Annotated in this window: 84 protein-coding genes, 4 tRNA genes and 6 pseudogenes; 50 read left to right on the top strand and 44 right to left on the bottom strand. The window is 71.6% G+C overall.

The features are described from left to right. On the bottom strand, window positions 1–1,597 hold a 1,597-nt coding region (locus tag AC061S_RS22175), incomplete at its 3' end, for a helicase HerA-like domain-containing protein (protein WP_478687683.1). A gap of 88 nt (window positions 1,598–1,685) precedes the next feature. On the opposite strand from AC061S_RS22175, the gene AC061S_RS22170 reads away from it, so the two are divergent. After that, window positions 1,686–1,982, top strand: a complete 297-nt coding sequence (locus AC061S_RS22170; RefSeq protein ID WP_112446725.1) for a type II toxin-antitoxin system VapB family antitoxin — start codon at window positions 1,686–1,688, stop codon at window positions 1,980–1,982. Between the two features lie 133 nt (window positions 1,983–2,115). Then, entirely contained in the window at window positions 2,116–2,760 is a 645-nt protein-coding gene (locus AC061S_RS22165; protein ID WP_478687682.1) for a LytR C-terminal domain-containing protein, read from the top strand. A gap of 74 nt (window positions 2,761–2,834) precedes the next feature. Here AC061S_RS22165 and upp read toward each other — a convergent pair whose 3' ends face one another. Beyond that, window positions 2,835–3,470 carry a uracil phosphoribosyltransferase gene (gene upp, locus AC061S_RS22160; protein ID WP_267758966.1) on the bottom strand — a complete coding sequence of 212 codons (636 nt, stop codon included), beginning with the start codon at window positions 3,468–3,470 and terminating at the stop codon, window positions 2,835–2,837. Between the two features lie 208 nt (window positions 3,471–3,678). On the opposite strand from upp, the gene AC061S_RS22155 reads away from it, so the two are divergent. The 10 genes from AC061S_RS22155 (at window position 3,679) to AC061S_RS22110 (ending at window position 10,653) form a co-directional block, all read left to right on the top strand. After that, window positions 3,679–4,620, top strand: coding sequence for a universal stress protein (locus tag AC061S_RS22155; protein ID WP_478687681.1), 942 nt, complete (start codon window positions 3,679–3,681; stop codon window positions 4,618–4,620). Between the two features lie 137 nt (window positions 4,621–4,757). Continuing rightward, window positions 4,758–4,931, top strand: coding sequence for a hypothetical protein (locus tag AC061S_RS22150; RefSeq protein ID WP_243341832.1), 174 nt, complete (start codon window positions 4,758–4,760; stop codon window positions 4,929–4,931). Between the two features lie 307 nt (window positions 4,932–5,238). Further along, entirely contained in the window at window positions 5,239–5,823 is a 585-nt protein-coding gene (locus tag AC061S_RS22145) for a tRNA adenosine deaminase-associated protein (RefSeq protein ID WP_478687680.1), read from the top strand. Window positions 5,824–5,900: 77 nt separating this feature from the next. Further along, entirely contained in the window at window positions 5,901–6,329 is a 429-nt protein-coding gene (gene tadA, locus AC061S_RS22140) for a tRNA adenosine(34) deaminase TadA (RefSeq protein ID WP_478687688.1), read from the top strand. 57 nt (window positions 6,330–6,386) lie between these two features. Next, window positions 6,387–6,473, top strand: a tRNA-Ser gene (locus AC061S_RS22135). A 91-nt stretch (window positions 6,474–6,564) separates the two neighbouring features. Next, a complete protein-coding gene (locus AC061S_RS22130; RefSeq protein WP_478687679.1) occupies window positions 6,565–6,885 on the top strand; it encodes a hypothetical protein in 321 nt (106 codons plus the stop codon). Between the two features lie 366 nt (window positions 6,886–7,251). Continuing rightward, window positions 7,252–7,413, top strand: coding sequence for a hypothetical protein (locus tag AC061S_RS22125; RefSeq protein ID WP_478687678.1), 162 nt, complete (start codon window positions 7,252–7,254; stop codon window positions 7,411–7,413). A gap of 331 nt (window positions 7,414–7,744) precedes the next feature. Beyond that, the gene (locus tag AC061S_RS22120) at window positions 7,745–8,665 is read left to right on the top strand and encodes an RNA polymerase sigma factor SigF (RefSeq protein WP_478687687.1); all 921 of its coding nucleotides are present in this window, start codon (window positions 7,745–7,747) and stop codon (window positions 8,663–8,665) included. 246 nt (window positions 8,666–8,911) lie between these two features. Further along, entirely contained in the window at window positions 8,912–9,766 is an 855-nt protein-coding gene (locus tag AC061S_RS22115; protein ID WP_243341827.1) for an RNA polymerase sigma factor SigF, read from the top strand. 83 nt (window positions 9,767–9,849) lie between these two features. Further along, window positions 9,850–10,653 (top strand): hypothetical protein, encoded by an 804-nt coding sequence (locus AC061S_RS22110; RefSeq protein ID WP_478687677.1) that lies wholly within the window; start codon window positions 9,850–9,852, stop codon window positions 10,651–10,653. Between the two features lie 15 nt (window positions 10,654–10,668). On the opposite strand, the gene AC061S_RS22105 is transcribed toward AC061S_RS22110, so the two are convergent. Next, on the bottom strand, window positions 10,669–10,908 hold the full coding sequence (locus AC061S_RS22105) for a hypothetical protein (protein WP_478687676.1): 240 nt from the start codon (window positions 10,906–10,908) through the stop codon (window positions 10,669–10,671). A gap of 260 nt (window positions 10,909–11,168) precedes the next feature. Between AC061S_RS22105 and AC061S_RS22100 the strand changes: the two genes are divergently transcribed. Together AC061S_RS22100 and AC061S_RS22095 are read left to right on the top strand one after the other, a co-directional pair. After that, the gene (locus tag AC061S_RS22100) at window positions 11,169–11,576 is read left to right on the top strand and encodes a MarR family winged helix-turn-helix transcriptional regulator (protein ID WP_478687686.1); all 408 of its coding nucleotides are present in this window, start codon (window positions 11,169–11,171) and stop codon (window positions 11,574–11,576) included. A gap of 83 nt (window positions 11,577–11,659) precedes the next feature. Continuing rightward, window positions 11,660–13,189: pseudogene (locus tag AC061S_RS22095) on the top strand (MDR family MFS transporter); the annotation flags it as partial. A 15-nt stretch (window positions 13,190–13,204) separates the two neighbouring features. On the opposite strand, the gene AC061S_RS22090 reads toward AC061S_RS22095, so the two are convergent. From AC061S_RS22090 to AC061S_RS22035, 12 genes are all read right to left on the bottom strand, one after another. Continuing rightward, on the bottom strand, window positions 13,205–13,795 hold the full coding sequence (locus AC061S_RS22090) for a TetR/AcrR family transcriptional regulator (protein WP_478687675.1): 591 nt from the start codon (window positions 13,793–13,795) through the stop codon (window positions 13,205–13,207). Window positions 13,796–13,944: 149 nt separating this feature from the next. Next, window positions 13,945–16,104, bottom strand: a complete 2,160-nt coding sequence (locus AC061S_RS22085; RefSeq protein WP_478687674.1) for a glycosyltransferase family 39 protein — start codon at window positions 16,102–16,104, stop codon at window positions 13,945–13,947. Next, window positions 16,104–17,369: a bifunctional glycosyltransferase family 2/GtrA family protein gene (locus tag AC061S_RS22080; RefSeq protein ID WP_478687673.1), complete on the bottom strand. Its 1,266-nt coding sequence runs from the start codon at window positions 17,367–17,369 to the stop codon at window positions 16,104–16,106. Before AC061S_RS22080 ends, AC061S_RS22085 begins: the two co-directional genes overlap by 1 nt. 25 nt (window positions 17,370–17,394) lie before the next feature. Beyond that, the gene (locus AC061S_RS22075) at window positions 17,395–18,942 is read right to left on the bottom strand and encodes a sensor histidine kinase (RefSeq protein WP_478687685.1); all 1,548 of its coding nucleotides are present in this window, start codon (window positions 18,940–18,942) and stop codon (window positions 17,395–17,397) included. A gap of 83 nt (window positions 18,943–19,025) precedes the next feature. Then, complete coding sequence (locus AC061S_RS22070; RefSeq protein WP_478687672.1) at window positions 19,026–19,793, bottom strand: response regulator transcription factor; 768 nt, start codon at window positions 19,791–19,793, stop codon at window positions 19,026–19,028. Window positions 19,794–19,869: 76 nt separating this feature from the next. Further along, window positions 19,870–20,751 (bottom strand): amidohydrolase family protein, encoded by an 882-nt coding sequence (locus AC061S_RS22065; RefSeq protein ID WP_478687671.1) that lies wholly within the window; start codon window positions 20,749–20,751, stop codon window positions 19,870–19,872. Further along, a complete protein-coding gene (locus AC061S_RS22060) occupies window positions 20,732–21,073 on the bottom strand; it encodes an antibiotic biosynthesis monooxygenase family protein (protein WP_478687670.1) in 342 nt (113 codons plus the stop codon). Before AC061S_RS22060 ends, AC061S_RS22065 begins: the two co-directional genes overlap by 20 nt. Window positions 21,074–21,186: 113 nt before the next feature. Then, the gene (locus AC061S_RS22055) at window positions 21,187–22,080 is read right to left on the bottom strand and encodes a DUF2797 domain-containing protein (RefSeq protein ID WP_478687669.1); all 894 of its coding nucleotides are present in this window, start codon (window positions 22,078–22,080) and stop codon (window positions 21,187–21,189) included. Further along, on the bottom strand, window positions 22,077–22,511 hold the full coding sequence (locus tag AC061S_RS22050; RefSeq protein ID WP_478687668.1) for an Lrp/AsnC family transcriptional regulator: 435 nt from the start codon (window positions 22,509–22,511) through the stop codon (window positions 22,077–22,079). The genes AC061S_RS22055 and AC061S_RS22050 overlap by 4 nt, the downstream gene beginning before the upstream one ends. Before the next feature lie 101 nt (window positions 22,512–22,612). After that, the gene (locus AC061S_RS22045) at window positions 22,613–22,978 is read right to left on the bottom strand and encodes a PH domain-containing protein (protein ID WP_254381969.1); all 366 of its coding nucleotides are present in this window, start codon (window positions 22,976–22,978) and stop codon (window positions 22,613–22,615) included. A 261-nt stretch (window positions 22,979–23,239) separates the two neighbouring features. Then, a tRNA-Arg gene (locus tag AC061S_RS22040) sits at window positions 23,240–23,312 on the bottom strand. Between the two features lie 244 nt (window positions 23,313–23,556). Continuing rightward, window positions 23,557–23,647, bottom strand: a tRNA-Ser gene (locus AC061S_RS22035). A 186-nt stretch (window positions 23,648–23,833) separates the two neighbouring features. On the opposite strand from AC061S_RS22035, the gene AC061S_RS22030 reads away from it, so the two are divergent. The 3 genes from AC061S_RS22030 (at window position 23,834) to AC061S_RS22020 (ending at window position 28,444) form a co-directional block, all read left to right on the top strand. Then, on the top strand, window positions 23,834–24,262 hold the full coding sequence (locus AC061S_RS22030; protein ID WP_478687667.1) for an SSI family serine proteinase inhibitor: 429 nt from the start codon (window positions 23,834–23,836) through the stop codon (window positions 24,260–24,262). Between the two features lie 119 nt (window positions 24,263–24,381). Then, window positions 24,382–27,852, top strand: coding sequence for a response regulator (locus AC061S_RS22025; RefSeq protein ID WP_478687666.1), 3,471 nt, complete (start codon window positions 24,382–24,384; stop codon window positions 27,850–27,852). A gap of 13 nt (window positions 27,853–27,865) precedes the next feature. Beyond that, entirely contained in the window at window positions 27,866–28,444 is a 579-nt protein-coding gene (locus AC061S_RS22020) for an antibiotic biosynthesis monooxygenase (RefSeq protein WP_422523459.1), read from the top strand. A gap of 27 nt (window positions 28,445–28,471) precedes the next feature. Here the strand turns inward: AC061S_RS22020 and AC061S_RS22015 are convergent, their stop codons facing one another. The 9 genes from AC061S_RS22015 to AC061S_RS21975 form a co-directional block, all read right to left on the bottom strand. Next, window positions 28,472–30,121, bottom strand: a complete 1,650-nt coding sequence (locus AC061S_RS22015; RefSeq protein WP_478687665.1) for a long-chain fatty acid--CoA ligase — start codon at window positions 30,119–30,121, stop codon at window positions 28,472–28,474. Between the two features lie 140 nt (window positions 30,122–30,261). After that, window positions 30,262–30,795, bottom strand: a complete 534-nt coding sequence (locus AC061S_RS22010; protein WP_478687664.1) for a SigE family RNA polymerase sigma factor — start codon at window positions 30,793–30,795, stop codon at window positions 30,262–30,264. Between the two features lie 146 nt (window positions 30,796–30,941). Beyond that, window positions 30,942–32,108 (bottom strand): lipid-transfer protein, encoded by a 1,167-nt coding sequence (locus AC061S_RS22005; RefSeq protein WP_478687663.1) that lies wholly within the window; start codon window positions 32,106–32,108, stop codon window positions 30,942–30,944. Then, complete coding sequence (locus AC061S_RS22000; protein WP_478687662.1) at window positions 32,105–32,503, bottom strand: MaoC family dehydratase; 399 nt, start codon at window positions 32,501–32,503, stop codon at window positions 32,105–32,107. Before AC061S_RS22000 ends, AC061S_RS22005 begins: the two co-directional genes overlap by 4 nt. Then, complete coding sequence (locus tag AC061S_RS21995) at window positions 32,500–33,582, bottom strand: acyl-CoA dehydrogenase family protein (RefSeq protein WP_478687661.1); 1,083 nt, start codon at window positions 33,580–33,582, stop codon at window positions 32,500–32,502. The genes AC061S_RS22000 and AC061S_RS21995 overlap by 4 nt, the downstream gene beginning before the upstream one ends. Next, the gene (locus tag AC061S_RS21990; protein ID WP_478687660.1) at window positions 33,582–34,538 is read right to left on the bottom strand and encodes a bifunctional MaoC family dehydratase N-terminal/OB-fold nucleic acid binding domain-containing protein; all 957 of its coding nucleotides are present in this window, start codon (window positions 34,536–34,538) and stop codon (window positions 33,582–33,584) included. Before AC061S_RS21990 ends, AC061S_RS21995 begins: the two co-directional genes overlap by 1 nt. Then, complete coding sequence (locus tag AC061S_RS21985) at window positions 34,535–35,692, bottom strand: acyl-CoA dehydrogenase family protein (protein WP_478687659.1); 1,158 nt, start codon at window positions 35,690–35,692, stop codon at window positions 34,535–34,537. The genes AC061S_RS21990 and AC061S_RS21985 overlap by 4 nt, the downstream gene beginning before the upstream one ends. Window positions 35,693–35,874: 182 nt before the next feature. Next, on the bottom strand, window positions 35,875–36,186 hold the full coding sequence (locus AC061S_RS21980; protein WP_478687658.1) for a hypothetical protein: 312 nt from the start codon (window positions 36,184–36,186) through the stop codon (window positions 35,875–35,877). A gap of 731 nt (window positions 36,187–36,917) precedes the next feature. After that, window positions 36,918–37,313: a DUF6344 domain-containing protein gene (locus tag AC061S_RS21975; protein ID WP_478687657.1), complete on the bottom strand. Its 396-nt coding sequence runs from the start codon at window positions 37,311–37,313 to the stop codon at window positions 36,918–36,920. Between the two features lie 294 nt (window positions 37,314–37,607). On the opposite strand from AC061S_RS21975, the gene AC061S_RS21970 reads away from it, so the two are divergent. Further along, on the top strand, window positions 37,608–38,816 hold the full coding sequence (locus AC061S_RS21970) for an FAD-dependent monooxygenase (RefSeq protein ID WP_478687656.1): 1,209 nt from the start codon (window positions 37,608–37,610) through the stop codon (window positions 38,814–38,816). A 91-nt stretch (window positions 38,817–38,907) separates the two neighbouring features. Here the strand turns inward: AC061S_RS21970 and AC061S_RS21965 are convergent. The 6 genes from AC061S_RS21965 to AC061S_RS21940 form a co-directional block, all read right to left on the bottom strand. Next, window positions 38,908–38,992: transfer RNA gene (locus AC061S_RS21965), tRNA-Ser, on the bottom strand. A 57-nt stretch (window positions 38,993–39,049) separates the two neighbouring features. Beyond that, complete coding sequence (locus tag AC061S_RS21960) at window positions 39,050–40,003, bottom strand: trypsin-like serine peptidase (RefSeq protein ID WP_478687655.1); 954 nt, start codon at window positions 40,001–40,003, stop codon at window positions 39,050–39,052. Between the two features lie 134 nt (window positions 40,004–40,137). After that, a complete protein-coding gene (locus AC061S_RS21955; protein ID WP_478687654.1) occupies window positions 40,138–41,196 on the bottom strand; it encodes a YeiH family protein in 1,059 nt (352 codons plus the stop codon). Next, window positions 41,196–41,750, bottom strand: coding sequence for a cysteine dioxygenase family protein (locus AC061S_RS21950; protein WP_478687653.1), 555 nt, complete (start codon window positions 41,748–41,750; stop codon window positions 41,196–41,198). The genes AC061S_RS21955 and AC061S_RS21950 overlap by 1 nt, the downstream gene beginning before the upstream one ends. Before the next feature lie 108 nt (window positions 41,751–41,858). Continuing rightward, entirely contained in the window at window positions 41,859–42,764 is a 906-nt protein-coding gene (locus tag AC061S_RS21945; RefSeq protein WP_478687652.1) for a LysR family transcriptional regulator, read from the bottom strand. Window positions 42,765–42,868: 104 nt separating this feature from the next. Then, a complete protein-coding gene (locus tag AC061S_RS21940; protein ID WP_478687651.1) occupies window positions 42,869–44,461 on the bottom strand; it encodes a S1C family serine protease in 1,593 nt (530 codons plus the stop codon). Between the two features lie 237 nt (window positions 44,462–44,698). Between AC061S_RS21940 and AC061S_RS21935 the strand changes: the two genes are divergently transcribed. The 3 genes and pseudogenes from AC061S_RS21935 to AC061S_RS21925 all read left to right on the top strand — a co-directional run bounded on the left by AC061S_RS21935 (window position 44,699) and on the right by AC061S_RS21925 (window position 47,316). Next, entirely contained in the window at window positions 44,699–45,499 is an 801-nt protein-coding gene (locus AC061S_RS21935) for a glycerophosphodiester phosphodiesterase (protein ID WP_478687650.1), read from the top strand. Window positions 45,500–45,584: 85 nt separating this feature from the next. Beyond that, window positions 45,585–46,186 (top strand): annotated as a pseudogene (locus AC061S_RS21930) (ATP-binding protein). A gap of 155 nt (window positions 46,187–46,341) precedes the next feature. After that, the gene (locus AC061S_RS21925) at window positions 46,342–47,316 is read left to right on the top strand and encodes a DUF5926 family protein (RefSeq protein WP_478687649.1); all 975 of its coding nucleotides are present in this window, start codon (window positions 46,342–46,344) and stop codon (window positions 47,314–47,316) included. Window positions 47,317–47,569: 253 nt separating this feature from the next. Here AC061S_RS21925 and AC061S_RS21920 read toward each other — a convergent pair whose 3' ends face one another. Continuing rightward, a complete protein-coding gene (locus AC061S_RS21920) occupies window positions 47,570–48,220 on the bottom strand; it encodes a hypothetical protein (RefSeq protein WP_478687648.1) in 651 nt (216 codons plus the stop codon). 122 nt (window positions 48,221–48,342) lie between these two features. Further along, the gene (locus AC061S_RS21915) at window positions 48,343–49,041 is read right to left on the bottom strand and encodes a bifunctional DNA primase/polymerase (protein ID WP_478687647.1); all 699 of its coding nucleotides are present in this window, start codon (window positions 49,039–49,041) and stop codon (window positions 48,343–48,345) included. A gap of 407 nt (window positions 49,042–49,448) precedes the next feature. Between AC061S_RS21915 and AC061S_RS21910 the strand changes: the two genes are divergently transcribed. After that, window positions 49,449–51,065: a PP2C family protein-serine/threonine phosphatase gene (locus AC061S_RS21910; protein ID WP_478687646.1), complete on the top strand. Its 1,617-nt coding sequence runs from the start codon at window positions 49,449–49,451 to the stop codon at window positions 51,063–51,065. 148 nt (window positions 51,066–51,213) lie between these two features. Further along, window positions 51,214–52,680: an aminopeptidase P family protein gene (locus AC061S_RS21905; RefSeq protein ID WP_478687645.1), complete on the top strand. Its 1,467-nt coding sequence runs from the start codon at window positions 51,214–51,216 to the stop codon at window positions 52,678–52,680. A gap of 60 nt (window positions 52,681–52,740) precedes the next feature. Here the strand turns inward: AC061S_RS21905 and AC061S_RS21900 are convergent, their stop codons facing one another. Further along, window positions 52,741–53,229 carry an ATP-binding protein gene (locus AC061S_RS21900; RefSeq protein WP_478687644.1) on the bottom strand — a complete coding sequence of 163 codons (489 nt, stop codon included), beginning with the start codon at window positions 53,227–53,229 and terminating at the stop codon, window positions 52,741–52,743. 201 nt (window positions 53,230–53,430) lie between these two features. On the opposite strand from AC061S_RS21900, the gene AC061S_RS21895 reads away from it, so the two are divergent. The 9 genes from AC061S_RS21895 (at window position 53,431) to AC061S_RS21855 (ending at window position 63,338) form a co-directional block, all read left to right on the top strand. Then, on the top strand, window positions 53,431–54,246 hold the full coding sequence (locus tag AC061S_RS21895; RefSeq protein ID WP_478687643.1) for a hypothetical protein: 816 nt from the start codon (window positions 53,431–53,433) through the stop codon (window positions 54,244–54,246). Between the two features lie 110 nt (window positions 54,247–54,356). Continuing rightward, entirely contained in the window at window positions 54,357–55,088 is a 732-nt protein-coding gene (locus AC061S_RS21890; protein ID WP_478687642.1) for a YcnI family copper-binding membrane protein, read from the top strand. A gap of 123 nt (window positions 55,089–55,211) precedes the next feature. After that, window positions 55,212–55,865, top strand: a complete 654-nt coding sequence (locus AC061S_RS21885) for an SCO family protein (protein WP_478687641.1) — start codon at window positions 55,212–55,214, stop codon at window positions 55,863–55,865. Next, window positions 55,862–56,353 (top strand): copper chaperone PCu(A)C, encoded by a 492-nt coding sequence (locus AC061S_RS21880; protein WP_478687640.1) that lies wholly within the window; start codon window positions 55,862–55,864, stop codon window positions 56,351–56,353. The genes AC061S_RS21885 and AC061S_RS21880 overlap by 4 nt, the downstream gene beginning before the upstream one ends. 22 nt (window positions 56,354–56,375) lie before the next feature. Then, window positions 56,376–58,442 carry a copper resistance CopC/CopD family protein gene (locus AC061S_RS21875; RefSeq protein ID WP_478687639.1) on the top strand — a complete coding sequence of 689 codons (2,067 nt, stop codon included), beginning with the start codon at window positions 56,376–56,378 and terminating at the stop codon, window positions 58,440–58,442. Window positions 58,443–58,447: 5 nt separating this feature from the next. Continuing rightward, window positions 58,448–59,746, top strand: a complete 1,299-nt coding sequence (gene efeB / locus AC061S_RS21870) for an iron uptake transporter deferrochelatase/peroxidase subunit (protein ID WP_478687638.1) — start codon at window positions 58,448–58,450, stop codon at window positions 59,744–59,746. A gap of 42 nt (window positions 59,747–59,788) precedes the next feature. Beyond that, complete coding sequence (gene pheA, locus AC061S_RS21865) at window positions 59,789–60,724, top strand: prephenate dehydratase (RefSeq protein WP_478687637.1); 936 nt, start codon at window positions 59,789–59,791, stop codon at window positions 60,722–60,724. A gap of 527 nt (window positions 60,725–61,251) precedes the next feature. Further along, window positions 61,252–62,529 (top strand): serine--tRNA ligase, encoded by a 1,278-nt coding sequence (gene serS, locus AC061S_RS21860; protein WP_478687636.1) that lies wholly within the window; start codon window positions 61,252–61,254, stop codon window positions 62,527–62,529. Beyond that, the gene (locus AC061S_RS21855) at window positions 62,526–63,338 is read left to right on the top strand and encodes an HAD family hydrolase (RefSeq protein ID WP_478687635.1); all 813 of its coding nucleotides are present in this window, start codon (window positions 62,526–62,528) and stop codon (window positions 63,336–63,338) included. Before serS ends, AC061S_RS21855 begins: the two co-directional genes overlap by 4 nt. A 141-nt stretch (window positions 63,339–63,479) precedes the next feature. On the opposite strand, the gene AC061S_RS21850 is transcribed toward AC061S_RS21855, so the two are convergent. The 6 genes and pseudogenes from AC061S_RS21850 to AC061S_RS21825 all read right to left on the bottom strand — a co-directional run bounded on the left by AC061S_RS21850 (window position 63,480) and on the right by AC061S_RS21825 (window position 67,765). Beyond that, a complete protein-coding gene (locus tag AC061S_RS21850; protein ID WP_478687634.1) occupies window positions 63,480–63,752 on the bottom strand; it encodes a rhomboid-like protein in 273 nt (90 codons plus the stop codon). Between the two features lie 70 nt (window positions 63,753–63,822). Continuing rightward, window positions 63,823–64,119: pseudogene (locus AC061S_RS21845) on the bottom strand (rhomboid-like protein); the annotation flags it as partial. An 89-nt stretch (window positions 64,120–64,208) separates the two neighbouring features. Continuing rightward, entirely contained in the window at window positions 64,209–64,928 is a 720-nt protein-coding gene (locus AC061S_RS21840) for an ABC transporter permease (RefSeq protein WP_250738572.1), read from the bottom strand. Between the two features lie 14 nt (window positions 64,929–64,942). Next, a complete protein-coding gene (locus AC061S_RS21835) occupies window positions 64,943–65,854 on the bottom strand; it encodes an ABC transporter ATP-binding protein (RefSeq protein ID WP_478687633.1) in 912 nt (303 codons plus the stop codon). Next, window positions 65,851–66,738 (bottom strand): ABC transporter permease subunit, encoded by an 888-nt coding sequence (locus AC061S_RS21830; protein ID WP_478687632.1) that lies wholly within the window; start codon window positions 66,736–66,738, stop codon window positions 65,851–65,853. Before AC061S_RS21830 ends, AC061S_RS21835 begins: the two co-directional genes overlap by 4 nt. Beyond that, window positions 66,728–67,765 carry an ABC transporter ATP-binding protein gene (locus tag AC061S_RS21825; RefSeq protein WP_478687631.1) on the bottom strand — a complete coding sequence of 346 codons (1,038 nt, stop codon included), beginning with the start codon at window positions 67,763–67,765 and terminating at the stop codon, window positions 66,728–66,730. The genes AC061S_RS21830 and AC061S_RS21825 overlap by 11 nt, the downstream gene beginning before the upstream one ends. A gap of 227 nt (window positions 67,766–67,992) precedes the next feature. Here AC061S_RS21825 and AC061S_RS21820 point away from each other — a divergent pair, with 227 nt between their 5' ends. From AC061S_RS21820 to AC061S_RS21805, 4 genes are read left to right on the top strand one after another with little or no spacing between them, the layout of a single operon-like run. Continuing rightward, window positions 67,993–68,862 carry a M24 family metallopeptidase gene (locus AC061S_RS21820; RefSeq protein WP_478687630.1) on the top strand — a complete coding sequence of 290 codons (870 nt, stop codon included), beginning with the start codon at window positions 67,993–67,995 and terminating at the stop codon, window positions 68,860–68,862. Between the two features lie 5 nt (window positions 68,863–68,867). Beyond that, a complete protein-coding gene (locus tag AC061S_RS21815) occupies window positions 68,868–70,640 on the top strand; it encodes an SDR family oxidoreductase (RefSeq protein WP_478687684.1) in 1,773 nt (590 codons plus the stop codon). Then, the gene (locus AC061S_RS21810) at window positions 70,637–71,560 is read left to right on the top strand and encodes a metal-dependent hydrolase (RefSeq protein ID WP_478687629.1); all 924 of its coding nucleotides are present in this window, start codon (window positions 70,637–70,639) and stop codon (window positions 71,558–71,560) included. The genes AC061S_RS21815 and AC061S_RS21810 overlap by 4 nt, the downstream gene beginning before the upstream one ends. 10 nt (window positions 71,561–71,570) lie before the next feature. Continuing rightward, window positions 71,571–72,485 carry a MerR family transcriptional regulator gene (locus tag AC061S_RS21805; RefSeq protein WP_478687628.1) on the top strand — a complete coding sequence of 305 codons (915 nt, stop codon included), beginning with the start codon at window positions 71,571–71,573 and terminating at the stop codon, window positions 72,483–72,485. A gap of 104 nt (window positions 72,486–72,589) precedes the next feature. Here the strand turns inward: AC061S_RS21805 and AC061S_RS21800 are convergent, their stop codons facing one another. After that, window positions 72,590–73,453 carry an aquaporin gene (locus tag AC061S_RS21800; protein WP_478687627.1) on the bottom strand — a complete coding sequence of 288 codons (864 nt, stop codon included), beginning with the start codon at window positions 73,451–73,453 and terminating at the stop codon, window positions 72,590–72,592. Between the two features lie 135 nt (window positions 73,454–73,588). On the opposite strand from AC061S_RS21800, the gene AC061S_RS21795 reads away from it, so the two are divergent. The 3 genes from AC061S_RS21795 to AC061S_RS21785 all read left to right on the top strand — a co-directional run bounded on the left by AC061S_RS21795 (window position 73,589) and on the right by AC061S_RS21785 (window position 79,272). Beyond that, window positions 73,589–74,128 carry an RNA 2'-phosphotransferase gene (locus AC061S_RS21795; RefSeq protein ID WP_478687626.1) on the top strand — a complete coding sequence of 180 codons (540 nt, stop codon included), beginning with the start codon at window positions 73,589–73,591 and terminating at the stop codon, window positions 74,126–74,128. A 195-nt stretch (window positions 74,129–74,323) separates the two neighbouring features. Continuing rightward, window positions 74,324–76,210 (top strand): HSP90 family protein, encoded by a 1,887-nt coding sequence (locus AC061S_RS21790; RefSeq protein WP_478687625.1) that lies wholly within the window; start codon window positions 74,324–74,326, stop codon window positions 76,208–76,210. Further along, window positions 76,207–79,272, top strand: a complete 3,066-nt coding sequence (locus tag AC061S_RS21785; RefSeq protein ID WP_478687624.1) for a tetratricopeptide repeat protein — start codon at window positions 76,207–76,209, stop codon at window positions 79,270–79,272. The genes AC061S_RS21790 and AC061S_RS21785 overlap by 4 nt, the downstream gene beginning before the upstream one ends. Window positions 79,273–79,354: 82 nt before the next feature. Here AC061S_RS21785 and AC061S_RS21780 read toward each other — a convergent pair. Next, window positions 79,355–80,038 (bottom strand): annotated as a pseudogene (locus AC061S_RS21780) (LLM class flavin-dependent oxidoreductase); the annotation flags it as partial. 28 nt (window positions 80,039–80,066) lie between these two features. Between AC061S_RS21780 and AC061S_RS21775 the strand changes: the two are divergent. The 10 genes and pseudogenes from AC061S_RS21775 to AC061S_RS21730 all read left to right on the top strand — a co-directional run bounded on the left by AC061S_RS21775 (window position 80,067) and on the right by AC061S_RS21730 (window position 91,214). Beyond that, the gene (locus AC061S_RS21775) at window positions 80,067–81,500 is read left to right on the top strand and encodes a recombinase family protein (protein ID WP_478687623.1); all 1,434 of its coding nucleotides are present in this window, start codon (window positions 80,067–80,069) and stop codon (window positions 81,498–81,500) included. Window positions 81,501–81,763: 263 nt separating this feature from the next. Continuing rightward, window positions 81,764–81,961: a hypothetical protein gene (locus AC061S_RS21770; protein ID WP_478687622.1), complete on the top strand. Its 198-nt coding sequence runs from the start codon at window positions 81,764–81,766 to the stop codon at window positions 81,959–81,961. 215 nt (window positions 81,962–82,176) lie between these two features. Next, window positions 82,177–82,437: a hypothetical protein gene (locus tag AC061S_RS21765; protein ID WP_478687621.1), complete on the top strand. Its 261-nt coding sequence runs from the start codon at window positions 82,177–82,179 to the stop codon at window positions 82,435–82,437. A gap of 140 nt (window positions 82,438–82,577) precedes the next feature. Beyond that, complete coding sequence (locus AC061S_RS21760; protein ID WP_478687620.1) at window positions 82,578–84,113, top strand: DnaB-like helicase N-terminal domain-containing protein; 1,536 nt, start codon at window positions 82,578–82,580, stop codon at window positions 84,111–84,113. A 237-nt stretch (window positions 84,114–84,350) separates the two neighbouring features. Continuing rightward, complete coding sequence (locus tag AC061S_RS21755; protein ID WP_478687619.1) at window positions 84,351–85,838, top strand: hypothetical protein; 1,488 nt, start codon at window positions 84,351–84,353, stop codon at window positions 85,836–85,838. A 326-nt stretch (window positions 85,839–86,164) separates the two neighbouring features. Continuing rightward, complete coding sequence (locus AC061S_RS21750) at window positions 86,165–86,560, top strand: plasmid mobilization protein (RefSeq protein ID WP_478687618.1); 396 nt, start codon at window positions 86,165–86,167, stop codon at window positions 86,558–86,560. Next, window positions 86,557–88,290, top strand: a complete 1,734-nt coding sequence (locus AC061S_RS21745; RefSeq protein ID WP_478687617.1) for a relaxase/mobilization nuclease domain-containing protein — start codon at window positions 86,557–86,559, stop codon at window positions 88,288–88,290. The genes AC061S_RS21750 and AC061S_RS21745 overlap by 4 nt, the downstream gene beginning before the upstream one ends. A 233-nt stretch (window positions 88,291–88,523) precedes the next feature. Next, a complete protein-coding gene (locus AC061S_RS21740) occupies window positions 88,524–88,922 on the top strand; it encodes a hypothetical protein (protein ID WP_478687616.1) in 399 nt (132 codons plus the stop codon). A gap of 58 nt (window positions 88,923–88,980) precedes the next feature. Further along, window positions 88,981–90,054, top strand: a pseudogene (locus tag AC061S_RS21735) (IS630 family transposase). Window positions 90,055–90,314: 260 nt separating this feature from the next. Next, entirely contained in the window at window positions 90,315–91,214 is a 900-nt protein-coding gene (locus AC061S_RS21730; RefSeq protein WP_478687615.1) for a GNAT family N-acetyltransferase, read from the top strand. 103 nt (window positions 91,215–91,317) lie between these two features. Here AC061S_RS21730 and AC061S_RS21725 read toward each other — a convergent pair. The 3 genes and pseudogenes from AC061S_RS21725 to AC061S_RS21715 all read right to left on the bottom strand — a co-directional run. Next, window positions 91,318–91,428: pseudogene (locus tag AC061S_RS21725) on the bottom strand (IS630 family transposase); the annotation flags it as partial. Between the two features lie 358 nt (window positions 91,429–91,786). Continuing rightward, window positions 91,787–92,050, bottom strand: coding sequence for a hypothetical protein (locus AC061S_RS21720; protein WP_478687614.1), 264 nt, complete (start codon window positions 92,048–92,050; stop codon window positions 91,787–91,789). Window positions 92,051–92,083: 33 nt separating this feature from the next. After that, the gene (locus AC061S_RS21715; RefSeq protein ID WP_478687613.1) at window positions 92,084–92,218 is read right to left on the bottom strand and encodes a hypothetical protein; all 135 of its coding nucleotides are present in this window, start codon (window positions 92,216–92,218) and stop codon (window positions 92,084–92,086) included. A gap of 237 nt (window positions 92,219–92,455) precedes the next feature. Here AC061S_RS21715 and AC061S_RS21710 point away from each other — a divergent pair, with 237 nt between their 5' ends. Beyond that, the gene (locus tag AC061S_RS21710) at window positions 92,456–92,665 is read left to right on the top strand and encodes a hypothetical protein (protein ID WP_478687612.1); all 210 of its coding nucleotides are present in this window, start codon (window positions 92,456–92,458) and stop codon (window positions 92,663–92,665) included. Window positions 92,666–92,816: the final 151 nt, after the last annotated feature.

Below are 92,816 nucleotides of genomic sequence, written 5' to 3'. Positions count from 1 at the left end.
CCCCTGCCGGATCATCGCGGTGATCAAGCGCACCGCGCGCGGCTCGCACCGGCTGCGGCAGAACCGGCTCGACGCCGAGCTGCGTACCGATCGACCTGGCCAGGGAGCGGAAGAGCCCGCTGGAGGCCACCTGCTCCGCCAGCGAGGGAACCGGCTTCGGCGCCGCCTTCGCGGCCGCCTTCGCCTGCTTCTCCGCCTCCGCCGCGGCCGCCGCCGCCTCGGCTTCCGCCTCCGCCGCCGCCTGCTCGGCGCTGATCTTCTCGTACGCCGATTCCCGGTCGACCGGCTCCGCGTACCGCGAGTAGAGCAGCGAGGACTTCACCGCCTGGTCCAGCGCGGCCGCGTCGATCGGCGCCATCAGCGACTCCGGGGCCCGCAGCCGGGTCGCCGCCACCGGGGTCGGCGCGCCCTTCTCGCTGAGCACCGTGATCACCGCCTCGCCCGTCCCCAGCTGGGTCAGCAGCTCCTCCAGGTCGTAGTCGGAGTTCGGGAAGGTCTTCGCCGTCGCCTTCAGCGCCTTCGCGTCGTCCGGGGTGAAGGCGCGCAGCGCGTGCTGCACCCGGTTGCCGAGCTGCGCCAGCACGTCGGCCGGCACGTCTTTGGGGGTCTGGGTGACGAAGAAGACGCCGATGCCCTTGGAGCGGATCAGCCGGACCGTCTGCGTGATGGCTTCGAGGAAGGCTTTCGAGGCCCCGTTGAACAGCAGGTGCGCCTCGTCGAAGAAGAAGACCAGCTTGGGCTTCTCCAGATCGCCGACTTCCGGAAGATCCGTGTACAAGTCCGCCAGCAGCCACATCAGGAAAGTGGAGAACAGCTGCGGTTTGTCCTGGACCGCCGGGAGCTCCAGTACGGAGACCAGTCCGCGCCCGTCCGCCGCCGTTCGGAGGAATTCACTGGTGTCGAATTCGGGCTCGCCGAAGAATTCCGCGGCCCCCTGCTGTTCGAAGGCGGTGAGCGCCCGCAGAATCACGCCGGCGGTCACCGTGGAGAGTCCGCCGATGCCCTTCAGCTCGGGCTTTCCCTTGTCCGAGACGAGGAACGCGACGACCGCCCGCAGGTCCTTGAGGTCGATCAGCTCCAGGCCCTTGGTGTCGGCGTAGTGGAAGATCAGCCCCAGCGACTGCTCCTGCGTCTGGTTGAGCTGGAGCACCTTGGACATCAGGACCGGACCGAAGCTCGTCACGGTGGACCGCAGCGGGATTCCGGGGCCGATCCCGCCCAGCGAGTAGAACTCGCTCGGGAAGCCGGAGCCCTCCCATTCCTGGGCCACGTCCTTGGCCCGCTCCTCGATCTTCTCGTTGGCCGTGCCGGGCGCGGAGATCCCCGAGACATCTCCCTTGATGTCCGCGAGGAAGACCGGAACGCCCTGGGCCGACAGCTGCTCGGCGATAAGCTGCAGCGTCTTGGTCTTGCCGGTTCCGGTGGCCCCCGCGACCAGTCCGTGCCGGTTGAGCATCGACAGCGGGATGCGGATCTGGTGCTCCGGCAGGCAGGCCCCGTCCCAGAGCAGGGCCCCCAGATCGAGCGCGGGTCCGGTGAAGGCGTACCCCGCGGCGATCTGGCCGGCAGGGGACGCGGGGTCGGTGCTCTGGCTCATATATCACTCCCGAAATAGCACTATTCGCCACCTTTGCACCGTCATCGCAAGGCTGCGCCCGCAGGCCCCTGCCCGGTAGGCTTTCCGTGTGATCTTCAAGCGCATCGGAAATAGGCGGCCGTACCCCGACCACGGCAGGGAAACCACCCGGCAGTGGGCGGACGTAGCCCCGCGCCCGGTCCGGCTCGACCAGCTTGTGACCACGAAGGGCCAGCTCGACCTCGAAACGCTGCTCGCCGAGGATTCGACCTTCTACGGGGACCTCTTCGCCCACGTCGTGAAGTGGCAGGGCGACCTGTACCTGGAGGACGGCCTGCACCGCGCCGTCCGCGCCGCGCTCCAGCAGCGCCAGGTCCTGCACGCGCGCGTCCTCGAACTGGGCTGATCCGCCCTCCCCGGGCGCCGGGCGGGCCCCGCCCGGGTGTCGGATAGGTCCCGGTTGCGCCTTTCGGGTCAGCCTTGCCCTATCAACAGATGATTCAGTGGGCATCGGCAGCGGTCGGCATTACGCTGCGCACATGAGCATGCTCACTCCCCCTGGCATGGGCGGAAAGTACAAGGTCACGGGAGCGGCTTACCCCCGCATGTCCCGCCCTCGACGCCGCCGCCGGATCGTCCTCGTGGTGCTCGGATCGATCATCGGGCTGGCCCTGATCGCTTACGGGGCCGTGCAGCTCATCGATGTGTTCGGCGGCGACGCGGACAAACGCAAGACCGCCGCCGCGGCCAAGGACTGCGCCACCCCCGCCCCCAAGGCGGGCTCCACCGCCGCCGCCGCGCCGAAGGTCGTCCTCCCGCCGCCCGGCGGGATCACGGTCAACGTCTACAACGCGACCCCGCGCGCGGGCCTCGCCAAGGCCGTCGGCGACGAGCTCAAGGCCCGCGGCTTCACCCTCGGCAAGGTCGGCAACGCCCCCGCCGACTTCGACAAGAAGGTCCCGGGCGCCGGGATACTGCTCGGCTCCCCGCAGACCGACAAGGCCGCCTTCTCCGTCCTGGGCGCCAACCTCGCCGGCGCCACCCAGCAGACCGACACCCGCGAGACCGGGGACATCGACCTGATCCTGGGCGACGCCTTCAAGGAGCTCACGCCGAAGGCCGACGCGGACAAGGCCCTGGCCGCCCTGGCCAACCCCCAGCCCGCGCCCGCCAAGACCTGCTGACCTGCTGAGAAAGCCCGGCCTCCCAAGGGGGGCCGGGCTTCTCGAAGGTGCGGGCTGCTCGGAGCCGGTCCGGGCTACTCCGCCGAGCCGTACATGCGGTCGCCCGCGTCGCCCAGCCCCGGCACGATGTAGCCGTGCTCGTTGAGCCGCTCGTCCACCGCGGCCGTCACCACCGTCACCGGCGTGCCCGCGAGCTCGCGCTCCATGATCTCGACGCCCTCGGGCGCGGCCAGCAGCACCACCGCGGTCACATCGTCCGCACCGCGCTTGATGAGCTCCTTGATCGCCGCGACGAGCGTGCCGCCGGTGGCGAGCATCGGGTCCACCACGTAGACCTGGCGGCCCGAGAGGTCCTCCGGCATGCGCGTCGCGTACGTGGAGGCCTCCAGGGTCTCCTCGTTGCGGACCATGCCGAGGAAGCCGACCTCGGCGGTCGGCAGCAGCCGCACCATGCCGTCGAGCATGCCGAGACCGGCGCGCAGGATCGGTACGACCAGCGGCCGCGGGTAGGAGAGCTTCACGCCGGTGGTCGGGCCGACCGGGGTGACGATGTCGGCCTGCTCGGTGCGCACGTCCCGGGTGGCCTCGTACGCGAGCAGGGTCACCAGCTCGTCGGCGAGCCGCCGGAAGGTGGCGGAGTCGGTGCGCTTGTCGCGCAGGGTGGTGAGTTTGTGCGCCACCAACGGGTGATCCACGACCTGCAAACGCACAACATCCTCCAAGACTCAGCCGCCGCACTTTCACCTGCGACCTGCGACGCCGCTACCTGCGACCCCTCTACCTGCAAAAACGGCCGCAAACACGCGACCAACACCCAAAAGGCTACGCGCTGCGCCCACCCCTTCGCGCCCGAAGCGGCGGCCACGCCCGGAAACCCCTGGAGATGCGACCCGGCCGGACCCCCAGCACGCTGGACTGATGACCAACGCAAGGGTGATCGCCGCAGTCGACGGATCCGAACACAGCCTCAAGGCCCTGGAGTGGGCAAGGACTGCGGCACTGCGCCACGGCGCCGGGCTCGTCGTCGCCCACGTGCTGTCCGACAGCGCCCAGCTGTACGCGGCACGCCGTTCCTCCCTGTACGACCGCGCCGAGCCCGAAGAGGCCGAGGACCCCGTCAGCGTGCGGATACGGGCCCACCTGGCGGCGGGGGGCCCGCTCCCCGCCGAAGTCCGCTACGAGTCCTTGGAGGGCTCGGTCCCGGAGGCCCTCCGGGACATCGGGGAGGGCGCCCGGATGCTGGTGATGGGCTCCCGGGGCCGCGGCGGCTTCGCCGCGCTGCTGCTCGGCTCGAACAGCCGCGCCGTGGCCAGCAGCGCCGCCTGCCCGGTGGTCGTGGTCGCGCACGAGGCGCGCGGAGTGGACGTCGCAGCCCAGCCCTCGGCCGGGCGGGTGGTGCTGGGACTGCACGCCGCGGAGACGCCCGACAACGTACTGGACTTCGCGTTCGCGGAGGCGGCCGCGCGGGCAACGACGCTCCAGGTGGTGTCGGCGTACAGCATCCCGCCGTCGCCGACGATGGTGATCGACAGCCCGTTCGCGGTGATCCCGCCGGAGGCGCTGGTGGGGGAGGACGAGGACGCGGTACCGGCCGAGCGGGAGATGCTCCGCTCCCAGACGGAGCGGCTGGCACCGTTCCGGGCGAAGTACCCGACCGTGCCCGTCGAACAGGCCGCGGTGCCCGGGGACGCGGCCGGACGCCTCGTCGCCACCTCGAACTCGGCGGCGCTGGTCGTCGTGGGCCGCCACCACCCGCGCCGGCACATCCGGTCCCTGATGATCGGCTCGGTCGCGAACGCCGTGCTGCAGCACGCGCACGGGCCGGTGGCGATCGTCCCGACCCTGGCGGAGCCCACGTAGCCGAAGTCGCCGGGATTGTCGGAATCCGACCGAATTCCTGCCGAGCCGTGGCAGAAGGTGGCATCAAACGGCCGGTCCGAGGGAAGGTGGGGGTTCGGGGGGACGGACCGGACCGGACCAGCCAGGGGCGGTGACCCATGCCCGACGACGATCACGAGCCACTGGAGACCACGGCGCAGCGCAGAGCTCGGCGCGCGCAGTTCCTCCGCGACCTGCACGAGGCCCGGGAACTGCGCGACCGGGTGCAGCCCAGACGCGCCCGCGCCGCCCGCATGCGCCAGCAGATGCGCATGCGCACCTTCCGCTGGTGAGCCCCGCAGGGGCCCCTGCGAAGGCCCCTGCGGGGTCCCGCCGGAAGCCCTGCCGGGCGCCCGTACGCCCGCCGCCCGGCCGCCGCCCGGCCGCCGCCCGGCCGCCGTCGCGCCCCCGGCACGAGGCCCCGTACAACACGCGCGGCCAGCGCCACGGCGCGGAAGACCTCTCGCAATGGCTCCGTTTCTGCCACGATGCCGACTGGGCGGGGTACGAAACGGCGAGCACGGCGGCCGTTCCACCCCCACCCACCTCCGGCCGGGGGGAACTCCAACCGGCACGCCTATGACCAGTGGGAGAGTCACGGTGTATTTCGCCGCACTGCTCGCGCGCACCGAAGACGGGTGGGAAGCGAGCGACATGGAACTCGACGATGTCGAGTCTCTGAGTGATCTGATCGATCTCGCCCGCTCCGCCTCTGTCGACGACGACACGGTGGTAGCCCTCATCGAACAGGAGGACACCTGGTTCGGGGTCGTCCGGGTGGACGGCGAGGAGGACCCGCGCTACTACGTGTCCAACGCCTCCGCCGCCTCCCGCAGCTCCTACGGCTCGATGCTGACCGACGAGCTGCTCGGCAAGGACGACGAGGACGACGAACTCGACGAGCTGGACCTCGACGGCACCGAGGACGGCGAGGACGAGGTGGTCGCCTCTTACCCGGACGGCGGACCCTCCGACAGAGACCAGGAGGACGAAGACGACGACTCCGACGACGGCCACGACGTACGGGCCGGATCCGAACCGGCACCCGCCGGGCCGCTCGGCGACCCCAGGCTGCTCGACGACCTCGGGGTGAGCCACAAACAACTGATGACCCTGGACGGGGACGCCCTCTCGGAGATCGCCGAATCGCTCGGCGCCACCGAGGTCCTGGAGTCCGTCCGCTAGTGATCCCCGCACACCACCACACCCCGCAGCCCACCCCGTACGCACCCGATCCCGTACGGGACCCGTGGCAGGACTCCATGCGCCTGGCGCTCCAGGAGGCGGCCCGGGCGGTGCCGGCCGGCGACGTGCCGGTCGGCGCCGTGGTGCTCGGCCCGGACGGGAGGCTCCTCGCCACCGGGCACAACGAGCGGGAGGCGACCGGAGACCCGACGGCACACGCCGAGGTACTGGCGCTGCGCCGGGCGGCCGCCGCCCTCGGGGAATGGCGGCTCCCGGGATGCACCCTCGTGGTGACCCTGGAGCCGTGCGTGATGTGCGCGGGCGCCCTCGTGCAGTCACGGGTGGCCCGGGTCGTCTACGGGGCGGCCGACGAGAAGGCGGGCGCCGCCGGGTCGCTGTGGGACCTCGTACGGGACCGCCGGCTCAACCACCGGCCCGAGGTGATCGCGGGCGTACTCGCGGGGGAGTGCGCGCAGCAGCTCACGGACTTCTTCCGCGACCTCTGAGGGGTGCCGGGGGCATGGATTTCAGAGCACGGGTCTCCTTGGGCTAAGCTCTCTCTCGGTAGCGTGTCCGAGCGGCCGAAGGAGCACGCCTCGAAAGCGTGTGATGGTGCAAGCTATCCGTGGGTTCAAATCCCACCGCTACCGCTCTGATCGAGAGCCCCGCCCCGCAAGGGTCGGGGCTCTTGGCGTTTCCGGGTTCCGGGTCCCGGGCTTTCGGCGTCCGAGGGACACCCGCGTGACCGCCCGCGCCCTCGGCCGTTGTCACGGCATGACCAAGACCCAGCGCATCCTCGCCGCCTTCGCCCTCGCCGGGGCCGCCGCGGGCCTCGCGGCGCCCGCCGCCTCCGCCGCCCCGATCGCCCCGCTCACCCTCCCGGACCTGCCGGCGCCGCAGGGCATGCCGGAGGGCGCCTCGCCGTCCTCGGTCCCGGAGATCGGCGAAAAGGTCGCCGGCGGCCTCAACCAGCTCAACCAGCTGATGGAGCTGCCGAACCAGCTCGCGCCCGTGATCGCCCCGGTACAGCCGATCGCCGACCTGGCCGGCGGTCTGGAGTAACCCTTCGGCGCACAGCGCGAAGAAGGCCCCGACCAGAGTCGGGACCTTCAACGGTTGGGACGGGGGAAGTGGCATCGGGGGGACAAGCCACTTCCCCCGATGAGGACGGAACCTGCCAGTCCAAGCCGCAGTCAGGGGGGAAGCTTGCGGCTCGGACCCCGCAGTGAGGTCCTGTCCCTCGCTCACCGATTTCCTGCCAGAACCGGTGGGCTCGTGTTCAATACTGCGCCTTCCGAGGCCGTCGCCACACCGGCAAAGGGCCTGCGTCGCCGGGCCATTGGTCCTTAAAGGCCGGGTGAGTGTTCGAACCTGACCGGATAGACTCTCCCGACCTTGCAGGACCGGTTGGGGAGGCCGACAGCGCACGTGGAAACCAAGAAGCTGCTCTCGGGCGCCCTCGTCGTCTTCGTCTTCTTCGTCATCATCACTCAGCCCGAAAAAGCCGCCGAAATGGTGAAAATAGGCTTCCAAGGAATCTCGGATGCCGCAACGGCGATCGGCGAGTTCATGACCGAACTGGTGCGCTGAACCCGTACGCTGAAGCGGTTTCCGGACTTCCCGGCCCCCCACTCCGACGGGTGGGGGGCTTTTTGCGTTCCCGCACACGGGGCAAGATGCCCTGTTATGCCCAACTTGCCCTCAACACGGCGATATACGGTGCTTGCACACAGCGCACATGTCTTGTGATGCTATGACCGCTTTTGACGGATGAGTTGATGACGTGACGTGAAGGGGTGGCGTGACCGTGCCGGCCAGTACTGCGCCCGAGGTGCCGCCCCAGCAGGACCCGCAGCAGGAGCACCCGCAGGAACCGCACCGGGACCCCGTGCAGCCTCCGCACCAGGGGTCCCCGCAGGCCCTGCACCAGTCCCCGCACCAGGGCCCGCCGCAGGCTCCGCACCAGGCCCCGCCGCAAGCCCAGCCGCCGGCCTCCCCACCGGCCCCGCCGCAGGAGTCCCACGTACCGCCCCAGCAGGAGGCCCCCGAGGAGCCCCCGGTCGCCCCCAGGCCGCAGAGCCGGGGTGCCGACACCCGGGCGCTCACCCAGGTCCTGTTCGGGCAGCTGAAGGACCTGCAGCCGGGCACCAGCGAGCACTCCCGGGTCCGCGGGGCCCTCATCGAGGCCAACATCCCGCTCGTCCGGTACGCGGCGGCCCGCTTCCGCAGCCGCAACGAGCCGATGGAGGACGTGATCCAGGTCGGCACGATCGGGCTGATCAACGCGATCGACCGGTTCGACCCCGAGCGCGGGGTGCAGTTCCCGACCTTCGCGATGCCGACCGTCGTGGGCGAGATCAAGCGCTACTTCCGCGACAACGTCCGCACGGTCCACGTCCCGCGCCGGCTCCACGAGCTCTGGGTCCAGGTCAACGCCGCCACCGAGGACCTCACCACCCTGCACGGCCGCACCCCGACCACCCCCGAGATCGCCGAGCGGCTGCGCATCAGCGAGGACGAGGTGCTCTCCTGCATCGAGGCCGGCCGCAGCTACCACGCGACCTCCCTGGAGGCCGCCCAGGAGGGCGACGGACTCCCCGGCCTGCTCGACCGCCTCGGCTACGAGGACCCCGAGCTGGCCGGCGTGGAACACCGCGACCTGGTCCGCCACCTCCTCGTACAGCTGCCCGAGCGCGAGCAGCGGATCCTCCTCCTGCGGTACTACAACAATCTGACCCAATCGCAGATCAGCGCCGAGCTCGGCGTCTCCCAGATGCACGTCTCCCGACTCCTCGCCCGGAGCTTCGCCCGGCTGCGATCCGCAAACAGGATCGAGGCCTAACCGGATCGAGTGGAGATCATTCTCCTCGTTTCCTGACACACCGGTAGATTCCCGCCCTAGAGCAGGCCTATCGTGTTCTGTCGCTGGAGATACTTGTCGACATGGCGCTACAGCGTGTTGCCGACATGTGACATTCTGCTGGAACCGCGTTTGCCGCAGCCCCGCCTCCGGTATTCAGGTGGAGGCTGCGTTCCTCCGACGGGCGCGCAGATGAAGCGCGACCGTCCGCGACCTCAAGGGGGTGGCATGTCCGTAGACCAGGGCAGCTCACAGGTGCTCACGCTCGTCAAGCAGCGTGAAGTGCCGGCAGTGTCCCACCGCTCGGAAGCCATCGACACCCGGATCGACACCCGCACCCTCTCCCGCTCCCTCTTCAAGCGGCTCGCCGGCCTCGACGCGGACAGTCCCGAGCGGACGTACGTGCGCGACACCCTGATCGAGCTGAACCTCCCCCTCGTGCGCTACGCGGCGGCTCGCTTCCGCAGCCGCAACGAGCCGATGGAGGACATCGTCCAGGTCGGCACGATCGGGCTGATCAAGGCCATCGACCGGTTCGACTGCGAGCGCGGGGTGGAGTTCCCGACCTTCGCCATGCCGACGGTCGTCGGTGAGATCAAACGGTTCTTCCGGGACACCTCCTGGTCCGTGCGCGTCCCGCGCCGACTCCAGGAGCTGCGCCTCGCCCTCACCAAGGCCAGCGACGAGCTCGCCCAGAAGCTCGACCGCTCGCCGACCGTGCCGGAGCTCGCGGCCGTGCTCGGAGTCTCGGAGGAGGACGTCGTCGACGGCCTCGCCGTGGGCAACGCGTACACCGCCTCCTCGCTCGACTCGCCCTCACCCGAGGACGAGGGCGGCGAGGGCTCGCTCGCAGACCGGCTCGGGTACGAGGACACCGCGCTGGAGGGCGTCGAGTACCGCGAGTCGCTCAAGCCGCTGCTGGCCAAGCTCCCGCCCCGGGAGCGGCAGATCATCATGCTGCGGTTCTTCGCGAACATGACCCAGTCGCAGATCGGCGAGGAGGTCGGCATCTCCCAGATGCACGTCTCCCGGCTGCTCACGCGCACGCTCGCGCAGCTCCGCGTCGGCCTGATCGGCGAGTAGCCTCCGCGGTCACCGGGCACGGGTGCGCGGACAATCCCACGCACCCGCTTCCCAATTGACGGCACGTCAGGAAAACTGCCGGGATGCGAAAGGCATCCCGGTCAGCCGCCCTCCTCGTCCTGTGCGCCACGTCCGCCGCCGCCCTGACCGGCTGCGGCGGCCCGGCGCGCGAGGGCTACGTGGCCGTGGGCGCGGCCGCTCCGGGCCCCGAGCGGGGCACCGGGGAGAACGTCGCGCCCCAGGCCGGAGTGGAGTTCCAGCCGCTTCCGCAGGCAGTGCCGGGATCCTCCGCGTCCTCCGGCAGCACGCCGGGCAGCACCTCGGCGGAGATCCCGGGCGAGGTCCCGGGCGCCACTCCGGGCGGGGTCCCCGGCGGTACGCCGCCCAGCGCCCCGGGGTCACAGCCACCCGGCGGCACCACCCCGGGCGGAGGCGCGCCCACCACCCCCGGCGGCTCCGGGAACCCGCCCGGCACCGCACCCGGCACCAGGCCTCCCACCACCCCGGGCGGTACGCCCGGCACTCCGTCGATCCCGCCCCCGAAGCCGGGCCCGTCCACCCCGGCGCCGCCTCCGGCCACGCCCGCGAAGCTGAGCATCGGCGCGCCCACCCGTACCGCCACGGCGGAACGCTGGTGCGAGCAGGTCACGGTGACCTTCACCAACACCGGGGGCACCGCGGCCCGTTCGGGCTCGGTCAGTTTCGCGACGCACATCATCGGCGCCCTGGGCGTCGACTGGGCCACCATCAACTCGACCCAGCCGCTGCCCGCCCCGATCGCGGGCGGCACGGCGAAGACGCAGAGCTACCGGATCTGCGTCGAAGCCTGGCGCGTCCCCCTGGGCATGCGCGTGGAGACCCAGAAGGTCACGGCCACCTGGAACTGAGCCGGCGGCCGGGTCTCAGAGCGCGAGCCAGGCCACCACGGCGACCAGGACCACCACGGCGAGGCCGACGCCGATCCACACGCCCGCGCCCGGTCCCGACTTGCGGGCGGCACGGTTCTGCATGCGCGAGCCCGGGACGGCGGGGGCCGGTGCCGGCTCCTCGACGAACGCCCGGAACATCTGGGTGCTGCCCGCGGGGTCGTAGTCACCCTCGGGAGCCTGTGCGTTGTGGTTCGAGTCGTGATTCGCAGCCATGCGCAGGACCCTAGCGGGTTTTCCGATTCCTTTACCGCCCAACCCTTCGATTCATTTGCCTGTAACAACCATCTGCTTCTATGGTTGCCCAAAGCAACGACATTCGGAGGGGGGACCCGGTGACCGCGCCGCCTGTGGAGACCGCGCCGCTTGTGGAGACCGCACCGCCCGCACCGCCCGCACCGCCCGTGGAGACCACACCGGTCGCAGAGGCCACACCAGCCACACCGGCCACACAACCTGCCACGCGTCACGCCGAACTGGCCCGTCAGCTCACCGGCATCGGCGCCGTCAAGCGCGACCTCGCCCGCACCCTGCCCTCCGACTGCCCGCCCGGTTCGGCGGCCGTGCTCACGGTGCTCGACCGCCACGGCGAGATGCGGCTCAGCCGCCTCTCCGAGTACCTCGCCATCGACATCTCCGTGACGAGCCGGCACGTCGCGCACACCGCCGACCGCGGCTGGATCACCCGCGACACCGACCCCGGCGACGCCCGCTGCCGGATCCTGCGCCTGACCCCGGCCGGCCGCGCACTCCTCGCCGAGCTCGGCGCCCGCCACACCACCGCGCTGGAGAAGGCCCTGGCCGACTGGTCCGACGCGGACATCGACCACCTCACCGTCCTGCTCGCCCGGCTCCGATCGAGCTTCACGCTTCCAGACAGCTAGACCGAAGGAAACACATGGCTACGACCACACCCACCGGTGTGCGGGGAGGCGGCCGGCCGGAGACCACGTCCGACAGCGCGCCCATGACCCACCCGCAGATCATGAAGGCGCTCTCCGGGCTGATGCTCGGCATGTTCGTGGCGATCCTGTCCTCCACGATCGTCTCCAACGCGCTGCCCCAGATCATCGGCGACCTCGGCGGCACCCAGTCCTCGTACACCTGGGTGGTCACGGCCGCCCTGCTCTCGATGACGGCGTCCACCCCGCTCTGGGGCAAGCTGTCCGACCTCTTCAGCAAGAAGCTGCTGGTCCAGATATCCCTGGTGATCTACGTCCTCGGCTCGATGGTCGCCGGCATGTCCCAGAACACCGGCATGCTCATCGCCTGCCGCGTGGTCCAGGGCATCGGCGTCGGCGGCCTCTCCGCCCTCGCCCAGATCGTGATGGCCGCGATGATCTCCCCGCGCGAGCGCGGCCGGTACAGCGGCTACCTCGGCGCGGTCTTCGCCGTCGCCACCGTCGGCGGCCCGCTGCTCGGCGGGGTCATCACCGACACGAGCTGGCTCGGCTGGCGCTGGTGCTTCTACGTCGGCATCCCGTTCGCCGTCATCGCCCTGGTCGTGCTCCAGCGCACCCTGCACCTGCCCGTCGTCCGCCGCGACGTCAAGGTCGACTGGCTCGGCGCCTTCCTGATCAGCGGCTCCGTCTCGCTCCTGCTGATCTGGGTGACCCAGGCCGGCAGCTCGTACGACTGGATCTCCTGGCAGACCTGGGCGATGACCGGCGGCGCGCTCGCCCTCGGCCTGCTCTTCGTCCTCGTCGAGTCCAGGGCGAGCGACCCGATCATTCCGCTGCGCCTCTTCCGCAACAAGACCATCAGCCTCGCCTCGGCGGCCTCGCTCTTCGTCGGCATCGCGATGTTCTCGGGCACCGTGTTTTTCAGCCAGTTCTTCCAGTTGGCCCGCGGCGAGTCCCCCACGATGTCCGGAATCCTCACGATTCCGATGATCGGCGGACTCTTCGTCTCCTCCACCGTTTCCGGTCAGGTCATCACCAAGACCGGCAAGTGGAAGGCCTGGCTCGTCTCCGGCGGTGTACTCCTGACGGCCGGACTCGGCCTGCTGGGCACCCTGCGGCACGACACCCCGTACTGGCACATCGCGATCTACATGGCGCTGACCGGCCTCGGCCTCGGCATGATGATGCAGAACCTGGTCCTCGCCTCCCAGAACCAGGTGGCCCCCGAGGACCTCGGCGCCGCCAGCTCGGTCGTCACCTTCTTCCGCTCGCTCGGTGGCGCGATGGGCGTCTCCGCCCTAGGCGCGGTCATGGCCAACCGGGTCACCCACTATGTCCAGGACGGCCTCGCCGCGCTCGGCCCGAAGGCGGCGGCCATGGGCCACGGCGGCACCGGCGGGGGCGCGATCCCCGACCTCGACAAGCTGCCCGAGCCCTTCCGCACGGTCGTCGAGTCCGCGTACGGGCACGGCGTCGGCGACGTCTTCCTCTACGCCGCCCCCACCGCGCTGCTCGCGCTGGTGCTGGTGGTGTTCATCAAGGAGGTCGCCCTGAGGTCGAAGCCGGCGGCCCACGAGCCGGCCGCCGCCTCGGCGGAGTAGCCCGGCGGTCTACGGGGCTGCGGGCGCGGCGGAGACTGCCGGTGCGGCGGGCGCCGGTGCGGCGGGTGCTGTGGGCCCCGTGTGCGCCTCGATCCCGGCGATCAGGACGTTGAGCGCGAGGCCGAACTCCCCGTCGGGCGGCCGCCGGACCGTGCCTCCGCAGCCGTGCAGGAACTGGGAGACGGCCAACTGGGCCCCGGCGCGGGTGGCGTCCGTCAGGCCGGTGGAGTCCAGCAGCCCGTGCAGGGCGGCGTCGAAGGACCGCGCGTGCGGGCCGATGTTCGGATACGCGGCGGTGAGGGGAGCCACCCACGGGTGGTCCACGAGCAGCCTCCGGTAGCCGCGGGCCAGTTCGAGCAGATCGTGCTTGGTGTCGACGTACCAGTACAGGGACATCGCGGTGACCCCGAGCCCGGCGGCGAGCCGCCTCATGGAGAACCGGGCCAACCCCTCCGCGTCCAGCAGCCGTACGGCCGCGGCCGTGATCCGCTCCCGGTCGAGTCCGGCGGTGGCCTCGCCGCGCCGCCGGGCGGACGGAGCCGGCCGTACGGCCAGCCAGACGCTGGTCCGGGCCGTGCCGGGATCGGCCGGGATGACCATGGAGGCATCCTCCTCACGAGCGCGGGACCAGCCCGGAATGCCCGGTCCGCCCCCTTGATGCTAGGGCCTGCCGCCACCTTCCCGTCCGCACCTTCCCGTCGTCACCCGGAGGCCGGCCCCGCGGGGCCGGCTCGGGGTTCCGGCGGGTTTCAGGGCGTCGTCGACGCCTGCGACGTCGGTGCGGTGAGGTCGTAGAAGGTGGCTCCGCCGATCGTGGAGGCCGCGAAGTTGGCCTTGACCCAGGTCTCGATGGAGCTGCTCACACCCCCGCCGGGGCCGCCCCCGCCGCGGGTCGCGGTGCCGGTCTCGGCGCCGCCGGTCTCTCCGCCGGCTCCGGCGCCGCCGGCCCCCGCGCTGCTCTGGCCGATGAAGTAGTGGATCTTCCCGGCGCTCACGTACTCCTTGAACTGCTCCAGGGTGGGAGAGGGGTCGCTGCCGTTGAAGCCGCCGATGGCCATCACGGGCCGCTCCGAAGCCAGCTGGTAACTCGCCGCGTTCTGCGAGCCGATGGCGGCCGCCGCCCACGTGTACCGGTCCGCTTCGGCGCGCAGCGCGGCCGTGGCCTCGGCGCTGGTCCTCGTCCCGCCGAGCAGGCCGCCCATGCCGCCTCCGCCCGGGCCGCCGCCGGTCCGGGTGCTCCGGCCGTCGTCGGCGGGCTGGTTGCCGCCGGGTGCCTGGCCGCCCTGGGCTTGGCCGCCCTTGGGCATGCCCTGCGGTGCGGCACCGCCGCCGGGCATCCCGCCGCTGCCTGGCATCTCGGAGCCGCGCATCCCGCCGCCGGGGCCGCCGCGGCCGCCCGCGACCGCGGGGCCCGCCGTGACGATCGAGCCCGTGTGCGGGGTGGTCACGGTGGTCAGGCAGTACGCGAGGGGTCCGGCCAGGGCCACGCCCAGGCCGACTGCCGCCACGCCGAGTGCGGTACGGCGGCCCAGCCGCGCGGCGAACGGCAGCAGCAGGGCCGTGCCGAGTCCGACAGCGAGGACCGACCAGCGCAACCACGCCACGTACTCCGCGGAGCGGCCGAGCAACACGAAGGCCCAGTACGACGTGAGTGCCAGGGTCCCGGAGAGTGCGAGGGAGGCGGCCCGACTGCCCCGCTCCTCCCAGAGCACGGCGATGCCCATGCCGACCAGGGCGGCGGTGTAGGGGGCCAGGGCGACGGTGTAGTACTCGTGGAAGATGCCCTGCATGAAGCTGAAGACCACCGCGGTGATCAGCAGCGCCCCGCCCCAGGCGAGGAAGGCCGCGCGGGCCATGCCCTCCAGGGTGTCGGTGGCCCGGCGGGCCCGCCAGGTGACCACGAGGCCCGCGACGAGCAGGATCAGCGCGGCGGGCAGCAGCCAGCCGATCTGGCCGCCGATGTTGGAGGAGAACAACCGGTCGATGCCGGTCTCTCCCCAACTCATCCCGCCGCCACCGCCACCGCCGCCACCGCCGCCGACGCTGCCGGTCTCCTCGCCGTTGATCCGGCCGAGGCCGTTGTAGCCGAGGGTCAGTTCCAGGAAGGAGTTGGTCTGCGAGCCCCCGATGTACGGGCGGGAGGAGGCGGGCCACAGTTCGACGACCGCCACCCACCAGCCGCCGGCCAGCACCATCGCCAGCGTGGAGAGCAGCAGCTGCCCGAGGCGCCTGCGCAGCCGGGTCGGCGCGCAGACCGCGTACAGCAGGGCGAGGGGCGGCAGGATGACGAAGGCCTGCAGGGTCTTGGTCAGGAAGGCGAAGCCGACCGCGACCCCGGCCCAGACGAGCCACTTGGTGTGCGCCCCGTCGAGGGCCCTGAGCACGCAGTACACGGTGACGGTCATCAGCAGGGTCAGCAGCGCGTCGGGGTTGTTGAAGCGGAACATCAGCGCGGCCACGGGCGTGAGCGCGAAGACGGCTCCGCTGATCAGGGCCGCCGCCGGGCCGAACTGGCGGCGTACGGCGGCGTAGAGCACGGCGGTCGTGCCGACGCCCATGAGGGCCTGGGGGACCAGGATCTGCCAGGCGCCGAGCCCGAAGAGCCGGACCGACAGCATCATGGGCCACAGCGCGGCCGGGGGTTTGTCGACGGTGATGGAGTTCGCGGCGTCGGAGGAGCCGAAGAAGAAGGCCTTCCAGCTCTCGCTGCCCGCCTGGACCGCGGCGGAGTAGAAGGAGTTGGCGTAGCCGGAGGCCCCCAGGTCCCACAGCAGCAGGACGGCGGTGGCGAGGAGCAGCCCGAGGTGGGCGGGGCGTTCCCAGCCGGGCCGGGCGGCGTGCGCCCGGACCGCCCTGTGGGATGGGGCGGCCGGGGAGGGCGGGTGGAGCGGTAGCGCTGCCGTGGTCATCAGGAGTGGTCCTTCGCGGGAGTGGCGCGCCGTTCGGGGAAGACCCAGGCGCGGAAGAGCAGGAACCGCAGCACGGTGGCTGCGAGGTTGGCGGTGATCAGGACGGCCAGCTCGGTGCTGTGCCCCGGCTCGGCGGTGGCGGCCCCGAGGGCGGCGAGCGAACCGCTGGTCAGGGCCAGTCCGATGGCGAACACCACGAGCCCCTGGGCCTGGTGGCGAACGGCGCGGGCCCGGCCGCGGACCCCGAAGGTGAGCCGGCGGTTGGCTGCGGTGTTGGCGACGGCGGAGAGCAGCAGCGCGGCGGCGTTGGCGAGCTGGGGGCCGGCGGCGGTACGGGCCGCGGAGTAGAGGAGCAGGTAGAGGAGGGTGGACAGGGCGCCGACCACGCAGAAGCCCAGGAGCTGGCGGGCCAGCCCGCGCGGCACCCCGGGCAGGGCGGTGCGGTCGCGCGGGTCGTCTCCGAAGGGGCGCGCGAGCCGGTCCAGCGGCAGCGCGCCGACGGCCAGCGCCCTGCCCACCCGCCAGACGCCCTTGAGGTCCTCGGCGGCGGTGCGGGCGATGTGCACGGTGGAATCGGGGTCGTCGACCCAGTCCACCGGGACCTCGTGGATCCGCAGCCCGGCACGCTCGGCGAGGACCAGCAGCTCGGTGTCGAAGAACCAGCCGGAGTCCTCCACGAGCGGCAGCAGCCGGGTCGCGACCTCGCGGCGGATCGCCTTGAAGCCGCACTGGGCGTCGCTGAAGCGGGCGGAGAGCGAGGAGCGCAGGAGCAGGTTGTAGGCGCGGGAGATGAACTCCCGCTTCGCTCCCCGGACCACCCGCGAGGAGCGTGCCAGGCGGGTTCCGATGGCGAGGTCGGAGTGGCCGGAGATCAGCGGGGCGACCAGTGGCAGCAGCGCGTTGAGGTCGGTGGAGAGGTCCACGTCCATGTACGCGAGGACGGGCGCGTCCGACTCCCCCCACACGGTGCGCAGGGCCCGGCCGCGGCCCTTCTGCTCCAGCCGGGTGCTGCGTACCCCGGCCACGGAGGCGGCGAGGGCGGCCGCGACCTCGGGGGTGCGGTCGGTGCTCGCGTTGTCGGCGATGGTGATGCGGAAGGGGTACGGGAAGGTCCGGGTGAGGTGCTCGTGCAGCCTGCGCACGCAGGGACCGAGGTCCGTCTCCTCGTTGAAGACCGGGATCACCACGTCGAGGACGGGCTCACCCGGTGCGGGCGCGAGGGGCGCCCGCACCGGGAGCGCTCCGGGAGAGGTGTCGGTAGGCATGCCCCGACCCTCCCGGGCCGGGCTGTCACCGCTGTGTGCTGACCCTGTGGCCCGTCTGTGAGTCCGTCTCTGAGTCCGTCTGCGCGGCAGTGGGAGCCGCGGGGTCGGCGAGGGGGAGCAGGACCTCGAAGGAGGTGTGGCCGGGGGTGCTGCGGACACCGACCTGGCCGCCGTGGGCCGAGACCACGGCGGCCACGATGGCCAGGCCGAGGCCGGTGGAGCCCGCCGAGCGGGAGCGGGAGGCGTCGCCGCGGGCGAAACGCTCGAAGACGTGCGGCAACAGCTCGGGCGGGATGCCGGGGCCGTCGTCCTCGATCCGGAGCCGGACGGTGGATGTTTCACGTGAAACATGCGCCGTGACGGTGGTGCCGGGCGGGGTGTGGGTCCGGGCGTTGGCCAGCAGGTTCACCAGCACCTGCTGGATCCGGGCCGGGTCGCCGTGAACGGGCGCCGGTTCCGTGGGGAGTTCCAGGCGCCAGTGGTGGTCCTGGCCGGCGGCCCGGGCGTCGCTGACGGCGTCCACGACCAGCGGGGCCAGGTCGGTGTCGGAGGTGGACAGCGGGCGGCCCGCGTCGAGCCGGGCCAGCAGCAGCAGGTCCTCCACCAGACCGGTCATCCGGGTGGCTTCGGACTCGATCCGGCCCAGGGCGTGCCGGGTATCGGGGCCCGGCTCCTCGCGGCCCCGGCGGGTCAGTTCGGCGTAGCCGCGGATCGAGGCCAGCGGGGTGCGCAGCTCGTGGCTGGCGTCGGCGACGAACTGCCGGACCCGGGTCTCGCTCTGCTGGCGTGCGGTCAGGGCCGAGGAGACGTGGCCCAGCATCCGGTTGAGGGCGGCGCCGACCTGCCCGACCTCGGTACGGGGGTCGGCCTCTGCGTCGGGGACCCGCTCGTGCAGGGCGGGCTCGCCGCTGTGCAGGGTGAGTTCGGAGACCCGGGTGGCGGTGGCGGCGACCCGGCGCAGCGGGCGCAGGGCGACACCGACCAGGGCCTGTCCGGCGAGGGAGGCCGCGATCAGCCCGGCGAGGGTGACGAAGACCTCCACCGCGATCAGGGTGTGCACGGTGGAGTCGACCTCGGAGAGCGGAAACCCGAGTACGACGCTGCCGCCGCCGCCGCTGCCGCCGCTGCCGCCGGGCGCGGTCAGCGCCCGGTAGCCGCCGAGGCCGGGCAGGTTCAGTTCGACCGGGTCGCCGGGAGGGCCGTCGGCTGCCTCGCGGGCGGCCTCGGCGAGGGCGGAGGCCTGCTCCGCGGTGAGGGGCGGGTGGCCGCCGGGCCCTGATCCGCCGACGACGGCGCTGCGCTGACTGCGGACGCTGTCGATGATCTTGCCCGCGGCGTCGAGGCGGACCCCGACGGCTCCCAGCGGGGATCCGGGGGCCAGGACGATGCCGAGGTTGCTCTCCCGGGTCAGCTTGCCGGCGCCCGGGCGGCTCGCCATCTCGACGGAGACGCGCAGTTGTTCGTCGACCTTGTCGACCAGGTACGAGCGCAGCGCGACGGTGGTGACGGTGCTGATGGCCGCGCCGACGACGGCGATGAGCGCCACCGCCGAGACGACGAGCCGGGTCCGCAGCGACCAGGGCCGACGGCTCCGGCGGGGACGGCGGGAGCCGGCGGGACGCCCGGGGCGGCCCTGCCGGGGCTCGCCGACCGCCACTAGTCGGCCGGCTTGATCAGGTAGCCGGCGCCCCGCCGGGTGTGGATCATCGGCGGGAGGCCGGTGCCGCCCTCCAGCTTGCGCCGCAGGTAGGAGATGTACAGCTCGACGACGTTGGCCTGACCGCCGAAGTCGTAGGACCACACGCGGTCCAGGATCTGGGCCTTGCTCAACACCCGGCGCGGGTTGCGCATCAGGTAGCGCAGCAGCTCGAACTCGGTCGCGGTCAGGTGGACGTCCTGGCCGCCCCGGGTCACTTCGTGGCTGTCCTCGTCAAGCCGCAGGTCGCCGACCTGCAGCACCGACCCGCCGCGCGCGGCCTGCGCCGCACCGGAGCGCCGGACCAGACCGCGCAGCCGGGCGACGACCTCCTCCAGGCTGAAGGGCTTGGTGACGTAGTCGTCGCCGCCCGCCGTCAGACCCGCGATGCGGTCCTCGACCGAGTCCTTCGCGGTCAGGAACAGCACCGGGACCTGCGGGAGCTCCCGGCGGAGGCGGCCCAGGACGGCCAGCCCGTCCATATCGGGGAGCATGATGTCGAGCAGGACGACGTCGGGGCGGAACTCCCGTGCCGCGCGCACCGCGCCCGCGCCGTCGCCCGCGCTGCGGACCTCGCAGCCCTCGTAGCGCAGGGCCATCGAGAGCAGCTCGGAGAGGGCGGCCTCGTCGTCCACGACGAGGACCCGGCACGGGGTGCCGTCGGGCCGGACGAGGGCCGTGTGGTTGCCGGTGGACGTGGACGCGTGGGAAGTGGTCGTCGCAGTCATGCGTACACGCTGGCCGCCGCCCGTGAGAGCGCTCTTGCCTGAACCTGTGAATTCCCTGAGAAACCCCTCCCGCCCCTCAGGCCAGGTGGAAGAGCCGGGCTCCGTTGTCGTGGCAGACGGCGCGCAGCCAGGCGTCGCCGAGCCCGAGCCGTTCCAGGGCGTCGAGCTGGTGCTCGTACGGGTAGGGGATGTTCGGGAAGTCGGTGCCGAGCAGGATCCGGTCGCCGAGGTCCGCGAGGCGGCCGCGGTCCTGTGGCGGGAAGCTGCTGAACTGCTCCGAGAAGTCGGTGAAGGCCATGGTGGTGTCGAGGCGGACCTCGGAGTACCGGTCGGCAAGGTCGAGGAAGTCGGCGTACTCCGGCATCCCCATGTGCGCGACGATCAGCGGCAGCCGGGGGTGGCGGGACAGCAGCCGGGCGATCGGCTCGGGTCCGGTGTGCTTTCCCGGGACGGGCCCCGAACCGCAGTGCACGACCGTCGGGATCCCGGCCTCGGCGAGCAGCCCCCAGACCGGGTCGAGCCGGTCGTCGGTGGGGTCGTACCCGCCCACCTGGAGGTGTGCCTTGAAGACCCGGGCCCCCGCCGCGACGGCCTGGCCTACGTACTCCCGCACCCCGTCCTCCGGGAAGAAGGTCGCGGTGTGCAGGCAGTCGGGCGTGCGGGCGGCGAAATCGGCCGACCAGGAGTTGAGCCAGGCCGCCATGGCCGGCTTGTGCGGGTAGAGCATGGCCGTGAAGGCCCGGACCCCGAACTCCCTGAGCAGCGCGACCCGCTGCTCCTCCTCGTGCCGGTAGGTGATGGGCCACTCGACGCCGGTCAGCGGGCCGACCGCGTCGAAGTAGTCCCACACCTTGTCCAGGACCCGCTCGGGCATGAAGTGCGTGTGTACGTCGACCAGCCCGGGCACCCCGAGCCGTTCCCGGAACGCCCGGACGGCCTCAGCCGTCTTCGCGGACAAAGCCGTGGCTCCGCTCGACCGTCGCGATGTGCAGCGTGTAGCTCTCGTACCAGTCGGCGCGGCCCTGCTTCATCGCCGCCTGGTGCTCCATGTCCTTGCGCCAGAGGGCGAGGGACTCGTGGTCCCGGAAGTAGGCGACGGTGATGCCGAGCCCTCCGGGGGTGCGCGCGGACTCATAGCCGAGGAAACCCGGATTGCCGCTGACGAGCTCGGTCATCCGGTCGAGCGTCTCGGGGTATCCGCTGGTCTCGGCGGTCCGGACACTCGTGAACACACTCATGACATAAGGCGGTTCGAAGGCCTGCACAGGCTGGATGGTCATGACCACCACCCTCTGCGGCCGGTGGCTGGCATGTCCACCGGAAAACGGCACGGACGGCCAAAGGGATCCAAGTTTTGACCTTGCCCCGCCACTCGCCCGGTCACCCGGTCGGGTCAGAACAGCCCGTCCTGCGCGGCAGCGGTGTCCCGTCCGGCGCTCGGGATCCCCGCCACGGGCACCTCGGCGGCACCGCCCTCCCCGGGCGCCACCAGCTCCCAGCCCGCGAGCAGCCGGGTGTCCACCACCAGCCCGTCGGCGAAGTGCAGATCGGGCCCTGCCGCACCGACGAGCCGGCCGGCGACGGTTCCGCCGGGCACCATCTCGGTGATCACCCGGGCGGGGACGGGCAGCGCGTCGAGCCCGAACACCCCGGCGTGGTCGGTCACCTCGCACTCCAGCCTCTCCAGCGACTCCGGCCACCCCTCCAGCGCGGCCGCCCGCGCGTGCAGGGCCGCGACCTCCGCCGCCCGCTCGGGCCCCGGCGGCAGCCCTCCCCGCACGGACCGCTTACGGGCGTAGGCGATCCGGTCCGGCACTCCGAGGGCGGCCCGCAGCAGCTCCTCCGTCCGACGGGTGGCCATCAGCGGCCCCCGCCCCAGCCAGGCCCAGGCCACCGCCCCTTGCTCCAGCAGCCGGGCGGACCCGCGCTCCTCGGCAGTGATGCCGACCTTGACCAGCCCGGCCCCGAACCAGGCGAGGTACACCCGGTAGGTACGCGGATCACCGGCGTTGGTGTCGGCCGCCACGGAGAAGGAACGGTCCAGGCCGGCGCACTCGGGGCACTGTGCGTTCCCCGTCCGGCCGGCCACGGTGCGCTCCGTCGGACACGGCGTCCGCCGTCCGGCCCGCCGGATGCCGAGGCAGCGGCGCTCTCCCCTGGCGGCGAAGGCGAGCGGCTGCCCGTACGCGAGGAGGCTGGCGCGCTCCCCCCGCCCCGGTCCCCGCCCGTACCAGCCGATCGCGGGCCGGCCGTCGTTCCACCGGAGGCCGGTGCACCACCAGGTCACAGGGGGAGCGGTCGCTCGAAGAAGGTCTCCAGGACGACGGTGGCCTGCGTGCCGCTGACACCGTCGATGGCGTAGAGGCGGCGCAGGACGTCCTGCAGCTGTTCGGTGGTCGCCGTGCGGACCTTGACCATGACCGAGGCGCTACCGGCGATGATGTGCGCCTCCTGGATCTCCGCGATGCCCTCGAAGGCGGCCCGAGAGTCGCCCATCCAGGCCGTGGAATCGACCATCACGTAGGCCAGCACCCCGCTGCCGACGGCCGCCGGATCCACCTCGACCGTGGTCCGCCGGATGACCCCCCGCTCGCGCAGCTTGCGTACGCGCTCGTGGGTGGCGCCCGCGGAGAGCCCGACGGAGGCCGCCAGCGCCGCGTACGGCTGGGCCGCGTCCGCCTGGAGGCGCTGGATCAGCGCCCGGTCGATGTCGTCCACCGAACTTCCTCCCACGTCCCTGCAAACCCTCGCGGAGACGGTACCTGATCCTGAGATCACACCCCCTGACCGAACAGCATTCGGCCCCTCCCCTGGCCCGGCTACCGGGCGACGAACTGCGTCAGGATCGCCTGGACCTCGTAGATGTCGACGCCCTTGGTGAAGGTCTTGGCTATCGGCGCCGAACTCCCGGAGAGCCATATCTTCAGCTCCGCGTCCAGGTCGAAGTGGCCGGCGGTCTCCACGGAGAAGTGCGTGATGCTCCGGTACGGAATCGAGTGGTACTCCACCTTCTTCCCCGTGAGCCCCTGCTTGTCGATGAGCACGAGCCGCCGGTCGGTGAACAGGATCGTGTCGCGGATCAGCAGATACGCGGCGTGCACCTGCTCCCCCTGCCCCAGCAGCCGCGCGTACTCGCGGTGCGCCGACGCCGGATCCACTGCGTGCGCGTTCCCGAACAGTCCCATGTGGGTTCCCCCTGCTTTCCCGGTGAGCCGATCCCCCGACGGGTCGATCTTCAAGAAACCGTATCCGGGCCCTTCATCACCCCGCATCCCCCGACAGAGCCATCTCCCCCCGTGGTCCCCCGGAGCCAGGCCTCATCACTGAGGAGGAGGACGAGGGCGAGGAGGAAGACAAGGAGGACAGGAAGGACAGGAAGGAGGAGGAGGGGAAGAAGAACCACAACGCAAGAGGCCCCCCGGTGAACCGGGGGGCCTCTTGGGCTGTGCACTCGGCAGGATTCGAACCTGCAACCTTCTGATCCGTAGTCAGATGCTCTATCCGTTAAGCTACGAGTGCTTGGCTGGCCGGGGTTTTGCGCCCCGTTGGCCTTGCGAGAACAACAATACATGGACCTCGCCGGGACGCGAAATCCATTAGGCACACCCGGCCTGACCTGCGAAAACGGCCTGGATGAAGATCATCCGGTTGGGGGTCGGGGTGCCCCCGGCGCGGGTCTGCGCGGGCAGATCCCGCCATCCCATCTCCCGGACCCCGAACGCACCGAAGCCCCGGTCCGCAAGGACCGGGGCTTCGTGAAGTGCGGAGGCGGAGGGATTTGAACCCTCGATGGGGGGTAAGCCCCAAACCGCATTAGCAGTGCGGCGCCATAGACCGGACTAGGCGACGCCTCCAGCACACCCTCGCGTACGAAGGTGCGTGCAGATGATGACACAGGCCAGGGGCCGGTCACCAATCCGCTTCCACGGTACAAGGAGGGCGGCCCGCAGAGCAAAGCCTTAAGCACCCCCGCGTGCGGAACGTCGGCGCCGGCTCGTCGTTGGTCTGTCGTACGACGTACGGACGACCTGGAGTTCCCCATGCTGCGTCTCGCCGCTTTCGCCGTCGCCTCCGCTCTGGCCGCAGGGGCGGCGGGCCCCCTGCCCCCGCTGCCGCCGCTCAGCCGGCTGCTGGCCGCCCCGGACCGGCTCACCATCCTCGTGGCCGACACGGGCAACCCGCGGGCCGACGGCGAGTACCGGCTGGAGTGCGACCCGCCCGGCGGGAACCACCCGCAGGCCGAGGACGCCTGCGCCCGCCTCGAAGCCCTCTCTCGCGAAGGGAAGGATCCCTTCGCTCCCGAGCCCAAGAACCAGCTGTGCACCATGCAGGACGGCGGCCGCGCCACCGCCCGGATCACCGGAACCTGGCACGGCCACAGGGTGGAGTCCCAGTTCCGCCGGACCAACGGATGCGAGATCCGCCGGTGGAACGACTTGGAACCTGTGCTTCCACGTGGGCGTTCCTGACCTGGGAGGATGCGCCGCTCGGGCGGTATGCGCCGGCCATCCGCCCCCTCGCCGGGAGCCCGTGCGCTTAGACTCCTCCCGTGACATGCCGGTAGTTGTGGTCAGGGAGGAAGCTCGTCGTGAGCAGCAGGCCATCCCGAGGCGCTGCTCGCCTCGCAGCAATACTCGACGCTCTTCCGGACGCGCTGTTGCTCGTCAACGCCAACGGCACGGTCGTCAATGCGAATTCGATCGCCCTTGAGGTCATGGAGAGCCCCGGTACCGGGCTCGTCGGCCGGGGCGTGCTCGACCTCCTGCCCGAGTTCGACTCCAAGCTGATCCCCGGCTCCATGCGCCGGCCCGGCGAGGACGAGGGCGGCCGCGCCCGCCCGAAACGGATGGTCGCGCGTCGCACCGACGGCAGCGAGTTCCCCGTCGAGGTCACCGCCGCCCATCTCGACGGCCGTGACGCCTACCGCGAGCCGCAGCCCTCGTACACCGGCGACGAGCTGCTGATGCTCGTCGTACGGGACCTCTCCCAGACGGTGGACACCGAGGCCGAGCTGGCCCGCTCCCAGCGCCAGACCGAGATGATCCTGCGCGCCGCCGCCGAGGGCGTCGTCGGCACGGACACCGACGGCAGGGTCGTCCTGGTCAATCCGGCCGCCGCCCAGATCCTCGGCTACCGCGCCACCGACCTCGGCAACCGCGAACTGCACGGGCTGGTCCAGCACTCGCGCGCCGACGGTTCGCCGTTCCCCTTCGAGGAGTCCCCGCTCGCCGACACCCTGCGCAGCGGACGCAAGCACCGGGTCCGCGGCCAGGTGCTGTGGAACAAGGCCGGGCAGCCCGTCGCGGTGGACCTGACCACCTCTCCCGTACGGGACGGGGAGCAGCTCGTCGGCGCCGTCATGACCTTCACCGACCGGCGCTCGTACGACGCGCTGGCAGCGCGCCACGCCCAGCTCCTGTCCGTCCTCGGCGACTCCCTGCGCGGACCGCTGGAGGAGCTGCGCGGAGAGCTGGCCACGCTGGCGGCCGATGACGCGGGACAGCTGTGGCCCGAGGCCAACCAGCTGCTGCACCACCTGGCCGCCGGCTACTCCCGGATGACCACCCTGGTCGACAACGTGCTCGCCTTCCAGCGCCTCGACGCGGGCGGCGAGAAGCTCGACAAGAAGAAGGTGCTGATCGACGGGGTCGTCGCGGCCGGTGTCGACGGCGCGGTCGAGCTGATCGGCCCCGGGCGGGCGCAGTTCGCCGTGCACGCCCCGACCATCGAGGCCGAGGTGGACGCGGAGCGGATCGCGACCGCCCTCGCGCACCTGGTCGCGGACGTAGCCGGGGTGGACGCCACCGGCAAGACCCGCCAGGGCAGCGGGTACATGGACTCGACGATCGTGGTGGCGGCCGCTCAGCGCGGCGAGGTCGTACGGATCGAGGTGCGCGGCCCGTACGAGGGCGGCAACCCGGTGCACGAGCCGATCGTGCGGGGCATCGTGGAGGCGCACGGCGGTGTGCTGCAGACGGTGGAGGTGCCGGGCGCGCCCGGCGGGGCGTACGTACTGGAGCTGCCGCTGGGTGCGGGAGCCGGGACGGTCACCCTGCCCGAGCCGGTGGAAGCTCCCCCGGCCGAGCCGGGTACCGAGGGCGGTCCGGGGCAGGTCTCCGGCGGCCGGCGGGCCCGGCGCGGCGTGGACGCGTTCCTCGACGACGAGGCCGATGCCGGCCCGGACGGGGGCCCGGACGGGGGCACCGGCTCTGCGAAGGACGCGGCCCAGGACTCCGACGGCGGGAGCGCGCTCGCCCTGCCGTCCGGGCGGCGCCGGGGCGGCGAGGCCTCGGCAGTCGCCCGGTCCGGCGACGGCGCTCCGGCGGAACTCGCCCAGTCCCCCGTGAACCCGGCGGGCCTGGGTGGCAGCGGCACGGGGCGGCGCCGCGGCCAGAACGGCGACGGCAGCAACAGCACGGGCGGCAGCGACTCCGGTGGCGGCAACGACCGCCCGGGCGGTCCCGGGCGGCCCGTGCCCCCGCAGGGGACCGCCATGCCCGCGCTCCCGCCCGTGCCGGTGGCTCCCGGGCCGGTCCCCCCGTTCCCGGGTCTCCCCGTTCCGCTGACGGAGCACCCCGCCGGGCGGCGGCGCGCCCTGGGCGCGGCGGGCCCGGCGCAGCCGGGCGGTCCGGTGCCGGCGACCGGGCTCGGGCCGACGCCCGGGGCGATGCCCGGGCCCGTCCCCGCCCCGATGCCCACGCCGCCGTCCTCCCCCGCTCCCGTACGGCCGATCGCCCCCGAAGGCGGCTTCGCGCTGCCCGCCGGGCCGACGCAGGCCCCGCAGGCCCCCGCCATGGCCGGCTCCGCCGCCGCTCCCGCCGAGGCGGACGCCGAAGCCCCGGGCGGGCGGCGCGGGCGCCGGGTGCTGGGCGCGCCCGGCACCGACTCCGAGGGCGCCGAAGCCGACGCCGGGCAGCCGGACGCGGGCGCGCAGGGCCCCGTAGCCCCCGAGACGCATCCCACCGGGCGGCGGCGTGCGCTGCCCGCCACCCCGGCCTGGCCGGTTCCGGCGGCCCGTACCGCCCCCGAGGACGAGGCGGGCAGCGGGCAGATCGCCGTACCCGGAGCCCGGCAGCCGCAGGACACCCCCGCTGAGGCCGCCGGGGCGCCGATCAGCGTCCGCGCGCTGGGCAGCCTCGGCCAGGGCGGCGGGTCCACCGACACCAACGGCTCCGGCCGGCGGCGGCGGCTCGCGGAGCCCGCGCCCGAAGGCCGGGCCTTCGCCATAGGAGCCCCCGAGGCCGGCTCCGCCGAGGGTCCCGAGCCGCTGGACGGGCCCGGTGGCGCCGTCGAGGTGGTCAACCGGCCCGTGCCGCGTCCCGTGGACGACGAGCTGCCGCCCGAGCCGCTGGACAACCCGCGCCGGCTCCTGGTGTGGCCGGCTCCGGACGCGCAGACGCAGGCCGCCCTCAGCGACCGCGGCTACCGCCCGGTGATCGTGCACTCCCGCGAGGAGGTCGACGCGCAGATCGCGGCGTTCCCCGCCGCGCTGTTCGTGGACCCGCTGACCGGGCCCATCACCCGGACCGCCCTGCAGTCGCTGCGCCAGGCCGCGGTGGCCGCCGAGGTGCCCGTGCTGGTGACGGCCGGGCTGGGGCACGCCACGCGTGAGGCCGCGTACGGCGCCGATCCGGCCGTGCTCCTCAAGGCGCTCGCGCCCCGCGACAGCGAGCAGCACCCCTCCCGGGTGCTGCTGATCGAGGAGCACGACGAGATCGCGACCGCGCTGACCGCGGCCCTGGAGCGGCGCGGCATGCAGGTCGCGCGGGCCGACGCCGATACGGACGCCGTGGAGCTGGCGACGCGGATGCGGCCGAACCTGGTGGTGATGGACCTGATGCAGGTGCGCCGCCGCCGGGCCGGGATCGTGGACTGGCTGCGCGCCAACGGGCAGTTGAACCACACCCCGCTGGTCGTCTACACGGCCACCGGGATCGAGCCGGCCGAACTGCCGCGGCTGGCCTCGGGCGAGAGCGTGCTGTTCCTCGCCGAGCGGTCCACCTCGGCCGATGTGCAGGGTCGCATCGTGGACCTGCTGGCCAAGATCGGCACCAACTAGTCATTCTGGCCGCATGGCCATCATCGACACGAGCGAGCAGACCGTCCCCGCAGACAACGGGGAGGTCAGCCTGCTCATCGCGCGACAGGTCGATCCGGGCCACGAGGAGAACTTCGAGGCCTGGGCCCACGGGATCCTGGAGACGGCCTCCGCCTTCCCCGACCACCTGGGGTACGGGCTGTTCCGGCCGGCCGTCGAGGGCGGGCCCTGGTTCCTGGTGCACCGGTTCCGCAACCAGGCGGCCTTCCAGCGGTGGCAGGACTCCGCCGAGCGCGCCGCCTGGTTCTCGAACTGCCTCGGACACCACCACACCGAGATAGCCCGGCGCGAACTGCACGGCATGGAGACCTGGTTCGCGAAACCGGGTACGGCCCGGCCCGCGCCGCCGCGGTGGAAGATGGCGATCAGCTCGGGGCTGGCCATCTTTCCGATCTCACTCGCGGGCAACGCGCTGCTCGGGCCGTACCTGGTGAATCTGAACTTCGTGCTGCGGACGGCCGCGTTCGCCGTCGTCTTCAGCACCCTGATGACCTACGTGGCCATGCCGGCGATCAGCAAGCTGCTGCGGCCCTGGCTCACGCGCGGCCAGTAGACCGGGCGGCAGTAGCCCCGCTGGGGCTCAGTCGAGCTTGGTGACGTCGAGGGTGCCTTCCGCGTACTGCTTGCGGATCACCTTCTTGTCGAACTTGCCGACGCTCGTCTTCGGCACCGCCTCGACGATCGCCCAGCGCTCCGGCAGCTGCCACTTGGCGATCGACTGGCCGAGGAAGGCGCGCAGTCCCGCGTAGTCCACGGTGGCCCCCTCCTTCAGGACCACGGTGGCCAGCGGGCGCTCGTCCCACTTCTCGTCCGGGACGGCGACGACCGCCGCCTCGGCGACCTCGGGATGGGCCATCAGCGCGTTCTCCAGCTCCACGCTGGAGATCCACTCGCCGCCGGACTTGATGACGTCCTTGGCCCGGTCCGTGAGGGTGAGGTAGCCGTCGGTGCTGATCACGCCGACGTCGCCGGTCTTGAGCCAGCCGTCCTCGCTGAACTTGTCCTCGGGGCGGGTCGGCTCGCCGCCCACGCCGCCGTAGTAGGCGCCCGCGATCCAGCTGCCGCGGACCTCCAGCTCGCCCGCCGACTCGCCGTCCCAGGGCAGGATGTCGCCGCCGGGGCCGACCAGGCGGGCCTCGACGCCCGCGGGGAAGCGGCCCTGGGTGATGCGGTACGGCCACTCCTCCTCGGGGGTCAGCCCGGCCGGCGGATGCGCCATGGTGCCCAGCGGCGAGGTCTCGGTCATCCCCCAGGCGTGGTTGAGGCGCACGCCGAGCTTGTCGTAGGCCTCCATCAGGGCCGGAGGACAGGCCGCGCCGCCGATCGTGACGTGCTTCATCGAGGTCAGGTCGCGCGGGTTGGCGGTGACCTCGGCGAGCAGCCCCTGCCAGAGCGTGGGGACGGCCGCGGCGTGCGTGGGCTTCTCCCGCTCGATCATGTCGGCGAGCGGGGCGGGCTGCAGGAAGCGGTCCGGCATCAGCATGCTGATGCCGGTCATGAAGGTGGCGTGCGGCAGGCCCCAGGCGTTGACGTGGAACTGCGGGACGACGACGAGGGAGGTGTCCTTGTCGGTCAGGCCCATCGACTCGGTCATGTTGACCTGCATCGAGTGCAGGTAGATCGAGCGGTGGGAGTAGACGACGCCCTTGGGGTCCCCGGTGGTGCCGGAGGTGTAGCACATGGCGGCGGCCTGGCGCTCGTCCAGCTCGGGCCAGTCGTAGGTGTCCGGGCGGCCCGCCAGGAGCTCCTCGTACTCGTGCACGCGCACGCCGAGGCCTTCCAGGGCGGAACGGTCGCCGATGCCCGCGACCACGACGTGCTCGATGGTCGGCAGGTGCGGCAGGAGCGGGACGAGCAGCGGCAGCAGGGTGCCGTTGACCAGGACGACCTTGTCGGCGGCGTGGTTGACGATGAAGACCAGCTGCTCGGGAGGGAGCCGCAGGTTCAGCGTGTGCAGGACGGCCCCCATGGAGGGGATCGCGAAGTACGCCTCGACGTGCTCCGCGTTGTTCCACATCAGGGTCGCGACGCGGTCGTCCTGCTGGACGCCCAGTTCATCGCGCAGGGCGTTGGCCAGGCGCGTTGCACGGGTCCCGATCTCGGCGAAGCTGCGGCGGTGCGGCTCGGCCTCTCCGGTCCAGGTCGTGACCTGGGACTTCCCGTGGATCGTCATCCCGTGCTGCAGTATGCGGGTGACGAGGAGTGGTACGTCCTGCATGGTGCTCAGCAAAGCGTCCTCCCGGTGGGCGCTGCGGCGCTGCGGCGGCTACGGATGCTGCGATTCTGCGCACGTACCGGTCGGCATGTCACTACCCAAGAGTAGAAACGCGGCCGATGTTTCACGTGAAACATCGGGCGGAGGGGCCGGACTCAGCGGACGGGTGTCAGTTCGGGGTCCTCACGGAGCTTGACCAGCGCCCGGGAGACGGCGCTCTTGACGGTGCCCACGGAGACTCCGAGCAGCTCGGCGGTCTGGGCCTCGCTCAGGTCCTCGTAGTAGCGCAGGACGACCATCGCCCGCTGCCGGTCGGGCAGCCGGGTCACCGCGCGCCACATCGCGTCGCGCAGCGCCTGTGCCTCGGCGGGGTCGGGGGCCGGCGGCTCGTCGGCCTCGGGGAGCTCGTCGCAGACGAACTCGTCGACCTTGCGCTTGCGCCACTGGCTGGTGCGGGTGTTGACCAGGGCCCGGCGGACGTAGCCGTCCAGGGCGCGGTGGTCCTCGATGCGGTCCCATGCGACGTAGGTCTTGGCCAGTGCCGTCTGGAGCAGGTCCTCGGCGTCGCAGGGGTTGGCGGTCAGCGAGCGCGCGGTGCGCATCAGGACCGTGCCGCGGGTCCGGACGTACGCCGAGAACGACGGGTACGGCGTCGGATTCGAGGCGAGCGTGCACACAGGCGTGGTCATGCCTCCACGCTAGGAGCGGCGCGGCCCCACCGGATCGGCCGCAAGTGCCGAAGCGGGATCCATCTCAGGTTGTAGGGGTGGGGCCCGCCCCACCTCCTGAAGGTGGAGGAGACGGGGCGGCCACCCGGAGGGGTCGGCGGGCTGGGTCAGCCGTCCGCGCCCAGGATCAGGCCCGAGGTCGGGACCCCGGTACCGGCCGTGACCAGGGCGTGGGCGGCTCCTGAGACCTGGTTGACGGAGGTGCCGCGCAACTGGCGGACCGCCTCGGCGATGCCGTTCATGCCGTGCAGGTACGCCTCCCCGAGCTGGCCCCCGTGCGTGTTGAGCGGCAGCGCGTCCGCGGCCACGAAATCGGCCGCCTCCCCCGGTGCGCAGAAGCCGAACTCCTCCAACTGCATCAGCACGAACGGCGTGAAGTGGTCGTAGAGGATGCCGACGTCGATGTCCGAGGGCCGCAGTCCGCTGGTCCGCCACAGCTGGCGGGCGACCACGTCCATCTCCGGCAGCCCGGTGAGGCCGTCCCGGTAGAAGGAGGACATGGCCTCCTGGCGGCGGCCCGCGCCCTGTGCAGCCGCCGTGATCACGGCGGGTTTCTGCCGCAGGTCGCGGGCCCGTTCGGCGGTGGTGACGACGATGGCCTGGCCGCCGTCCGTCTCCTGGCAGCAGTCCAGCAGCCGCATCGGCTCGACGATCCAGCGCGAGGCGGCGTGGTCGGCGAGGGTGATGGGCTTGCCGTAGAAGTACGCGGCCGGATTGTTCGCGGCGTGCCGCCGGTCGGTGACCGCGACGTGGCCGAACGCCTCCGGGGTGAGGTTGTAGGCGTGCAGGTAGCGCTGGGCCGTCATGGCCACCCAGGAGGCCGGGGTGAGCAGCCCCCAGGGCAGCGACCAGCCGAGTGCCGCGCCCTCCGCCGAGGGCTCGCGCTGCTGGACGCCGGAGCCGAAACGGCGGCCGGAGCGTTCGTTGAAGGCGCGGTAGCAGACCACGACCTCCGCGACCCCGGTGGCGACGGCGAGGGCGGCCTGCTGGACCGTGGCGCAGGCTGCGCCGCCGCCGTAGTGGATGCGGGAGAAGAAGGAGAGGTCCCCGATGCCGGCCGCCTGGGCGACGGTGATCTCGGGGCTCGTGTCCATCGTGAAGGTGACCATGCCGTCCACGTCGGCGGGGGTGAGCCCGGCGTCATCGAGGGCCGCGTGCACGGCTTCGACGGCCAGCTTGAGCTCACTGCGGCCGGAGTCCTTGGAGAACTCGGTCGCGCCGATGCCGGCGATGGCGGCGCGGCCGCCGAGCTGGTCACGGGTGCGGACGCTCATGCCGTGTCCTCCGGGGTGCCGAGGGTGACGGTGACGGTGCCCGTGACGTGGTGCCCGATGCCGTTCGCGCCGACCACGCGGATCTCGGCGGTGTTCCCGTCGAGGGCGGTGACGGTGCCGGTCAGCGTCATGGTGTCGCCCGGGTAGTTCGGGGCACCGAGACGGATCGCGACCTTGCGCAGGACCGCGCGCGGGCCGAGGTGGTCGGTGATGTACCGGCCGACCAGACCGTTGGTCGTCAGGATGTTCATGAAGATGTCCGGGGAGCCCTTCTCCCGCGCGAGCACCGCGTCGTGGTGCACGTCCTGGTAGTCGCGGGAGGCGATCGCGCCCGCGACGATCAGGGTGCGGCTGACCGGTATCTCCAGCGGCGGCAGTGTGTCGCCGATGTTCATGCCTCGTCCCCCTCGGGCGCTTCTTCGGGCCTGTCTTCAGGCATGTCTTCGGGCGGGTCTTCGGACAGGGCCGCGCCCAGCTCGGCCAGCAGTTCGCTGCCGCAGCCCAGGTACGCGTCGAGCTGGCGTCCCCACAGGAAGTGCCGGTGGACGGGGTGGTCGAGGTCGGCGCCCATGCCGCCGTGCAGGTGCTGGCCCGCGTGGACGACCCGTTTGCCGGCTTCCGAGGCCCACCAGGCCGCCGTCAGCACGTGCTCGCCCGCCGGGAGCCCCTCGTCCACGCGCCAGGCCGCCTCGTACGCGGTGACGCGTATCGCCTCGGTGTCCATGTAGGCGTCGGCCGCGCGCAGCATGACCCCCTGGTTGGTGGAGAGCGGCCGGCCGAACTGCTCGCGGGTGGAGGTGTACGCCACGGCACGGGCCAGCGAGCCCGCGCAGACGCCCGCCTGGAGGCCGGCGAAGGCGGTCCGGGCGACGGCCAGTACGTCCGCGTAGGCACCCTCCCCGCCGACCCGTTCCGCCTCGGCAGCGGTCAGCGTCAGGCTTCCGGCCGACCAGGGAGCGGTGGTCTCCACCGGCTCCGTGCGCACCCCGGGCGCGTCCGTCCGTACGAGCCACAGGGCTCCCGCCGTGTCCGGGACCAGGACGTGCGTGGCCTCGCGCAGCCAGGGCACGGCGGGGGCGCCGCCGGTGAGCCGTCCGTCCGGCGAAGCGGTGATCCGGCCGCGGCCCGGGAAGGCTCCGGTGGCGACCGCGTCGCCGGCGCCCAGCGCGGGGAGCAGCCGGGCGCGCTGCTCGTCGCTGCCGTGCCGGGTCAGGGCGAGGATCCCGTACACGCACGTGGCGGCGTACGGGACCTGCGCGGTCGTGCGGCCCTGTTCCTCCAGCAGGAGCACCAGGCCGAGCAGGCCGACGTCCTCGACGGCGGCGGTCAGTCCGGCGGTGGTGAGGGCCTTCCACAGCTCGGCGTCGCTGCCGGTGCCCGCGGCGCCGAGGCGGTCGTGGGTGGCGAGGTCGCCGAAGATCTGGGCGGCCAGACCGGCCGCGGCCGCCTGCTCCTCGGTGGGGTGGAAGTCCATCAGGCTTCGCTCCCCCGGAAGACGGGCAGTTCCAGTTCCTCGTCCACGCGCAGGAACTCCAGCCGCACGGGCAGCCCGATGCGGACCTTGTCGTACGGGACACCGGTGATGTTGCTGACCATGCGGACCCCTTCGGCGAGTTCGACGAGAGCCACCGCGTAGGGCGGGTCGAAGGCGGGGAAGGGCGGATGGTGCATCACCACGTACGAGAACACCGTGCCGGCGCCGGACGCCTCGACCGTGTCCCAGTCCGGGCTCCCGCAGGTGTTGCAGCCGGGGAGCCAGGGGAAGCGGAGCGTCGCGCAGGCGGTACAGCGCTGGATCAGCAGTTTGTGCTCGCGGACGCCGTCCCAGAAGCCCTGGTTGTCGCGGTTGATCACGGGGCGGGGGCGCTGGGCGGGCTTGGCGGGCTTCTTCGCCGCCGGGACGTACTTGAGGATCCGGAAGCGGTGCGTCCCGGCGAGCTCGCCGTTCGCGCGGAGGTCCATGCGGGTGGTCACGAAGTGGCCGGTGCCCAGCTTGGTCGTCTTGCGCGGCGAGACCGACTCGATGACGGCGTCGAAGGTGATCGCGTCCCCGGGGCGCAGCGGCCTCAGGTACTCCTGCTCGCAGTCGGTGGCGACGACCGAGGTGCAGCCCGCGTCGTCGAGCAGCGCGAGGAGCTCGTCGTAGGCCGAGGAGCGATCACCGTGTCCGGAGAGCCCGCCCATCGTCCAGGCCTGGAGCATGGTGGGCGGGGCGATGGCGTCCGGCCCGGTGTAGGCGGGGTTGGCATCGCCCATCGCCTCGCACCAGTGGCGGATCATCGGCTCGTTGACCGCGTCCTTGCCCTGGCCGGCGGTGGCGGCGGGCTGCCCTTCGAAGGACGTGAGCAGGGTGTGGAAGCGCGCGGCTTCCGTCTCCGCGTCCGACGCTCCGGTGGCGGGCGTGGCGGGTCTGGCGGGCCTGGCGGTCATCGCTTCCTTCCCTTCATACCGAGCCGCATCATGGCGACGATCTCCCGTTGGACCTCGCTGACGCCGCCCCCGAAGGTGTTGATCTGGGCGGCCCTGTTCATCCGCTCCAGCTCGCCGCCCGCGAAGACCGCGGGTCCGGATCCACGGATGAGCGCCTCCTCCCCCACCACCTCCTGGCAGATCCGGTACACCTCGACGGTGGACTCGGTGCCCAGGAACTTCACGCCGCTCGCGTCGCCCGGTGCCAGGGTTCCGGCGCCGACGTCCTGGACGAGGCGCCAGTTGAGGAGGCGTACGGCGGCGAGGCGCGCGTGGGCCTCGGCGAGCCGCGACTGCACCCAGGGGCGGTCGGCGGGGCGGTCCCCGGTGACCGGGTCCGGGGTGCGGGCGTGGTCGAGCGCGCCCCGGTAGAAGTCCTCGGCCTGCATGCCGATGGCGGCGAGGGCGACGCGCTCGTGGTTGAGCTGGTTGGTGATCAGGCCCCAGCCGCCGTGCTCGGGTCCGACGAGGTTGCCGGCGGGCACGCGGATGGAGTCGTAGTACGTGGCGGTCGTGGTGAGCCCGCCGACGGTGTCGATCGGGGTCCAGGAGAAGCCGGGGTCGTCGGTGGGCACCAGGATGATGGAGATGCCCTTGTGTTTGGGGGCCTCCGGATCGGTGCGGCAGGCGAGCCAGATCCAGTCGGCGTTCTGGGCGTTGGAGGTGAAGATCTTCTGGCCGTCGATCAGCCAGCCTTCGTCGTCCCGGACGGCTCTGGTGCGCAGCGAGGCGAGGTCGGTGCCCGCCTCGGGCTCGGAGTAGCCGATGGCGAAGACGAGTTCGCCCTTCAGGATCCGGGGCAGGAAGTAGTCCTTCTGCTCCTGCGTCCCGTACTTCATCAGGGTCGGGCCGACGGTGTTGAGGGTGACCATGGAGACGGGGGCACCGGCCCGGTAGGCCTCGTCGAAGAACACGAACTGCTCGTCGGGGCCGCGGCCCTGGCCTCCGTACTCGACGGGCCAGCCGAGGCCGAGGAGTCCGTCGGCGCCTATCCGGCGCAGTAGGGCGCGCTGCTCGGCGGGGTCCTCGGGCACCCCGTCCGGCAGCAGGTTTCCGAAGTACTCCCGCAGCTCTGCGCGGAGCCGCAACTGGCCTTCGGTCGGGGCGAGGTGCACGGCGCTGGCCTCCCGGCATCACATCATCAAGTGGAGCTGACTGTCCGTCAGATTCCAGGTGGATGTCAAGGCCGGGACGCTGTGACGGAGCACGGAGAACGCCCGAGGGCGCCCGCACTACCGGACCCCAGCCGGTCCGGTCGCGCAGGCGCCCTCAACAGTCGGTGCAGCTCAGGCCGCGGCTACCACCAGGGGTAGAAGTTCACCGAGACGTTGGAGTTGTGCTGATCGATCGCAGTGAAGGCCGAGCCGTTGACCTGCGCGGTGTTGTTCTGGTTGGACGCGCCGGACCCGGTGGCCACCTGCTGCGAGGTGGAGGAGTTGCCGTGGTTGTTGCCACCCACGCCGCTGCCGATGATGCTGGCGACGCTCGCATTCGATCCGTCGTTCGCGAAGGAGCCGTTGTCGGCCGATGCCACCCCGCCGAAGAGGGCGACGGCGAGGGGGAGAGCGGCGACGGCGGCGATGACGCGGGCGGTACGGATGCTTGCCATGTCTTTATCCTCCAGAAAACCGAAGTGGGGTGTACTCCAAGGCAGTTGGCCGACCGCCTCGGTCGTTCCGTGTGGTGACGACGTCGCGAGACCAGAGTTGCCCACCGAATCCCCGGCGAACCACCCTGGAGCCCTCGATTCCCCCGCAAGCATGACCAACATCGGATAAACCCCCTTCGCGCCCCCGACGCCCCAGGCCAACGCCGCGCGACCCGCTAAAACCCCTGCCACGCAAGGGGCGAACCGTTCCGCCAAACCGGCCGGCCCCGGACATGCCGAAAAGGGCCGCGTCGTCCGGGAACCCCACCGTCTCCCGGGCCTGCGGCCCTGCGCTGCCAAGCTTCACGCCCCCTGCACGCCCCCGGCGCTCGCCGGGGCCATTCCGCCGTGCCCCGCTCCGGGGCAGCTTCACGGCGCGATCCGCGGTCGCGGCCTACCCACACCGACCGACCGGGCTCCAGCGCCTGCGCTGCGTTGCTCTCGTGTTCTGCTGCCTTGCTCCTGCGGTGGTCCTGCGCCGATCCTGCGCGCTGCGGCCTGCTGGGGGTGCCGGGTATGGCACTGGTACGAGTACTGCGTGCTGCCGTGTCCTGCGTACTGGGCGCCGCGCACTGGGCCCTACACCTTGCACCTGCGCGCACTGCGTCCTGCGATTAACGGGTCCTGCGACTAACGGGTCTCGTGGTCAACGGGTCCTGCGTCTGCGCGGTATGCGCACTCCGTGCCGCGCGCTACGCGGCGAGCGCCATCTCCCGGCGAGCGGCTCCGACGCGGACCGCTGCGGTGATCGCGGCGCTACGGACGCTGTCGTCCACACCGGGCTCGGAGCCGGCGGCCAGGGCGGTGGTCGAGCGGCGAACGGACGGGCTCTTGCCGTGGGCCTCGGCGCGGATGCGCTGCTTGATGGTGGGCGGGAGCGAACCGCCGCGCATCATCGCCCGCCAGGTCCGCCGCGCCATGAAGGCCGGCCGGTTCGCCGCGACGGCCGCGGGGGCGGCGGGGGAGGAGGAGAGCGGGGTGGCGGCGGCCTGGGCGACCTTGCCGCCGAAGCCGAGGGAGGCGAGGAGGGCCACGAGGGCCGCGAGGACGGTGGTCCAGATCGACGTGATGGTGCTGCGGTGAGCCATGACGGGTCCCTCATTTCGCGATGTTCTGACGGGCGGATCTGAATACATTCGTCATGATGCGGGCGCAAGCGGAGCGCCTCCACGCCCCGCGCCGATCTTCCGACAAACACCACCCAAAGGGGCTAATCACATAATTCGGCCTCTCTGGATCCTTATGCGCCGCCAGGCCGGAACTCCGCCAGAAGATCACCATCTCCCCACCTCTGGGCGGATGTTGACATCCACTCAGCCCGCCCAGCATGCTCACCCACGGCGCGGCGGATCTTCTTCTCATGGTCGGGGGACCAGGTTTCCATGCAGAACCGAAACGTACTGATATCGGGTGCCGGCATCGCGGGCACCGCCTTGGCCTACTGGCTGCGCCACCACGGCTTCCGGCCGACCGTGGTCGAGCGCGCCTCCGCCCTCCGCGAGGGCGGCTACAAAATAGACATCCGGGGTGCCGCGCTCGACGTGGTCTCCCGCGCCGGGGTCCTCGACGCGGTCCGCGCCCAGCGGACCGACGTCCGGGGCGGCTCCATCGTCAACGCGGCGGGCAAGCGGGTGGCGACCATGGACGGCGACACCTTCGGCGGCCGCGCGGGCCACGACGCGGAGATCCTGCGCGGTGACCTCAACCGGATCCTCTACGACCTCTCCGTCGACGGCGACGACGGCGTCGAGTACCTCTTCGGCGACTCCATCGCCTCCGCCGCGGAGACCGCGGACGGCATCGAGGTGGTGTTCGACAGCGGTGCGCGCCGCGTCTTCGACCTGGTCGTCGGCGCCGACGGGCTGCACTCCAACACCCGTGCCCTGGTCTTCGGCCCCGAGGAGCGCTTCATCCGGGACCTCGGCTACTACGTCTCGATCTACAGCGTCCCCAACCACCTCGACCTCGACCGCTGGGAGCTCACCTACGTCTCCCCCCTGCGCACGGCCCTGACGTACAGCACGGCCAAGGACACCGGCGCGAAGGCGATGTTCCTCTTCGCCTCGGGGCCGCTGGAGTACGACCGCCACGACGTCTCCCAGCAGAAGAAGCTGCTGGCGGAGGCGTACGCGGGCGAGTCCTGGGAGGTGCCCCGGCTCCTCGCGGCACTCGACGAGGCCCCGGACTTCTACTTCGACTCCCTCAGCCAGACCCACCTGGACCGCTGGTCCAAGGGCCGCACCGTCCTGGTGGGCGACTCCGCGTACTGCGCCTCGCCCGCCTCCGGCCAGGGCACGAGTCTGGCCCTGGTCGGCGCCTACGTCCTGGCGGGCGAGCTCGCGGCGGCCGACGGCGACCACGGCACCGGCTTCGCGGGGTACGAACGCGAGATGCGCCGCTTCGCGGAGGAGAACCAGAAGCTCGGCCCCTCGAACATCAAGCACATGGTCATGCGGACCAAGCGCCAGATCTCGATCCAGCTGACGATCCTCTCCCTCCTGGGCCGCCTGCCGGGCAAGGAGCGAATGATGGCCAAGGTCATGGAGCCCATCCAGAAGGCCGCGAACTCCATCACCCTCAAGGACTACTGACCGCGTGCGCACGTGAGGCGGGCCGAACGCGGAAGGGGTGCCACCTGATCGGTGGCACCCCTTCCGGGCGGGGCCTCGGCCCTGCCTGGTGCGGTGGGTGTGGGATTTGAACCCACGGTGACTCGCGCCACGACGGTTTTCAAGACCGTTCCCTTAGGCCGCTCGGGCAACCCACCTGGCGGGTACAGAGTACCGGGCGGTGGGGGTGGGCGGCGCTGGGGATTCTCGGGGGGTCAGGCGGTCTGGGCCTTGTCGTAGGCCGCCTTCGCCTCGTTGCCGAAGTACGGGCCGTACATCCGGTTCGGCAGGAAGGTGTAGCCGAAGCTGTTCACCGAGACCTGGGTGCCCAGGCCCGTCGCCTCGTTGAAGTCCTGGAACCAGGGGCCGCCGCTGGAGCCGCCGGTCATGTTGCACGGCATGCTGTGGTCCTTGGTCAGCAGGAAGTCCTTGCCGGTGTTGCCGCTGCAGTACACGAGCTTGCTGCCGTCGTACGGGGCCGCCGCCGGGAAGCCGAAGGCGTACATCTTCTTGTTGTAGCCGCCGTTGAACACGATGCCCTGGGCTCCGACGACCTGGCTGAGCGTCCGGCCGTTCAGCGGGGCGACGACCGCCAGGCCGACGTCCATGTTCATGTCCTCGCTCGCCACCCACTGGTCCGTCGCGAAGGTCTTGGTGGCCGTCCACTGCCCGTAGGGCGCGTTCCCGTTGTCGTATCCCGGGACGAAGATCCAGTCGGTGTGCCAGGCGCCCTGGTACTTCACGCAGTGGCCGGCGGTGATCACCGTGCTGCCGTTGGCGCTGGTGACCGAGTCGCCCGAGCAGGAGGCGCTCTTCCCGTTGAAGGTGAAGAACACCCGGCCCGAGGTTTTGACCACCGCGCCGCCGGATGTCCAGGCACCGCCCGGCTGCGGGAAGGCCGCGGGGGAGACGGCGGACACCGTGGGGGAGGCGCTCGCGGGGGTCGGGGCGATCGTCGTGGGGCGCTCCGCGGTGGTGGGCGCCGTACGGGCGGCCGTGCCCGGGGCGGCCGTGATGTCCAGCGGGGTGGCGGCCCTCATCCGCTCGGCCGTCCAGGCGCCCGGGGCGGGGCGCTGCGCGGCGGCCGAGGGGGAGGCCGCCGTCAACGCGCCCGCGAGCAGGGACCCCGTCGCGAGGAGGACCGATATGGCTGTCCGATGGCGATTCACGCATGACTCCTTCTGCCGTGTCCGGATGAAGAGCTGTCGGTGCGGATCGGGGGCAGAGTGGCACGCCGGGAGCGAGATGTCAGGCACCAGTCGGAACGTTCGGTCGGTTCCGGCCAGGAAATGGCCAACTCCGGCTAGGTGGTGAGAAGAACCCCCGCGTATGAGGCTCCGGCCACCACCACCCAGGCCGCGAGGCCCAAGAGGGCGGCCCGGCCGCCGGTACGGGACAGGGTGGGCACGTGGACCGCGCCGCCCAGGCCGAACAGGGCGGCGGCCAGCAGCAGTTCCTGGGCGGTGTGCGCCCATTCCAGCGCTACGTCGGGCAGTGCCCCGGTGGCGCGCAGCGCGGCCGCCGCGAGGAACCCCGCCACGAACAGCGGCACCGGCGCCGGCCTGCGGCCCGAGGGCGTGCGCACCCCGCGCCTGCGGGACCGTACCGAGAAGGCCACGGCCGCGACCAGCGGGGCCAGCATCGCCACGCGCATCAGTTTGACCAGCACCGCTTCGCCGAGGGCGCCGGGGCCGGCCGTCTGGGCGGCCGCCACCACCTGGCCGACGTCGTGGACGCTCGCACCCACCCAGCGGCCGAAGTCCGGGTCGGAGAGGCCGAGCGGGGACTGGAGGAGCGGGAGGACGGCGATGGCGAGGGTGCCGCACAGGGTGACCAGGGCCACCGAGGAGGCCACGTCCTCCTCGTCGCTGCCGGACACCTGGCTGACGGCGCCGATGGCGGAGGCCCCGCAGATCGAGTACCCGGTGGCGATCAGCAGCGGCTGGTCCCCGGGGAGTCCGAGCCGCCGGCCGAGCCAGAGGGTGCCGAGGAAGGTCGCCGCCACCACCGCGGCCACCATCGCCACAGTGGCCCAGCCCAGCCGGAGCACCTCGTCCAGGCCCAGGGCGAGGCCCAGCAGGACAATGCCGATCCGCATCAGGCGCCGACCGGCCAGGGAGAGGCCCGGGCGCGCGGGGCCCCGTACGAAGCCCCGCAGGCCGGGGAGGTGAGCTGCGGCGATGCCGAGCACCACCGACACCGTCAGCATCGGCGCCCAGGGTGCCAGCCGGTGCGCCCACCAGGCCACCAGGACTCCGGCCGCCGCGAGGCCCAACCCGGGCCACGGTGACGATGTTTCACGTGAAACAACGATCGGATCCGGTGATTCCGCCCCGCGCACCGGGCGGTTCAGCAGGGCCATCAGTCGGTCGGCAGCGTGTAGACGCGGCGGACACTGCTGCCCAGGCGCACGACGTCGGCGCCGTACACGTGCAGGGATATCGCCTTGGTGCGACAGGAGTTGCGGACCTTGTGGATGTCTCCGGGCGGGGCGAACCCGCAGACGTCACCGGGGCCGTTGACCACGTGCTCGGTCGCCACCAGCCGGGCGCCGGTGGTGGCCGTGGCGGGGGCCAGGCGGTAGCGGAGCTCGCTCTCCTCGCCCTCGTGCACGCCGGCCACGCACCACGAGACGTGGTCGTGGATGGCCGTCTCCTGGCCCGGCAGCCACACCAGCGCCACCACGGAGAAACTGCCGTCCGGTTCCGCGTGCAGGACGTGCTGCCGGTAGCGGTCGGGGTGGCCCTCCCGCTGCTCGGCGGTGAGCAGACCTGGCACCCCCAGGTGCGGGGCGAGGCGTTCGCCGACCAGGTAGGCGGTCAGGTCGGGGGCCAGTCCCCGGTCCACGACGGTACGTATCTCATTGACGAGGGCGGCCATCCTCGCGGTCGTTCGGGCCGGCGTGCTGGTGGTCATAAGGGGAGCGTCGAGGAGCCCACCCATCACGTCCAACGACAGTTATGAGGTGAAATCCCAAGACCGGCTTATGGGTTGGAGCGGAGCCGGATCCTCCAGTGGACCGGTTCAGCAGCCCACGCGGTTCGAGGCGGCCTGCTTCAGGGCGTCCAGCACCACGGCCGTCGCCGGGACCCGCAGATGGTCGCGGTACACGTGCGCGGCGATGTGACGGCGGGCGGCCGGCAGCAGGGGCCGCCCGCACACCTTGCTCAGCGAGAGCGAGGGCAGCACCAGCGCGGGCATCATGGCTACGCCGAGGCCCTGTGCGACCAGGCTCTGGACCACCAGGTTGTCGTCAGTGGCGAACCGGATGTCGGGGACGAAGCCGAGCTCCGCGCATTCGTGCAGCAGGTTCGCCCGGCAGCGCGGGCAGCCGGCGATCCACCGCTCCTCGGAGAGGTCCGTGAGGTGCACGGCCCGGCGCCGGGCCAGCGCGTGCCCGGTCGGCAGCAGCACCGTCAGCTGGTCCTCCATGAGCCTGACCTCGGCGACCTCCTCCGGCACCTCTTCGTGCAGGCCGGGATAGGTGAAGGCGAGGGTGATGTCGCACTCGCCCCGCTCCAGCCTGCGCAAGGAGTCCGGGGGCTCCCCCTCCAGCAGCTCGACCTGGATGCCCGGATGCTCCTTGGCCAGGCTGCTCAGTGCTTCCGGGACCAGGGTGACGTTGGCGCTGGGGAAGCCGCACAGCCGGACGCGGCCGGTCCGCAGCCGGGCGTACGCCTTCAGCTGGGCCTCGGCTGCGGAGAGACTGCCGAGGATGGTCTCGGCGTGCCGGGACATGGACTCCCCGGCCTCGGTGAGCTGCATGCGGCGGCCGACACGCGTGAACAGCGGGGTGCCGACGGCGCGTTCGAGCGCCTTCATCTGCTGGGTGATCGCGGGCTGTGTGTACCCGAGGGCCCTGGCGGCGGCCGAGTAGGACCCCGAGGCGACCACCTCGTGGAACGTTCGTATGTGCCGCGAATCGAACACGGTCGAAGCATAAGCGGACGTTGGGAGGGGCCGCAGGCACAATCGCGCCTACGGCCCCTCACTATCAAGCCAGTCGATCCTGCCGGCCGCCGGGCGGCCGGCCGCTACTTGTCGCCGACCCGCGAGCCGAGCGTGATGTCCACCGTGGTCGGCTTGCCGCCGCGCAGGTAGGTCAGCTTCACCGTGTCACCCGGCTTGTACGTCCAGATCTCGCTGATCAGGGTCGGGCCGCTGTCGATCGGCTTGCCGCCGAGCTCGGTGATGATGTCGCCGGGCTTCAGCCCCGCCTTGCCCGCCGGCCCGTTCGGGTCGACCAGCTCGCTGGCCGCGGCGCCCGTCTCGGAGATCTTCGCGCCATCGGTCTTGGCCGCGAGGTCCACGGAGACCGAGATCACCGGGTAGACCGGCTTGCCCGTCTTGATCAGCGATTCGGCGACGTTCTTCGCCTGGTTGACCGGGATGGCGAATCCGAGGCCGATGGAGCCGGCCTGGCCGCCGCCGAAGCCGCCGTTGCCGGCCGACTGGATCGCGGAGTTGATGCCGATGACCGCGCCGCGGCCGTCGAGCAGCGGACCGCCGGAGTTGCCCGGGTTGATCGAGGCGTCCGTCTGGAGGGCGCTCATGTACGAGTTCTTGCCGCTGGAGCCGTCACCCGAGGCGACCGGGCGGTTCTTGGCACTGACGATGCCGGTGGTGACCGTGTTGGACAGGCCGAAGGGGGCGCCGATCGCGATGGTCGAGTCGCCGACGGCGACCTTGTCCGAGTCGCCGAGGGGCAGCGGCTTGAGCCCGGACGGCGGGTTCTTCAGCTTGAGGACGGCGACGTCGTACCCCTGGGCCCGGCCGACCACCTCGGCCTCGTACTTCTTGCCGTCGGAGAAGGTCGCGCTGACCTTGCCGCCGTTGGCCGCGGAGGCGACCACGTGGTTGTTCGTGAGGATGTGGCCCTGCTGGTCGTAGACGAACCCGGTGCCGGTGCCGCCCTCGCCGCTGCCGGCCGAGGCCTCGATCGTGACGACGCTGGGAAGCGCTCCTGCGGCCAGGCCCGCGACCGTGCCCGGATCCCGCTTGAGGTCCTTGGGCGTGTTGCCGGCGCTGACCGTGGTCGAGCCGAAGCCGTCGGCGCTCCGGTCAGCGGCCCAGTAGCCGACGCCGCCGCCGACGGCGCCCGCGAGGAGCGCCGCCGTGAGCACGCCCGCGATCAGGCCGCCCTTGCCCTTCCGCTTGGGCTGCGGTGCGCCGTCGGCGGCCAGGGGCACGCCCCAGCCGCCACCGCCCTGGCCGTCACCGGCCCCGTACGCGGGGGCCGCGGGCGGCGGGGGAGGCCAGCCCTCTGCGCCCATCGCCTGCGGCGCGGGGGCGGGGGCGTACGCCGGGGTGTCGGCGTACGCCGGGGTGACCGGCGGGACCGGGGTGTCGGCGTACGCGGGAGCCGGGGCCGGGGCCGGGGCCGGGGCCGGAGGCTGGACGGCCGCCGCGGGCTGCGCCGCCGGGCTCTGCGCCGCCGGGGTCTGCGGGAGTTGCTGGGTCGGTTCGGTGCCGGGCGCGAGCGTCGGCGGCAACTGCTGCGTCACCGGCTCCACGGGCGCCGGCGCGGCGTGCGCGGCCGGCGCGGCGTCGACGGGCGCGGCCACCGGGGGTGCGGGCGGAGCCGCGGGGGGCGTCGGGGCCGCGGTGCCCTCGTTCTCGGTGCTCACAGCGCTCTCTCCTCGTCACACACGGCTTCAGAAATACGGGCGATATCGGTCCGACAGAACGTTCGACGTGCCGTACAAGTTCCTGGGCAAAGCCTTTCCCATGGCCCGTCAGAGCACTGTAAGCCGGACCTGTGAGTCTCCCCCCATCCTTTATCTCCGGCATTTCGGACGCATCCCCAGAAGCGCCCGCCGGGCCCTCCCCGACACCCGGCCCCCTCTCGGTGGCACCATGAGCCGGTGACCCACGCAACGCCGCGCCCCATCCAGGTCGTCGCCCACCGCGGCGCCTCGGAGGATGCCCCCGAACACACGCTGGCCGCCTACCGCAAGGCCATCGAGGACGGGGCCGACGCCCTCGAATGCGATGTCCGGCTCACGGCCGACGGCCACCTGGTCCTGGTCCACGACCGGCGGGTGAACCGCACCTCCAACGGCCGCGGCGCCGTCTCCGCCCTGGAACTGGCCGATCTCGCCGCCCTCGACTTCGGCTCGTGGAAGGACCGGGAGGAGTCCCCCGACTGGGACGCGGACCCCGAGCGGACCTCCGTGCTCACCCTGGAGCGGCTGCTGGAGCTGGTCGCGGACGCCGGACGGCCGGTACAGCTGGCGATCGAGACGAAGCACCCGACCCGATGGGCCGGACAGGTGGAGGAGCGCCTGCTCTTCCTCCTCAAGCGCTTCGCACTGGACGCCCCGCCCGTCGAGGGGCCGCACCCGATCCGGGTGATGAGCTTCTCCGCGCGCTCCCTGCACCGGATGCGGGCGGCCGCGCCGACGGTCCCGACCGTCTACCTGATGCAGTTCATCTCGCCCCGGATGCGGGACGGGCGGCTGCCGGCCGGGGTGCGGATCGCCGGGCCGGGGATGCGCATCGTGCGCAGCCATCCGGGCTTCATCCGCAAACTTCAGGCCGCGGGGAACTCCGTTCACGTGTGGACAGTGAACGATCCGGAAGATGTTCAGCTCTGCGCTGATCTAGGTGTGGAAGCGATCATCACGAACAGGCCGCGACAAGTTTTGTCACAGCTAGGGCGCTGACGTCCCGCTTTGCGCACCTGTCCCACGCGACCCACCCGTTACGGGGTGTGCACCGGCGCATCCACTCCGCGTTCGATCGCCGCGAATGCGTCAGAGGGCGCCGGTCCGGCGGTTTCCGGTCCAGGCCATTGGGGCATCCAGACCATGCGTGGGGCTAAGGAGGTTCCGGGGGTGGCGTTGATGGTGGCACAAGAAGTGCCCACGTCGTCGTGCATGGACGTGTCCCATGGTCCTGCGGGCGTGGGCGAGGCGAGGCACCGGATGCGCGAGCAGTTGCGCATCAGCGGAGTGTCCGAATCGATCGTGGATGACGCCGTACTGATCCTTTCCGAACTGCTCAGCAACGCCTGCCGGCACGGCAGACCACTGGGCGCGCGGGAGATCGGCGACGGCGGGATACATGCGTCGTGGCGCGTCGACAAGGCGGGGCGGCTGACGGTCGAGGTCACGGACGGCGGCGGGCCCACCCGCCCCATCCCGGCCAAGCCCTCGGTCACCGCACGGGGCGGGCGGGGGCTGAACATCATCAGCGCCCTGGCCCAGGACTGGGGTGTCCGGGACGGAGCGGCGGGTGAGGTCACCGTCTGGGCGATCGTTGCCTGTGGGCCCCGGCACGAGGATTTCGCTACGCGCGTTGCACCCCCGGCGATCGATTTCAGTACGGCCTTCGACGATCTGGATCCCTGATCCGACCGGTCCTCGACCGCGGGTGGACGGATGGCGGCCGTCCGGGAGCGCACGCCGACCGTGCTCCCGGCCGCACCCCACCGGTTGTGGCGGTACGAACGGCTAGGCTCGCGCCCAGACCTACGCCGTACCGCCGCAACCGGGAGACACCCACGATGGCCAAGAAGCGCCCCGCCGCGAAGTCCGCAAAGCCGCAGCTCAACAACGGGGAGATCCCGGTGGTGGGCGCTCGCGAGCCCTGCCCCTGCGGATCCGGGCGCCGCTACAAGGCCTGCCACGGCGCGGCCGCCGCGCACGCCGTCACCGAGCACGTGGCCCGGCCTTTCGAGGGCCTGCCCGGCGAGTGCGACTGGGTCGCGCTGCGCGAGCTCGTCCCCGCCGCCACCGTGCCGCTCACCCTCAAGGGCGGACTGCCCGAGGACGTCCCCTCCGTCACTCTGGTGACCGTACTCCCGCTGGCCTCGCCGGCCCTGCGCCGCGAGGACGGCTCCGTCCTGCTCGGCCTGCAGAACGACTCGACCAGCGGCGACCTCGCCCGGGACATGGCCGACACCCTGGAGCGCGCGCTCGTGGCCGAGCCCGGCACCGTCGTCGCGGCCCGCCGGGTTCCGGCCGAGGGTCCGCGACTTCAGGATCTCCTGTCCGTGGACGGCGGTTTCGAGCCGGTTGTCCACAGCGGGTTCGAATTCTGGATTCCGGAAGCGGAGAGCGCCCAGAACGCCTCCCCGGAGGTCGCCGCCTCCCTGGAGCGCGCCAACGCCGCCGCCATCCCGACCGTCAAGCTGACCGGCGTGGACGCCGCCTACTGGTGCGAGACCCCGGACAAGAACCACCTGCGCTGGGTCATGCCGCACCCCGAGGAGAAGCTGCTCGACGCGCTCGCGCGGCTGTCCGCGGCGGGCACGTCCTCGCTCGGCGAGGGCACCAAGCTGGTCGGCTCCTTCCGCGCCCACGGCCTGATGGTCCCCGTCTGGGACCTGCCGACCGGGGTCTCCGCCGAGGACGTGGAGAAGCCCGCGGCCGAGCTCGCCGAGCGGCTCGCCGCGGCCCTCGCGACGGACGCTCCGCTGACCACGGAGGAGCGCCGCGCCCGCGGCGGCCTCACCAACCGCCAGGTCACGCTCAGCTGAACGGATGGCCGGGCCCGTTCGCGGGCCGGCCACGAGGGGCCGCGGGAAGGGCCTCGAGAAGGGCCTCGGGAGGGTCACCGGTGACCGGTCACCGGTGACCGGTATCACAACTCCCGCTAATCGCCTGCAAATCGGTGTCCGAATATCAGAGATCGAATTTGCGAACAGGCGATCTCTTGTTACCGTTCTTGTAGCCCGGTCGCTGGTGCATCCCCCGTCGCCAGCGACCGGGCCCTTGATTTTCCGGTGACGCTCAACCGTCGCCCGGTACCGGTGAGTTGCTCCCGGACCGCAGGAGCAAGGCTCCTTCATCATCCGGAACTGCGAATTCCGCTACGGCCGAGTAATCCTCCGGGGCGCCGGCCGACTCCTCCCTCGGCGTTTCGCACAGCCCCGGTTCGTCGCCCGCGCCGACCGCACAGCGGATCTGCACCGTGCGCCCCGCCGGACCCATCACCGTGAGCACCGCGTCGAGCGCGCGGCCGCTGGTGTTCCGGTAGTAGCTGCGCCCCCACGTCCGCCCCTCGCCCGACAGGACGCACGTCTGCGCCTCCACCCCCTGTGGGGAGGACAGTTCGGGTCCGCAGCGGGCGTCCGTGCGCGGCTGCTCGGCCGGGCCCGGGCGGGCCGGCGCCGCGGCGGGGGCCGGCGTACGGGACCGGCCGGGGGCGGAACTCGCTCCCGAACCGCCCGAATCGGCCGATCCCTCGGACTTCTCGACGGCCTCGGAGTCCGATGACCCCGGGCCGCCCTTGGGCGGATGGCCGAGGCCGAAGGTGGAGAGCAGCCCGCCGCCCTTTCCATCGCTCTGACCGGCGAAATCCGGCCCGGCGATCGCCCCCGCCAGCGGGAGCGACAAGATGATCAACACACCGGCGCCGATACCGATCAGGCGGAGATTCATTCGCCGAAGATAGCGATGCGGGAATGGGGCACGGAGATCCCCGCGCCCAATTCCCTTGGAAACTCGTCTCGCTGGCACCCGTACGAGTGATCCTCCAGTACACGGACGTCAGCACACGGACATCAGTACGCGAGCCGGCTCCCGCCGCCCGACGCACCGCTGCTCGCCTCCACCAGCGCGTCCACGACCGCCTCCACCTCCGGCAGCCAGACCTCCCCGGCCACCGCCGGCTCGCGCTCCCACCGCACCTGGCCGCCGCCGACCGCGGTGGAGGGCGGCAGCAGCAAGTAGCCGCCGTCGCCGTGGAAACGCAGCGAGGCGGGCACGTAGTCCTTGGCGTAGAGGATCTCGCCGAGCCGCTCCAGCGAGTACGGCGCCACGAGCAGCGACCACCGCGTGGGCGTGGCCACGATCGGCCCGAGCCGCATCCCCTCGGTGTCCAGGCGTACGACGGCACGCGCGGCCGCCGCGGCGGGCAGGCTCACCGCGCAGGGCGCGCCCCCGCCGGTGGCCAGCAGGATCGGGGCGCCCGCCCGGTTGGCCCACCACCAGGACACCATCCGGGGGTCGGTGGTGGCCGCGAGCAGCCCGGGGTCGAAGGGGTGCGCGCCGGGGACGACGCAGTCGGGGTCGGGGCAGGCGCACCGGGAGCTGTCGGCGCCGGAGCGCCCGACGCCCGGCAGCACGGGCCAGTGCCAGGTGGTGGCGCAGGTCAGCGCCGCGTCGAGGAGAGCCGGCGCATCACCCTGCGGCGGGGCGGGGCGCAGGGATTGCAAGCGATTACGGAGCCGCTGGAGACGCCTTCCGAGGATCTCGCGCATGAGCGCTCGTTCCTTTCCGTTGAACGTCGAGGGCCACATCACACCATGTAAGCGGTGTTTCACCACACGTACACGTTTCGCGTCACTGTCCGCCTGAAGCAGGTTCACACGGTTCGTGCAGTTTTCTTACGGGTCCATGAAACGTCCGTCGGGGGCGGTACGCGACCCGGGACCACGCGGGGGACGGCTGTCGTCGATGGGGACGACGGGCCGTGCCCGGCGGTTCCCGGCGGGCACCGCACTGCGCCAACTCTCCCCGGGTGCAACGGATTACGTACCCGGACCGGCCGACTGACTCGCCCAGTCGACCGCAAAAACCGTCCGCTTCCCGCTTTTTCCGGCCAAGTTCTAGCCCTGACCGGACAGTGAGTTGCCGTCCCACGGACACCAGGATTCCCACCTGGGCAATGCTGGACATCGCTCCTCGTGTGCGTGTAGATGTGGATTCATTGATAGCGGCGCAGCATGATCTGGGGGTTTGCGATGCTATATGGCGAATCGCACCAGCTGGAAAGGCGGACGCCATGAGCGCCCCGCATCTGCCGAAAGTGGCTGGAATCGATCCAGCCGCCACAGCGTCCCCGCACACTGTGGCGCCCACACCGGTGCCCACGGCCGTGTCCACCTCGACGGCCCCGCGAACGGCCCACGCCCCGGCGCAGGGCCCTGCCGCGAGCTCGGTCATTCAGGACCGCCTCGCGGGCATGGTCTCCGACCTCACCACCCTCCACGAGCTCACCGAGCGGCTCGCCCGCGCCGGTAACCTCACCACCTCCCTCCAGGAGTTCCTGCGGGCGGGCGCGGCCCTCGTCGGCGCCCGTCGCGGCCTGATCGTCCTGGAGCCCTCCGACGGGCTCGGCCCCACCACCACGATCGGCCTCGGGCTCGGCCACGCCGACCTCGGCCACATCGAGACGGTGCCGCGCAGCGCCACCTCGTACGGCCGCATCCTCGACGGCCTCCCCGACGCCCACGGCGGCTCGGAGGTCCTGCCGGAGCCCGGCACCACCCCCGGCACCGGTGCCGGCGGGTACGCCACCCCCGTCGACCCCCGCCACCGCGAGGTCGCCGCCCGCCTCGGCTACGCGGCCAGCTACGCGCTGCCGCTGACCGCCGAAGCCACCGGCCGGCTCGGCGCGGCCGTCTGGCTCTACGACGAACAGGCCGAGCCCAGCGACCGCCAGCGCGACCTGGTCGGGCTGTACGTCCGGCACGCCGCCGAGCACCTGGCCCGGATGCTGGAGGTGGAGCGCGCCCGCTCCAGCCTGGCCACCGTCGCCGAGGAACTGCTGCCCAGCCGGCTCCCCCGGATCTCCGGGGTCCAGCTCGCCGCCCGGCACCACACCGGACCGCACGGCGGAGGCGACTGGTACGACGCGCTGCCGCTGCCGGAGGGAGCCCTCGGGCTGGCCGTCGGCTCCGTCACCGGCTCGGGCCCGAGCGCCGTCGCCGCGATGGGGCGGCTGCGCGCCTCGCTGCGGGCGTACGCCGTCATGGAGGGCGAGGACCCCGTCGCCGTCCTCTCCGACCTGGAGCTGCTGCTGCGCCTGACCGAGCCCGCGCGCTCGGCGACCGCGCTCTTCGCCTACTGCGAACCCGCCGGGGGCCAGGCGGGCGGCCCGACGGGCGGCCGGGGGCGGAAGATCATCCTGGCCGGGGCCGGGCACACCCCGCCGCTGCTGATCGGCGAACGGCGCACCGAGTACGTGGAGACCACCCTCTCCGCGCCGCTCGGAATGCTGTCCTGCTGGGAGGCTCCGAGCGTGGAGATCGAGCCCGCGCCCGGAGAAACGGTGCTGCTGTACACGGACGGGCTGCTCCGGCGCACCGGGGACCCGATGGACCGGGCGTACGCGCGGCTGCACGCCGCCGCCGCGGGGATCCCCCGTAGCGCCCGCGAGGACCCGGCCGCCATCTGCGACCACATCCTGCGGACGGTGCTGCCGGACGGCGACGGGGACGGCCCGGCCGCCCCGGCGGACGCCTCCGAGGACATCGTGCTGCTCGCGGCGCGGTTCGAGTGACGAGGAGACGAGGAGATGAGGGGCGGGGCGTGTGACGGTGTGGCCGGGTTTAGCGGATTTGTCACACGACCCGTCGGGGGGCGTCCGCTCACACATACGATGGATGAGGTCCATACCCGGTCCGTGTCCGTCGTACTGAGGAGAAGACGTGGCTGACGAGCTCACCCCGGAGACCCCGGAAGAAGAGCAGCCCAAGAAGAAGCACAAGCAGCGCAAGAACGGGCTGTACCCGGGTGTCAGCGAGGAGCTCGCCGCGAGCATGCGCACGGGCTGGGCGGACACCGAGCTGCGTGGGCTGGAGCCGATCGCTCAGGCCGCGCACACCGCCGCCCGCCGCTCCGCGCTCTCCCGGCGCTTCCCCGGCGAGCGCCTCGTCATCCCCGCCGGGCGGCTGAAGACGCGCTCGAACGACACCGAGTACCCCTTCCGCGCCTCGACCGAGTACGCGTACCTCACCGGTGACCAGACCGAGAACGGCGTCCTGGTCCTGGAGCCCGCGGGGGAGACCGGCCACCACGCCGCCGTCTACCTGCTGCCCCGCTCCGACCGCGAGAACGGCGAGTTCTGGCTCTCCGGCAGCGGCGAGCTGTGGGTCGGCCGCCGCCACTCCCTCACGGAGGCCGAGCAGCTCCTGGGCATCCCGGCCAAGGACGTGCGCAAGCTTCCCGAGGAGCTGGCCGAGGCGGAGGGCCCGGTCCGTTCCGTGCGCGGTCACGACGCCGTCATCGAGACGGCCCTGACCGACAAGGTCACCAAGGAGCGCGACGAGGAGCTGCGCGTCTACCTCTCCGAGGCCCGCGCCGTGAAGGACGCGTTCGAGATCGGCGAGCTGCAGAAGGCCGTCGACTCCACCGTCCGCGGCTTCGAGGACGTCGTGAAGGTGCTCGACAAGGCCGAGGCCACCTCCGAGCGCTACATCGAGGGCACCTTCTTCCTGCGCGCCCGCGTCGAGGGCAACGACGTCGGCTACGGCTCCATCTGCGCCGCCGGCCCGCACGCCTGCACCCTGCACTGGGTCCGCAACGACGGCGACGTCCGCTCCGGCGACCTGCTGCTGCTCGATGCCGGCGTGGAGACCCACTCCCTCTACACCGCCGACGTCACGCGGACGCTGCCGATCAGCGGCACGTACACCGACATCCAGCGCAAGATCTACGACGCGGTGTACGAGTCCCAGGAAGCCGGTATCGCCGCCGTCAAGCCGGGCGCGAAGTTCCGCGACTTCCACGACGCCTCGCAGCACGTGCTCGCCGAGAAGCTCGTCGAGTGGGGCCTGCTGGAGGGACCGGTCGAGCGCGTCCTGGAGCTCGGCCTGCAGCGCCGCTGGACCCTGCACGGCACCGGTCACATGCTCGGCATGGACGTCCACGACTGCGCCGCCGCGCGCACCGAGGCGTACGTCGACGGCACGCTGGAGCCGGGGATGTGCCTGACCGTCGAGCCCGGCCTGTACTTCCAGGCCGACGACCTGACGGTGCCGCAGGAGTACCGCGGCATCGGTGTCCGGATCGAGGACGACATCCTCGTCACCGAGGACGGCAACCGGAACCTGTCGGACGGACTGCCCCGCACCTCGGACGAGGTCGAGGCCTGGATGGCGCGACTCAAGGGCTGACGCCACCGCTCGTACGCGCCGATGGGCGGGACCCTCCACGGGTTCCGCCCATCGGCGCGTCTACGACACCTTCAGCAGTGAGTCGTCCCGCCACTTCAGCATCTTGTCGAAGCTGACCACGGCGCCCCGGCCCGGCCGGTTGCGGAAACGGACGTGGTCGGCGAGTTCCTCGATCAGGTGCAGGCCCCGGCCGTGCTCGGCCATGGACGGTCTGCGGCGGGCCACCGTCGCGGGCGGGAACCCCGGGCCCGAGTCGCTCACCTCGATGCGGCAGCGGTCCCCGTCCAGATAGGCCGTGACGTGGTACGCCCCGGTCCCGTCCGGGGATCCGCCGCCCGAGGACGCGTCGTCCAGGTACCCGGAGCGCGGGACGGCTGCGCGGCCGCCGTGCTCCACCGCGTTCGCGCACGCCTCGCTCAGCGCCACCGACAGGTCGAAGGAGATGTCCGGGTCGACCCCCGCGGTCTCCATCGTCCCCAACAGCAGTCGCCTCGCGAGGGGCACACTCGCTGCTTCGCGCCTCAAGTGGAGAGACCACCAGATGCTCATACGGTTACCTATTGCCGCCCGGGGCCGGGGCTAAGCCCCCGAGGGCCGACAGAGCCCTCATTCAGCCGATGCGGCGCTCCCGGGCGGCGGTGTATGCGGCGGTGGACGCCGGGGCCGACCTGGCGAAGTGCGCGGGAACGTAAACGATCTGTCGCACCTGCCGTATGAGGGCCCCAAGCCCAGTGCGATGATGGCCCGGCCATGACTGCCCCCCACGCGACACAGGCCGGACCCGGCCTCAGGCTGATCCGGGCCGCGGTGTTCACCGCGGTCTGTGTCGTGCTGTCCGCGGCCGGGCACGCACTGGCCTCCTGCGCGACGGTGCCCTGGTGGTCCCTCTGCGCCGGCTTCCTCGCCGTCTTCGCGGTGGCGGCCCCGCTCGCGGGACGCCGCCGCTCGCTGCCCGGCCTCGCCGCCGCGCTGGCGGGCGGACAGCTCGCGCTGCACGCGGTGTTCGGCCTCGGCCAGCACAACGCCTCCGCGGCCGACGGCACCTCTTCGGAGTCCTCGCTCGCGGCGCTGGCCGCCCAACTGGTGTGCGGGGGCAACTCCGTCCCGATCCACCCGTCGGACGCCCGGCGGATCCTGGAGAGCGCCGGGCTGGACCCGGACGCCGTGGCCGCGCAGTCCGAGGCGCAGGGGCACATGGCCCACACCCACCTGGGGCAGGGCCTCGTAGAGCCGGCCAGCGGACTCGTCGGGCTGCTCAGCCCGGCCATGCTGATCGGGCACCTGCTGGCCGCGCTCGCCGCGGGCTGGCTGCTCGGGCGCGGCGACGCCGCGCTGTTCCGCCTCCTCGAACTGTCCCGCCTCTCGGCCGAAGCCGGACCGGTGCGCCCGCTGCGTGCCGCCCTGGCCTACGTACGAGCCCTCAGCGCGGGCCTTCCGGGCCGGCCTGCCCGTACCCCGCGGGCAGCGGCCACCGCGACCGGCCCCGCGCTCTCCACGGGCCGGAACGCCCTCCAGCACACGGTGATCAGGCGCGGGCCGCCCCCGGCATGCGCCCTCGCAGCCTGAAGCGGCACCCCTCCTCCCCGGGACTCACGACCGGAGCACCGGTGCCGCGAACTCCGTGCGCGCCGCGCGCGGAGCCACCGTCACCACAGCTTCCGTGGAGTGTTTCTGCCATGAAGACCTCTCGCGTCTCCTTCGCCGCCACCCTCGCCGCCGGTTCCGTCCTCCTCCTCTCCGGCACCGCCTTCGCCCACGTCGGCGTGCAGCCCGTCGGGGAGGCCGCCAAGGGCGGCTACGCGACGCTCAATTTCAAGGTCCCCAACGAGCGCGACAACGCCGCGACCACGCAGCTCGAGGTCAACTTCCCGGTCGACCAGCCGCTCACGTCGGTCATGCCGCAGGACATCCCCGGCTGGACGTCCAGCGTCGAGAAGACCAAGCTCGACAAGCCGCTCACCGTGCACGGCAAGCAGGTCAACGAGGTCGTCACCAAGGTGACCTGGTCCGGCGGCAAGATCGAGGCCGGCAAGTTCCAGCAGTTCCCGGTCTCCGTCGGCAAGCTGCCCGACAACGCCGACCAGATGGTCTTCAAGGCGATCCAGACCTACGACAACGGCGAGATCGTCCGCTGGATCGAGGAGCCCAAGGAGGGCGCCGCCGAACCGCAGACCCCGGCGCCCGTTCTGAAGCTGACCGCCGCCGGCGCCGACCACCACGACGCTGCCAAGAAGCCGGCGGACGAGGCGAAGAACTCCGACTCCGACGCCGACCACAAGGACGGCCACGACGAGGCGGCCGCCAAGAGCGGCTCCGACACCACCGCGCGGGCCCTCGGCATCGCCGGCATCGTCATCGGACTCGGCGGCGTGGCCTTCGGCGTCGCCTCGCGCCGCCGCACCTCCTGACCTCCTGACCTCCTGACCTCCTGATCCTCCTGACCTGTTGATCCCGCGCAGCCGGCCGGTCTACCGGGCCGGCCGGGCTCGCGGATCCACCCGTAGCACCCCCGAATCTCAGGGACTTTCCCCATGCACACCACACGTGTGACGCTCGCCGCCCTCGTGGCCGCGGCCGCCCTCACCCTCACCGCCTGCGGTGGTGAACCGGCCAAGAACGGCCAGGTCACCCAGATCAGCGAGAGCCAGGCGAAAGCCGGCTCGGCCACGGTGCTCGACCGCCCCTTCGACAAGCCGGACGTCGTCCTCACGGACACCACCGGCAAGCCGTGGAACCTGCGCGAGCAGACCAAGGGCAAGCCGACGCTCATCTACTTCGGCTACACCCACTGCCCCGACGTGTGCCCCCTGACGATGAGCAACATCGCCGTCGCCAAGAAGGAACTTCCCCAGGCCGACCAGGACAAGCTCCAGGTCGTCTTCATCACCACCGACCCGGAACGGGACACTCCCGAGTCCCTCGGCCCGTGGCTGAAGGGACTGGACCCGGCGTTCACCGGGCTGACCGGTGACTTCGCCACCATCCAGGCCGCCGCACGCACGCTCGGCATCGGTATCGAGGCCGCCACCAAGGACGCCGCCGGCAACGTCGTCTCCATGCATGGCGCCCAGGTCATCGCCTTCTCGCCCAAGACCGACGAGGGATACCTCCTCTACGGCGAGAGCACCACCGTCGATGACTACACCAAGGACCTGCCGAAGATCGTCAAGGGAGAGAACCCGTGAACGCCCGCACCACCCGCACCCTCGCCGCCGCCCTCTCCCTGACGGCCGCGCTCGCCATATCCGGCTGCTCCTCGGATTCCGAGTCCGCTTCCGGTGACGCGCCGAAGCTGACGGTCAGCGGCGGTTACATGCCGGAGCCCGTGAACGACAAGATGGCCGGCGCGTTCATGGTCATCAAGAACGACTCCAAGACGGCCGACAAGCTGACCGGTGCCACGAGCACGCTCTCCGACGATCTGCAGATCCACGAGACCAAGGATCAGAAGATGCAGCAGGTGCAGTCCATGGACGTGCCCGCGAAGGGCGAGCTGAAGCTGGAGCGCGGCGGCAACCACGTCATGTTCATGGGGCTCAAGAACACCCCCAAGGTCGGCGACAAGGTCACCATCGAACTGCGCTTCGAAAAGTCCGGCCCGGTCAAGGTCGAGCTGGACGTCAAGGAGCGGACGTACAAGGCTCCGACATCCACCCATGGCACCGCCCACTGACGGACCGAGGAACTGACACGCCATGACGGCCACCGCCCCGACCCCATCCCCGGCCCGCGTCCGCGCCACGGCGCTCCTGCCGCGGCTCACGCTGGTCCTCGCCGCTCTGCTGGCAGCCTTCTTCGCCGCTGCCGCGCCGGCCTCGGCGCACGCCGCGCTGACCGCGAGCGACCCCACGGACGGGGCGGTGGTCGCCACGGCGCCCGCCCAGATCACCCTCTCCTTCTCGGAGGGGGTCGCCATGAACGGCGACTCCATCCGCGTCCTGGATCCCCAGGGCAAGCGCGTCGACACCGGTGAACTGCGCGACCTCTGCAGCGGGAGCATCATCCGCTACGGCACCGCCCTGCGCCCTGGGCTGCCCGACGGCACCTACACCGTCGCCTGGCAGGCCGTATCCGCGGACAGCCACCCCATCTCCGGCGCCTTCACCTTCTCCATCGGAGCCCCCTCCGAGACCGCCGTCTCACTGCCCTCGCGGACGGCCGGCGACGGGCCCGTCGCCATCGCCTACGGCATCGCGCGCTACGTGGCCTACGCCGGGTTCGCCGTGCTCGTCGGCGCCGCCGCCTTCATCCTCCTGTGCTGGCGCCGGGGCGCCGCGCAGCGGCCGATGCAGAAGCTGGTCGTACGGGCCTGGGTCGCGCTCACCGTGGCCACCCTCGTGATGCTGCTCCTCCGCAACCCGTACACCGGCTCGGGGAACTTCGCCGACGCCTTCGACCTCGCCGGTCTGAAGACCGTCCTGGAGACCAAGTCCGGGGCCTCGCTCGTCTCGCGGCTGCTCCTCCTCGGCGCGGCCGCACTGTTCATCACCGTTCTGTTCGGCTCCTATGCCCGGCGCCACACGTCGGACGGCTCGGATGCCCCCGACGGCTCGAAGGCCCCGGACGGCTCGGACGCGTCCGAGACCTCCGAAGAGAACGCCAAGGCGGAGAGCGACCTCGTCTTCGGGCTCGGTATCGGCGGGACCGTCGTCGCCGGCGGCATCGCCGCTACCTGGGCGCTGTCCGAGCACGCCTCCACCGGTATCCAGCCCGCCCTCGCCATGCCCGTCGACATCCTGCACCTGCTGGCCGTCGCCACGTGGCTCGGCGGGCTCACCGCACTGCTCGTCGCGCTCCACAAGGTCCCCGGGATCGAGCGCACCGCCATCCAGCGCTTCTCCACGGTCGCCTTCACCAGCGTGCTCGTCCTGGCCTGCACCGGCCTCTACCAGGCCTGGCGCCAGGTCGGCAGTTGGTCCGCGCTGACCGGGACCGATTACGGTCGGCTGCTGCTCGTCAAGATCGGCCTCGTCTCCGTCATCGTCGCCATCGCCTACACCTCCCGGCGGTGGACCTCGCGACTGGCCGGGGGCCAGGTCGGGCATCAGAGCGAAGCCGAGGGCAAGACCGAAGGGGAGGGGGAGCGCGCCTCCGATGTTTCACGTGAAACATCGCCCGTGACCGTCTCCCCGGCTGCCACCCCCGTCGCCGACGCCGGCGCCGCCCCCTACACCAGCGCCGCCTCCGACCCCCAGCGCGCGGCGCAGCTCGCCCGCCAGAGTGCCGCCCGGCGCACCGCGCGGGAGAAGCAGGTGCGCGACGCCGACCCGGACCGGGCCGGCCTCCGCCGGTCCGTCCTCGCCGAGGCGGGGGTCGCCGTGGTCCTGCTGGCCGTCACCACCATCCTCACCAGCACCGAGCCCGGCCGCGCCGCGGAGATGGAGACCGGCCGCGGCTCCACCGCCACCGCCGTTCCCGACCGCGCGGTCAAGGTCACGCTGCCCTTCGACACCGGCGGCCAGAACGGCAAGGGCTCGGTCCGACTCCAGCTCGACCCCGGACGCGTCGGCGCGAACGTGCTCCACGTGTGGGCGGAGACCCCCGACGGCAAGCCGCTCGACCTGCCCGAACTCAAGGTGTCGTTCACCTTGGAGGCCAAGGAGATCGGCCCGCTGCCGGTCCTCCCCGAGCGCCCCTCGCCCGGGCACTGGACCGCATCGGGCGTCCAACTGCCGCTGCCCGGCGACTGGCGGATCGACGTGACCATCCGCACCTCCGACATCGACCAGACGACCGTCCAGAAGAACGTGAAGATCGGCTGACCAGCGTGACCCAGAACAGCGAACCCACCGAGAGCTCCGCGAGCACCACCGAACCCCCCGGCATCGAGATCTCCCGGCGCCGCCTGCTGGGCACGGTCGGCGCCGCGGGCGCCGCCGGGCTCGCGCTCGGCGCCGCCGGCGGGGCCCTCGTCCAGTCCGAGGTGTCCGGGTCCGGTAAGGCTGGCTCCGGCGGGGCTCCCGGCAGCCTCGGTGCCACCAGGGTCGCCTTCCACGGGGATCACCAGGCCGGCATCACCACGCCCCTCCAGGCCAAGGGGCACGTCCTCGCCTTCGACCTGGCGCCCGGTGCCGGGCGTACCGAGGCCGCCGCCCTGATGCGGCGCTGGTCGGATACCGCGCTGCGGCTGACGGCGGGCGAACCCGCGCCGGTCGCCGACACCGGCATCGCCCTCGGCTCCGGTCCCTCCTCCCTCACCGTGACCTTCGGCTTCGGCCACTCCTTCTTCGAGCGCACCGGCCTCACCGCGCGCCGCCCCGCCGCCCTCGACCCGCTGCCGGACTTCTCCGCCGACCGGCTCGACGCCCAGCGCAGCAACGGCGACCTGTGGGTCCAGATCGGTTCCGACGACGCGCTGGTCGCGTTCCACGCGCTGCGCGCGCTGCAGAACGACGCCGGAGAAGCGGCCCGGCCGCGCTGGCAGATGAACGGCTTCAACCGCTCGCCCGGTGCCACCGCCTCCCCGATGACCGCCCGCAACCTCATGGGCCAGGTCGACGGCACCAACAATCCGAAGCCCGCCGAAGCCGACTTCGACCAGCGGATCTTCGTCCAGGGCACGGTGCCGCCCGAGCACGCCTGGATGGTCGGGGGCTCGTACGCCGTCGTACGCCGCATCCGCATGCTCCTCGACCACTGGGACCAGCAGCCGCTCGCCCGGCAAGAGCAGGTCATCGGCCGTACGAAGGCCACCGGCGCACCGCTGACCGGCGGCGGCGAGACCACCGCCATGGCCCTCGACAAGACCGGTGGCGACGGGAAGCCGGTCATCCCCTCCAACGCGCACGCCCGGATCTCCGCACCCGCGCAGAACGGCGGGGCGGCCATGCTCCGGCGTCCCTTCTCCTTCCACGACGGGATCGCCGCCGACGGAACACCGGACGCGGGGCTCCTCTTCATCTGCTGGCAGGCCGACCCGTCCCGTGGTTTCGTCCCCGTCCAGCGCAAGCTCGACCGTGGCGACGCCCTGTCGGAATTCATCCGGCACGAGTCGAGCGGCCTGTACGCGGTGCCGCCCGGCGCGCGCGCCGGGGAGTACGTGGGTCAGCGGCTGCTCGAAGGGTGAACAGGCCAGGTGGCGTCCGGGCCCCGGCATTAGGCTGATCGCATGTCGGCCACCCGCTTCACCTATCTCGGTCCCGAAGGCACGTTCACCGAAGCCGCCCTTCGCACCCTCCCCGAAGCCGCGACCCGGGAGCTGGTCCCGATGGTTTCGGTCCCGGCCGCCCTGGACGCCGTGCGCAACGGCGAGGCCGCGGCGGCCCTGGTCCCGATCGAGAACTCGGTGGAGGGCGGGGTCACCTCGACCCTGGACGAGCTGGCTTCCGGCGTACCGCTGATGATCTACCGTGAGGTGCTCCTCCCCATCGCGTTCGCGCTGCTGGTGCGCCCCGGGACCAAGCTGTCGGACGTCAAGACCGTCACCGGGCACCCGGTCGCCCAGCCTCAGGTGCGCAACTGGCTGCGGTCGAACCTGCCCGACGCCCTGTGGGAGTCGGCGGCGTCCAATGCCGACGGTGCCCGGCTGGTCCAGGAGGGCCGCTTCGACGCCGCCTTCGCGGGCGAGTTCGCGGCCGCCACCTACGGGCTGGTCCCGCTGGTCACCGAAATCCACGACGCGCAGAACGCGGAGACCCGCTTCGTCCTCGTCGGGCGTCCGGCCCGGCCGGCCGCACCGACCGGTGCCGACAAGACCTCCGTCGTGCTGTGGATGGGCGACGACCGCCCCGGTGCGCTGCTGGAGCTGCTCCAGGAGTTCGCCGTCCGCGGGGTGAACCTGATGCTGATCCAGTCCCGGCCGACGGGCGCGGGGATCGGCAACTACTGCTTCGCCGTCGACGCCGAGGGGCACATCTCCGACCGCCGGGTCGGCGAGGCGCTCATGGGTCTCAAGCGCACCTGCCCCCAGGTCCGGTTCCTCGGCTCCTACCCGCGGGCCGGCGTCGCTCAGGGTGACGTCCAGGCCGCCCGGGCGGGCACCTCCGACGGCGACTTCACCGCGGCCTCCGACTGGCTGACGCGTTGCCTCGACGGGCGTCCCTAACTCTCCGTCCACTGTCCACAGAGTTATCCACAGGCATGGCGGCAGACCTGGGGACAAGTCGACAGAGCGGCACGACAAGGTCGACAAATCGGTCGGGTGGCGCAGGTTTCGCGCTGACGAGCGGGAGGTGAACGGCGTCACCCCTGTATCACCGATCAACTCTTTGGGGCGAGTCATTCCCACCCGAATGAGTGTGTGAGGGTGGTTTGAACCCTCATTGGGCCCGCTCGCTCCACAGTCGAGATTGATCTATTCCTGTGTCCACAGATCCGGCGCACAGCCTGTGGATAAGCCGGTCGCCTGGGGAATTCCTGTGGACAAGGAAGACCTTCCCGTCCTGCTCAGGGGGTGCCCGGCCATCGCCGTTGTGCCCCTTTTCAGGGAATGGGGGCGGTTTTATCGTCCCGCGCGGAAGGGTCGGTTCCTGCCTCCTGCCGAAAGCTTTCCATTCGCGGCAATTAGGACAAAGCGACACGCAGCGTGATATCGGTGCGATCCTCGGAAGCCCGGCCCGGTAGCCTGGAGGGGTGATTGACCTCCGGCTGCTCCGTGAAGACCCTGACCGTGTCCGCGCCTCGCAGCGCGCCCGTGGAGAGGACGTCGCCCTCGTCGACGCACTGCTCTCCGCCGACGAGCGCCGCAGGTCCTCCGGCATGCGATTCGACGAACTCCGCAACAAGCAGAGGTCGCTCGGCAAGCTCATCCCCAAGGCCTCTCCGGAGGAGCGGGCAGAGCTGCTGAAGGAGGCCGACCAGCTCAAGCAGGACGTCAAGGCGGCCGAGGCCGAGCAGAACGAGGCGGACGAAGCCGCCAAGCAGCTGCTCCTGCGCCTCGGCAACATCGTCCACACGGACGTGCCCGTCGGCGGCGAGGAGGACTTCGTCGTCCTCGAGACGCACGGCACCATCCGGGACTTCGGAGCCGAGGGCTTCGAGCCCAAGGACCACCTGGAGCTCGGCGAGTCCCTGGGCGCCATCGACGTCGAGCGCGGCGCCAAGGTGTCCGGCTCGCGCTTCTACTACCTCACGGGCATCGGCGCCCTGCTGGAACTCGCGCTCGTCAACGCGGCCATCGCCCAGGCCACCGAGGCCGGCTTCACCCCGATGCTCACCCCGGCTCTGGTCCGCCCGCGCGCCATGGAGGGCACCGGCTTCCTCGGCCAGGCCGCGGAGAACGTGTACCACCTGGAGAACGACGACCTCTACCTGGTCGGCACCTCCGAGGTCCCGCTCGCCGCGTACCACATGGACGAGATCATCGACGCGGACAAGCTGCCGCTGCGTTACGCCGGCTTCTCCCCGTGCTTCCGCCGCGAGGCCGGCACGTACGGCAAGGACACCCGCGGAATCTTCCGCGTCCACCAGTTCGACAAGGTCGAGATGTTCTCGTACGTCGCGCCGGAGGAGGCCGAGGCGGAGCACCAGCGACTCCTGGACTGGGAGAAGCAGTGGCTGACCAGCCTGGAGCTGCCCTTCCAGGTGATCGACGTCGCCACCGGCGACCTGGGCTCCTCCGCCTCCCGCAAGTTCGACTGCGAGGCGTGGATCCCCACCCAGGGCAAGTACCGCGAGCTGACCTCCGCCTCGAACTGTGACGGCTTCCAGGCCCGCCGCCTGTCGATCCGCTACCGCGACGGCAAGAAGACCGCTCCGCTGTCCACCCTGAACGGAACGCTGTGCGCCGTCCCGCGCACGATCGTCGCGATCCTGGAGAACCACCAGCAGGCCGACGGCACGGTCCGGGTTCCCCCGGTGCTCCGGCCCTACCTGGGCGGCCGGGAAATCCTGGAGCCGATCACCAAGTGAGCCCGGCCCCGTTCCCGTACAAGCTCGTCGCGACCGATCTCGACGGGACGCTGCTGCGCGGCGACGACACCGTCTCGGAGCGCACCCGTGAGGCGCTCCTCGCGTCCACCGCGGCGGGCGCAGCACACATCATCGTCACCGGCCGCGCCGTGCCGTGGACCCGCCACGTCCTCGACGACCTCGGCTACAAGGGCATCGCGGTCTGTGGACAGGGCGCGCAGGTCTACGACGCGGGCGCGCACCGGCTGCTGACCTCGGTGACGCTCGACCGGAAGCTGGCCGCGCTGGCTCTGGAGAAGATCGAGGCCGAGGTGGGTCCGCTGGCGCTCGCCGCCAGCCGGGACGGAGTCGAGGGCGAGGTGCTCTTCGGCCCCGGCTACCAGGTCCAGGAAGGCCTTCCGGCGCTCTACCTGGAGGACACCTCCGAGGTGTGGTCGGCTCCGCTGAACAAGCTGTACATCCAGCACCCCGAGCTGGACGAGGACGCCCTCGTCCAGGTGGCCCGGGAGACCGTGGGCAGCCTGGTCGGCATCGTCATGGCCGGTCCGGGTGTCGTGGAGATCCTGCCCCTGGGCCTGAGCAAGGCCACGGGCCTCTCGCTGGCCGCCCGCCGGCTGGGGGTGAAGGCGGCCGACACGATCGCCTTCGGCGACATGCCCAACGACATCCCGATGTTCGGCTGGGCCGCGCACGGAGTGGCGATGGCCAACGCGCACGCGGAGCTCAAGGCGGTGGCGGACGAGGTCACCACCTCCAACGAGGAGGACGGCATCGCCGTGGTCCTGGAGCGTCTGCTGGGCGCCGCGTAACCGGGCGGAAGACGAACGGAAGGTCCGGAACGGCCCGCGCCGCGAGGCGCGCTCGAAGTGGCTGTTCCGGACCTTCTTGTTTCTCCCCGCACGGCTCACTCTGCCCCCGCCGCACGCCTCGTACCAGTCAATTTCCGTGCGTCAGCCGTGCGTCCGGCTCGGTTTCGGGTGCCGGGTCAGCGGCCAGGCGAGGAGGCCGACGGCGAGCGCGATGGCGTGGCCGAAGTCGGTGAAGGTGCCGTCGGTGACGAGCGGGAGTCCGAAGAAGGCCAGGGATCCGGCGAGGTAGAGCCAGCGCCAGGGGCCCGGCAGGCGGTACGTCAGCACCCCTACGGCGGTCGCGAGTCCGTAGCTGACGCCGATGTCGACGACGTGGACCATGCTGCGCGGGGCGCGGTTGTCCTGGATGGCCATCAGGACCAGCTTCTGGAATCAGCGTGGCCGTGATGTGTCCGGTCGCGATGATGAAGAGCCAGCGCAGGGTGCCGAGCCAGCGCTCGACGTTGGCCTGGAAGATCTCGAAGAGGACGAAGTAGAGCGGCAGCGCGGCCGGATCCTCGATCCAGAACGCGCTGCTGAGCAGCGCCCGTATCGGGTGCCGGGCGAGCTCGTGGATATTGCTGCTGTTGCGGTGGAGCAGGACGTGTTCGAGATGGTCGGGCACGATCACGACCACGATGCTGGTGACCACGATGATCAGCAGCCATATGTGGGTGCCGGGCGCGGAGCGTATCCAGGACCGCACAGGCCTGGACGGCTCGGGCTCGGTGTACTCGATCATGCACCGATGATCCCGCGCAAAGCTGTGCCCCGCCTGGCCGGTGGGCCGGGCGGGGCACTGTTTCACGTGAAACATCCGGTGTGGACGTCCTACTCCTCGCCCGCCAGGGTCAGGCGGCGGAGCTTCTGTCCGGCGTAGAAGGTGGCGCCGACGGTGACCGCGACGAGCAGGATCACCGCGGTGGGCAGCCCGACGGTGGCGTCCACGTACCCCTCGCCCGCGACCTTCTGGGCGAGGGCCAGCGACCACTGCTGGACGCTGAGGGTCTTGGCCCCGTCGACGAGGCTGCCGAAGAGCGACTCCCAGATCAGGGCGTAGACCAGGCCGAAGACGACCGCGTGCCGGCTGACGGTGCCCAGCAACAGGAACAGCGCGCTGTAGGCGACCGAGGCCACGAGGGCGGCGACGGTGTAGGCCACGGCGATCTGCTGGCCGTTGCCGTTGAGGATGAAGCCGGCGATCAGGGTGGGGATCGCGGAGAAGACCATGGTGACGGCGATCGCGACGGTCAGCTTCGTCAGGATGATCGTCGGGCGCTTCACCGGCTTCGAGAGCAGGTAGACGATCGAGCCGTCGTCGATCTCCGGGCCGATGGCTCCGGTGCCGGCGATGACACCGATCAGCGGGACCATCGTGGCCAGGGCGAATCCGCCGAGGAGGTCTGCGGCGACCTTGTCGTCGAGGCCCGTGAAGGCGCGTACGGCGATGGAGATGGCGATCAGCAGGACGGGCAGCGCACAGAGGATCAGTGCGCGACGGCGGCCGAGCAGGGCCCGGTAGGTGAGCCGGGCAACGGTGGGGTTGTACATGGGTGCCAGCTCCTTCAGGCCGCGACGAGGTAGGAGAAGACCGACTCGAGGGACTCGTCGGAAGGCGAGACCGTCAGCAGCCGGATGCCGTGCTCGCGGGCGACCCGCGGCAGCAGCTCGGTGAAGCGCCCGAAGTCGACGGCCTGGATGCGCAGGGCGCCTTCCTTGAGGTCCACCTCGATCCCGGCGGTGGACGGGTCGGCGATCAGGGCCGCGGCGAGGGCCCGGTCGTCGGAGGAGCGGACGAGGTAGCGGTGCGGGCGGTCCGTCATCAGGCGGCGGATCTTGCGGAAGTCACCGGAGGCCGCGTGCCGGCCGGCGACGACCACCTCGATGTGGGAGGCGAGCTGTTCGACCTCCTCAAGGATGTGCGAGGAGAAGAGAACGGTGCGGCCGTCGTCGCCCATGCGCCGCAGGAGCTCCATGAGCTGCATGCGCTGGCGCGGGTCCATGCCGTTGAACGGCTCGTCGAGCAGGAGCACGGACGGGTCGTGGACCAGGGCGGAGGCCATCTTCACGCGCTGGCGCATGCCCTTGGAGTACGTGGAGATCTTGCGGTCCTGGGCGTACTCCATCTCGACCGTGGCCAGGGACCGCTGGGCGGCCGCCTCGTCGAGACCGTGCAGTTCGGCGTTGGCGACGACGAACTCCTTGCCGGTGAGGAAGTCGTACATGGCCTCGCGCTCGGGCACGACGCCGATCTGCTTGTAGACCTGCTCGTTCCGCCAGATCGGGGTGCCGTCGAGGGTGACGGTGCCCGTGGAGGGTGCGAGGAAGCCGCCCATCATGTTGATGAGGGTGGACTTGCCGGCGCCGTTGGGGCCGAGCAGGCCGGTGACTCCGGGACCGATGCGCATGGTCACGTCGTTGACGGCGACGACGTTCCCGAACCAGCGGGAGGTGTGGTCGATGTCGATGATGCTCACAGCCCGGCCTTCCGGTAGCGGGCCATCAGCGCGGCGTAGGAGCCGGCGATGAGGCCGAGGATGACGAGCAGGTAGACGAATCCGACGGCGCCCGAGGGGCCCGTGCTGTCGGGGAAGCCGGAGTCGGCGCCGAGGAAGGCGGTCTGCAGGCCGTCGATGAGGCTCATCGGGGAGAACAGGCCGAGCCACTCGATGCCCCCGGTCGAGCCCGTCTCGTGGGCGATGGCCTGCACGACGGACACGGCGCCGTAGGGGATCAGGAGCACGGCGATGATGGCGGCGACGCCGAAGCCGCGGCGCGGGGTGAGCGCGGCCATGACCAGGCCGAGGCCGGAGAAGAGCAGCGACAGCAGCAGTACCGACACCAGTGCCTGCCCGAATCCCTTGGTCTGGTCGGCGAAGTCGAACTTCGCCAGCAGCGCGCCGATCCACATGATCAGCAGCGGGGTGGCGGTGAGGATGAACAGGGCCGACGCCATCGCCGCGAACTTGGCCACGACGTAGTCGACGCGCTCGATCGGCCGCGAGAAGTAGAGCGGCACCGTCTTGAAGCGCAGGTCCCGCGAGACGGACTGCGGGGCCTGGGAGGCCAGGTAGAGGTAGACGATGACCTGGGTGGTCATGGCGTACGTCGTGTACTTGATCGGCAGCGCGGTGGAGCCGGGCACGGTGATGGCGACCGCGACGAGGATCAGCGCGGGGACGCACATCACCGCGAAGAGCAGCATCGGCAGCACCTTGGACTTGGCCGAGCGGCCGAGTCCGTAGGCGCCGCGCAGGGACTGTGCGAACAGCGACTTGCGGGCGTAGGAGCGGCCGAGCCGGGGGCCGTCGTAGGACCGGTAGCCGATGTTGTGGATCTGGGTCGAGGTGTCAGGCGCCATCGGAACCGGCTCCCTTCTGCTGGGTGGCGGCCCAGGCGGTGGCCTGGGCGGACTGGGCTGCGAACTGCTCGGCCCGGGCGGCCGCCGCGTCGCTGTCGCGGAAGACCTCCGCGATGTGGTGGCGGCGCTGTTCCATGCGGACCAGCCCGATGCCGAGATCGGCCACCGTGTCGCGGACGGTGTCGTACGTGGCCTCGCCGGTGGCCTCGACGAGGAGGATGTGGCCGGCTCCGGGCAGGCCCGCCTCCTCGCCCGCGTGCAGCGTCACTCCCACCTCGGTGAGCGCCTTGCGCAGGGCGGCGGTGCCGTCCGGGTGGGCGTCGGAGTCGGTGACCTCGACCGCGAGGGTCGTGGTGGTCTGGGTGAAGTCGCTGGTGGAGCTGGAGCGCAGCAGCTTGCCGCCGTCGACGACCACGACGTGGTCGCAGGTCCGCTCCAGCTCGCCGAGCAGGTGGGAGGTGACCAGGACCGAGATGCCGAAGTCGGTGTAGACGCGGCGGATCAGGCCCAGCATCTCGTCACGGCCGACCGGGTCGAGGCCGTTGGTGGGCTCGTCGAGGAGCACCAGCTGCGGGTCGTGGACCAGCGCCTGGGCGAGCTTGACGCGCTGCTTCATGCCGGTGGAGTACCCGCCGATGGGGCGGTAGCGCTCCTCGTACAGCCCCACGTGGCGCAGGGTGTCCGCGGTGCGTTCACGGGCGGCGGTCGGCGGGAGCCCGGACATGCGCGCCATGTGCACGACGAACTCGGTGGCCGAGACGTCGGGGGGCAGGCAGTCGTGTTCGGGCATGTAGCCGACGCGCTCGCGGATCGCGCTGCCATGGGTGGCTACGTCGAGTCCGAGCACGGCGGCGGTGCCCTCGGTGGCGGGGGAGAGTCCCAGCAGAATCTTGATCAGCGTGGACTTGCCGGCTCCGTTGGCGCCCACGAGCCCGGTAACTCCGGGCCCGATGTCCAAGGAGAGCCGGTCGAGGGCGGTCACTCGGGGGTACCGCTTGCTCAGGCTTTCGGTCGCGATGACAGTCACGTGAACGACGTTAGTGGCGTACGGAGCCCGGATCGTCAGACTTGGAGCTCGATCCTTTCTCCGCCTTCAGGACTACGGACCCTGACATAAGGCTGACGTAGGGCTGATGCGTACCGGACAAGTTTGTCCACAGGTCCGTGCACGGGCCTTGACGTGATCTCCGGTCATTGTCACATTCATCAGTGTCAAGTTACGGGCGCGTACGGCTACATGGACGGACGGCTGGCATGGCTGGGGACACCAGGCAACGCACGAAGCGACGCACCACGGAACTCTCCGCCGAGCTGCGCGGGTTCAAGGAGGTGCAGCGCCTCTCCTACGAATGCGCGGAGGCCGTCGCGGCGCAGCTGCGCCCCGGCGTGACCGAGCGCGAGGCCGCGCGGATGCAGCGCGACTGGCTGCGCGAGCGCGGGGTGCGGGACTGGTTCCACATGCCGTTCGCGTGGTTCGGGGACCGGACCGCCTTCACCGGCTTCAAGATCCCCCTGCAGTTCTTCCCGACGAACCGGGCCCTGGAGCCGGGGATGCCGTTCATCCTCGACATGGCCCCGGTCTACAAGGGCCACACCGCGGACATCGGGTATTCGGGCAGCCTCGGCCTCAACCCAGTGCAGGACCGGCTCATGTCCGATCTGCAGGCGCACCGCGCGCTGATCCTCGACCAGGTGCGCGAGCGCCGCTCCCTGCGCGACATCTACGAGGAGGTGGAGCGGCTGATGATCCGCCAGGGGTACACGAACCGACATCGGGCCTACCCCTTCGGGGTCATCGCGCACAAGATAGACCGGGTCAAGGAGCGGAGCTGGGCACCGACCGCGTTCGGGTTCGGCACCCAGGCCCTGAAGGGGCTGGCCTCCGATGCCCTGCGCGGCCACCGCGAGGGCTGGTCCCCACTGTGGAGCCCGTACCGCTTCTCCGACCACCCGCCGCAGCCCGGCCTGTGGGCGGTGGAGCCGCACCTGGGCTTCCGGGGCACCGGCGCGAAGTTCGAGGAGATCCTGGTCGTCACCGACTCCCGGGACCCCGAGGAGAGCGCCTACTGGCTGGACGACGATCTGCCGCACGTGCGGCGCTGGGCTGAGGAGAAGGCGGCATGAGCGCAATGACGGACGCGGGCCAGGCGGGCGCGCGGGAGCGCTGGGTGAGCACCGGCGGGGTCGAGCTGTGCGTCGTCGAACTCGGCGACGCGGACCGGCCGACCGTGGTCCTGGTGCACGGGTACCCGGACAGCAAGGAGGTCTGGTCGCAGGTCGCCGAGCGGCTGGCCTCCCACTTCCACGTCGTGCTCTACGACGTGCGGGGCCACGGGCGCTCCACCGCCCCGCAGCCGCTGCGCGGCGGGTTCACCCTGGAGAAGCTGACCGACGACTTCCTCGCGGTCGTGGACGCGGTCAGCCCGGACCGCCCGGTGCACCTGGTCGGCCACGACTGGGGCTCCGTACAGGGCTGGGAGTTCGCGACGGTCGCCCGTACCGAGGGCCGGATCGCCTCCTTCACCTCGATGTCGGGGCCCTCCCTCGACCACTTCGGGCACTGGATCAAGAAGCGGATGGCCCGGCCCACCCCGCGCCGGGCGGCCCAGCTGCTGAACCAGGGTGCCAAGTCCTGGTACGTGTACATGCTGCACACCCCCGTGCTGCCGGAGCTCGCCTGGCGCGGGCCGCTCGGCAAGCAGTGGCCGAAGATCCTTCAGCGGGTGGAGCAGGTCCCGGCCGGGGACTACCCGACGGCCTCGCTGCCTTCCGATGCCGCGCACGGCGCCTGGCTCTACCGGGACAACGTCCGGGCCCGGCTGCGCCGGCCGCGCGCCGACGCGTACGCCCACGTACCGGTGCAGCTGATCACCCCCACCGGGGACGCCTTCCTCTCCGAGCGGCTCTACGACGAGCTGGAGCTGTGGGCCCCGGACCTGGTCCGCCGCACCCTGCCGGCCAAGCACTGGGTGCCGCGGACCCGGCCCGACCAGGTGGCCGCGTGGATCACCGAGTTCGTGACCTCCCGGGAGGAGCCCGCCACGCGGGCTCCGGAGCAGAAGGCCCAGGGCCGGTACGCGGACCGCTTCGGCGGCCAACTGGTCCTGGTCACCGGGGCCGCCAGCGGCATCGGCCGGGCCACCGCCTTCGCCTTCGCCGAAGCCGGCGCCCGTGTGGTGTGCGTGGACCGGGACGCCGACGGCGCTGCCCGCACCGCCGACATGGCGCGCCTGGTCGGCTCGCCGCAGGCCTGGGGCGAGTGCGTCGACGTCAGCGACGAGCAGGCCATGGAGAAGCTCGCCGCGAAGGTCGCCTCCGAATACGGGATCGTGGACGTCCTGGTCAACAACGCCGGGATCGGCCTGTCGGGCCCCTTCCTGGACACGAGCGCCGAGGACTGGAAGAAGGTCCTCGACGTCAATCTGTGGGGGGTCATCCACGGCTGCCGGCTCTTCGGCAAGCAGATGGCCGAGCGCGGCCAGGGCGGGCACATCGTCAACACCGCCTCCGCCGCCGCCTACCTCCCGTCCAAGACGCTGCCCGCGTACAGCACCTCCAAAGCGGCCGTGCTGATGCTCAGCGAATGCCTGCGGGCCGAGCTGGCGTCGAAGTCGATCGGGGTGTCGGCGATCTGCCCCGGCATCGTCAACACCAACATCACCGCCACCTCCCGCTTCGCCGGAGTGGACGAGGCCGAGGAGAAGCGGCGCCAGCAGAAGTCCTCCCGGCTCTACGGGCTGCGCAACTTCCCGCCGGAGAAGGTCGCGGACGCGATCCTGCTCGCGGTCGTGAAGAACCAGGCCGTGGTCCCGGTGACCCCCGAGTCCAAGGGCGCCCTGTGGATGTCCCGGTTCGCACCGGGAACCCTGCGGCGGTTCGCGAAGCTGGAGCCCAAGCTGTGAGCGGGGCGGTCGCGGGCAGGGCTGCCCCGTACGCGATCGCGCCGCGCCGGGTGGCCTTCGACTGGAAGGGCACCCCGCTGCACTGGATACCGGGCGAGCCCACCGCCACCCATGTCATCAACGTGCTGCACCTGCTGCTGCCGGCCGGTGAGCGGTGGTTCGTGAAGGTCTTCAAAGAGGGCCTGCCCCTGGTCACGGACCCGAAGCTGCGCAGTGACGTGAAGGGGTTCATGGGCCAGGAGGCCACGCACAGCGTGCAGCACTCCTACGTCCTGGACCACCTCTCCGAACAGCGGCTGCCCACCGAGGCGTACACGAAGTACGTGGACTTCCTCTTCGAGAAGCTGCTGGGGGAGACCCCGCCGTTCGGTGCCCCGATCACGGCGCAGGAGTGGCTGCGCTTCCGGCTCTCGCTGGTCGCCGCGATCGAGCAGTTCACGGCGGTCCTCGGGGACTGGGTGCTCGACGCCGAGGGCCTGGACGCGGCCGGCGCGGACGAGATCATGCTCGACCTGCTGCGCTGGCACGGAGCGGAGGAGGTGGAGCACCGGTCCGTGGCCTTCGACATGTACCAGCACTGCGGGGGCACGGGCCTGCCCCGCTACGTCCGCCGCATCGAGGGCATGGCCGTGGTCGCGCCGGTCCTGGCGTGGCTGTGGATCTCGGGGGCCTCGTACCTCCTGCGCAACGACCCCGAACCGCACGGCCGGACCCGCTATTCGCTGCGCGAGCACAACCGGGCCGTGGCCAAGGGTCTGCTGCCCACTTGGAGAGAGCTCGGCATGGCCATACCCCGCTACCTGCGGCGGTCGTACCATCCCTCGCAGGAGGGCTCGCTGCGCAGGGCGGTCGAGTACCTCGCGGCTTCACCTGCCGCCCGGTCCGCTGCGGGCGCGGTCGGCCGAGCCGCCATGTCGTAGGGAGCCGGGATTGTCCGAGCAGGCAGTAGCCGAGTACCGGATCGAGGATCTGGCGCACCACAGCGGTGCGACCGTCCGCACGATCCGGGCGTACCAGGACCGCGGTCTGCTGCCGAAGCCGGAGCGGCGAGGCCGTTCCAACGTCTACCGGGACACGCACCTGGCGCGGCTGCGCCAGATCGCCGACCTGCTGGACCGCGGTTACACCCTGGCCTCCATCAAGGAACTCCTGGAGGCCTGGGACGCGGGCCGCGGGCTCGGCGGAGTCCTCGGGCTGGTGGCCGAGGTGCACGGGCCGTGGACGGACGAGGAAGCGGCCCGGATAAGCCGGGACGAGCTGAACGAGCGGTTCGGCGGCAAGCCCGACGACGAAGCGGTCGGCGAGGCGTGCGAACTGGGTGTGCTGGAGCGGATCCCGGGGCGCCCGGACCAGTTCCTCGTACCGTCCCCGCAGGAGCTGTCCGTGGCCGCCGAGCTGTACGCCGCCGGGGTCCCGCTCCCCGCGATCACCGGTCATCTGCGGGAGTTGCGCGGTCAGGTGGAGCTCATCGCCTCGCGCTTCCTGGAGTTCACCACGGAGCACGTCTTCGCCCGGTACCTGGGTGCCGCCCCTCCGACGGACTCCGACGCGGCCGAGGCGGCGACGATGGTACGGAGACTGCGGCCGTTGGCCCAGCAGACGGTGGACGCGGAACTGGCGCGGGCGATGCGCCTCTTCGCGACCCGGCACCTGCAGCGGCACCTCGGGGCCGTCGGGACCCCTCAGCCGGCCGGGCCGGCCCCGGTGGCGCTGCCCGCGGAGACCGTGCGGGCGGTGCAGGAGCTGGTGGGGCCCGACCATGTGGCGGAGTTCGTCCGGGCCGCCACGGAGCGGGAGTTGCAGGCCCGGACGATGAACGATCTGGCCAGCCGAGGCGGCCGGTAGTGCTCGCTCAGTAGTCCACAGGCCGGATCGCGCTTTTGTCGCCGAAACCGGCGCAAAGGGCTGTGGACAAGTCCGACCGGCCTGTGGGGAACCACCCCTGAGGGTCAGCCGACAGCTTGGTATGCCGGTCCGGGCGTGCTGGTTTCGGCCACCGGGCCGACGGTGGAGACGGAGGTGGTGGTGGAGTCGGAGGCGGTGGTGGAGGCGTTGGTGGAGTCGGAGCCGGTGGTGGAGGGTGCGGCGTCCGCACTGCCGACGGTGTCCGCGCTGCCCGCGGCTCCCTTGCGGGTGCTCCCGTAGACGAGGGCCGCGAGGACCAGGCCGAGGACCCCGCCGACGAACTGGGCGGCGACGAACCCCGGCAGCGACTGCGGGGCGATGCCGGTGAAGGAGTCGCTGAAGCTGCGCCCGATGGTGCCGGCCGGGTTCGCGAAGGACCCGGAGGAGGTGAACCAGATCGCGGCGGCGATGTAGGCGGCGACCGCGGCCGGGATCAGCTTCGGCCGGCCGATGCGGCCGAGGCCCTGGATCACCAGGACCAGTCCGGCGGTGGCCACGACCTCCCCGACGAGCAGGTGTCCGCCGTCGCGGACCTGGGTGGCGAAGGCCCCGGGGACGCGGCCGAACATCGCTTCCGCGAGGACCGCGCCGCCTATGGCCCCGGCGGTCTGGGCCGCCACGTAGACCAGGGCCTCCCGGCCGTCGAGGCCTTCGCCGCCCGTGCGCCGCCCCCACCAGGCCGTGAGGGTGACCACCGGGTTGAGGTGGGCGCCCGAGAGCGGCCCGAAGAGGGTGATGATCAGCCCCAGCCCGATGGCCGTGGCAAGCGAGTTGGCGACCAGGGCCACACCCGTATCGGAGGTGAGAGCGGCTGCCTGGATTCCGGATCCGATGACGACCACGAGGAGGGCGGCGGTGCCGATGAGCTCGGCGGTCGCACGCCGCGACAGAGACGCACTGTTTGTCATACTTTTCTTCCCCTTGAGTGGCTGTTCAGCGGAAAATGTATTCCGTATCTTGGAAGAGCGATAGAGGGAGTCCAGGTTCGGGAGAACGGCGAAAAATCCCTGCGCCGGACCCGGCGGAGCCGTCACGCTGGGCGAATGAATGACAAGCGCACCGTCAAGGTGTCCAAATACGTCTCGAAACACCTACGCCATCAGCCGGAACGCATCGGACTGGTGCTCGACCCCCAGGGCTGGGTGGAGATCGACGATCTTCTGAGCGCCACGGCCGCCCACGGCTTCCCCATCAGCCGGGCCGAGCTCGACCACGTGGTCGCCGCCAACGACAAGCAGCGGTTCGCCGTCGACGGCAGCCGGATCCGCGCCAGCCAGGGTCACACCGTCCCCGTGGACCTGGGCCTGCCGGAGGCCGAACCGCCCGCGTACCTCTACCACGGCACCGTCGCGGCAGCCCTGGACGCGATCCGCGCGGAGGGCCTGCGCCCGATGGCCCGCCACCACGTCCACCTGTCCCCGGACCGGGAGACCGCGACCCGCGTCGGCGCACGGCGCGGCCGGCCGGTCGTGCTCGCCGTGGACGCGGGGGCGATGCGCGCCGCGGGGCACGTGTTTCGGGTCAGCGCCAATGGGGTGTGGCTGGCGGACTCGGTGCCGCCGCAATTCCTGCGGTTCCCATAACCCGGAGATGCCCGGGAGAAGCACCGGAGATGCCCGGGAGAAGCCGGGGAGAAGATCCGGAGAAGCCCTACAGGCCCCGGAATTCACCGAGGGATTGTCAGATCATCCCCCTACGCTGTTCCTCACTCCGGGATCTGTGAGGGGGGTACCTCGCGGTCGCCGAACAACCCGTACCAGCGCGCGAGGTGACGCCCCATGACGTCCGAAGAAGCCCGAGAAACCCATCCGAACACCTTCCAGGTCGATCTGCGCGGCCTGGTCGACCTGCTCTCCCACCACCTCTACTCCAGCCCCCGCGTGTACGTCCGCGAGCTCCTCCAGAACGCCGTCGACGCGGTCACCGCCCGGCACGCCCTGGACCCCGAAGCCGAGATCGCCATCCGCCTGTCGGCGTCCGGAAACCGGGTGACCATCGAGGACAGCGGCATCGGCCTCACCGCCGACGAGGCCCACTCCCTCCTCGCCACCATCGGACGCAGCTCCAAGCGCGGGGGGCCGCACGGCCTGGAAACGACCCGCCAGGAGTTCCTCGGCCAGTTCGGCATCGGCCTGCTCGCCTGCTTCGTCGTCGCCCGCGAGATCCGCGTGGTCACCCGCTCCGCCCGCGATCCGCTGGCCGCACCCGTCGAATGGCTGGCCACGGACGACGGCTCGTACACCGTCCGCGAACTGCCCTCCGACGCCCGCCCGGAGCCCGGCACCACCGTCGTCCTGGAGGCCCGCCCCGGCGCCGAGGAGTGGACCGTCCCGGCCAAGGTCGAGCAACTGGCCCGCGACTACGGCTCCCTGCTGCCCTACGACATCACCTTCGACGACGGCTCAGCCGCCGGCCCCCGCCCGATCACCGACCGGCCCGCCGTCTGGGACCGCCCCTTCCCCACCCCCGCGGCCCGCCGCGTCGCGCTCGCCGGGCACTGCGCGCAGCTCTTCGGTTTCACCCCGCTCGACAGCATCGACCTCGACCTGCCCGTGGCCGGAGTGCGCGGAGTCGCGTACGTCCTGCCCGAGCCCACCAGCCCCGCCCACCGGTCCGGACACCGCGTCCACCTCAAGGGCATGCTGCTGACCGACAAGGCCGACAACCTGCTGCCCGACTGGGCGTTCTTCGTCCGCGCCGTCCTGGACACCGACACGCTGCGGCCCACCGCCTCCCGCGAGAACCTGTACGACGACGAGACCCTGGCCGCCGTGCGCGAGGCCCTCGGCGCCCGCGTCCGCGCCTGGCTCGCCGAGCTCGCCACGAGCGAACCCGAGCGGCTGGCCGCCTTCCTGAGCGTCCACCACCTCGGGGTGAAATCGCTGGCCCGGCACGACGCCGAACTGCTCGGACTGATGCTGCCCTGGCTCCCCTTCGAGACCAGCGACGGCTCGATGAACCTGGAGGAGTTCGCCGCCGCGCATACCGAGATCCACTTCACCCGGACCGTGGAGGAGTTCCGCCAGATCGCCCCGATCGCGGCGGCCCACGGCCTCGGAGTCATCAACGCCGGCTACACCTACGACGCCGACCTACTGGCCCTGCTGCCCTCCGTACGCCCGGAGCTCAAGGTCACCGAGCTCGACGCGGGAGCCGTCACGGAGCGGCTCGATCCGGTCCCGACCTCCGCCGAACTGGCCCTGGCCCCCTTCCTGGCCACCGCCCGGACCCGGCTGGAACCCCAGAGCTGCGACGTCGTCCTGCGCGCCTTCCAGCCCGCCGCCGTCCCCGCGCTCTACCTCGACGACCGCCAGGCCCGTCAGGAGCGCGACCGCACCGCCGCCCTGGAGACCGCCGACTCGCTGTGGAGCGGCATCCTCGGTTCGCTGCGCGGCTCCGCCCCGCGCGCCCGCCTCGTGCTCAACCACAACAACCCGCTCATCCGCCGGATCGCCGCCCTCCCCGACCAGGACCTGACCGCCACCGCCGTCGAATCGCTGTACGGCCAGGCCCTGCTGAGGTCGCAGCGGCCCCTGCGCGCGGCCGACACCACCCTGCTCAACCGGGCCTTCCTGGGACTCCTGGAATGGGCGACTCACTCCGTCAACAGCACGGACAGCACCACCGGTACCGGCAGCACCGACACCCAGGAGGAGCAGAAGTGAGCACGCTGACGCGCGAGGAGATCGAGCGCGGACTGGCCGAGAACCGCCAGGCTCCGGGCGGGACCGCACGCAACGCGCACGCCGAGGCGCTGTCCGCCGCCGCCGAAGCGACCGGGGACCGCCCGCTGTTCCGTGCGGCACTGGACAACCTGATCAACGCCTATCTGTACAGCTCAGAGTCGCCGAAGATGCTCGTCCCCTTCGCCCGGCTGCTCCAGGAGTACGACAAGGACCCCGGCGCCTTCGACGAGTGGGACGCCCACTCGCTGTTCTGGCAGTTCAAGTGGATCGCCAGTGCCATCGGCAACTCCCCCGAGATCCCGCTGGAGTCGGCCGTCGGCTGGCTGGACGAGATGGAGCGGCGCTACCGGATCGCCGGCTACAGCGAGCGTCCCGTGCGCGAGGCCGAGCTGTGGCTCGCCGACGCGACCGGCGACGACGAGCGGGCCGGACGCGCGTACGCGAAGTGGCAGGCCGCCGACCGCGACGACATGAGCGACTGCCACGCCTGCGAACTGAACAGCCAGGGCCACTACGCCATGCTGCGCGGTGACGACGCCGAGGCCCTGGGCCGCTGGCAGCCGGTGCTGTCCGGCGAGCAGACCTGCGCCGAGGAGCCCCACCGGATCCTGGCCACCTCGCTGCTGCCGCTGGCGCGGCTCGGCCGGTTCGACGAGGCCCGCTCGGCGCATCTGCGCGGATACCGGCTGGCCCGGTCCAAGGAGAGCCTGCTGCCCTCGGTGGGGCGGCACATCGAGTTCTGCGCGCTCACCGGGAACGAGTCCCGGGGCCTGGAGATCCTGGCCGAGCACGCGGCGCACGTGGCCCCGCTCGCCAACCACGCCGACCGGTTGGCCTTCCACGGCGGAATCCTCGTCCTGCTGCGCCGGCTCACGGAGCTGGGGCACGGCCAGAGCCCCGCCGTCCCCTACGAGGGCAGCCCGCGCACCGTGTCCGAGCTGTACGAGGTGCTGCGCGCGGGCTCGCTCGACATCGCCCGCCGCTTCGACGCGCGCAACGGCTCCACCCGGGTCTCGGAGCGGTTCCTCGCGCGGATCGGCCGGGCCCCGCTGACCGCGGGGCTGCCGCTGGGCGTACGGAGCTCCGCGCTCGCGGCGCTCCCGCAGCCGGGCCCCGCCCCGGCGCCCGTGGCGGCTCCGGCCGAGGGCTTCGCGGAACTCGTGGAACGGGCCCGGGCGGCCCGCGACCTCGGGCACCCCGGCGCGGACGCGCTCTGGGAGGAGGTGGCCCTGCGCCCCGAGGCGGCGGCCGGGTCCGATCCGCTGGCCGCCGCCGATGTGGCGGACCACCGGGCCCTGGCGGCCGCTCGGGCCGGCGCCGTCGACGCCGCGGAGCTGCTGGCCGGCGTACGCGAGCGCTACCGGGAGCTGGGGCTCGCGGAGCGCGCGGCTCTGGCCGAGCTGCGGCTGGCGGCCGTGGCCGCGCAGTCGGGCACCGAGGCGGGGGAGCTGCGCGAGCTGCTGGCCGCGGCCCTGCGCGCCGCCGAGGCGCTGGACGCGGACGAGCCGCTGCGGACCCGGCGGATCGCGTTCGCGGAACTGACCGGGATCCGCGTGGAGTCGTACCTGCGCTCGGCCGAGGCCACCGAGGACCCCGAACACGGGCACGGCGACGGGCACGGGCACGGCCACGATCCGGAGGACGGCCACGGCCACGATCCGGAGGACGGCCACGGCCACGACGAGCTGGTCGCCGAACTCGCCGCCTTCGCCGAGGCCTACGCCGCGTCCCTGCCCGACGTGGTGGCGGAGGCCGAGGAGATGCTGGGCCGGCTCGCCCTCTCGCAGGGCGACCCGGAACGCGCCCTGACGCTGCTCGCCGGGTCCGCCGACCGCTCGGTGGCGGCGGGCCGGCCGTGGCTCGCCGTGGACCCGCTCGTGCTGCGGGCCGGCGTGCTCATGTCGCTGGACCGCGCGGCGGAGGCCGAGGAGTCGGCCCGAGCCGGGCTGGCGCACGCCGCCGAGGTGACCGGCGCCGAGGCGCAGGCCGTCGTACGACTCACCCTCGCCGACATCCTGCTGGGGCGCGGCGAGGCCGATGCGGAGGCCGCACGGCACGCTCTGGAGGCGGCGCACTGGTTCGACCAGGCCGGGCTCGCCGCCGACGGCGGGGCCCAGGCGCGGCTGCTGCTCGCCCGGTGCCAGGCCCGTGAGGGCCACACCGCCGAGGCGGCCGAGGTACTGCAGTCGACGCTGCCGGACCTGCTGGAGCACGGCGAGGGCCAGGCCGTCTCCGTACGGGAGTTCCTGGGCGACCTGCTACGCGAACTGCGCGACCCCCGGGGCGCCGCCGAGCAGTACCTGCTGGCGGCGGAGCTCTCCGAGGACTGGGAAGACCCGCGCCCGCAGGCGGGCTTCGCCCAGGCCGCCGCCGATCAGCTCTCCGAAACGGGGCTGGTTCCGGAGGCCGTCGCGGCGTACGAACGGGCCCTCGGACTGCGCCGGCGGTCGAAGGACGCGCCGGTCGCCGAGGTACGGATCCTGCGGTCGCTGGCCTGGCTGGGGCTGCGCGAAGAGGTCACCGACGCGGCGGTGGCGGGGGCTCGGGCCCTGATGGACCAGGCGGCCGAGGTGCTGACCGCCGCGCTGGCGGACGCCCCCGGGGATGTTGAGGTCCGGGCCGAACTGGCCGAGACCTGGAACCAGCTCGCCCAGGTCCTCGACCGCCGGGTCCGCGCCGACGAGGAGTCGGACGAGGAAGGCCGTCAAGGAGAGGACGGCCAGGAGGAAAGCCGGGGTTCAGGGTCCGCCGAGCCGCTGGGCGCGGCGGAGCTGGAGGCGCTGCGGCTGGAGGAGGTCCTGCTGTGGGAGCGGGCCGCCGCCCTCCACGCGGAGCTCGGCCCGGACCACCTGCAGGCCCGGTTCCAGTGCGTGAACAACGCCGCCTGGACCGAGCACGAGCTGGGCCGGCCCGAAGCCGGCGCCGCCCGGGTCTCGGCGCTGGCGGCCGAGGTCCGCGCGCTGCCCGAGGGCGTGGCCCCGGAGTGGCTTCTGGAGAGCGCCGAACGCACCACGGAACACCTGCTGCGCACCTCGTCCTGAGGCGGCGCGCTGCCGTCGCTCCGAACCCCCGGGGCGACGGCAGCGACGGCAGCGGCAGCGATTCAGCTCAGCTCAGCTCATCTCAGCCCAGCTGGGCGAGCGCCTCGGTGGCGATCTGCTCGAAGACGCCCTGGTCGGCGGCGAAGTCGGAGTCGGGGATAGGCCAGTGGATCACGAGCTCGGTGAAGCCGAGCTCCTGGTGACGGCCGGCGAAGTCGACGAAGGCCGCCACTGACTCCAGCGGCCGTCCCCGGTCCGGGGTGAAGCCCGTGAGCAGGACCTTGTCCAGCTCGGCCACCTCCCGGCCGGTCTCCGCACACGCCTTGCCGAGCTTCTCGACCTGGCCGCGCAGCGCCTGCACCGACTGCTCCGGGGTCCCCTCGTCGAAGATCTTCGGGTCGCCGGTCGTCACCCACGCCTGTCCGTAGCGCGCGGCGAGCTTCAGTCCGCGCGGGCCGGTCGCGGCGACGGCGAAGGGCAGCCGGGGCCGCTGGACGCACCCGGGGATGTTGAAGGCCTCCTCCGCCGAGTAGAAGGTGCCCCGGTCCGAGACGGAGTCCTCGGTGAGCAGCCGGTCGAGCAGCGGCAGGAACTCCCCGAACCGGTCGGCGCGCTCCTTGGGGGTCCACGGCTGCTCCTGGCCCAGCACGGTGGCGTCGAAGCCGTTGCCGCCGGCCCCGATGCCGAGCGTGATCCGTCCACCCGAGATGTCGTCGAGGGAGATCAGCTCCTTGGCGAGCGTCACCGGGTGGCGGAAGTTCGGCGAGCCCAAGGCTTGCTCATACCATCGGTACATGCCCCGTCCCAAACACCGCGAACCGACTATCACCCCAGGTGAACCGGCCGCCCTGTACTGCCGAATATCCCAGGCTGACGATGACGACCAGACCGGCGTCGACCGGCAGGAACGCATCTGCCGGGAGATCGCCGAACGGCGCGGTCTGACCATCGACCCCGCCCATGTCTTCGTCGACAACAGCCGCTCCGCCTGGCGCCGCAACCGCAAGCGCCCCGGCTGGGACCAGCTTCTCGAACGCGCCCGGCGCCGGGAGTTCCGGCACATCATTGCGTACCACCCCGACCGGCTCATGCGGCAGCCTCGCGACCTGGAGGAGCTGCTCCAGGTCTCCGACGAGCACGAGGTCGTGCTGCACGGCGAGGCGAACCGCCGGAACCTCTCCGACCCCGACGACCGCTTCATCCTCCGGATCGAGGTCGCCCACGCCTGCCGCTCGTCCGACGACACCTCCCGGCGGCTGAAGTCCGCCCTGGCGGATCGGGCCGAGACTGGCATGCCGCACTCGGGCAAACGGCGCTTCGGGTACGAGCCCGACGGCATGACCATCAAGGAGGACGAGGCCGAGATCGTCCGGGAGGTCTTCGACCGCTACCTCAAGGGCCAGAGCCCGGTGTCCGTCGCCCTCGTGCTGTACAAGCGCGGCATCAAGACGGTGTACGGCAAGGAGTGGACCCAGGGAACGGTCCGGGCCCTGCTCGACTCCCGCCATGTGGCGGGCATCCGCATGCACCAGGGCAAGGAGGTCGGGCCGGGGAAGTGGCCCGCCATCATCGACGCCGGCACCTGGTCGGAGGTCCGCGCCCGCCGCGAGTACCGGTCGGCGATCCATCAGGCCAATCTGGAACTGCGCCGCTTCTACCTGCTGCGCGGTCTGGTCATGTGCAAGCGCTGCGGCACCCTCATGTCCGGCACGAAGGTCGGCGCCGTGCCCTCGTACCTGTGCACGCGCAGGAGCCGCAACGGCGACAAGAAGTGCGTCCGCCGGATCGCCGCCGTGAAGCTGGAGCAGTTCGTCACCGAGGCAGCGATCGACCTGCTCGGCAGACTCACCGTGTCCGGGCAGCTCGCCTCGGCCGCATTGCCGAACGCGATGACCGAGTCCCTGGAGGCCGACCAGCAGCAGCTCACCGAACTGAACCAGATGTGGGCCGCCAAGGAGATGTCGACCGCGGAGTACCGCACGATGCGGAAGGAGATCACCGACCGCATCGCCAAGGCCCAGCGGCGGATGGTCGTACGGCCAATGAAGCTGCTCGACGGACTGACCGGGCCAGGAGCCAAGGCTGCCTGGGAGGCCGAAGCGATGCCGGACGAGCGGCGCAACGCGGTGCTCCGTTTCCTCTTCTCCGGCGTGGTCATCGATGCGTCGGGGAAGCCGAGCGGGGTCTTCGACTGGGATCGGATCGCCATCGAGCAGAACCCGCTGTAGGCGGCTGCCGGCCACTCCGGGAACTGGGGTGGCTGGGGGCGGGGAGGGCGGAACATAGCCGACGATCCCCGGTCAGCCAAACCGGGGATTTTCCGGATAGTAGGTGGGGCCACGCGGGGCCGGCCTACCGGTCCGCCTCGCTCGGTGCGCGCTGCCCTGGGTGTTGGAGCACCTGGGGATCCAACGGCGCATCCGACCGACCGCCCATGAACACCGGCGGTGCCGAGCCTGCCAGTTCGGTACCGCCAGCGAGGAATCCGCGCATGCAGCAGCAGCCTCCTTCTGACCCTCCGTTGTCTTCCCATCCCGACCGCTGGCCGAGCCGCCGGCAGGTTCCGGTGACGGCGCGGGAGCAGGCCCTGGCCCGGGTCTGTGAGGGATTTAGGACGACGATCAGCCCGCACAGTGCCGCGCGGCTGGCCGACCTGATGACGGCCCCCGTGTACGTGATCGCCGCGTAGAGGGCCAGGTCAGTGCGGTACCGAGTGAGGAGAGGAGCTGTCCGCATGGGCCTGCCGGGCGACGGACAAGACGGCGGAATGTATCCGTGGAAGCGGGATTTCGATAATCCCGGATTCTGCGGAAACGTGGTCCTGCATCGCCGAGGGGACCGGCCCGTCCCGCTGGCGTGCGGAACGCGAGGCCCTGGGTGTTGGAGCACCTGGGAGCGCCGTGTGTGACCGACCGCCCATTGATCGACGGACTGTGGGGGGCCTGCCAGCCCCGCACGGTCGGCAAGGACCTGCCCGTGTCTGTGCTGCCCTGCCCCCGCACGACTGCGACCAGCCCGCCGCCCCGCCCTTGCGCGGCCCAGGAGGCTGCGAGGGCCCGCGCTCTGGCGCGTGTCTGCGCGGGCTTCGCCACGACGATCAGCGCGCACAGCGCGGCGCGGCTGGCCGACCTGATGTCGGCCACGACCTATGTGAAGGCCGCGTAGGTCGTGGCCGCTGATATGGGAGCGGCCCCCTGGTGTTGGAGCACCAAAGGGCCGTAGTGACTCCCAGATGACCGCCCATAAACGATCTGTCCCGGTGCCAGGGCCTGCCAGCCCTGTACGGCACCAAGTGAGGAAGTTCTGTGTCCCAGGGTACGACCCTGCGCTCTGAAACCGCATCCCCGCAGACCAGCGCCGCACAGGCGTCTGGCTGGCGTGATCTGCCCGCGCCGCCGCATGACGTCGAGGCGGAGCAGGCGGTGCTGGGTGCCTGCATGTTCCACAGCGCGGTCATCGACGCGGTCCGCCAGGTACTAGAGCCGGGCGACTTCTACCGGCCCGCGCACACCACCATCTGGCACGCGCTGCTGGAGCTGCGGAAACAGCAGGCGCCCACCGACGCGATCGCGCTGACCCACCAGCTGAGGGCGACGGGCGATCTGACGCGCGTCGGTGGCCCTTCCTACCTGCACGCGCTGGCCTCCACGTCGACGGGCGCTGGCGAGTACTACGCCGACATCGTGCGCCACCACGCCGACCTGAGGGGCCTGCAGGCAACCGCGGTCAGGGTCCTCCAGGGCGCCACCGCACCCGGAGCCGACCCCGCCGAGGTTCGCGGGCTGCTGAGTGCCTCGCTGAACGACGCCGCCGACCGCGCTCGCCAAAGCTCGGGCGGACGGCTTCAGCGCTACGCCCGGGACGGCTGGTCCTTCGTCACCGACACCCCGGCCGGCGCCACCCCCTTGTGGGGCACTGCGGGCAAGACGGCCTGGGCGTCGGGCGAGAGCCTAATGCTGGTCGGCCCGCCCGGCGTGGGGAAGTCCACCATCGCCCAGCAGATCGTCCTGGCCCGCCTCGGCCTGCTCAGTACGGTGCTGGAGATGCCGGTCCAGGAAGGCGAGAAGGTCCTCTACATCGCGGCGGACCGGCCCAGCCAGCTCGCCCGCGCCTTCAACCGCATCGTGCACCAGCCCGACCGGGACATCCTGCGCGAGCGCCTGGTCTTCTGGACGGGGCCGCTGCCCGCCTCGCTCAACACAGAGCCCCAGCTCCTCGCGGAGCTGGCCGCCGAGCACGGCGCGGACACCGTCGTGATCGACAGCCTCAAGGACGTGGTCGGCAAACTCACCGACGACGAGGCCGGCCTCGCCTACAACAATGCCCGCCAGCAGCTGCTGCGCGACGGTGTCGAGCTGCTGGAGCTGCACCACCAGCGCAAGCAGAGCGCCGATGCCTCCCGCACGCAGCGCCCGGTGCTGGACCAGGTCTACGGTTCGGCCTGGTTCACCGCCGGCGCCGGAAGCGTCCTCTTCCTCAGCGGCGCGGCGGGCGACCCGGTGGTCCACCTCCACCAGCTCAAGACCGTCGACGAGGAGATCGGCCCGTTCCCGGTCCTCCACGACCACGCCCGCGGCCTCTCCCACGTCGACACCAGCCTCGACCCGCTCACCCTGCTGCGCCAAGCAGGCCCGCACGGGCTGACCGCCCGCCAGCTCGCCGCGCAGACGACCGGGGAGGCCAAGCCCAGCCCGGCGGACATCGCCAAGGCCCGGCGCCGCCTGGAGACCCTGGCCAAGAGCGGCCACGCCGCCCAGGAGACCGGCGCGGGCGGCGGCACCGGAGGCGGGCAGGCCACCCGCTGGCAGGCCACCACCCGCCATATGGCCGCCGTGTCCTGACCCCGAAATCCGCGTACGCGCCCCCGTAAGCGCACCGGCCGACCAAAGACCCCTACGGGCCGCCTCCACCGCGTACGAATTCCACAAAGTCGCAGTTCAAGCGTCTACGCGCCGCTGTACGGCCCTTACTTGCCCCAGCGCCTACGCGCGGCCCCCTCCTTAAAGAGGGGGCCGCGTAAGCGCCCCGCCGTGACCGCCCATGTCTTCCGCCTCCTTCCGCACTCCGGAGACCCCTGCATGCCCTCTATCGCCTTCATGCCGCCGGCTGCCCAGCCCGGCAGCACCCCGCTCCTGCCCGACTGGATCACCTCCCCCGTATCTGCGGCGGCACTGCTTGTGCTGCTGGTGCTGCTCGCTCTGTTCGCCGCGTGGATGATCCGGCAGCAGCGCCGGCAGCCGTCCGGTGTCAGCCGGTGGCGCGGGACCATCGCCGTGCGGGTCGCTGCCGTGGCCGCACTCGGCTGTACCGCTTACAGCGCGGACACCAGCTGGCGGTTCGCCGCGGACTACCTGGACATGGGCAGCACTGTCGAGCGTGCCTTCATGTTCGCGATCGCCGAGCTGGCCCTGTTCGCCACCGCGTTGATGGCACGCCAGAACCTGAACGGGCCGACGCGGGCGCCGGGCCTGCCCGGTGTCCTGGTGTGGGTGATCACCGCAGTGCAGATCATCCCCGCCTACGCCGAGTTCGGGCTCGTCGGTGGCACCGTACGGGCCCTGGTCGGCCCGGTCATGGCAGCGATGCTGTGGCACCTGGCCATGGGCATCGAACTGCGCCACCGCACCCCCGAGGCCGCCTCGCGCAGCCTGGCCGCGGTCCTTGTCAGGCAGGCGCGCGAGCGCCTGCTGGCGTGGTTGGGCATCGCCGACCAGGACGCGGATGCCACCCGCCTCATCCGGGAGCGCGCACTGAGCGAAGCGGTCGCCTTGATCTTCCGTGCTGAGGCGATGACCGACCGGCAGCGCGGCAAGCGACGCGGGCGACGCTTGGCCGATCGCCTGCACCAGGCCTTGGAGCGGGCCGACGTGGATGGTGATCCGCTCCAGGACGAGCTGCTGCTGCGCAAGCTCGCCACCCGCAAACAGGCCCTCGGCCTCGCCTCCCTCACCCTCCCACCACGCTGGCACACCCCGACCTCGTACACCGCCCGCAACATGGGGCCCAGCCGCCCGCCCGTCTGTTCCCCGGAGGAACAGAAGGCGATGCACCACCCGCACCCGTCGCACCCGTCGGATGCGGGCAGCGAAGACGCCCACCGAGCAGCCCACCCGGAACCACCACAACAGGCAGCGGAGACCGCCCGCCCGCACCCGTCAGAGCCGGGCGGCGACCGGCCGCCCCCGACAGCCCGCCCGCAACCTGCCCGCCCGGCCCCAGGGCTGCCCTCGCGAGCGGGGTCCGGGGTCCGCCCGCCCGACGCCAACCCGCCGCCCACGGGCGACATCCCTGGCCCCTCGCCGGGCAGGCACAAGCGAAAACGGGCGGCCCGGAAGAAACAGGAGGACCGCAAACCCCGCGCCACCGAAGAGGTCGTCCTCGGCTTCACCCGCCGCGTGTACGCGGAGACCGGAAGTGTCTCCCGCGACCGGGTGGAGACCGCCATACGCGCCGCCGGCTACACCGTCGCCAGCGACGACGTCGGACGGACCGTCCGCGCCTTCAAGAACCAGCCCAAGGCCCAATCCGAGGCCGCGCCCCGCACGACCTCTGCCAGCACCACCTGACCGGCCAGGCCACGCCAACCCACTCGAGATCCACGCACACCACGAAGGGCCAACGCATGCACGACTACCCGCACCAACTCCCCACACCTTCGGGCCAGATACCCCCCATCGCAGCCCAGGTCCGGGCAGCAAGTTGTACCCAGAGCATTGCTCCCGTTGGGAGCAATGCTCTGGGCTTCCCCGCCCCAGGGGTGGCGGGGGAGGATCGGCACCAGGGGGCGCCGGTCCTTCGGGATGCGGCCGAGGGCGGACCGCACCCGGGCAGGGACGGACAGCACACCTGCCACACCACTCGCTGCACGCACGCCGTGCCGACGACATCCCACGTGCGCCAGCGTGAACGCCTGCGCGCCGAGAACAAGCGCATCCACCAGCCCAGCTGCCGCATGAACGACGACGAGTACCAGCTTCTCGTCCACGCGGCCTCTGCCTGCCGCATGAGCGTCGCCGGCTTCCTCGCCCATGCGTCTCTGAAGGCCGCGCGCGATCTTGACCGCACCGAAGCCGAGATTGCCACCCGCCGGGAGATCGTCAGCGAGCTGTTCGCGCTGCGCCGGGCCCTCGGCCCGATCGGCAAGAACCTGAACCAGGTCGCCACCGTCCTGAACTCCGGAGCCGACGCCCCGCACGCCCGGGCGGTCCTCGACGCGGTCCAGCGGACCGCCCAGCGGGTGGAGGACTTCACCCAGCGCTACCTGGAGCCGGAGGCTCCCACCGGATGATCCCCCGCGTCCACAAGATGGGCAGCCGCACCATCGGCCTGATCCGCTACCTCTACGGACCCGGCGCCCACGAAGAGCACACCGACCCCCACCTCGTCGCCGCCTGGGACGGCCTCGTCCCCGACCCCGGCCGTGACCCAGCCGCCACTTACGAGGACCTGCAAAAGCTCCTCGACCAGCCCGTCGAAGCCCTGCCCAAGTCGCGGCGCCCCACCGAGCACGTGTGGCACCTGTCCGTACGTGCCGCGCCCGAGGACCCGATCCTCACCGACGAGCAGTGGGGTGACATTGCCCGCCGGATGGTCGCCGCCACAGGCATGGCCCCCGAGGGCGACACTGCCGCCTGCCGCTGGGCAGCCGTCAGGCACGCCGACGACCACATCCACATCATCGCCACCACCGTCCGCGAGGACGGCCGCCGACCCCGCCGCCACAACGAAGCCAAACGCTCCCAGGCCGAAGCCCGTCTCATCGAAGCCGACTACGGCCTGCGCTGCCTCAGCACCGGTGACGGAACCGCCGCCCAGCGTCCCACCAGCGCCGAACGCCACAAAGCCGACCGCAACCAGCGGGAACGCACCCCGAGGGAGGAACTACGCGAGACCGTCCGCCGTGCCGTGGCCGGCGCCCGGGTCGAGGAGGAGTTCTTCGACCGCCTCGCCTCTGCCGGCCTCCTTGTACGGCAGCGGAAGGCGCCGTCCGGGGATGTCCTCGGCTACACCGTCGCCCTGCCCGACGACCGCAACAAGAACGGCGAACCCGTCTACTTCTCCGGGTCGAAGCTCGCACCGGACCTCTCCCTGCCCCGCATGCGCGAACGCTGGACCACCCCGGCGGAGACCGCCGACGACAGCAGCGACCAGGACCGTCCTACCCTGCCGCCGGTGACCGGCCCCGCGTTCGCACGACGCCGCGCCACCACTGCCGCCTGGCAGGCGCTGCTCGTCATCGACAACGGCGACGACGACGGCCTGATCGCGGGGCAGATCGCAGCCACGGGGGAGGTGCTCGACGCGCTCGCCAAGTCCTCCGCCGCGCACACCCGAAAGGAGCTGCGGGACGCGGCCTCCTCGTTCGAGCGGGCCACCCGGTCCCATGTGAGAGCCGCTCGCGGGCATGACCGCGCCCTGCGGCAGGCTGCCCGGGACCTCGTCCACAGCGGACCGGCCCTCGGCCGCGGAGAAGACGGCGCCACCACGGCCATGCTCATCGACATGGCGTTCTTCCTCGCCATCGCGGCGGCGAACTGGCATGGCAAGAAGCACCACGCCCAGCAGGCCGAAGCCGCGCGGAAGGCCGCCGAGCACCTGCGCGCCGCCTACCAGGCCGCCGCAGCACACCCCATAGCCGTGCTCCGCCAGCGAGGCCGCGTCCTGCCCCAACCCTTACAGCACCGGCACGCGGCCATTCTGCGCCAGGTGGTCCCCGACCTCGCCGAACAGGTCCTGGCCGAGCCCGGCTGGCCCGCGCTGGCAGCCACCCTCGCCGACACCCACGCCGCTGGCCACGATCCGACCACCCTGCTCACCGAAGCCACCCGGCACCGGGAACTGGACAGCGCCACCTCGGTCAGCGACGTCCTCACCTGGCGCCTGCGCCGCCTCGCCCACCTGCCCGCCGACCCCGGAAACGTCCACGCCACACCCACCCGAGGCAAGCACGGGACCCTGCCCTCGGCACCGGCGCAACCCGCGAACAGGGCAGCGAACGAAGCCACTCGTCGGCGCTGATCACAGCGATCCGACAAGGGACACCACCTGGCTGACGGGCTCGACCACCCATGGCCAGGGCAGCCGTCACCCGCTCAGCAGCCAACCCACCCCGGCGGGAAAGCCCTTCGCACCCGCAGCCCATGCCCCTAACCCAAGGCGCACCCCTATGCCCCGAGCACCACCCACAGACACCGCCCCGAACCGCTCAGCACCGCAGACCGATCACACGACCCCACAGAAGGAACCCACCCGTGCCCCAGCCTTCCATCCGCCCCGACGTCGTCGTTCTCTTCACCGACGTCGACTGGGACGGCCACCTCGACGACCCCACGCGCCCCTACCATCGCGACGGGCGTCCCTTCACCCACGCCGAGCACCTCCTGCTCAACACCATCACCCCGGAAGAGCAGGCCGCCGGGCTGGCGCAGTTGCGACGTGAAGCCGACTGGCTGCGCGACATCGACGCAAAGCGGCAGGTCTTCGTCGACCTGCTCCTGAAGTACCTCGCCAAGCTCCCCGAGGGCTCCGTGGTCGACGACGCCATCGACATCATGACCGACGAGGACTACGCCGAGTACGAGCGCCTGCTCCCCATCGTCACCGCGGAAGACACCCTCGAATACTTCGCCGAACACGCAGAGGACTACTGAGGTTTTCGGGTTGTCGTCGGGTGGTGACGGGTCGTGATCCCTGCGGTATGCCGGTGGTATACGTTATCCGGAGGGTGGGGGCCTGACTGCTGAGCGTCGGGCGTTTCGTGAGGGGATCCGGCTCGATGCCGGTGTGCGGTTTGTGGTGGGTGAGAAGACCGTGGGTGATCGCGAAGGATCTGCGGGTGAGTGTCCGATCGGTGGAACGCTGGCGCCGTGCCTGGCGCGAGGGCGGTATGGAGGCCCTTCGCTCGAGTGGGCCGGCGAACTGCCCGACCGTGACCGACGCCCAGTTCGCCGTTCTCGAGGACGAGCTCGGCAAGGGCCCGTCAGCACACGGTTTCAAGGATGAGCGGTGGACCCTGGTCCGCGTCCAGGCGGTGATCCGCCGCCGTTTGTGTTTGACGCTGTCGGTGGCGACGGTCTGGCGGCTGCTGAAACGGCACGGCTGGTCCTGGCAGGCGCCCGCCCGCAGAGCACTCGAACGCGACGAGGACTCCGTCGAGCTGTGGAAGAAGGAGGTGTGGCCGCGGGTAAAAGCGTCGCGGCGGCCCACGGGGGCTGGATCGTCTTCGAGGACGAGGCCGGATTCTCCATGACGCCGCCCCGCGCCCGCACCTGGGGCCGGCGCGGACACACCCCCGTCATCCGCGTCCGCGGCCGCTCCCGCCGCAGGACCTCGGTCGCCGCACTGTGCTGCTACAAACCCGGCGAACCGGCCCGTCTCATCTACCGGCCCCGCGCCCATCTCCTCCTCAAGGGCGCACGCAAAAGCTTCTCCTGGAAGGACTACCGCGACCTCCTGGTGCGGGCGCACATCCAGCTCGGAGGACCGATCGTGGTGGTCTGGGACAACCTCAACACCCACCTCGCAGCCGGGCTGAAACGCTATGAGGCCGAGCATGACTGGCTCACCACCGTCCGCCTCCCGCCCTACGCCCCTGACCTGAACCCCGTCGAGACCTTCTGGTCACTGGTACGCCGAGCGATGGCCAACACCGCCTTCGACACACCCGACGACCTCGACCGCGTACTGCGACGCGAGTTACGCAAGATTCAGCTTCGGCCTCGCCTGATCGACGGCTGCCTCACCTCCACCGGCCTGGCCATCAACCCGCTGACCCCACCCTGAGAACCTCAGTAGTAAGGCCCCGTGGGCCATTGAGAGCGCCCTGCCTCCTCCCGCGAAACCCTTCCTTCCAAGGGCAGCAGAAATCCGTGGACGGACCCGCGGAAGATCACGTACCGTGTGGCTCCACGCCCTGAGATGAACGGAAGGAGGCGAGTGCCGTGTGGTTCACACCTTTCCAGCGCTCCCTCTTCCAGCATCCCGGCGTGGTTTCTCAGTTCTGACCGGGGGCGCTCCAAGCAGCCTGTATCCCGGAGGAATCCATGACCAATCTGGTCATCCGTGCGCTCTCCGCGAGCGACGCACATCTCTTTGACGCACTTCCCGACCCCCTGGGCGCCCGTGAGGGTCACCGGCGTACTCGGTTCCGCCCCCACTGGAAGCGCGTCGCCCTGCGCGATGGCGAAGTCGTTGCACGCGGCGCGTGGTGGGGCGGCCCCGACGACTCGGAGCCCGTCAACATCAACTGGTTCGACGTGGCCGAGGGGGAGGAGGAGGCCGGAGCCGAACTCCTGCGCTCCGCTCCCTGGCAGGTCGAACTCGAGATCAACGTGCCCAGCGGCTGGCGGGACGACCCCGAACTGCGGGCCGGCGCCGAGACGCGCTTCGCCGCCGCACGAGCCGCTGGGTACGAACTCCTGGTGGAACGCTTCCTGTACCGCTGGACCCCGGAGCAAGGTCTGCCCGAGCGGCCCGGACGCCTGCGCTTCAGCGCCGAACCCGACGACGCCGTGTTCTTCGACGCGTTTCGCCGCATCCATTCCGTCACCCTGGACGCCCACGCGCTCAGGGCCATCGAGGAGGGCGGTCTCGACCAGGCCGCCCAGGAGGAACTCGACTTCCTCCACTGGTGCCCCTCCCCACGGGAGTGGTGGCAGATCGCGCACACGCCCGAGGGCGACCTGGCCGGCATCCACATACCGGCCCACAACCCCTCCGGCCCGACCATCGGCTTCATCGGAGTCCTGCCGGAGCAGCGCGGTCACGGCTACGCCTACGACCTCCTCGCGGAGTGCACCCACCTCCTCGTCGAGCAGGGCGCGGAGGTCGTCACCGGATCGACCGACCAGGGCAACTTCCCCATGGCCGCGAACTTCACCAAGGCCGGCTTCCCCGTCATCAAGGAACGCATCAACTTCCACTCAGCGGGCCAGGAGGCCTAGCGAGGAGTAGCACCCGGTGCGAGCGGTCCGGTCCGAGGGCAGGTCCGGACCGCTTGCCAGTGCCCGGTGGCAGGCTGGCTGGCAGGGGATCGACAGCGGGCTCGATTACCGCGGTCTTCTCACCCGCCGTGAACCTCTTGACGGACTGAAGCCGGATCCCCTCACGAAATGCCCGAATCTCAGAGGTCAGCCCCCAACCCTCCGGATATCTCACCCCACCGTCATACCGAAGGGACCATGAACCGTCACTGCCCGACGCCGAACAGAAAACCTCAGTAACGGCCACACGCCAACGAGCTCACGGTCCAGCCGCGGCCGCCGACGGAGTGCTGCGACTGGTCGAACAGGCGCACTGGGCGGAGGGCTCGGCGGAGGTGGTCGCACGGGACCGGGCGGCCGGGCGCCGCGCGCCCACCACCGCCGAGATCACCCGGAGCCTGACCCAGGCGGCGACATCATCCGCGCCGTCGCAAAGCGTGTCGCCCCCGGCGTCGGGGACCGACGGAACAGCCAGTAAAACGTCAGCGGGGCTCCCCGCCCACAAGACGGGAAGCCCCACCTGCCTGCGCCGGTCAACCGGCCATGGACGCCACAACCAGCGCAACGGCCGCACCGCACAGCAGCACCGCAAGCGGCCATGCCAGCCGGCCGCGCCCGGTACGCCTGCGCCACAGCACCAGCCACAGCGCACACGCCCCCACGAGCACAACCGTCACACCGCTCAGCTCGCCGTTCCGCCACGCCACCTGTACGGCATCACGGTTAGCACCCCATACAAGGAGCGCAACGAGGACGCCCACGGTCAGCACACACACCGCTTCCAGCAGCCTGCTCATACGGCGCCTTTCGTCTTCGGCGTGTCCGTCAGGTCAGTGCGCGGGCGGAACGGACGGCTTGACCTCGGCGGTCTCCGTCTTGCGGCCTTCTGCGTCCGTGCTGGTGGACCGCTTCTCCTCGGCCCGGGGGCCGGCCACGGGCGCCTGGGGCGCACCGGACTGCTTCATCTCGACGCGCGTCTCTCCTCTACGCGCAACCCGTCACCAGCATCGTCCGCCTCACGGTCGACGACGTCCTCGACGACGGCGCCACCGTCACCGTCCGGCTGGGAGATCCGCCGTCCCCGCTGCCGGAGCCCGTCGCTGGCCTTATGCGGGCACATCCAGTCCCGCCAGCACCTGCCCTACACCAGCAGCAGCAGAAGCTCACAGTCGCTCTTCCCCGGCCGCCAGCCCGGACAGCCCATGAACCCGGTCAGCCTCCAAGTCCACCTGCGAGAGATCGGCATCCCGCCGCAGCGCGGCAGGACCTCCGCGATCCGACGACTCGTCCTCCAGGCCCCGGCCCCCGTCATCGCGAAGGCACTCGGTTACCGCGACAAGACCGCCACCCGACTGGTCACCGAAGCCGGAGGAACCTGGGCCCGATACGCCCCCGGCGACCACTCACGGTGACGCTGACGGCGGTCAGTAGATACTGGCTCTGTCGCGAGTTCCGTGACTACCCCGTTGTTGATTGTCCTCTGACAGGCGATCTTGACCGATTGACAGGCGATATTGACCGGCTCTCAGCCCCTGAGTGCTCTGATGTGCCATCGAGCAAGGG

The organism is Streptomyces sp. CA189 (assembly GCF_056428985.1).
This window is presented reverse-complemented; position numbering and strand designations above follow the sequence as displayed.

What these genes read in the sequence shown, in the direction of transcription:
- AC061S_RS22165 (WP_478687682.1), top strand. Translation starts at nt 2,116, where the DNA reads ATGAGCATGCTCACTCCCCCTGGCATGGGCGGAAAGTACAAGGTCACG.
- AC061S_RS22155 (WP_478687681.1), top strand. Translation starts at nt 3,679, where the DNA reads ATGACCAACGCAAGGGTGATCGCCGCAGTCGACGGATCCGAACACAGC.
- AC061S_RS22150 (WP_243341832.1), top strand. Translation starts at nt 4,758, where the DNA reads ATGCCCGACGACGATCACGAGCCACTGGAGACCACGGCGCAGCGCAGA.
- tadA (WP_478687688.1), top strand. Translation starts at nt 5,901, where the DNA reads ATGCGCCTGGCGCTCCAGGAGGCGGCCCGGGCGGTGCCGGCCGGCGAC.
- AC061S_RS22115 (WP_243341827.1), top strand. Translation starts at nt 8,912, where the DNA reads ATGTCCGTAGACCAGGGCAGCTCACAGGTGCTCACGCTCGTCAAGCAG.
- AC061S_RS22110 (WP_478687677.1), top strand. Translation starts at nt 9,850, where the DNA reads ATGCGAAAGGCATCCCGGTCAGCCGCCCTCCTCGTCCTGTGCGCCACG.
- AC061S_RS22105 (WP_478687676.1), bottom strand. Translation starts at nt 10,908, where the DNA reads ATGGCTGCGAATCACGACTCGAACCACAACGCACAGGCTCCCGAGGGT.
- AC061S_RS22090 (WP_478687675.1), bottom strand. Translation starts at nt 13,795, where the DNA reads ATGGTCATCCCGGCCGATCCCGGCACGGCCCGGACCAGCGTCTGGCTG.
- AC061S_RS22085 (WP_478687674.1), bottom strand. Translation starts at nt 16,104, where the DNA reads ATGACCACGGCAGCGCTACCGCTCCACCCGCCCTCCCCGGCCGCCCCA.
- AC061S_RS22080 (WP_478687673.1), bottom strand. Translation starts at nt 17,369, where the DNA reads ATGCCTACCGACACCTCTCCCGGAGCGCTCCCGGTGCGGGCGCCCCTC.
- AC061S_RS22070 (WP_478687672.1), bottom strand. Translation starts at nt 19,793, where the DNA reads ATGACTGCGACGACCACTTCCCACGCGTCCACGTCCACCGGCAACCAC.
- AC061S_RS22060 (WP_478687670.1), bottom strand. Translation starts at nt 21,073, where the DNA reads ATGACCATCCAGCCTGTGCAGGCCTTCGAACCGCCTTATGTCATGAGT.
- AC061S_RS22045 (WP_254381969.1), bottom strand. Translation starts at nt 22,978, where the DNA reads ATGGGACTGTTCGGGAACGCGCACGCAGTGGATCCGGCGTCGGCGCAC.
- AC061S_RS22030 (WP_478687667.1), top strand. Translation starts at nt 23,834, where the DNA reads ATGCTGCGTCTCGCCGCTTTCGCCGTCGCCTCCGCTCTGGCCGCAGGG.
- AC061S_RS22020 (WP_422523459.1), top strand. Translation starts at nt 27,866, where the DNA reads ATGGCCATCATCGACACGAGCGAGCAGACCGTCCCCGCAGACAACGGG.
- AC061S_RS22010 (WP_478687664.1), bottom strand. Translation starts at nt 30,795, where the DNA reads ATGACCACGCCTGTGTGCACGCTCGCCTCGAATCCGACGCCGTACCCG.
- AC061S_RS22005 (WP_478687663.1), bottom strand. Translation starts at nt 32,108, where the DNA reads ATGAGCGTCCGCACCCGTGACCAGCTCGGCGGCCGCGCCGCCATCGCC.
- AC061S_RS22000 (WP_478687662.1), bottom strand. Translation starts at nt 32,503, where the DNA reads ATGAACATCGGCGACACACTGCCGCCGCTGGAGATACCGGTCAGCCGC.
- AC061S_RS21995 (WP_478687661.1), bottom strand. Translation starts at nt 33,582, where the DNA reads ATGGACTTCCACCCCACCGAGGAGCAGGCGGCCGCGGCCGGTCTGGCC.
- AC061S_RS21990 (WP_478687660.1), bottom strand. Translation starts at nt 34,538, where the DNA reads ATGACCGCCAGGCCCGCCAGACCCGCCACGCCCGCCACCGGAGCGTCG.
- AC061S_RS21980 (WP_478687658.1), bottom strand. Translation starts at nt 36,186, where the DNA reads ATGGCAAGCATCCGTACCGCCCGCGTCATCGCCGCCGTCGCCGCTCTC.
- AC061S_RS21975 (WP_478687657.1), bottom strand. Translation starts at nt 37,313, where the DNA reads ATGGCTCACCGCAGCACCATCACGTCGATCTGGACCACCGTCCTCGCG.
- AC061S_RS21970 (WP_478687656.1), top strand. Translation starts at nt 37,608, where the DNA reads ATGCAGAACCGAAACGTACTGATATCGGGTGCCGGCATCGCGGGCACC.
- AC061S_RS21955 (WP_478687654.1), bottom strand. Translation starts at nt 41,196, where the DNA reads ATGGCCCTGCTGAACCGCCCGGTGCGCGGGGCGGAATCACCGGATCCG.
- AC061S_RS21950 (WP_478687653.1), bottom strand. Translation starts at nt 41,750, where the DNA reads ATGACCACCAGCACGCCGGCCCGAACGACCGCGAGGATGGCCGCCCTC.
- AC061S_RS21925 (WP_478687649.1), top strand. Translation starts at nt 46,342, where the DNA reads ATGGCCAAGAAGCGCCCCGCCGCGAAGTCCGCAAAGCCGCAGCTCAAC.
- AC061S_RS21920 (WP_478687648.1), bottom strand. Translation starts at nt 48,220, where the DNA reads ATGAATCTCCGCCTGATCGGTATCGGCGCCGGTGTGTTGATCATCTTG.
- AC061S_RS21915 (WP_478687647.1), bottom strand. Translation starts at nt 49,041, where the DNA reads ATGCGCGAGATCCTCGGAAGGCGTCTCCAGCGGCTCCGTAATCGCTTG.
- AC061S_RS21910 (WP_478687646.1), top strand. Translation starts at nt 49,449, where the DNA reads ATGCTGGACATCGCTCCTCGTGTGCGTGTAGATGTGGATTCATTGATA.
- AC061S_RS21900 (WP_478687644.1), bottom strand. Translation starts at nt 53,229, where the DNA reads ATGAGCATCTGGTGGTCTCTCCACTTGAGGCGCGAAGCAGCGAGTGTG.
- AC061S_RS21895 (WP_478687643.1), top strand. Translation starts at nt 53,431, where the DNA reads ATGACTGCCCCCCACGCGACACAGGCCGGACCCGGCCTCAGGCTGATC.
- AC061S_RS21890 (WP_478687642.1), top strand. Translation starts at nt 54,357, where the DNA reads ATGAAGACCTCTCGCGTCTCCTTCGCCGCCACCCTCGCCGCCGGTTCC.
- AC061S_RS21885 (WP_478687641.1), top strand. Translation starts at nt 55,212, where the DNA reads ATGCACACCACACGTGTGACGCTCGCCGCCCTCGTGGCCGCGGCCGCC.
- AC061S_RS21875 (WP_478687639.1), top strand. Translation starts at nt 56,376, where the DNA reads ATGACGGCCACCGCCCCGACCCCATCCCCGGCCCGCGTCCGCGCCACG.
- pheA (WP_478687637.1), top strand. Translation starts at nt 59,789, where the DNA reads ATGTCGGCCACCCGCTTCACCTATCTCGGTCCCGAAGGCACGTTCACC.
- AC061S_RS21850 (WP_478687634.1), bottom strand. Translation starts at nt 63,752, where the DNA reads ATGGCCATCCAGGACAACCGCGCCCCGCGCAGCATGGTCCACGTCGTC.
- AC061S_RS21840 (WP_250738572.1), bottom strand. Translation starts at nt 64,928, where the DNA reads ATGTACAACCCCACCGTTGCCCGGCTCACCTACCGGGCCCTGCTCGGC.
- AC061S_RS21830 (WP_478687632.1), bottom strand. Translation starts at nt 66,738, where the DNA reads ATGGCGCCTGACACCTCGACCCAGATCCACAACATCGGCTACCGGTCC.
- AC061S_RS21820 (WP_478687630.1), top strand. Translation starts at nt 67,993, where the DNA reads ATGGCTGGGGACACCAGGCAACGCACGAAGCGACGCACCACGGAACTC.
- AC061S_RS21815 (WP_478687684.1), top strand. Translation starts at nt 68,868, where the DNA reads ATGACGGACGCGGGCCAGGCGGGCGCGCGGGAGCGCTGGGTGAGCACC.
- AC061S_RS21800 (WP_478687627.1), bottom strand. Translation starts at nt 73,453, where the DNA reads ATGACAAACAGTGCGTCTCTGTCGCGGCGTGCGACCGCCGAGCTCATC.
- AC061S_RS21795 (WP_478687626.1), top strand. Translation starts at nt 73,589, where the DNA reads ATGAATGACAAGCGCACCGTCAAGGTGTCCAAATACGTCTCGAAACAC.
- AC061S_RS21790 (WP_478687625.1), top strand. Translation starts at nt 74,324, where the DNA reads ATGACGTCCGAAGAAGCCCGAGAAACCCATCCGAACACCTTCCAGGTC.
- AC061S_RS21775 (WP_478687623.1), top strand. Translation starts at nt 80,067, where the DNA reads ATGCCCCGTCCCAAACACCGCGAACCGACTATCACCCCAGGTGAACCG.
- AC061S_RS21770 (WP_478687622.1), top strand. Translation starts at nt 81,764, where the DNA reads ATGCAGCAGCAGCCTCCTTCTGACCCTCCGTTGTCTTCCCATCCCGAC.
- AC061S_RS21755 (WP_478687619.1), top strand. Translation starts at nt 84,351, where the DNA reads ATGCCCTCTATCGCCTTCATGCCGCCGGCTGCCCAGCCCGGCAGCACC.
- AC061S_RS21745 (WP_478687617.1), top strand. Translation starts at nt 86,557, where the DNA reads ATGATCCCCCGCGTCCACAAGATGGGCAGCCGCACCATCGGCCTGATC.
- AC061S_RS21730 (WP_478687615.1), top strand. Translation starts at nt 90,315, where the DNA reads ATGACCAATCTGGTCATCCGTGCGCTCTCCGCGAGCGACGCACATCTC.
- AC061S_RS21720 (WP_478687614.1), bottom strand. Translation starts at nt 92,050, where the DNA reads ATGAGCAGGCTGCTGGAAGCGGTGTGTGTGCTGACCGTGGGCGTCCTC.
- AC061S_RS21715 (WP_478687613.1), bottom strand. Translation starts at nt 92,218, where the DNA reads ATGAAGCAGTCCGGTGCGCCCCAGGCGCCCGTGGCCGGCCCCCGGGCC.
- AC061S_RS21710 (WP_478687612.1), top strand. Translation starts at nt 92,456, where the DNA reads ATGAACCCGGTCAGCCTCCAAGTCCACCTGCGAGAGATCGGCATCCCG.